The organism is Bounagaea algeriensis, assembly GCF_054491375.1.
Genome location: NZ_CM137102.1, coordinates 1,772,665 through 1,886,615, shown reverse-complemented (window position 1 = coordinate 1,886,615; position 113,951 = coordinate 1,772,665). Strand labels below are relative to the sequence as shown.

Annotated in this window: 105 protein-coding genes, 1 tRNA gene and 2 pseudogenes (2 of these 108 only partly in view); 54 read left to right on the top strand and 54 right to left on the bottom strand. The window is 71.1% G+C overall.

The features are described 5' to 3' along the window. On the top strand, window positions 1-561 hold the 3' portion of the coding sequence (locus ACVGV2_RS08515; protein ID WP_459165504.1) for a spermidine synthase. The gene continues 351 nt to the left of window position 1, outside the view; the window shows 561 of its 912 coding nt (coding positions 352-912); its start codon lies off the left edge, out of view; it ends in the stop codon at window positions 559-561. 555 nt (window positions 562-1,116) lie between these two features. Here ACVGV2_RS08515 and ACVGV2_RS08510 read toward each other — a convergent pair. The 3 genes from ACVGV2_RS08510 to ACVGV2_RS08500 all read right to left on the bottom strand — a co-directional run bounded on the left by ACVGV2_RS08510 (window position 1,117) and on the right by ACVGV2_RS08500 (window position 2,951). Then, on the bottom strand, window positions 1,117-1,293 hold the full coding sequence (locus ACVGV2_RS08510; RefSeq protein ID WP_459165503.1) for a hypothetical protein: 177 nt from the start codon (window positions 1,291-1,293) through the stop codon (window positions 1,117-1,119). A gap of 162 nt (window positions 1,294-1,455) precedes the next feature. Further along, window positions 1,456-2,040, bottom strand: a complete 585-nt coding sequence (locus ACVGV2_RS08505; RefSeq protein ID WP_459165502.1) for a type 1 glutamine amidotransferase domain-containing protein — start codon at window positions 2,038-2,040, stop codon at window positions 1,456-1,458. Between the two features lie 131 nt (window positions 2,041-2,171). Next, complete coding sequence (locus ACVGV2_RS08500; RefSeq protein WP_459165501.1) at window positions 2,172-2,951, bottom strand: enoyl-CoA hydratase-related protein; 780 nt, start codon at window positions 2,949-2,951, stop codon at window positions 2,172-2,174. Window positions 2,952-3,191: 240 nt separating this feature from the next. Between ACVGV2_RS08500 and ACVGV2_RS08495 the strand changes: the two genes are divergently transcribed. Beyond that, window positions 3,192-3,374, top strand: a complete 183-nt coding sequence (locus ACVGV2_RS08495; protein ID WP_459165500.1) for a hypothetical protein — start codon at window positions 3,192-3,194, stop codon at window positions 3,372-3,374. A 212-nt stretch (window positions 3,375-3,586) separates the two neighbouring features. Here ACVGV2_RS08495 and ACVGV2_RS08490 read toward each other — a convergent pair whose 3' ends face one another. After that, window positions 3,587-4,933 carry a carboxypeptidase regulatory-like domain-containing protein gene (locus ACVGV2_RS08490; protein ID WP_459165499.1) on the bottom strand — a complete coding sequence of 449 codons (1,347 nt, stop codon included), beginning with the start codon at window positions 4,931-4,933 and terminating at the stop codon, window positions 3,587-3,589. A gap of 247 nt (window positions 4,934-5,180) precedes the next feature. Here ACVGV2_RS08490 and ACVGV2_RS08485 point away from each other — a divergent pair, with 247 nt between their 5' ends. Together ACVGV2_RS08485 and ACVGV2_RS08480 are read left to right on the top strand one after the other, a co-directional pair. Next, on the top strand, window positions 5,181-5,903 hold the full coding sequence (locus tag ACVGV2_RS08485) for a TetR/AcrR family transcriptional regulator (protein WP_459165498.1): 723 nt from the start codon (window positions 5,181-5,183) through the stop codon (window positions 5,901-5,903). Between the two features lie 172 nt (window positions 5,904-6,075). After that, complete coding sequence (locus tag ACVGV2_RS08480) at window positions 6,076-6,558, top strand: TSCPD domain-containing protein (RefSeq protein WP_459165497.1); 483 nt, start codon at window positions 6,076-6,078, stop codon at window positions 6,556-6,558. 135 nt (window positions 6,559-6,693) lie between these two features. Here ACVGV2_RS08480 and ACVGV2_RS08475 read toward each other — a convergent pair whose 3' ends face one another. Further along, window positions 6,694-7,188, bottom strand: coding sequence for a GNAT family N-acetyltransferase (locus tag ACVGV2_RS08475; protein ID WP_459165496.1), 495 nt, complete (start codon window positions 7,186-7,188; stop codon window positions 6,694-6,696). Window positions 7,189-7,535: 347 nt separating this feature from the next. Between ACVGV2_RS08475 and ACVGV2_RS08470 the strand changes: the two genes are divergently transcribed. Beyond that, on the top strand, window positions 7,536-8,561 hold the full coding sequence (locus ACVGV2_RS08470) for a CobW family GTP-binding protein (RefSeq protein WP_459165495.1): 1,026 nt from the start codon (window positions 7,536-7,538) through the stop codon (window positions 8,559-8,561). On the opposite strand, the gene ACVGV2_RS08465 is transcribed toward ACVGV2_RS08470, so the two are convergent. Beyond that, window positions 8,543-9,019, bottom strand: coding sequence for a hypothetical protein (locus ACVGV2_RS08465; RefSeq protein WP_459165494.1), 477 nt, complete (start codon window positions 9,017-9,019; stop codon window positions 8,543-8,545). The genes ACVGV2_RS08470 and ACVGV2_RS08465 overlap by 19 nt on opposite strands. Window positions 9,020-9,238: 219 nt before the next feature. Here ACVGV2_RS08465 and ACVGV2_RS08460 point away from each other — a divergent pair, with 219 nt between their 5' ends. Continuing rightward, window positions 9,239-9,949: a GntR family transcriptional regulator gene (locus ACVGV2_RS08460; protein WP_459165493.1), complete on the top strand. Its 711-nt coding sequence runs from the start codon at window positions 9,239-9,241 to the stop codon at window positions 9,947-9,949. Then, complete coding sequence (locus ACVGV2_RS08455; RefSeq protein ID WP_459165492.1) at window positions 9,946-11,142, top strand: MFS transporter; 1,197 nt, start codon at window positions 9,946-9,948, stop codon at window positions 11,140-11,142. Before ACVGV2_RS08460 ends, ACVGV2_RS08455 begins: the two co-directional genes overlap by 4 nt. 45 nt (window positions 11,143-11,187) lie before the next feature. On the opposite strand, the gene ACVGV2_RS08450 is transcribed toward ACVGV2_RS08455, so the two are convergent. The 5 genes from ACVGV2_RS08450 to ACVGV2_RS08430 form a co-directional block, all read right to left on the bottom strand. Next, window positions 11,188-11,610: a PPOX class F420-dependent oxidoreductase gene (locus ACVGV2_RS08450; RefSeq protein ID WP_459165491.1), complete on the bottom strand. Its 423-nt coding sequence runs from the start codon at window positions 11,608-11,610 to the stop codon at window positions 11,188-11,190. A gap of 122 nt (window positions 11,611-11,732) precedes the next feature. Continuing rightward, window positions 11,733-12,020: a muconolactone Delta-isomerase gene (gene catC / locus ACVGV2_RS08445; RefSeq protein ID WP_459165490.1), complete on the bottom strand. Its 288-nt coding sequence runs from the start codon at window positions 12,018-12,020 to the stop codon at window positions 11,733-11,735. A 46-nt stretch (window positions 12,021-12,066) separates the two neighbouring features. Then, window positions 12,067-12,918 (bottom strand): catechol 1,2-dioxygenase, encoded by an 852-nt coding sequence (gene catA / locus ACVGV2_RS08440; protein ID WP_459159429.1) that lies wholly within the window; start codon window positions 12,916-12,918, stop codon window positions 12,067-12,069. 79 nt (window positions 12,919-12,997) lie between these two features. After that, complete coding sequence (locus ACVGV2_RS08435) at window positions 12,998-14,098, bottom strand: mandelate racemase/muconate lactonizing enzyme family protein (RefSeq protein ID WP_459165489.1); 1,101 nt, start codon at window positions 14,096-14,098, stop codon at window positions 12,998-13,000. Beyond that, entirely contained in the window at window positions 14,095-15,003 is a 909-nt protein-coding gene (locus tag ACVGV2_RS08430) for a LysR family transcriptional regulator (protein WP_459165488.1), read from the bottom strand. Before ACVGV2_RS08430 ends, ACVGV2_RS08435 begins: the two co-directional genes overlap by 4 nt. A 351-nt stretch (window positions 15,004-15,354) precedes the next feature. Between ACVGV2_RS08430 and benA the strand changes: the two genes are divergently transcribed. The 5 genes and pseudogenes from benA to ACVGV2_RS08405 all read left to right on the top strand — a co-directional run bounded on the left by benA (window position 15,355) and on the right by ACVGV2_RS08405 (window position 22,031). Then, entirely contained in the window at window positions 15,355-16,719 is a 1,365-nt protein-coding gene (gene benA, locus ACVGV2_RS08425) for a benzoate 1,2-dioxygenase large subunit (protein WP_459165487.1), read from the top strand. Window positions 16,720-16,806: 87 nt separating this feature from the next. Next, complete coding sequence (gene benB / locus ACVGV2_RS08420) at window positions 16,807-17,316, top strand: benzoate 1,2-dioxygenase small subunit (protein WP_459165486.1); 510 nt, start codon at window positions 16,807-16,809, stop codon at window positions 17,314-17,316. A gap of 17 nt (window positions 17,317-17,333) precedes the next feature. Next, window positions 17,334-18,356: pseudogene (gene benC / locus ACVGV2_RS08415) on the top strand (benzoate 1,2-dioxygenase electron transfer component BenC); the annotation flags it as partial. Window positions 18,357-18,358: 2 nt separating this feature from the next. After that, entirely contained in the window at window positions 18,359-19,153 is a 795-nt protein-coding gene (locus ACVGV2_RS08410; RefSeq protein WP_459165485.1) for a 1,6-dihydroxycyclohexa-2,4-diene-1-carboxylate dehydrogenase, read from the top strand. 61 nt (window positions 19,154-19,214) lie between these two features. Continuing rightward, window positions 19,215-22,031: a helix-turn-helix transcriptional regulator gene (locus tag ACVGV2_RS08405; RefSeq protein ID WP_459165484.1), complete on the top strand. Its 2,817-nt coding sequence runs from the start codon at window positions 19,215-19,217 to the stop codon at window positions 22,029-22,031. A 121-nt stretch (window positions 22,032-22,152) separates the two neighbouring features. On the opposite strand, the gene ACVGV2_RS08400 is transcribed toward ACVGV2_RS08405, so the two are convergent. Both ACVGV2_RS08400 and ACVGV2_RS08395 read right to left on the bottom strand, forming a co-directional pair. Beyond that, complete coding sequence (locus tag ACVGV2_RS08400; RefSeq protein WP_459165483.1) at window positions 22,153-22,539, bottom strand: RidA family protein; 387 nt, start codon at window positions 22,537-22,539, stop codon at window positions 22,153-22,155. A gap of 28 nt (window positions 22,540-22,567) precedes the next feature. Beyond that, complete coding sequence (locus ACVGV2_RS08395) at window positions 22,568-23,314, bottom strand: IclR family transcriptional regulator (protein WP_459165482.1); 747 nt, start codon at window positions 23,312-23,314, stop codon at window positions 22,568-22,570. A 244-nt stretch (window positions 23,315-23,558) separates the two neighbouring features. Between ACVGV2_RS08395 and ACVGV2_RS08390 the strand changes: the two genes are divergently transcribed. From ACVGV2_RS08390 to ACVGV2_RS08380, 3 genes are all read left to right on the top strand, one after another. Then, a complete protein-coding gene (locus ACVGV2_RS08390) occupies window positions 23,559-24,797 on the top strand; it encodes an amino acid deaminase (RefSeq protein ID WP_459165927.1) in 1,239 nt (412 codons plus the stop codon). A gap of 88 nt (window positions 24,798-24,885) precedes the next feature. After that, a complete protein-coding gene (locus ACVGV2_RS08385; protein WP_459165481.1) occupies window positions 24,886-26,478 on the top strand; it encodes an N-acyl-D-amino-acid deacylase family protein in 1,593 nt (530 codons plus the stop codon). A gap of 48 nt (window positions 26,479-26,526) precedes the next feature. After that, a complete protein-coding gene (locus ACVGV2_RS08380) occupies window positions 26,527-27,927 on the top strand; it encodes a GntP family permease (protein ID WP_459165480.1) in 1,401 nt (466 codons plus the stop codon). Between the two features lie 31 nt (window positions 27,928-27,958). Here the strand turns inward: ACVGV2_RS08380 and paaE are convergent, their stop codons facing one another. From paaE to ACVGV2_RS08340, 8 genes are all read right to left on the bottom strand, one after another. Further along, window positions 27,959-29,077, bottom strand: coding sequence for a 1,2-phenylacetyl-CoA epoxidase subunit PaaE (paaE, locus tag ACVGV2_RS08375; protein ID WP_459165479.1), 1,119 nt, complete (start codon window positions 29,075-29,077; stop codon window positions 27,959-27,961). Between the two features lies 1 nt (window position 29,078). Continuing rightward, window positions 29,079-29,603, bottom strand: coding sequence for a 1,2-phenylacetyl-CoA epoxidase subunit PaaD (gene paaD / locus ACVGV2_RS08370; RefSeq protein WP_459165478.1), 525 nt, complete (start codon window positions 29,601-29,603; stop codon window positions 29,079-29,081). Further along, window positions 29,597-30,481 (bottom strand): 1,2-phenylacetyl-CoA epoxidase subunit PaaC, encoded by an 885-nt coding sequence (gene paaC / locus ACVGV2_RS08365; RefSeq protein WP_459165477.1) that lies wholly within the window; start codon window positions 30,479-30,481, stop codon window positions 29,597-29,599. Before paaC ends, paaD begins: the two co-directional genes overlap by 7 nt. 9 nt (window positions 30,482-30,490) lie before the next feature. Continuing rightward, window positions 30,491-30,793 carry a 1,2-phenylacetyl-CoA epoxidase subunit PaaB gene (gene paaB / locus ACVGV2_RS08360; RefSeq protein ID WP_459165476.1) on the bottom strand — a complete coding sequence of 101 codons (303 nt, stop codon included), beginning with the start codon at window positions 30,791-30,793 and terminating at the stop codon, window positions 30,491-30,493. Further along, on the bottom strand, window positions 30,790-31,767 hold the full coding sequence (paaA, locus tag ACVGV2_RS08355) for a 1,2-phenylacetyl-CoA epoxidase subunit PaaA (protein ID WP_459165475.1): 978 nt from the start codon (window positions 31,765-31,767) through the stop codon (window positions 30,790-30,792). The genes paaB and paaA overlap by 4 nt, the downstream gene beginning before the upstream one ends. Window positions 31,768-31,903: 136 nt before the next feature. Beyond that, complete coding sequence (paaZ, locus tag ACVGV2_RS08350) at window positions 31,904-33,958, bottom strand: phenylacetic acid degradation bifunctional protein PaaZ (RefSeq protein ID WP_459165474.1); 2,055 nt, start codon at window positions 33,956-33,958, stop codon at window positions 31,904-31,906. A 78-nt stretch (window positions 33,959-34,036) separates the two neighbouring features. Further along, window positions 34,037-34,825, bottom strand: a complete 789-nt coding sequence (locus tag ACVGV2_RS08345) for an enoyl-CoA hydratase/isomerase family protein (protein WP_459165473.1) — start codon at window positions 34,823-34,825, stop codon at window positions 34,037-34,039. A gap of 13 nt (window positions 34,826-34,838) precedes the next feature. Next, on the bottom strand, window positions 34,839-35,702 hold the full coding sequence (locus ACVGV2_RS08340) for a 3-hydroxyacyl-CoA dehydrogenase family protein (RefSeq protein WP_459165472.1): 864 nt from the start codon (window positions 35,700-35,702) through the stop codon (window positions 34,839-34,841). A 238-nt stretch (window positions 35,703-35,940) separates the two neighbouring features. Between ACVGV2_RS08340 and paaI the strand changes: the two genes are divergently transcribed. The 3 genes from paaI to ACVGV2_RS08325 are packed head-to-tail and all read left to right on the top strand — an operon-like array spanning window position 35,941 to window position 38,388. Continuing rightward, window positions 35,941-36,384, top strand: a complete 444-nt coding sequence (gene paaI / locus ACVGV2_RS08335) for a hydroxyphenylacetyl-CoA thioesterase PaaI (RefSeq protein WP_459165926.1) — start codon at window positions 35,941-35,943, stop codon at window positions 36,382-36,384. Then, on the top strand, window positions 36,381-37,730 hold the full coding sequence (gene paaK / locus ACVGV2_RS08330) for a phenylacetate--CoA ligase PaaK (protein ID WP_459165471.1): 1,350 nt from the start codon (window positions 36,381-36,383) through the stop codon (window positions 37,728-37,730). Before paaI ends, paaK begins: the two co-directional genes overlap by 4 nt. A 34-nt stretch (window positions 37,731-37,764) precedes the next feature. Further along, the gene (locus ACVGV2_RS08325; protein WP_459165470.1) at window positions 37,765-38,388 is read left to right on the top strand and encodes a TetR/AcrR family transcriptional regulator; all 624 of its coding nucleotides are present in this window, start codon (window positions 37,765-37,767) and stop codon (window positions 38,386-38,388) included. A 144-nt stretch (window positions 38,389-38,532) separates the two neighbouring features. On the opposite strand, the gene ACVGV2_RS08320 is transcribed toward ACVGV2_RS08325, so the two are convergent. Next, on the bottom strand, window positions 38,533-39,006 hold the full coding sequence (locus ACVGV2_RS08320; protein ID WP_459165469.1) for an SPW repeat protein: 474 nt from the start codon (window positions 39,004-39,006) through the stop codon (window positions 38,533-38,535). Window positions 39,007-39,856: 850 nt separating this feature from the next. On the opposite strand from ACVGV2_RS08320, the gene ACVGV2_RS08315 reads away from it, so the two are divergent. Next, window positions 39,857-40,903, top strand: a complete 1,047-nt coding sequence (locus ACVGV2_RS08315) for a C40 family peptidase (RefSeq protein WP_459165468.1) — start codon at window positions 39,857-39,859, stop codon at window positions 40,901-40,903. Window positions 40,904-41,174: 271 nt separating this feature from the next. Beyond that, window positions 41,175-43,535 carry a xanthine dehydrogenase family protein molybdopterin-binding subunit gene (locus ACVGV2_RS08310; protein ID WP_459165467.1) on the top strand — a complete coding sequence of 787 codons (2,361 nt, stop codon included), beginning with the start codon at window positions 41,175-41,177 and terminating at the stop codon, window positions 43,533-43,535. A 126-nt stretch (window positions 43,536-43,661) separates the two neighbouring features. Here ACVGV2_RS08310 and ACVGV2_RS08305 read toward each other — a convergent pair whose 3' ends face one another. Continuing rightward, window positions 43,662-45,071, bottom strand: coding sequence for a diguanylate cyclase domain-containing protein (locus ACVGV2_RS08305; protein ID WP_459165466.1), 1,410 nt, complete (start codon window positions 45,069-45,071; stop codon window positions 43,662-43,664). A 546-nt stretch (window positions 45,072-45,617) separates the two neighbouring features. Here ACVGV2_RS08305 and ACVGV2_RS08300 point away from each other — a divergent pair. The 7 genes from ACVGV2_RS08300 to ACVGV2_RS08270 all read left to right on the top strand — a co-directional run bounded on the left by ACVGV2_RS08300 (window position 45,618) and on the right by ACVGV2_RS08270 (window position 53,055). Beyond that, window positions 45,618-46,226: an acetate uptake transporter gene (locus ACVGV2_RS08300; RefSeq protein WP_459165465.1), complete on the top strand. Its 609-nt coding sequence runs from the start codon at window positions 45,618-45,620 to the stop codon at window positions 46,224-46,226. Window positions 46,227-46,318: 92 nt separating this feature from the next. Next, window positions 46,319-48,289: an acetate--CoA ligase gene (gene acs, locus ACVGV2_RS08295; protein ID WP_459165464.1), complete on the top strand. Its 1,971-nt coding sequence runs from the start codon at window positions 46,319-46,321 to the stop codon at window positions 48,287-48,289. Between the two features lie 163 nt (window positions 48,290-48,452). Further along, window positions 48,453-49,514, top strand: a complete 1,062-nt coding sequence (locus ACVGV2_RS08290) for a sensor histidine kinase (protein WP_459165463.1) — start codon at window positions 48,453-48,455, stop codon at window positions 49,512-49,514. Beyond that, window positions 49,511-50,296, top strand: coding sequence for a LytR/AlgR family response regulator transcription factor (locus ACVGV2_RS08285; protein WP_459165462.1), 786 nt, complete (start codon window positions 49,511-49,513; stop codon window positions 50,294-50,296). Before ACVGV2_RS08290 ends, ACVGV2_RS08285 begins: the two co-directional genes overlap by 4 nt. A 23-nt stretch (window positions 50,297-50,319) precedes the next feature. After that, entirely contained in the window at window positions 50,320-50,643 is a 324-nt protein-coding gene (locus tag ACVGV2_RS08280; RefSeq protein ID WP_459165461.1) for a hypothetical protein, read from the top strand. Continuing rightward, complete coding sequence (locus tag ACVGV2_RS08275; RefSeq protein WP_459165460.1) at window positions 50,640-52,352, top strand: sodium/solute symporter; 1,713 nt, start codon at window positions 50,640-50,642, stop codon at window positions 52,350-52,352. Before ACVGV2_RS08280 ends, ACVGV2_RS08275 begins: the two co-directional genes overlap by 4 nt. Before the next feature lie 4 nt (window positions 52,353-52,356). Next, entirely contained in the window at window positions 52,357-53,055 is a 699-nt protein-coding gene (locus ACVGV2_RS08270) for a class I SAM-dependent methyltransferase (protein ID WP_459165459.1), read from the top strand. Between the two features lie 18 nt (window positions 53,056-53,073). Here ACVGV2_RS08270 and ACVGV2_RS08265 read toward each other — a convergent pair whose 3' ends face one another. From ACVGV2_RS08265 to ACVGV2_RS08255, 3 genes are all read right to left on the bottom strand, one after another. Continuing rightward, entirely contained in the window at window positions 53,074-54,474 is a 1,401-nt protein-coding gene (locus ACVGV2_RS08265) for a condensation domain-containing protein (protein WP_459165458.1), read from the bottom strand. 76 nt (window positions 54,475-54,550) lie between these two features. Then, on the bottom strand, window positions 54,551-55,396 hold the full coding sequence (locus ACVGV2_RS08260) for a lysophospholipid acyltransferase family protein (RefSeq protein ID WP_459165457.1): 846 nt from the start codon (window positions 55,394-55,396) through the stop codon (window positions 54,551-54,553). Window positions 55,397-55,660: 264 nt separating this feature from the next. Next, complete coding sequence (locus tag ACVGV2_RS08255; protein WP_459165456.1) at window positions 55,661-56,341, bottom strand: haloacid dehalogenase type II; 681 nt, start codon at window positions 56,339-56,341, stop codon at window positions 55,661-55,663. Between the two features lie 265 nt (window positions 56,342-56,606). Between ACVGV2_RS08255 and ACVGV2_RS08250 the strand changes: the two genes are divergently transcribed. From ACVGV2_RS08250 to ACVGV2_RS08225, 6 genes are all read left to right on the top strand, one after another. After that, the gene (locus tag ACVGV2_RS08250) at window positions 56,607-58,796 is read left to right on the top strand and encodes a heavy metal translocating P-type ATPase (RefSeq protein ID WP_459165455.1); all 2,190 of its coding nucleotides are present in this window, start codon (window positions 56,607-56,609) and stop codon (window positions 58,794-58,796) included. A gap of 242 nt (window positions 58,797-59,038) precedes the next feature. After that, entirely contained in the window at window positions 59,039-60,133 is a 1,095-nt protein-coding gene (locus ACVGV2_RS08245) for an ATP-NAD kinase family protein (RefSeq protein ID WP_459165454.1), read from the top strand. Between the two features lie 32 nt (window positions 60,134-60,165). Then, window positions 60,166-61,161, top strand: coding sequence for a thiamine pyrophosphate-dependent dehydrogenase E1 component subunit alpha (locus tag ACVGV2_RS08240; protein WP_459165453.1), 996 nt, complete (start codon window positions 60,166-60,168; stop codon window positions 61,159-61,161). A 14-nt stretch (window positions 61,162-61,175) separates the two neighbouring features. Continuing rightward, complete coding sequence (locus ACVGV2_RS08235) at window positions 61,176-62,189, top strand: alpha-ketoacid dehydrogenase subunit beta (protein WP_459165452.1); 1,014 nt, start codon at window positions 61,176-61,178, stop codon at window positions 62,187-62,189. A 7-nt stretch (window positions 62,190-62,196) separates the two neighbouring features. Then, a complete protein-coding gene (locus ACVGV2_RS08230) occupies window positions 62,197-63,333 on the top strand; it encodes an acetoin dehydrogenase dihydrolipoyllysine-residue acetyltransferase subunit (RefSeq protein WP_459165451.1) in 1,137 nt (378 codons plus the stop codon). A 198-nt stretch (window positions 63,334-63,531) separates the two neighbouring features. Further along, entirely contained in the window at window positions 63,532-64,806 is a 1,275-nt protein-coding gene (locus ACVGV2_RS08225; RefSeq protein ID WP_459165450.1) for a GAF domain-containing protein, read from the top strand. A gap of 178 nt (window positions 64,807-64,984) precedes the next feature. Here the strand turns inward: ACVGV2_RS08225 and ACVGV2_RS08220 are convergent, their stop codons facing one another. Together ACVGV2_RS08220 and ACVGV2_RS08215 are read right to left on the bottom strand one after the other, a co-directional pair. Beyond that, the gene (locus ACVGV2_RS08220; RefSeq protein WP_459165925.1) at window positions 64,985-65,767 is read right to left on the bottom strand and encodes a sulfite exporter TauE/SafE family protein; all 783 of its coding nucleotides are present in this window, start codon (window positions 65,765-65,767) and stop codon (window positions 64,985-64,987) included. Between the two features lie 53 nt (window positions 65,768-65,820). Further along, the gene (locus ACVGV2_RS08215) at window positions 65,821-66,000 is read right to left on the bottom strand and encodes a rhodanese-like domain-containing protein (RefSeq protein WP_459165449.1); all 180 of its coding nucleotides are present in this window, start codon (window positions 65,998-66,000) and stop codon (window positions 65,821-65,823) included. Between the two features lie 166 nt (window positions 66,001-66,166). Between ACVGV2_RS08215 and ACVGV2_RS08210 the strand changes: the two genes are divergently transcribed. Beyond that, window positions 66,167-66,916, top strand: a complete 750-nt coding sequence (locus tag ACVGV2_RS08210) for a GntR family transcriptional regulator (protein ID WP_459165924.1) — start codon at window positions 66,167-66,169, stop codon at window positions 66,914-66,916. A 325-nt stretch (window positions 66,917-67,241) separates the two neighbouring features. On the opposite strand, the gene htpG is transcribed toward ACVGV2_RS08210, so the two are convergent. The 3 genes from htpG to ACVGV2_RS08195 form a co-directional block, all read right to left on the bottom strand. Continuing rightward, complete coding sequence (htpG, locus tag ACVGV2_RS08205; RefSeq protein WP_459165448.1) at window positions 67,242-69,143, bottom strand: molecular chaperone HtpG; 1,902 nt, start codon at window positions 69,141-69,143, stop codon at window positions 67,242-67,244. 277 nt (window positions 69,144-69,420) lie between these two features. After that, window positions 69,421-69,804, bottom strand: coding sequence for a hypothetical protein (locus tag ACVGV2_RS08200; RefSeq protein ID WP_459165447.1), 384 nt, complete (start codon window positions 69,802-69,804; stop codon window positions 69,421-69,423). Between the two features lie 443 nt (window positions 69,805-70,247). Beyond that, a tRNA-Pro gene (locus ACVGV2_RS08195) sits at window positions 70,248-70,324 on the bottom strand. A gap of 365 nt (window positions 70,325-70,689) precedes the next feature. Here ACVGV2_RS08195 and ACVGV2_RS08190 point away from each other — a divergent pair. From ACVGV2_RS08190 to ACVGV2_RS08180, 3 genes are all read left to right on the top strand, one after another. Then, window positions 70,690-71,406: an SDR family NAD(P)-dependent oxidoreductase gene (locus ACVGV2_RS08190; protein WP_459165446.1), complete on the top strand. Its 717-nt coding sequence runs from the start codon at window positions 70,690-70,692 to the stop codon at window positions 71,404-71,406. 335 nt (window positions 71,407-71,741) lie between these two features. Further along, window positions 71,742-72,635, top strand: a complete 894-nt coding sequence (locus tag ACVGV2_RS08185; protein WP_459165445.1) for a DUF368 domain-containing protein — start codon at window positions 71,742-71,744, stop codon at window positions 72,633-72,635. Between the two features lie 189 nt (window positions 72,636-72,824). Further along, complete coding sequence (locus ACVGV2_RS08180) at window positions 72,825-73,769, top strand: pseudouridine synthase (protein WP_459165444.1); 945 nt, start codon at window positions 72,825-72,827, stop codon at window positions 73,767-73,769. Window positions 73,770-74,009: 240 nt separating this feature from the next. Here the strand turns inward: ACVGV2_RS08180 and ACVGV2_RS08175 are convergent, their stop codons facing one another. Next, entirely contained in the window at window positions 74,010-74,393 is a 384-nt protein-coding gene (locus tag ACVGV2_RS08175) for a DUF5313 family protein (RefSeq protein ID WP_459165443.1), read from the bottom strand. A gap of 133 nt (window positions 74,394-74,526) precedes the next feature. Here ACVGV2_RS08175 and ACVGV2_RS08170 point away from each other — a divergent pair, with 133 nt between their 5' ends. Next, a complete protein-coding gene (locus ACVGV2_RS08170) occupies window positions 74,527-74,694 on the top strand; it encodes a hypothetical protein (protein ID WP_459165442.1) in 168 nt (55 codons plus the stop codon). Window positions 74,695-74,706: 12 nt separating this feature from the next. Here the strand turns inward: ACVGV2_RS08170 and ACVGV2_RS08165 are convergent, their stop codons facing one another. Continuing rightward, window positions 74,707-75,882 carry a fumarylacetoacetate hydrolase family protein gene (locus tag ACVGV2_RS08165; RefSeq protein WP_459165441.1) on the bottom strand — a complete coding sequence of 392 codons (1,176 nt, stop codon included), beginning with the start codon at window positions 75,880-75,882 and terminating at the stop codon, window positions 74,707-74,709. 204 nt (window positions 75,883-76,086) lie between these two features. Here ACVGV2_RS08165 and ACVGV2_RS08160 point away from each other — a divergent pair, with 204 nt between their 5' ends. Beyond that, the gene (locus tag ACVGV2_RS08160; protein WP_459165440.1) at window positions 76,087-76,581 is read left to right on the top strand and encodes a MarR family winged helix-turn-helix transcriptional regulator; all 495 of its coding nucleotides are present in this window, start codon (window positions 76,087-76,089) and stop codon (window positions 76,579-76,581) included. A gap of 18 nt (window positions 76,582-76,599) precedes the next feature. Here ACVGV2_RS08160 and ACVGV2_RS08155 read toward each other — a convergent pair whose 3' ends face one another. Beyond that, window positions 76,600-76,929 (bottom strand): DUF2795 domain-containing protein, encoded by a 330-nt coding sequence (locus tag ACVGV2_RS08155; protein ID WP_459165439.1) that lies wholly within the window; start codon window positions 76,927-76,929, stop codon window positions 76,600-76,602. A gap of 133 nt (window positions 76,930-77,062) precedes the next feature. After that, on the bottom strand, window positions 77,063-77,326 hold the full coding sequence (locus ACVGV2_RS08150) for a GlsB/YeaQ/YmgE family stress response membrane protein (protein ID WP_459165438.1): 264 nt from the start codon (window positions 77,324-77,326) through the stop codon (window positions 77,063-77,065). Between the two features lie 177 nt (window positions 77,327-77,503). On the opposite strand from ACVGV2_RS08150, the gene ACVGV2_RS08145 reads away from it, so the two are divergent. Further along, window positions 77,504-77,917 carry a CBS domain-containing protein gene (locus ACVGV2_RS08145; RefSeq protein WP_459165437.1) on the top strand — a complete coding sequence of 138 codons (414 nt, stop codon included), beginning with the start codon at window positions 77,504-77,506 and terminating at the stop codon, window positions 77,915-77,917. A gap of 147 nt (window positions 77,918-78,064) precedes the next feature. Here the strand turns inward: ACVGV2_RS08145 and ACVGV2_RS08140 are convergent, their stop codons facing one another. Continuing rightward, window positions 78,065-78,817: a CHAP domain-containing protein gene (locus ACVGV2_RS08140; RefSeq protein WP_459165436.1), complete on the bottom strand. Its 753-nt coding sequence runs from the start codon at window positions 78,815-78,817 to the stop codon at window positions 78,065-78,067. Between the two features lie 838 nt (window positions 78,818-79,655). Between ACVGV2_RS08140 and ACVGV2_RS08135 the strand changes: the two genes are divergently transcribed. Then, a complete protein-coding gene (locus ACVGV2_RS08135) occupies window positions 79,656-79,988 on the top strand; it encodes a putative quinol monooxygenase (protein ID WP_459165435.1) in 333 nt (110 codons plus the stop codon). On the opposite strand, the gene ACVGV2_RS08130 is transcribed toward ACVGV2_RS08135, so the two are convergent. Next, complete coding sequence (locus ACVGV2_RS08130; protein ID WP_459165434.1) at window positions 79,921-80,718, bottom strand: CDP-alcohol phosphatidyltransferase family protein; 798 nt, start codon at window positions 80,716-80,718, stop codon at window positions 79,921-79,923. The two genes, ACVGV2_RS08135 and ACVGV2_RS08130, sit on opposite strands and share 68 nt — an antisense overlap. Window positions 80,719-80,771: 53 nt before the next feature. On the opposite strand from ACVGV2_RS08130, the gene ACVGV2_RS08125 reads away from it, so the two are divergent. The 5 genes and pseudogenes from ACVGV2_RS08125 to ACVGV2_RS08105 all read left to right on the top strand — a co-directional run. Continuing rightward, on the top strand, window positions 80,772-81,764 hold the full coding sequence (locus ACVGV2_RS08125) for a zinc-dependent alcohol dehydrogenase (protein WP_459165433.1): 993 nt from the start codon (window positions 80,772-80,774) through the stop codon (window positions 81,762-81,764). Between the two features lie 44 nt (window positions 81,765-81,808). Next, on the top strand, window positions 81,809-82,207 hold the full coding sequence (locus ACVGV2_RS08120; protein ID WP_459165432.1) for a 6-pyruvoyl trahydropterin synthase family protein: 399 nt from the start codon (window positions 81,809-81,811) through the stop codon (window positions 82,205-82,207). Window positions 82,208-82,212: 5 nt separating this feature from the next. Next, complete coding sequence (locus ACVGV2_RS08115; RefSeq protein ID WP_459165431.1) at window positions 82,213-83,277, top strand: glycosyltransferase family 4 protein; 1,065 nt, start codon at window positions 82,213-82,215, stop codon at window positions 83,275-83,277. Continuing rightward, the gene (locus tag ACVGV2_RS08110; protein WP_459165430.1) at window positions 83,274-84,137 is read left to right on the top strand and encodes a class I SAM-dependent methyltransferase; all 864 of its coding nucleotides are present in this window, start codon (window positions 83,274-83,276) and stop codon (window positions 84,135-84,137) included. Before ACVGV2_RS08115 ends, ACVGV2_RS08110 begins: the two co-directional genes overlap by 4 nt. Further along, window positions 84,134-84,943 (top strand): annotated as a pseudogene (locus ACVGV2_RS08105) (lysylphosphatidylglycerol synthase transmembrane domain-containing protein); the annotation flags it as partial. The gene ACVGV2_RS08110 and the pseudogene ACVGV2_RS08105, both read left to right, overlap by 4 nt. Before the next feature lie 63 nt (window positions 84,944-85,006). Here the strand turns inward: ACVGV2_RS08105 and ACVGV2_RS08100 are convergent. The 4 genes from ACVGV2_RS08100 to ACVGV2_RS08085 all read right to left on the bottom strand — a co-directional run bounded on the left by ACVGV2_RS08100 (window position 85,007) and on the right by ACVGV2_RS08085 (window position 90,697). Then, window positions 85,007-85,882 carry a RibD family protein gene (locus tag ACVGV2_RS08100; protein ID WP_459165429.1) on the bottom strand — a complete coding sequence of 292 codons (876 nt, stop codon included), beginning with the start codon at window positions 85,880-85,882 and terminating at the stop codon, window positions 85,007-85,009. A gap of 108 nt (window positions 85,883-85,990) precedes the next feature. Then, window positions 85,991-87,997 (bottom strand): hypothetical protein, encoded by a 2,007-nt coding sequence (locus ACVGV2_RS08095; RefSeq protein WP_459165428.1) that lies wholly within the window; start codon window positions 87,995-87,997, stop codon window positions 85,991-85,993. Between the two features lie 656 nt (window positions 87,998-88,653). Further along, complete coding sequence (locus tag ACVGV2_RS08090) at window positions 88,654-88,944, bottom strand: WhiB family transcriptional regulator (RefSeq protein ID WP_459165427.1); 291 nt, start codon at window positions 88,942-88,944, stop codon at window positions 88,654-88,656. A gap of 166 nt (window positions 88,945-89,110) precedes the next feature. Next, window positions 89,111-90,697 carry an N-acyl-D-amino-acid deacylase family protein gene (locus tag ACVGV2_RS08085; RefSeq protein ID WP_459165426.1) on the bottom strand — a complete coding sequence of 529 codons (1,587 nt, stop codon included), beginning with the start codon at window positions 90,695-90,697 and terminating at the stop codon, window positions 89,111-89,113. A 149-nt stretch (window positions 90,698-90,846) separates the two neighbouring features. Between ACVGV2_RS08085 and ACVGV2_RS08080 the strand changes: the two genes are divergently transcribed. Then, a complete protein-coding gene (locus tag ACVGV2_RS08080; protein WP_459165425.1) occupies window positions 90,847-91,362 on the top strand; it encodes a mycothiol transferase in 516 nt (171 codons plus the stop codon). Between the two features lie 29 nt (window positions 91,363-91,391). On the opposite strand, the gene ACVGV2_RS08075 is transcribed toward ACVGV2_RS08080, so the two are convergent. From ACVGV2_RS08075 to ACVGV2_RS08060, 4 genes are all read right to left on the bottom strand, one after another. Then, window positions 91,392-92,075: an ABC transporter permease gene (locus tag ACVGV2_RS08075; protein WP_459165424.1), complete on the bottom strand. Its 684-nt coding sequence runs from the start codon at window positions 92,073-92,075 to the stop codon at window positions 91,392-91,394. Beyond that, the gene (locus ACVGV2_RS08070; protein ID WP_459165423.1) at window positions 92,072-92,950 is read right to left on the bottom strand and encodes an ABC transporter ATP-binding protein; all 879 of its coding nucleotides are present in this window, start codon (window positions 92,948-92,950) and stop codon (window positions 92,072-92,074) included. Before ACVGV2_RS08070 ends, ACVGV2_RS08075 begins: the two co-directional genes overlap by 4 nt. Then, complete coding sequence (locus ACVGV2_RS08065) at window positions 92,889-93,323, bottom strand: GntR family transcriptional regulator (RefSeq protein ID WP_459165422.1); 435 nt, start codon at window positions 93,321-93,323, stop codon at window positions 92,889-92,891. Before ACVGV2_RS08065 ends, ACVGV2_RS08070 begins: the two co-directional genes overlap by 62 nt. A 402-nt stretch (window positions 93,324-93,725) precedes the next feature. Next, on the bottom strand, window positions 93,726-94,745 hold the full coding sequence (locus ACVGV2_RS08060; protein ID WP_459165421.1) for an NADP-dependent oxidoreductase: 1,020 nt from the start codon (window positions 94,743-94,745) through the stop codon (window positions 93,726-93,728). A 166-nt stretch (window positions 94,746-94,911) separates the two neighbouring features. On the opposite strand from ACVGV2_RS08060, the gene ACVGV2_RS08055 reads away from it, so the two are divergent. After that, the gene (locus ACVGV2_RS08055; RefSeq protein ID WP_459165420.1) at window positions 94,912-95,874 is read left to right on the top strand and encodes a pyridoxal-phosphate dependent enzyme; all 963 of its coding nucleotides are present in this window, start codon (window positions 94,912-94,914) and stop codon (window positions 95,872-95,874) included. 91 nt (window positions 95,875-95,965) lie between these two features. After that, window positions 95,966-96,763: an IclR family transcriptional regulator domain-containing protein gene (locus tag ACVGV2_RS08050; RefSeq protein WP_459165419.1), complete on the top strand. Its 798-nt coding sequence runs from the start codon at window positions 95,966-95,968 to the stop codon at window positions 96,761-96,763. 40 nt (window positions 96,764-96,803) lie between these two features. Here the strand turns inward: ACVGV2_RS08050 and ACVGV2_RS08045 are convergent, their stop codons facing one another. Next, window positions 96,804-97,613 (bottom strand): glycine/sarcosine N-methyltransferase, encoded by an 810-nt coding sequence (locus ACVGV2_RS08045; protein WP_459165418.1) that lies wholly within the window; start codon window positions 97,611-97,613, stop codon window positions 96,804-96,806. On the opposite strand from ACVGV2_RS08045, the gene ACVGV2_RS08040 reads away from it, so the two are divergent. Together ACVGV2_RS08040 and ACVGV2_RS08035 are read left to right on the top strand one after the other, a co-directional pair. Beyond that, window positions 97,612-97,875, top strand: a complete 264-nt coding sequence (locus ACVGV2_RS08040; RefSeq protein ID WP_459165417.1) for a hypothetical protein — start codon at window positions 97,612-97,614, stop codon at window positions 97,873-97,875. The two genes, ACVGV2_RS08045 and ACVGV2_RS08040, sit on opposite strands and share 2 nt — an antisense overlap. Window positions 97,876-98,263: 388 nt before the next feature. Continuing rightward, a complete protein-coding gene (locus tag ACVGV2_RS08035) occupies window positions 98,264-99,775 on the top strand; it encodes an acetyl-CoA hydrolase/transferase family protein (RefSeq protein ID WP_459165416.1) in 1,512 nt (503 codons plus the stop codon). A 10-nt stretch (window positions 99,776-99,785) separates the two neighbouring features. Here the strand turns inward: ACVGV2_RS08035 and ACVGV2_RS08030 are convergent, their stop codons facing one another. The 6 genes from ACVGV2_RS08030 to ACVGV2_RS08005 form a co-directional block, all read right to left on the bottom strand. Beyond that, window positions 99,786-100,700, bottom strand: coding sequence for a PfkB family carbohydrate kinase (locus ACVGV2_RS08030; protein WP_459165415.1), 915 nt, complete (start codon window positions 100,698-100,700; stop codon window positions 99,786-99,788). A gap of 61 nt (window positions 100,701-100,761) precedes the next feature. Beyond that, window positions 100,762-104,646 (bottom strand): HAMP domain-containing protein, encoded by a 3,885-nt coding sequence (locus tag ACVGV2_RS08025; RefSeq protein WP_459165923.1) that lies wholly within the window; start codon window positions 104,644-104,646, stop codon window positions 100,762-100,764. 84 nt (window positions 104,647-104,730) lie between these two features. Beyond that, on the bottom strand, window positions 104,731-105,387 hold the full coding sequence (locus ACVGV2_RS08020) for a response regulator (protein WP_459165414.1): 657 nt from the start codon (window positions 105,385-105,387) through the stop codon (window positions 104,731-104,733). Window positions 105,388-105,563: 176 nt separating this feature from the next. Continuing rightward, window positions 105,564-105,818, bottom strand: coding sequence for a hypothetical protein (locus ACVGV2_RS08015; RefSeq protein WP_459165413.1), 255 nt, complete (start codon window positions 105,816-105,818; stop codon window positions 105,564-105,566). A 210-nt stretch (window positions 105,819-106,028) separates the two neighbouring features. After that, window positions 106,029-107,618 carry a PrsW family intramembrane metalloprotease gene (locus ACVGV2_RS08010; RefSeq protein ID WP_459165412.1) on the bottom strand — a complete coding sequence of 530 codons (1,590 nt, stop codon included), beginning with the start codon at window positions 107,616-107,618 and terminating at the stop codon, window positions 106,029-106,031. Window positions 107,619-107,858: 240 nt separating this feature from the next. Next, window positions 107,859-109,163 (bottom strand): aspartate aminotransferase family protein, encoded by a 1,305-nt coding sequence (locus ACVGV2_RS08005; RefSeq protein ID WP_459165411.1) that lies wholly within the window; start codon window positions 109,161-109,163, stop codon window positions 107,859-107,861. 263 nt (window positions 109,164-109,426) lie between these two features. Between ACVGV2_RS08005 and ACVGV2_RS08000 the strand changes: the two genes are divergently transcribed. From ACVGV2_RS08000 to ACVGV2_RS07990, 3 genes are all read left to right on the top strand, one after another. Further along, a complete protein-coding gene (locus tag ACVGV2_RS08000) occupies window positions 109,427-110,143 on the top strand; it encodes a sulfite exporter TauE/SafE family protein (protein ID WP_459165410.1) in 717 nt (238 codons plus the stop codon). A 217-nt stretch (window positions 110,144-110,360) separates the two neighbouring features. Further along, the gene (locus ACVGV2_RS07995; protein WP_459165409.1) at window positions 110,361-110,609 is read left to right on the top strand and encodes a zinc finger protein; all 249 of its coding nucleotides are present in this window, start codon (window positions 110,361-110,363) and stop codon (window positions 110,607-110,609) included. Continuing rightward, on the top strand, window positions 110,606-110,821 hold the full coding sequence (locus ACVGV2_RS07990) for a hypothetical protein (protein WP_459165408.1): 216 nt from the start codon (window positions 110,606-110,608) through the stop codon (window positions 110,819-110,821). Before ACVGV2_RS07995 ends, ACVGV2_RS07990 begins: the two co-directional genes overlap by 4 nt. A 93-nt stretch (window positions 110,822-110,914) precedes the next feature. On the opposite strand, the gene egtD is transcribed toward ACVGV2_RS07990, so the two are convergent. Next, window positions 110,915-112,723: an L-histidine N(alpha)-methyltransferase gene (egtD, locus tag ACVGV2_RS07985; RefSeq protein ID WP_459165407.1), complete on the bottom strand. Its 1,809-nt coding sequence runs from the start codon at window positions 112,721-112,723 to the stop codon at window positions 110,915-110,917. Window positions 112,724-112,738: 15 nt separating this feature from the next. Continuing rightward, window positions 112,739-113,951 carry the 3' portion of an ergothioneine biosynthesis protein EgtB gene (gene egtB / locus ACVGV2_RS07980; RefSeq protein WP_459165406.1) on the bottom strand. Its footprint extends 125 nt past the window's final position, so only the last 1,213 of its 1,338 coding nucleotides appear in the window; its start codon lies beyond the right edge, outside the window; it ends in the stop codon at window positions 112,739-112,741.

The following is a 113,951-nucleotide window of genomic DNA, read 5'->3' as shown; positions in this document are numbered from 1 at the left end:
GACATCGACCCGGACTGCGTGCGCATCTGCGCTGAACACCTGCCGTACGGGTTCACGCTCGAGGACGTGCGCGCGGCCGAGTCCGGCGACGGCGCCATCCGCCTGCACTACCAGGACGGGGCGGACTTCGTGCGCGCCGCGCCGCCCGAGGCGCGCTACGACGTGATCGTGCTCGACCTCCCGGAGGAGCAGGAGGAGTTCGACCTGCCGCACAACGCGCTCTACGAGGCGGATTTCCTGCGCGAGTGCCAGCGGTTGCTGGCGCCGAACGGCGTGCTCAGCACGCACGTCAGCCGCCCCTACCTGAGTCTGCCCACAGCGGACTCCGCGGCGAGCTTGGTGCGTCCGTGGCGGCGTTTCGGCGAGGTCTTCGGTACCCGGGTGTACTTCCGCGCCGACGAACAGCCGTGGGGCGCCATCATGCTCGGCCGCGACGACGTCATCGCCGACCCGGTGGCGCGCATGCGGCAGCGGCTGACCGAGCTGCGCTACCGCCCGCGGACGATGGACGATCGCGCCCTGCTCAGCGCCACGCACGTGCCCATGGTGCTGCGCACCTGACATGACCCGTTCCCGCCGCGCACGCCGCGAGCACGGGGAGCACTGCGTGGACGGCGCCGACGGGGAGGTCGGTGCCGCTCGGAACGCGCTGCGAGCGGCGGGCGCGCTGTCGGCGGAGAGCTTCAGCAGGTCTGCCCGCACTTGGCGCAGATCCTGCCCTCGTCTCCCTGCAGCGGGATCGGCGCGTGCGCCCCTCCTCCCGGGCATTCGTCGGCGACGGGCGACCGACAGCGCCCGCCCGGCAACGGCGACGCGTCGATCCCGACAGGCGCGTCCCACCGGGGGTGTTCGGTCCCTCCCGGCGCGCGTGACGCCCGGTCGAACGTCCAGCCTCCCCGGGGAAGAGCACCGGAACGGCGCACGCACGACGACAGCGTTGTCGGCAGCACGACCAAGATCATCCGGTTATCGTGCCGGACGCACGGCGACATGTGATTCGAATCGCGATCATGCGCACATGCCCACAACCTCTGCCGCGGGCACCGACAGCGAACGGGTGAACCGCGCACGCGGCGCCCGCGCCCACCGGTCTTCGCCTCAGCTGCGGCGGGGTCGCTATTCGGACGGATTCACGTCCTGCTCATCGGTCGCAGGTTCCTGCGCGGCGATCTCCTCGACGACCTCCTCGTCTTCCTGCTCGGCGCCGAAGACCGCGGGAGCCACCGGTTCGTCGATCTCGAACATGTCCCGACTCGCGTACACCATCGCCAGTTGCTCGCTCTCAGGTCCCACGCACGAAAATGGAGGATCAAGCTCGCACGTGGGTTCTGAGTCGGTCAAGTTCGCGACACAGCGTACTTTCGCGCCATGTCGGAATTCGAAACCAGCAGGCGCGCCGCGCCCGACGCGCATTCCGACTGCGGCGCCGGTGGGCACCGCAGCCGAGCGCAGTCGTCAACCGGACGCGGCCTGACCGACCTCCCGCTGGGTGTGCACGCCTTCGCCGATCTCCTCGACCACCTTCGCGTCGAAGGCGGACAGGTCGTCGGGCGTGCGGCTGGTGACCAGCCCGCGGTCGGTGACCACTTCGCGGTCCACCCAGGTGGCCCCGGCGTTGCGCAGATCGGTGGCCAAACTGGGGTACGAGGTCACCTCGCGGCCGCGCACGACATCGGCCTCGACGAGCATCCACGGGGCGTGGCAGATCGCCGCGATCGGCGCGCCCCGTTCGAACATGGTGCGCACGAACGACACGGCGGAACCGTCGCGCCGCAGCGCGTCCGGGTTGGCCACGCCGCCGGGGAGCACGAGCCCGTCGTACCGGCTCGGGTCCGCCTCGGAGACCACGGTGTCCACGGAGAACAGGTCGGCCTTGTCCAGGTGGTTGAACGCCTGCACCGTGCCGGAGCTGGTGGACAGCAGTTCCGTGCTGGCCCCGGCCTCGCGCACCGCGTTCCACGGCGTGGTCAGCTCCACCTGCTCGACGCCTTCGCTGGCGACGAGGAACGCCACGTGCTTTCCGTTCAGTGTCGATGCCACGGGTCCTCCTTGCGCAGTCGGGTTGCTGCGGGTGCGACGGGCGCGCCCGCAGCGGCCGTTCTGGAGGTTCCCGCTGCTGCGGAGGTGCCAAACGTGCCTTCGGGCGGCACCGTTCAGGAGCGGAGGCCGGTCTACTCCGGGAACTCCGGCGGGCGCTTGTCCACGAACGCCTGCATGGATTCGCGCCCCTCCGGGGTCTGCGACGAGGCGGCCATGGCCTCCAGCGCGATCGCGTAGGCGTCGTCCTCGGGGCGGTCGAGCTGGGCGTGGAGCACCTGCTTGCCGAGCGCGGTGCTGCGCCGGCTCCCGCAGGTGGCGCGGGCGAGCAGGTCGTCGACCGCGCCGTCGAGTTCGTCATCGCCGACGACGCGGTTGACCAGTCCCCAGTCGGCGGCGGTGGCGGCGTCGATCGTGTCGCCGGTCAGGGCCATCTCCATCAGGCGTTTGCGGCCGATGTTGCGCGCCACGGGCACGGCCGGGGTGTGGCAGAACCAGCCGCCCTTGCCACCGGGCAGCGCGAACCCCGCGGATGCGCCGGCGACGGCCAGGTCGCAGGAGGCGACGAGCTGGCAGCCGGCGGCCATCGCCAACCCGTGCACGCGGGCCACCACGACCTGCGGAACGGACTGGATGGTGCGCATCAGCTCGGTGCAGGAACGCAGCATCTCGCGGGTGTCCTGGTGGTCCCGTTCGGCCAGGTCCGCGAAGTCGTGTCCGGAGCTGAACACCGGCCCCGCCCCGGCGAGCACGATGCCCGCGGCCTTGGTCTCGCCCGCCTGCCGGAACGCGGTGCGCAGTTCGGTGAGGTGATCGGCGGTCAGCGAGTTGCGGCGCTGCGGCCGATCCATGGTGATGCGGATCGCGGGCTCGCCGTGCTCGACCCGGATGTGCTGCCACGAGGTGCTGCTCATGTTCGTCGTCCTCCGGTGCGAAAGCGTGTGGTGGTCCGCGCACGCGGCCGTGACACGGCAAGCCTCGCACATCCTCCGCGGCCGTGGGAGGAACGCACGCCGCAGGGGCCGGGGCGGAAGGCCCCGGGTGCCGCGCTCGGACGCGCCGTACCCGCCGGTCGCCTCCGCGACTGCGCTGCGGCCGGGTAGGCTCGCACGCGCATCTCGGCCCGATCGCCGCTGACTCGGAGGGTTGATCTGGTGGACCGCAAGGGTGTTGTGGTGATCGTCGTCCTCGCCGTGCTCGTCGTCGGCTTCCTCGTGGTGCGGGACCCGGTCAACGCCGCAGGGGTGGTGCGCAGCGGCTGGGAAGCCCTGTTGAACCTGGTCCGCACCATCGGGTCCGCGCTGGTGACCTTTTTCCAGCACCTCACCCAGGACTGAGGCCCCGGTTCGGCTGGAGTTCCGCAGCGCGCCACGGGCTCCGGCGAGCAGTGGACCTCTGCGGCGGTCGACCAGCGGCGGCCCGCACGTGTGCGGCGCGCCGCTGCCGGGACGGACAGCGGCACGCCGCGTGACGGACCTTCCCGCACGTGCTCGCGCACGTAGCGGAGGGCTCTTCCCGCCGCGGCTCGAAGCACACCGCGGAACGTTCGCTACTGGATCCGGGCGGCCGCCTTCGCCGCCGGCTGCAGCGCGAAGTCGTAGCCGGTGGTGCGTCCGGGGCGAACGGCGATCCGGTCGGCCAGCGGCCGCATGCCTTGGGCGGCGACCACGACGGTGACGTGCTGTTCCGGCAGGTCGTGCACTTCGTAGGAGCCGTCGGCATCGCTGGTGACGCGGGCGAGCTGCGCCCCGCTGCCGTCGGTGATGGTGATGACGGCGCCGGAGACCGCTGTCGCCGCGGTGTCGCGGACCGTGCCGGCCAGCGTGCGGTGGTGCGCGGGACGCGGAGGCGCCACCGACGGATCGGCGGCCGCGTCAGCGGACTCCTCCTCATGCTCGTAGGTCCCGCCGGTGTCCACGGCCTCGGGGTCAGCGGCCTTCTTGCGGTGCTGCCACCACTGGGTGCCGGACACGAGCGCGACACCGAGGGCGCACCACGCGGCGAGACCCCAGATCGCGGAGGTCGCGCCGGAGCCGCCGAAGTAGAAGACGCCCCGCATCGCGTCCACCGCCTGCCCCAACGGCAGGAAGTCGTGCAGGACCTGGAAGAACTCCGGCACGAGTTCCTTCGGGATCGCACCGCTGGAGGACGGGATGCTCAGCAGCACGAACAGGCCGATGGCCACCGCGGGGATGAACTGCTTGACCAGGGGCACGAGGCCGAAGGCCGTCCAGCCGATGGCCTGCGTGAGCATGAACGCGACCGGGATGAACGTCAGCGGTTGGTTCGGGATGACGTTGGTGCTGAGCGCGAAGATGTAGGCGGCCACGGAGGCGAAGACACCGACGCCGACGATGGACAGGAGTTTCTGGCGGGTGCCGACTTCGGCTCGCAGCAGCATCATCACGGTGATGTACGGCGGGATGTTCAGCGCCATCAGGCAGTAGAACAGGCCCGTGCCCATCACGTCGCCCGCTGCTGTCGGAGCGAGATCGGTGAGCTGCAACTGCTGTCCGGTCGCTTGTGCCACGGGGCTGAAAATCTTCTGGGTGAACTGCATCAGCGCCTGGCCGTTGGCCTTGCCGTAGAACAGCTCCCCGTCGGCCGGGTCGTAGGCCGCGACCACGTCCCGGTCCTGCACCGCCTGCCGGGCCTCCTGCTCGGAGGGAACCGCGCTGACGTCCACGCCGTCGGGCATCTTCTGGTCCAGCTGCACCTCCAGCTGGGCCGCCGCCTGGTCACCGACGACCGCCACCGGCATGTTGTGCGGCGACGGGGCGTGGAACGGCAGCAGGTAGAACACCAGGAACCCGAGGATGAAGAACACCGGGAACCACAGTGATGAGGTCAGAGTTCGCGCTGTGCGGACCCACTGCCGCGACTCTTCCGCAGCCAACGAGCCTCCTGATCTGTGGGACGGATCTGCGTGCAACGACCAGCCGGTCCGAGCGACGCTGCCCCGCGGACCGCGCATGTGCTTCTCCCGAAGTGAGGCGGGGCGGACATGTGTCGGGGCGGCAGCAATGCCGCACTCCCGGGATGCCGCACTCCCGGAACGCGTCCCCACCGATGGTGGGCGCACGTCGACTACCCCCATGCCTCTCGCTTAGTCATGCTAACTGATTTCTGCAGTCCATGCAAAAATGCAGGAACGCACGGGTCCGGGTCCGCACCTCTCGGGGGCGGGCTCTATCATCCCGGCACAACGGTCGACACGTAGCACGCAGCACCGCCCGAGCAGCCGGAGGGACGGCCATGTCACACCCCGCAGGAACATCGCCCGGGGGCTGCGGGAACGCAAGAAGCGCGCCACCCGGGAAGCCCTCCAGCAGGCCGCGATCGGCCTGTTCCGCGAGCACGGCCCCGAGTCGGTCACGGTCGAGGACATCTGCGCGCGAGCCGACGTCTCCCCGCGGACCTTCTTCAACTACTTCGCGGCCAAGGAGGAGGTCCTCGTCCCGTGGGACCACGACATCCTCGCCTACGTCGCCGACCGCATCCCCGCCGAACCCGCCGAACAGGAACCGCTGACCGTGCTGCACACCGTGCTGAGCGAAGCCGTGGACAGCGCGATGGCCGGACCGACCTGGCGCGACCAGACGCGCGTGCTGCGCGAACACCCCGAACTGCTCCCCCGGGTGATCAACTCCTCCCGCACGCTCGAAGCGACCGTCGTCGACGGGCTGGCACGACGACTCGAACGCGACCGGACGGATCCCTACGTGAACCTCACCGGCAGCGTGGCGATGACGGCGCTGCGCACGGCGGTGCAGTGCCACGGTCAGACCAACTCCGAACGCGGTGTGCGCGACTACCTCGACGAGCTGTTCGCCCATCTCCGAGCGGGGCTGCACCCGCCGACCTGATGCCCGCGGCAGCCGGAGGGGCTTCGGCGCCACGCGCGCGATCGTCCACACGGGACGCGGCATCCGGGGCCGGTGCACCGCACCAGCGGTGCGCTGCTGTACCTTGCGTGCCACGGCAGCAACCCGTCGCCGGGACGGTTCGGCGACACCGACCCGAAGGAGCGCCCGCGGCATGTCCCGCCCCGTCGGCACCCGCGAGACCCGCCGGCTCATCCCGATGGACCTCGGCACCCGGCGTCGCCACGCGCCGCGCCGTCGCCGCGGGTACACGCGCGAGTTCACCATCGACGGCCACCTCGGACGGCTGACCACGAACTCCTACCCGGACGGCGCGCTCGGCGAGGTGTGGGCCGGCATCGAACCGGCCCCGGACAGCACGTGGGATCACCAGTCGGTCAACGGCTTCCTCAGCGGCCTGTGCAGCGCGGTCACCCTCGGCCTGCAGCACGGGGTGGCGCTCGAGCACTACGTCCGCCAGTACGTCGGCATGTCCTTCGCCCCGGCCGGCGCTGTGTCCGATCCGGACATCCCCTACGCGCGCAGCGTGCCCGACTACGTGTTCCGCCGCATCGCGCTGGACCACCTCGAGTCCCGTGCCCAGCCCGGCCCCGGCATCCGCAGCAGCGGCGAAGCCGTCGGCGAGACCTCCGCCTGACGGCAGACTTCACCGGCCCCTGACGCGGCGCGCCGACCCCGACGCGGCGCACGCATCCAAGGCATCGGCACCATCCGGGAGCTGCCCGAGGGGGTCACCGACAACCGGCCTTCGAGCAGGCCGGCGGCACGGGTCTCACTGCTCGGCGAAGTCGCAGTACATGATGTGCAGTCCCACGCGACCGAGCTCGGGGTGCTGGAACGCACCGGGAACCGTCCCGATGATCCGGAAACCGAGACGTTCGTAGAGCTTCACCGCACCGCGGTTCGTCTCGACCACGGCGTTGAACTGCACACCGGCGTAGCCTTGCTGCTCGGCCCAGCTGAGCATGTCCTCGCACAGCGCGGTCGCCACCCCGCGTCCGCGGTGGGCCGAGGGAACCATGAAGCTCGCGGTGGCCACGTGCGAACCGGGACCGGGCCGGTTCGGCCCCATGGCGGCGGTGCCCAGCACCTCCTCCTGCTCCGCGGCGACGACGGTGCGCTCCGGCGGGTGCTTGATCCAGAACGCGCGAGCTTGCTCGGCGGTCATCGACGGTTCGAGCGCGAAGGTGTCGCCTTCGCCCACGACCTCCTGGATGATGGGCCACACCTGCGGCCAGTCCGACTCCGCGAACTCGCGAATGAGCATGGTCGCAACATAGCAGGTCGTGCCGGCCGCACGAGCCCGTGCCGGTGCTCCTCCCGCCGTTCACGGCAGCGGTGCGCTCCAAGGCGCCGCGAGGCGTGCACCGGCAGCCGCGAGGCGTGCACCGGCAGTAGCGCCCGGGCTTTCGGCGCTCGGGCTCCGGCGGCAGGCGACCGCGCGGACCCGCGCCGCAGGAGGCGGACCCGCGCCGCAGGAGAACGCCCTGCCCTGCCGGGCAGGTCCGGGCTGCGGCATCGCGAACCTTCTCCCCCAGGCGTCGACGCCTGGGGTTCTGGCGGCTGCTCTACCATCGTCCCGGCGCCGTCCCGCACCCCGGAGGTAAAACAGCGTTGGCAACCGACCGCGTCCCCGTCGTCGTGCTCGCCGGGTTCCTGGGAGCGGGCAAAACGACTCTGCTCAACCACGTGCTCCACCACTCGGGCACGACGAGGGTGGGTGCCATCGTCAACGACTTCGGCGCGGTCAACGTCGATGCGCTGTCGGTGTCCGGGCAGGTCGACGCCGCGGTTTCCCTCGGCAACGGATGCCTGTGCTGCGCCGTGGACACCAGCGGCCTCGACCGCATGCTGCGGCGTCTGAGCAGGCCGAGCGCGGGCATCGACGTCATCCTCGTGGAAGCCAGCGGCATCGCCGATCCGCGGGAGATCGTCCGCATGCTGCTGTCCAGTGAGGACTCCCGCACCACCTACGGCGGCCTCGTCGAAGTCGTCGACGCCGTCGAGTTCGACGCGGCCCTGCAGCAGCACCCGGAACTGGCCACGCACGTCGATTTCGCCGATCTCGTCCTGCTCAACAAGGTCGACCGCGTCGACGAGGACGGGGTGAGCGCGCTGCGCGACACGCTCGAGCGCCTCAGCCCGGGAACACCCGTGGTCGACACCGACCACGGACGCGTCACCCCCGAGCTGCTGTTCGACACTCGTCAGCACGAGCCGACCGGCCAGCTCTCGTTCGACCTGCTCGACACCGATCCGTGCGACGAACAGGGCCACGCGCACCCGCACACCGACTACCGCAGCGTCGAGTTCAGCACGGTCGAACCGCTCGATCCGCGCCGACTGATGCGCTTCCTCGACGAGAGGCCCGGCGGACTGTTCCGCATCAAAGGTTCCGTCCACTTCGGAATCACCGGCTATCGCCGGAAATACGCGCTGCACACCGTCGGCCGCTACGTGCGCCTGCACCCCGCGCGGTGGCAGCGCGGAGAACCCCGCGCGACGAGCCTGGTCGCCATCGGCTCGGGTTTCACCCCGGAAGCGGTGACCGAGCGGCTCCGGCAGTGCGTGGCCGGTGCGGACGATCCGGCCGACGAGAACGCGATGCTGCCCCTGCTGCGCTACATCGAACCGGCCTGAGCCGAGCGATCCGCCGATCCGGGCGGAGCCGGCACTACCCCGCGCGATGCGGCACCGAGGACGGCGGCCGAGCACCCTCCGGTGAGCACCGCTCCCCCGGCGAGGCCGGTCACCACCCGCCGGCCCCACCGGGGCAGGGCCGATCCGCCGGCGACGGTCGCGGCGACGTCGGCGGCATCGGCGACCGCCGAGGCCGCCAGCCACACCGCAGCTGCGGACGTGTCCTCGCGACGCAGCGCGTGCAGCGATCCGACGCCGAGCGCGAGGTCGCGGCCGCCGAGGGCGCGACCGAGCACCTGCACCGGCACGGTGGCCGCACCGCCGCTGCCCACCCAGACGGTTGCGGGCAGGCTCGGCCGCACCAGGGCGGCGCAGCCGAGCGCGACACGGCCCGCGCTCAGCGCCGCGGCCGCCCACCGGGCGGCCCGCCGCTCGTCCACTCCTCCGGAAACACCCATTCCCGCACCTCGCTGCGTACCTGCCGCCGCGCGGCCTCCGATCGTGTCCGGCGCGAGTATCCCCGGCCGCGTCGGCGAGCTCCACCGCTCGCCGGTGATCCACGACCGCTCGGCGGGCCGCATCCGCACGGGCGCTGACCGAACGCCCGCGCAGCGGCCAGGGCGGAAGAGCTTGCACACCGGTTTGTATACTGGCTTGGATTCCGCACGAGGAGGATCATGTCGTCAGGCAAGACGCGCACGGTCTACCTGCGCCTGCGCGAGCTGATCGAGTCGATGGAACTGCCGCCCGGAGCACCGTTGAGCGAGACGAGCCTGGCGGAACGGCTCGAAGCGTCCCGCACACCCGTGCGCGAGGCGATCCGGCAGCTCTCGCACGAAGGGCTGATCAACTTCGCCCCCGGGTCGGCCGCGCGGGTGTCACCGATCTCGCTGCACGGAGTCCGGACGCTGTTCGAGTTCCGCATGATCCTGGAACCCGCCGCCGTGCGGATGGTCGCCGAGGACGGCCGGAGCCGGCCCGAGCTGCTCAACGACTTCGCCGACATCGCCACCGAACTCAATGCCATCACCGCCCGGGTGGGCACGGCACCGCGCGCCGAGCTGGCACCGCGCTTCTACCCCCTCACCGACCGGTTCGACCAGGCCATCACCGCAGCCTGCCGCAACGAACCGCTGGCCCGGACGATCGCCCACCAGCGTGGCCAGACAGCGCGGCTGCGCGAGGTCGCCCACTCCGCGACCGAACGACTGCCCGCGTCCGCGCACGAGCACCGGCACATGTGCCGCGCGGTGCTCGACGGCGCCGCGGAGACGGCCGCGGACGCGCTCACCGAGCACCTGTCCCGCACGCAGCAGGCGATCCTCGAACAACTCACGCACGGGATCAACACGGGCACGTTCGACGTCGAGATCGGACCGGTGCCTTGACCTCGTTGAAACGCCACGGGATCTCCGCGCAGCTGGGTCTGCTGCTGCTGTGCGTCATCTGCACCCAGACCGCGCTCAACCTCGCGCGTCCGCTCATCTCGTACCGCGCGATCTCCCTGGGCGGTGCCGAGGTCGCCGTCGGGCTGATCACCGCGGCCTACGCGCTGCTCTCGCTCGTGGTGGCCCTGCCGCTGGGCCGCTACACCGACCGGACCGGCCGCACCGTCCCCGTGCTGCTGGGCGGGACCGCCCTGCTCGTCGCGGCGCCGCTGTGGCTGGCGGGTTCGGACTCGCTGCTGAGCGTCACGTTCGGCTCGGTCGCGCTCGGCTTCGGCCACATCGTGTTCATGATGGGCGGCCAGCGCTTCGTCACCACGGTCTCCTCCGACGACGCGCTGGACCGCAACTTCGGCCTGTACACCGCCGCCGTCTCGGCCGGGCAGATGCTCGGCCCGCTCGCTACCGGGCTGCTGCTCGGGCAGGCCTCGGGCACGGCGCTGACCGGGGCGACGACCACGGCGTTCCTCGCCGCGGCAACTGCGGCCGCCGCAGGAGCACCGTTCGCGCTGCTGCTGCGACGGCGCGGCCCCTCCGGCGCGACGCCGGCCCGCGAGTCCGGCAGCCAGCGGGGTGCGCTGAGCCTGCTGCGCCGACCGGGCATGTCCACCGCGTTGTTCAGCAGCCTCGCTCTGCTCGGCGCGGTCGACCTGCTCACCGCCTACCTGCCGCTGATCGCCGAGAACCGCGGCATCGCCCCTGCCGTGGCCGGTGTGCTGCTGGCCGTGCGCTCCGCGGCGTCGATCCTCTCCCGGCTGGGGCTGGGGTACCTGGCCGCGCGCTGGCGGCGACGCACCCTGATCACCGCCAGCTGCCTCGGCGCCGGGGTGTGCCTCGTGCTGGTCACGACACCGGGACTGGGGGTGTTCACGATGACCGCGGCGCTCGCCGTCGGCGGGTTCTTCCTCGGCATCGGACAGCCGCTGACCATGACCGCGGTGGTCCGCACCTCGGGCAAAGCCGACCGGGGTGCCGGCCTCGCCCTGCGACTGTGGTCGAACCGGGCCGGCCAGGTGGTGCTGCCCGCCTGCGCGGGTGCGGTCTCCGGGCCGCTGGGCGCACCGAGCGCCCTGCTGTTCGCCGCGGTCGTGCTGTTGGCCGCGGGCGGGTTCGCCCGCTTCGGCCCCCGCGAGTGACCACCTCGGCCGGCGCGCCGGACGAACGCGCCGAGGACGTTCGATTCAGTGGTGGGCGATGTCGGTGTTCTCCGCCGCGCCCCACCCGTGCCAGCGCTGCACGTCGATCCACGCGCTGATCCGGTTGCGGTTGCGCACGTGGTACTGGGCGCCGGTGTAGTGCTGCGCCAGCCGGTCGATGTCGGAGAGGTCCGGATCGTCGACGATCTCAGCGACGGATCCCTGCAGGCTGACGTGCGTGTACCAGTCGTCCGACGCGAGGACGGTCAGCGTCACGCGCGGGTTCTGCCGCATGTACTCCAGCCGCTTGCGGCCCTCGTCCATGTTGACCAGGATCCGCCCGTCGTCCCAGATGTACCAGGTGGCCACCGAGACGGGCTGACCATCCGGACGCACCGTGCTGATCACCGACGGGTTGGGCTGGGACAGCAGGTGGTCGACCTTCTCCGGGACCGGTGGCTTCGCCACGGAGCACCCCCTCGAACAACGGGCTCGACTTGCCGCGCCCATCCTAGACGAAGCCGCCGGCACCGGTCCGGGCATCGTCCCGCCCGCGTGTCGGCGGCTCCGCGGCGGAAGCCGGCCGGCGCTCACTCCTCCACAGCGATGTCGGAGGGATGCGTCGTCAGCGGGGTGATCTCCATGTCCATGTACGGGAACAGCGGCAGGTTGGACAGGATCTCGTGCAGCCGCGCGTTGCTGTCCACGTCGAAGATGCTCAGGTTGGAGTACCGCCCCGCGCACCGCCAGATGTTGCGCCACTCCCCTCCCCGCTGCACCTCCTGCGAGTAGGCCTTCTCCCGCGCGAGGATGTCCTGGCGCACCTCCGGATCCATGTCCGGCGGCAGGTTGACGTCCATTCTCACCGCGAACAGCACGATGTCCTCCTCTCCACTTCCGAGCTCGGCCGCGTGCCGCGGGAGCTCACGCCGGGTCGAGCACGAAGTCGTAGGTGACCGCGTTGCCCGATCCGTCCTCCCGCGGCCGCGGGTCCAGGATCAGGTCCGGTTTGACGGCCTGGGCGATGTCGTCGTCGACGTGCTCGCCGCCCTCGAAGTACAGCTGCGAGGTGATCGTCCGGTGCCCGTCGGCGGTGACGCGCACGTGCAGGTGCGCGGGCCGCCACGCGTGCCACCCGGCGGCGTTGATCAGCGCGCCGCACGCCCCGTCGTGCGGGATCTGGTAGGGAGCCGGCTGCACCGTGCGGACGGTGAAGCGTCCCTGCTCGTCCGGGACGATCGTGCCGCGCAGGTTCCACGTGGGCAGGCCCGGCGCGTACTGAGAGTAGTAGCCGAGGTCGTCGGCGTGCCACATCTCCAGGCGCGCACCGGGGAGCGGAGCGCCGTCCACGCTGCGGATCTGCCCCTGGAAGACCAGCGGGACGCCTGCTTCGCCCTCCCGCATGGGCAGGGTCGCCTCGCTGGGCAGTTCGGGCGCGCCCTCGACGTAGTAGGGGCCTTCGATCGAACCGGCGGTGCCGCTGCGGTCCTCGTTGGCCACTTCCTCGACGACGTGCTCGATCCACACGTCGAGGAACAGCGGCCACTCGCCCTCCTCGCCGACGCGGATCAGCCACGCCTTGAGGGCGTCGTACTCCTCGTAGGTGACCTTGTGGCGGCGGATCACGTCGTGCAGGGCGCTGAGCGCGTCGGAGACGATGGCGTTGACGCGTTCGGGGCTGCTGTCGGCGAGGGTCTGCTTCTGCTGGAAGCGCTCGGTCGCCGCCGCACCGGAGGCGGCCGCGGTGGCGTCCTGCTCGTTGAGCTGCTGCGTCATGGTCGTTCCCTCACTTCACTGTGTTGGTGGTCCCCTGCTGGTTCGGTGGTGCCCGGCTGCCGGTGCTGCGCCGGCGACGTCAGTCCTGCCGGTAGCGCGCCAGCTTCTCCGGGTCGATGTCGATACCGATACCGGGGCCCCGCCGGACCCGCACGGTGCCGTCGGTGATGCTGATCGGTTCGGTCAGCAGGTCATCGTTCATGTCCAGGAAGTTCGACAGCTCCCCCGCGCGGCGCGACGTCGATTCGTGGGCGGCGCCGAACACGGCGGTGCACATCGTGCCGAGCTGTCCGTCCACCTGGTTGCCCATGAGGACCTCCACACCGAGGCCCTCGCACTCGTGCAGGACGCGTTGCGAGTCGCTGAAGCCGGTGCGGGCCGTCTTGATGCTGACCGCGTTGGCGCTCGCACCGAGCAGCTCGCGGGTGACTTCCCCGGTGTGCGTGGCGCTCTCGTCGGCGACGAACGGGATCGGGCAGCGCTGCACCAGCCACCGCCTGCTCAGCACGTCGTCGGCCGGGCACAGTTCCTCGGCGAGCGTGAGGTCCAGGTCCTGCATGGCCTGCAGGGCGCGCGCGGACTCGGACGCGGTCCACCCGCGGTTCCCGTCGACGTAGAGCTCCACGGACTTCCCGAGCCGTTCCCGCAGGGTGCGGCACGCCTCGACATCCACCGTGTACGGGCGGCGGCCGACCTTCACCTTGAAGGTGGTGATGCCGTAGGTGTCGCGGACCCGTTCGGCTTCGGCGACCATCTTCTCGGTGTCGTCGAAGCCGACCATGTGGGACACCCGCATGCTGTCGGCGTAGCCGCCGAGCAGGTCGGTCACCGGCATGCCCGCGGCTTTTCCGACGACGTCCCACAGCGCCATGTCGATGGCGGCTTTGGCGGTCGGATTTCCCACCGTGCGGTGCATTCTCGCGCGCGCCACTTCCCGTTCCGAGGGGGACAGCCCGACCACTTCGGGCGCGAACAGGCGCCGCACGGCGGTGACGATCGATTCCTGCGTCTCACCGTAGGTGAACGGCCGCGGCGGTGCTTCGGCGACACCGGTGACCCCCTCGTCGGTGTGCACCCGCACCAGCACGTGCTCGGCCCGGTGCACAGCACCGCTGGCGAAGCGCAGCGGTTTGCGGTAGGGGATGGCGAACGGGATCGCCTCGATCTCGGTGATTTTCACTCGGTCTCCTCGCTCTCCGACAGGAACGCACCGCGCGTCTGCAACACTTCCACCAGGTTCCGCACGGTCGGGTGCTGGGCGTCGCGGCACCACGCGAGCGCCACCTCCAACTGCTCCGCCCCGAGCACCGGCCGGAACACCACTCCGTCCAGCGGCATCGCACGCACCGAGTCAGGAGCGAGCGCCACGCCCAAGCCGGCGGCGACCAGGGCCAGCAGCGTGGACGTCTCGGTGACGTCGTGCTCCCGCCGCGGCGTGAACCCGGCGGCCAGGCAGGTGCGCACGACCGCGTCGTTGACCACCGACCGGGATTCGGCCGAGTACAGCACGAACGCCTCGTCGCGCAGCTCGGCCAGCTGGACCTCCGCGGCACCTTCCAGGGGATGCCCGGTCGGCAGCACCGCCACGAGCGGTTCGCGGGCGAGCACGCGGTAGGCGATGTCATCGCGCCGCACCGGCGGCCGCAGCAGCCCGGCGTCCAGGCGCCGGTCGGCGATCGCGTCCTCCTGCGCGGGGGTGAGCATCTCGGAGTGCACGTCGAGTTCCACCCCGGGCAGCTCGCGGTCGACGATCCGGGCCAGTTCCGGAAGCTGGCGGTACGACGCCAGTCCCGTGACACCCAGGCGCAACCGCCCGCTCAGTCCGGCGGCGATGCGTCGAGCCCGATCGACACCGTCCTCCACGGCCCCGAGAACGCGCAGCGCATCGGTGTAGAAGGCCTCGCCGGCAGCGGTGAGCTCCACGCGCCGGGTGGTGCGGGTGAACAGTCCGACCTCCATGTCCGCTTCCAACTGGCGGATCGCCTGGGACAGCGGTGGCTGGGCCATGTGCAGGCGCTCCGCCGCCTTGCCGAAGTGCCGGGTCTCGGCGACGGCGACGAAGTAGCGCAGGTGCCTCAGTTCCACCGTTTCCTCCACGCGGACGAGGCGAGTTCCCCGAGTGGTCGAACAACCCGCCGTCCGGAGCCGGGGCTCCCGCACCCCTGCGACGGCGGGAGCTCAGCGCCCCGGCAGCGCGAACGGGCGGACTTCGTGCGGGAACGGGCGTGGTCGACCGATGACTGTAGTGACAACAACTGCTCGGCAACAAATACTGGAACAGAACTTATTGAAACGCAATAGATCTCAATCGGGCACCTAGGTCAATACTAGGGAAACGCCTGGGGTGTTCCAGATAACTCCGGTGTCAGTGTGATGCAACTTCCGGCGCTGATTCGTGGCGTCCGCAACTCGCTCCCACCACCGACAGGAGGAACAGTGACGAAGACGTTCAACCACCTCCGCGACACGCTGGACGACGCGCTCGTCGACGACCCGGCCAACGGTCGTCGCCAGGTCAAACGGGGAGTTTTCGCCGACCCGGACCTGTTCGAACTCGAGATGAAGTACATATTCGAGGGCAACTGGATCTACCTGGCGCACGAGAGCCAGATCCCCGACGTCGGGGACTACTACACGACCCACATCGGTCGCCAGCCCGTGGTGATCACGCGGGACAAGAACGAAGAACTGCACTGCCTGATCAACGCCTGCAGCCACCGCGGTGCGATGTTGTGCCGCCGCAAGACCGACAACCGCCGCACCCTGACCTGCCCGTTCCACGGCTGGACCTTCAGCAACGACGGCCGGCTGCTCAAGGTCAAGGACCCCCGCGAGTCGGGCTATCCGGAGGAGTTCAACACCAACGGATCCCACGACCTGACCAAGGTCGCCCGCTTCGAGGGCTACCGGGGCTTCCTGTTCGGCAGCCTCAACGCTGACGTGCTGCCGCTCGAGCAGCACCTCGGCGAGGCCACCAAGATCATCGACATGATCGTCGACCAGTCGCCCGAGGGATTGGAGGTGCTGCGCGGCACCTCGACCTACACCTACGACGGCAACTGGAAACTGCAGGCCGAGAACGGCGCCGACGGTTACCACGTCTCCGCCACCCACTGGAACTACGCGGCCACCACGGCCCGCCGCCAGGAGGGCGAGTCGAAGAACGACACCGCGAACATGGACGCCGGCACCTGGTCGAAGCAGAAGGGCGGGTTCTACTCGTTCGAGCACGGCCACCTGCTGCTGTGGACCGAGTGGGCCGATCCGTCGAACCGCCCGCTCAACGAGCGCCGCGCGGAGCTCACGGAGAAGTTCGGCGAGCAGTGGGCGAACTGGATGATCGGGTACGCGCGGAACCTGTGCCTGTACCCGAACGTGTACCTGATGGACCAGTTCAGCTCGCAGATCCGCCACATTCGACCGGTGTCGGTGGACAAGACCGAGGTGACGATCTTCTGCATCGCGCCGAAGGGTGAGAGCGCCGAGGCGCGGGCCAACCGGATCCGCCAGTACGAGGACTTCTTCAACGCCACCGGCATGGCCACCCCGGACGACCTCGAGGAGTTCCGGGCCTGCCAGAAGACCTACATGGCCACCGAGGCGCTCTGGAACGACCTCAACCGCGGTGCCGCGCACGAGATCGACGGTCCGGACGAGGACGCGCAGGCGCTCGGCCTGCAGCCGCTGGCCAGCGGTGTGCGCACGGAGGACGAGGGCCTGTACCCCATCCAGCACGGCTACTGGCTGCAGCGCATGCACGAAGCCGTGTCCCAGGAGCAGAAGCAGGCCACCGACGCGTGAGGCCGACCTCGACCTGAACTTCCGCCGGTGCGCCCCGATCTCCGGGGCGTTCCGGCGCGGTTTCCACTCGGACGAAAGGCACGACCCATGACCGCGATGACCGACACGGTTGCCGTCGAGGACGTCCGCCAGTTCCTGTACCGGGAGGCGCGCTACCTCGACGACTGGGAGTTCGAGAAGTGGCTCGAGTGCTACCACGAGGACGTCGTCTTCTGGATGCCCGCGTGGGACGTCGACCACCAGCTCACCCAGGACCCGCACAACGAGATCTCGCTGATCTACTACCCGAACAAGGGCGGGCTGGAAGACCGGGTGTTCCGCATCCGCACCGACCGCTCGGGGGCCACGAGCCTCCCCGAACCGCGCACCGGCCACAACATCACCAACGTGGAGGTCCTCGAGCAGCGCGGCGGCCTGGTCGACCTCCGGTTCAACTGGTTCACGCTGTACTTCCGCTACGACACGGTGGACACCTATTTCGGAACTTCGTTCTACACGGTCGATTTCACCGACCACGAACAGCCGTTGATCACGTACAAGCGAGTCGTCCTGAAGAACGACTACATCCACCACGTGGTCGACATCTACCACATCTGATTCGAGGTGAAGTGACGATGACCCACCAGGTCGCGCTGAATTTCGAGGACGGCGTCACGCGCTTCATCAACTGCGGTTCGCAGGAGACCGTGGCCGAGGCCGCGTTCCAGAACCGCATCAACATCCCGCTGGACTGCCGGGACGGCGCGTGCGGAACCTGCAAGTCGTTCTGCGAATTCGGCGACTACGACGGGGGCGACTACATCGAGGACGCCCTCACCGACGAGGAAGCCGAGCAGGGCTACGCGCTGCCGTGCCAGATGATGCCGCGCAGCGATCTCGCCCTGCAGATCCCGAGCACCTCGGCCGCCGCGAAGACGGCGCCCGACAAGCACGGCGCGACCCTCAGCGACATCCGGCGGTACTCGGACTCCACCATCGGGTTCACGTTGGAACTGGACGATCGGGATCGGTTGAACTTCCTCCCCGGCCAGTACGCCAACCTCGACGTGCCCGGCACCGAAGCGCGCCGGTCGTACTCCTTCTCCAGCGGTCCGGGCGACAAGACCGTGGAGTTCCTGGTGCGCATCACCGAGGGCGGCATGATGTCGACCTACCTGCGCGAAACGGCCGGCATCGGCGACCGCCTCGACCTCACCGGCCCGATGGGGACGTTCTTCCTGCGGGAGACCTCGCGCCCCGTGCTCATGCTGGCCGGCGGCACCGGACTCGCTCCCCTGCTGTCGATGTTGGCCACGTTCGAGGAGAACCCGCCGCAGCACCCGATCCACCTGATCTACGGGGTGACCTACGACGACGACCTCGTGGAGTTGGACAAGCTGCGGGAGTGCACCGAGGCGGTTTCCGGGTTCACCTTCGACTACTGCGTGGCCGACGAGAACAGCGCCGCGCCCAACAAGGGGTACGTGACGAGCCTGTTCACCGCGGAGAACCTCAACGGCGGTGACGTCGACGTGTACCTGTGCGGGCCGCCCGCGATGGTCGAGGCCGTGCGGTCGCACATGTCCGAGCAGGGCATCGAACCGGCGAACTTCTACACCGAGAAGTTCAACGTGGCTGCCGAGCAAGAAGGAGGCCAGCCATGAACGACTCGGCCATCTCGTGCCGCTTCGCCGGCCAGGTCGCCGTGGTCACCGGCGCGGCGCAGGGCATCGGGCGCGCGGTCGCCGAACGCTTGTTCGCCGAGTCCGCGGAGGTCGTCCTCGTGGACCGCAGCGAAGTGGTCCACGAGGTGGCCGACGGGCTCATCTCCAACGGCCGCAAGGCGCACGCGCTCACCGCCGACCTCGAGCAGTGCTCGGGCGCAGCGGAGGCGATGGACCGATCCCGCGAACTGCACGGCGGGCTCGACATCGTGGTCAACACGGTGGGCGGCACGATCTGGGCCAAGCCGTACGAGCACTACACCGCGGAGCAGATCGAGGCGGAGATCCGCCGGTCGCTGTTCCCGACCCTGTGGTCGTGCCGCGCGGCGCTGCCGCACCTCATCGAGCAGCAGCGGGGCACGATCGTCAACGTCTCCTCGGTGGCCACCCGCGGGATCAACCGGGTGCCGTACTCGGCCGCGAAGGGCGGCGTCAACGCCATCACCCGCTCGCTGGCCATGGAGGCGGCCGAACACGGCGTCCGCGTGGTCGCCACCGCTCCCGGGGGCACCGAGGCGCCACCGCGCCGGGTTCCCCGCGGCCCGGGGCCCGCCGACGAGCAGGAGGAGCAGTGGAACGCCGAGGTGGTCCGGCAGACCACGGACTCCTCGCTGATGCACCGGTACGGCACCACCGAGGAGCAGGCCGCGGCCATCGCGTTCCTCGCCTCCGCGGAGGCCTCCTACGTCACGGGCAGTGTCCTGCCGGTCGCAGGTGGCGACCTCGGCTGAGCACGCCGCGGGCGTGACCTGAGCTACCGGAACCCGGGCTGGTGTCGTTTACAGTGTCGGAATGATGTCCACGCGGCACCGGCGCTCCGTGGTGGGACGCGAGTCCGAACTCGCCGAGCTCGCGGCCCTTCTCGAAGCAGCTCGCGCGGGAAACCCCGGTGCGGGCGTCGTGGCGGGGCCGGCGGGCATCGGCAAGACGGCATTGCTGGACGAGTTCGCGCACCGGCATGCGGACCTGCACGTGCTGCACGCCTCCGGGCTCGCCTGGGAACGGTCCGTCCGGCTCGGCGTCGCCGAGCAACTGCTGCGCTCGGCCACCTCCGGCAGCGCGTTCGGCGGCTGCGCTCCTGCGCAGGAGGCGCAACCGGATGCGGCGGACGCGGAGCCCGCAGACGCGGAAGCAACCGGGGGCAACGACATCGTCGATGCGGGGCGTCGGCTGCTCACCCGGTCGGCCCCACCGTGCGCGCACGGGACGCTGCTCGTCATCGACGACGCGCACTGGGCCGACACCGCCTCGCTGCAGGCCGTTTCCTCGGCGCTGCGACGTGCCGGGTCAGCGCGGCTGCTCGTCGTGGCCGCCAGCCGCGAGGACCACGACGGTGCGGGCGAGCACGACGGTGGGGGCGATGCGGAGCAGGCCCAGCGGTTGCTGACCGGGCACCACGTCCCGGTGCTGCGGCCGGCCCCCCTGCTGCCCGAGAACGTCCGCGACATGGCCGCACAGGTGGGTGCCGACATGCCGCTGCCGGCGGCGTACCGGCTCGCCGAGCACACGGCGGGCGTTCCGCGGCACATCGACCAACTGCTGCGGGAGTGCCCGCGGCAGCAGTGGTCGCGGGTCCAGCCGTACCTGCTGCCGGCGCCCCGCGCGGTGACCACCGAGGTGGTGGGTCGGCTGCACACGTGCAGCAGCACTGCCCGCGCGATGGCCGAGGCGGCGGCGGTGCTGGGCGGCACCGTCCCGCTCGCCGACGTGGTCGCACTGGTCGAAACGGTCGGTGCCGCGCCCGTGCGCGGATCGGTGGCCGCGCTCGACGAGCTGTGGACCGCGGGGCTGTGCACCACGGCCGAGGGCGAACTGCGCACCCTGCGGTTCGCCGCGCCGCTGGTGCGATCCGCGGTGTACGGCACAGTTCTGCCGCAACGACGGCAACTGCTGCACCACTCCGCCGCGCGCGTGGTCACCGACACGGGCGCGCAGCTGTCGCACCGCGTGGCGGCCAGCCCGTTCCCGGACGCCGATCTGGCCGCAGAACTCGACCACTACGCCGAGGACCAGGCCTCGCAGGGCGCCTGGCCGGCGACGGCGGAAGCGCTCGTGCAGGCCAGCACGCTCAGCCCACGACGTTCCGACCGCGAGCACCGGTTGCTGCGCGCGGTCGACGCGCTCATCGGTGCGGGTCACCTGTTCGAGGTCGACGCCTACACGGCGGCGATCCAGAGCTTTCCGCCGACGGCGTTCCGGGACGCGGTGCTCGGTTACCACGCGCTGGCGCTGGGCCGCCGCTCCGACGCGGAGCAGCTGCTCACCGATGCGTGGGAACGCTGCGATCCGGAGGGCGAGCCGGAACTGGCAGCGCTCATCTGCCAACGGTTCGTGCTGCACTCGCTGAGCCGGTGGCGCGGCGAGCACCTGGTGCGCTGGGCGAAGCGCGCCCGGGAGCTGGCCGGCAGCGGCACCCCCGCGGTGGTCGAGTCCGACGCGATCATCGGGCTGGGCATGGCCGCCTCGGGGCAGCTCGAGCAGGCCTGCGAAGTCTACGCCGACTCGAACGCGGCAGCCGGGGCCCAGGCGCAGCGGTTCCAGATGGCACGGGGGTGGCTGTCGCTGGCGTTGGACGATCCCCTCTCGGCTCGCAAGGACCTGCAGAACGCGGTGCCCACGCAGTACCGCATGGGTTCGGTGCGCATCTCACTGTGGGCGCAGGCGTGGCTGGCGCGCACCGAGTTCTGCCTGGGCCTGTGGGACGAGGCGCTGCGCACGCTCGACCGGGCCCGTGCGCAGCTGGACGAGTCCGGGATCGAGATCCTCGCACCGCTGGTGCACTGGACGGGCGTGCAGATCCGCGCACTGCGCGGCGACTGGGAGCTCGCCGATGTGCACCTGAGCCGGCTGACGGGGGCGTTCGACTACGAGATCATGCTGCTGCCCGCGCGCATGGCCAAGGCGCACTACGCGGAAGCGCTATCGGACTACGCCGGTGTCCTGCGCGCGTTGGAACCGATCGCGCAGACGCCGGACCGGGAACCCGTCGACGAGCCGGGTTTCTGGCCGTGGCAGGACATCTACGCGAACGCGCTGGTGCAGACGAACCGCCTGGACGAGGCCGATGCGTTCCTCGCCCCGCACGAGGCACGCGCCGCCGAACGGGAGCACCACTCGGCCATGGCCCGCACGGGATACGTGCGCGGCCGGCTGTGCGGCGCGCGGGGCGACATCGAGCGCGCACGCCTGCACTTCGACGCGGCGCTGCAGCACGTCTCGCGAACGCCGATGCTGTACGAGCGGGCGCGCGTGAACTTCGCCTACGGGCAGACGTTGCGCCGCGCGGGCAAACGCCGCGACGCCGACGTGGTGCTGCACCGGGCGCGGGAGCTCTACGCGGCGATGCGCGCACGCACCTACGTGCAGCGCTGCGACCGGGAGCTCAAGGCCGGCGGCCTGCACGGGCACCGGTCGGAGGCCGACACCGCCGAGTTGACCGCGCAGGAAAGCGCGGTGGCCAAGCTCGTCGCCGAGGGCAGGAGCAACAAGCAGGTGGCCGTGGAGCTGTACGTGTCGGTCAAGACGGTGCAGTTCCACCTCACCCGCATCTACAGCAAGCTCGGCCTCGCCTCGCGCGGGGAGCTGGCGGCGCGCTTCCACGAGCAGTAGGAGGTGCTCGAGTCGTTCCGCCCGCAGGCCGGACGGGGCCGCGGAACGACCGGGCACGCCCGGGACAGCGGCCCCGCAGGAGCGCTCGTCCCGGACGTGCCCGGACATCCGTTCGTCGGCTTCAGCCCGTCACTGCCAACGCGTCGATCTCCACCAGCAGTCCGGCGGGAAGGCCGACGTAGACCGTGGTCCGGGCCGGGAAGGGCTCACCCACGACACGCGCGTAGGTCTCGTTCATCTCCGCGAAGTGGGCGACGTCGGTGAGGTAGACCCGCAGCATCAGCACGTCCTGCACACCGGCACCACTGGCCTCGAGGATGGCGAAGACGTTGCGCAGGGCCTGCTCGGTCTGGGCGACCACGTCGCCCTTGACGGCCTCGCCGGTGGCCGGGTCCACGCCGGTCTGACCGGAGACCTGCACGAGGTTGCCCTTGCTCACCGCCTGCGACAGCGGCACGCCCGCCGCGGGACGCGGTGCCTCGTCGGTGGTGATGACGTTCCTGTCCATGTCGCGTTCCTTTCCCGTCGGGGGAGTTTCAGGTTTCGTTCCAACCGAGCTCGGCGGAGATGCGCCCGGCGGTGGCCAGCAGGTCGTCGACGAGTGCCAGCAGACCGGCGCGGTCGAGCAGGACCTTCGGCGCGGAGACCGAGATGGCGGCGATCACCTCGCCGTGGTCGTTGCGCAGCGGAGCGGCGACGCAGTGGATGAAGTCCTCGTGCTCCGCGTCGTCGACCGCGTAGCCCTGCTGCTTCACCCGGTCGAGTTCGGCGAGGAACCGCTCGGGGGTGGTGATCGTGTTCGCGGTCAGGGCCGGGTACTCGAGGCCGTTCGCGAGCTGGGATCGAGCTTGCCCGCTCCGCCCGGCGACGAGGACCTTGCCCATGGCGGTGCAGTGCAGGGGCGCGCGGCGACCGACCCGGGAGTACATGCGCACCGGTTGGTTGCTGTCCACCTTGTCGATGTACACGACTTCGTCGGCCTCGCAGATGGCGAGGTGGACCGTGTGCCCGGTGCGCGAGCCCAGCGACTCCAGTCCGGGGCGGGCCACGCCCCGCACGTCGAGGTCCTCGAGGGCCTGGTTGGCGAGGCCGAACAGGGTGCTTCCGAGGCGGTAGCGGTGCTGGTCGACCCGCCGCACGAAGCGGTGGGACTCCAGCGTGCGAAGCAGGCGCATGGCGGTCGACTTGTGCACGCCGAGCTTTTCCGCGAGTTCGTCGAGCGTCAGCGGGTTCGCGGCGAGCTCGGTCAGCACGACGAGTCCGCGCTCCAGGCTCTGGCTCACCCGTGACCTCCACGTTCGTTCCGTTGACGCCCTGTTGGGCATATGCTAAACATCTGATAACCAGATTACGCAACATATATTGCAATATGCGCAATATTGCGTGTCGTGGTGCAGCGCCACCAGCGAGCGCTGCGGTCCAACCGATGCCGACGCACGAAGCGGAGTTCCCGTGCCGCGAACCGCGATCAACGAGGCAGCCGTCCGGTCCCTGCAGGACGAACGCATCGACTGGCGCCACAAGGGAATGCCGCACGCGGCATTCGGCAGCACGATCGGCGGGTTCCTCGCCGAGCGGCCCGGACTTTTCGACTCCGGCTTCGTCGGACCGCTGCTCGTGCTCGACGAGCGGGCGCTGGAGCACAACCTGCGCACCATGGCCGACTGGTGCACCCGGCAGGGTGTGCAGCTCGCCCCGCACGGGAAGACGACGATGGCGCCCCAGCTGTTCGCGCGCCAACTCGCGCGCGGAGCCTGGGGCATCACCGCGGCCACCCTCAGCCAGCTGCGCGTGTACCGCGCCTTCGGCGTCGCGCGCGTGCTGTTCGCCAACCAGCTGGTCGACCCCGACGGCCTCGCATGGCTGGCCCGGGAACTCGACGCCGACCCCGATTTCGCGTTCAGCTGCTGGGTCGACTCCGCGGAGGGCGTCGAGCTCATGGACGCGGCGCTGGACCGAGCGGCACCGGACCGGCAGGTGGACGTGTTGCTGGAGCTCGGCGGCGCAGGGGGCCGCACGGGCGTGCGCGACCTCGACGAAGCCGACCGCGTCGCCGCGGCGGTGGCGGCCAGCCCCTGGCTGCGGCTCGTGGGCGTGGGCGGTTACGAGGGGGCGCTGGCCCACGACCTCAGCTCGCACGACGTCTCCGCAGTGGACGAATACATGGGTAGGCTGCGCAGCGCGGTCACCCGTCTCGCCGCGGCGGGGCACTTCGACGGGCTCGACGAAGTCATCGTGACCTGCGGTGGCAGCGCGTACTTCGACCAGGTCGCGGAGGCGTTGACCGCACCGTGGCCCGAGGAACTGCCCGTGACCCCGGTGCTCCGCAGCGGTGCTTACATCACTCACGACGACGGCCTCTACCGCACGATGTCGCCGTTCGGGCGCGAGCACCGCCTGGCCTCCACCGAGTCGGCGTTGCAACCAGCGATGCGGATCTGGGCCCAGGTCACCTCCCGACCCGAACCCGGGCTCGCCCTGGTGACCATGGGGCGGCGCGACGCCTCCTTCGACCAGCACCTGCCCGAGCCGCAAGTCGTGCGCTCCGGCGACGGCACCACCCGCGTCCTCGACGGAGCCGAGCACGTCACCGAACTCGCCGACCAGCACGCCTTCCTGCGCTTCGGCAGCGACACCGAGCTGCGCGTGGGCGACTGGGTCGGATTCGGCCTGTCGCACCCGTGCACGGTCTTCGACAAGTGGGGCCTGATCCCGGTCGTGGACGACCGGAACACCGTGGTCGACCTGGTCCGCACGTACTTCTGAACGCACCGCTCGGGCGGGAACACGTGGCCGTTCCGCAGCGCCCCGCACGAGCGCACTCCCCCTGCGAGCACGAAAGCACAGGTGCGACATGGACACCGTCATCAGCGGTGCCGAGGTGATCGACGGCACCGGAACGCCGCGGTACCGCGCCGATGTCGGCATTCGGGGATCACGGATCGCCGAGATCGCCGAGGCCGGCAGTCTGCGCGGCAACCGGACCATCGAGGCCGACGGATTGGCGCTGGCCCCCGGGTTCATCGACATGCACGCGCATTCGGACCTGCAGATCCTCGCCGAACCCGACCACACCGCCAAGGTCTCGCAGGGCGTCACGCTGGAGGTGATCGGGCAGGACGGGCTCTCCTACGCCCCCGTCGACGACGACGCGCTGGCCGCCCTGCGCGGACAGCTCGCCGGGTGGAACGACGATCCACCCGGGTTCGACTGGAACTGGCGCAGCGTCGGCGAATACCTCGACCGGCTGGACCGGGGGATCGCGGCCAACGCGGCATACCTCGTTCCGCAGGGAACGCTGCGCGTGCTCTGCGTCGGCCACGAGGACCGGCCGGCCACCGAGCGCGAGATGGCGGAAATGCGCGCACTGCTCGCCCGTTCGCTGCGCGAGGGCGCGTTCGGCATGTCCTCCGGATTGACCTACACGCCGGGCATGTACGCCTCCACCGGAGAACTCACCGCGCTGTGCGAAGTCGTCGGGCAGCACTGCGGGTTCTACAGCCCGCACCACCGCAGCTACGGCGCCGGCGCGCTGGAGGCCTACGCGGAGATGCTGCGCGTCACACGGGATTCCCGGTGCCCGCTGCACCTGTCGCACGCGACGATGAACTTCGGCGTGAACAAGGGACGTGCGAACGACCTGCTGTCCCTGTTGGACGAAGCGCTCGACGGCGGCCAGGACATCACACTGGACAGCTACCCGTACCTTCCCGGCTGCACCGCGCTGCACGCCCTGCTGCCCAGCTGGGCCACCGAAGGCGGTGTCGACGCCACCGTGCGCCGGCTGCGCGACCCCGAGCACGGCGAGCGGATCCGCCAGATCATGGAGGAAGTGGGCGCGGACGGCTGCCACGGGGTGCCGATCGACTGGGAAGCCATCGAGATCAACGGGGTGCGCGACGCCGCGCACAACGGCGACCTCGTCGGCCGCAGCATCGCCGAGTCCGCACGCCGCCTGGGGCGCAGCCCCTTCGAGGTCTTCTGCGACGTGCTCGTGCACGAACGCCTCGGAACCTCCTGCCTGATGCACGTCGGTCACGAGGAGAACGTCCGGGCGATCATGCAGCACCGCACGCACACCGTCGGCAGTGACGGGCTGCTCGTGGGGGACCGACCGCACCCGCGCGCGTGGGGCACCTTCCCGCGCTACCTCGGCCACTACACGCGGGACCTCGGCGTGTTCACGCTGGAGCAGTGCGTCGAGCACATGACCGCGCGGGCGGCCGACCGGCTCGGGCTCACCGACCGCGGGCGCATCCGTGTCGGCAACGCTGCCGATCTCGTCGTGTTCTGCCCCGAGAACGTCTCGGACACGGCGACGTTCGAGCAGCCGCGGCAGCAGCCGGACGGCATTCCGCACGTCTTCGTCAACGGTGCCGCGGTCATCGACGGGGGCCGGCGCACCGATGCGCTTCCCGGCGGTGCCCTGCGCAAAACCGCCCGATAACCATCGCGAACGCCGCACCGGTTCGGTCTCCGACCCGAGGAGTACAACGTGGATTCATTAGTGCACTGGTTGCAGCATGAAACCGCCGGACTGCTCACGCTCTGCGCCGCCGGCATCGCCGTGCTGCTGCTCATGATCATCCGCTTCCGGATCGAACCGTTCATCGCGCTGACCATCGCCGGGTTGCTGGTGGCCGTGGCGGCCGGCCTGCCTCCAGAGCAGATCGTCGGTTCGGCCCAGTCCAGCGGTGACTCGTTGCTGGAAAGCGGATTCGGCAGCATCCTCGGGCACATCGCCGCGATCGTGGGCCTGGGCACGATCCTGGGTTCGTTGCTGGAATCGTCCGGAGGAGCACAACTGCTCACCCGCTCCTTCCTGCGGGTGTTCGGGGACCGCCAGGCGCCGCTGGCGATGGGCTTGTCCGGTTTCCTCTTCGGCATCCCCGTGTTCTTCGACATCGGTGTCTTCGTGCTCGCACCGCTGGTGTACGTGGCCGCGCGGCAGAGCGGTCGTTCGATCCTGCTGTACTGCCTGCCACTGGCCGCGGGCCTGTCCATGACCCACGCGTTCCTGCCGCCGCATCCGGGTCCGGTGGTCGCCGCCGGGCTGCTGGGCGTGGATCTCGGTTGGCTCATCATCATGGGATTGGCTTGCGGCATTCCGGCGATGGTCGTCAGCGGCGTCCTGTTCCCGGCTTGGATCGGCAAGAGGATCCACGTCCCGGTACCGGAGGACATGCTCGCCTCGGACGCCGCGGAGGAGCCGGAACGCGGCAGCCCCGGACTCGGCACGGTCGGCTCGATCATCGGCCTGCCGATGCTGCTGATCCTGGGGGGAACGGTCGGCAGCGTCGCGCTCGCCGAGGGGAGCACCGCCTACTCGCTGGCGACGTTCTTCGGCAACCCGGTGGTGGCCCTGCTCATCTCGGTGCTGTTGGCGTTCTGGCTGCTGGGCACGCGGCGGGGCATGTCCGGTGCCGACCTGTCGGCGTTGACCGGCAAGGCACTGCGCCCGCTGGGCATGATCCTGCTCGTCGTGGGCGCCGGCGGGTTCTTCGGCACCGTGCTCGACGAGACCGGTGTCGGCGACGCCCTGGCCGGGTCCCTGCAGTCGGCCGGTCTGCCGCTGCTCGTCTCGGCCTACGTCATCAGCGCAGGGTTGCGCATAGCGCAGGGGTCGGCGACGGTGTGCATCGTTACCACGGGCGGCATCATCGCCCCGCTGGTCGCCGACCAGCCCTACGCGCAACCGCAGCTCGCGCTCATCGCGGTCGCGATCGCGGCGGGATCGGTCGTCGCCTCGCACGTCAACGACGGCGGTTTCTGGATCATTTCGCGCTACTTCGGGATTTCGGTCAAGGACACGCTGCGGACGTGGACCGTCCTGGAGACCATCCTCTCGGTGGTGGCCTTCGGCGTGGCCGCCGTGCTGAGCGCGGTGCTGGCCTGATGCCGCAGCGGACCGCGCGGCGGGCGGAGGATCAGCAGTCGTAGTCCACTGTGACCGCGTCGGTGTCCGGCAACGACTGGCACGTCAGCACGAAACCGTCGTCCACTTCGGACTGCTCGAGGGCGAAGTTGCGCCGCATGGTCACCGCGCCCTCGGTCACCTTGGCGCGGCAGGTGCCGCACACCCCCCCTTTGCAGGCGAACGGCAGGTCCGGACGGGACTTCTGCGCCGCGTCGAGCACCGGCGTGTCCTTGGGCAGGGTGAGCGTGGAAGTCCGCCCGTCCAGGGTGACCTCCACTTCTGCGCAGGCGCCCTCGGGCACGTCTTCGGTGCGCCGCACCGGTTCCGGCGGGACCTCGTCCACGTGGAACAGCTCCTGGTGCACCCGCCCGTCGTCCACGCCGAGATCAGCCAGCACCTCGCGTGCTTCGGTGACCATGCCGTACGGCCCGCACAGCCACCAGTGCTCGTCGCCGGCGACGGCCAGGAGCGCGTCCACGAGCTGGCGCAGCTTGCCGCCGTCGAGGCGTCCGGACACCAGGTCCGAGGCGCGGGGTTCGCGGGAGAGCACGTGCACGAGTTCGAACCGGGCGGGAAAGCGGTCCTTCAGATCGGCGAGCTCGTCGGTGAACATGACCGTGTCGCTGCGCCGGTTGCCGTAGACGAGGGTGACGTGCGCGTTCGTCTCCCGCAGCAGGCTGGCGGCGATGGACAGCACCGGCGTGATCCCCGATCCCGCGGAGACGAGCACGTGCCGGTCCGAGGTCTCGGGCCCGGGGGTGAACGAGCCGCCGGGCGGTTGCACCTCGACCACGTCGCCGGGCGCCACCTCGTCCACCAACCAGCTGGAGAACAGCCCGTCCGGGACCAGTCGCACCCCGATGCGCAACGAGCTGCCGCGCGCGGCGCAGATCGAGTACGAGCGGCGGTGCTCACCATCGGCCATCCGGCGACGCAACGTGAGCGACTGGCCGGGCCGGAAGTCGAACACGTCGGCGAGTTCCTCGGGCACGTCGAAGGTCACGGCGACCGCGTCCGCGCACAACCGGTCCACTGCGGACACGCGCAGCGGGTGGAACGCGCGGCGCCGGTTCGGCGGCGCCGAGCTCGCGGACGTGGTGGCGACCGGGTTCCGCTCGGTGGTGGTCACGTCACAGCTCCTTGAAGTGTTCGAACGGCTCGGCGCAGGCTCGGCACCTGCGCAACGCCTTGCATGCGGTCGAGCCGAAGCGGGAGAGTTCCTCGGTCTCGCGCGCTCCGCAGTGCGGGCAGGCCACCGCACGCCGCGTGGGTCCGAGGGTCAGCGGCACCGGGCCGCCGTCGTGCGCGGGTGCGCTGCCCGGCGGAGCGATGCCGTGTTCGGCGAGCTTGCGCCGGCCTTCCGCGCTGATCCAGTCGGTGCTCCACGGCGGGTCGAGCTCGGTGCGCACCTCGACGCCGGTGAAGCCGGCCTCGCTCAGGCGGCGGCGCACGTCGCTGCGCATCTCCGCCAGCGCGGGGCAGCCCGAGTAGGTGGGCGTCAGCGTCACCACCGCGGTGCCGTCGGCGGCGAGCTCGACCCCGCGCAGCACGCCGAGGTCGGCCAGCGTCAGCATCGGCAGCTCCGGGTCGGTCACCTCCTCGGCGACCGCCCGGGCCTGCTGCTCGGCGGAACGGGTGGGAGTACCGGTCACCATGTCGCCTCCGGATGCGCACGTGCCAGAGTTTGCATCTCGGCGAGCACGTAGCCGAGGTGCTCGGTGTGCACCCCGTCGCGGCCGGCGCGCCCGCCGACGCCGGCGAGGGGGCGTGCTTCGGGCTGCGCCAGCGTCGCGGCGCTGCGGACCTGCTCCCAGGCCGCGTCGAACTCCTCGCGGGCGTCGGCGGGGTCGACGGCGATACCGTCCTGCGCGGCGGCGCGTTCGGTGGCGTGCGGGCGGAACAGCTCGTCCACGAGCGGCCACACCGCCTCGATGCCGGCCTGCATGCGGGTGTGCGACTCCGCGGTGCCGTCGCCGAGCCGCACGATCCACTTGGCGGTGTACTCGCGGTGGTACTCGAGTTCCTTGACGGCCTTGGCGGCGATGGCGGCCAGCACCGGGTCCCGCGCGGAGCGCAGGCGGGAGAACACGGCCAGTCGCCACGTGGCGAACACGAACACCCGCGCCATCGTCTCGCCGAAGTCGCCGCCCGGCGGTTCGACGAGACGGACGTTGCGGAACTCGTGCTCGTCGCGGAAGTACGCCAGCGCGTCCTCGTCGCGCCCGGTCCCGTCCACTCGGCCCGCCCGGGCGAGCAGCATGCGCGCCTGTCCGAGCAGGTCGAGCGCGATGTTGGCCAGTGCCACCTCGTCCTCGAGCTCCGGTGCCTCGGTGACCCATTCGGTGAGGCGCTGGGCCGCGATGAGCGCGTCGTCACCGAGCATCAGGCAGTACTCGCCGAGCAGCGCACCGTCCACCCCGCCGGGAACGCTCGTGTCCACTCCGGACAGCGGATCGTCGAACCCGGTGCCGAACGCCCACCGGGAGTCGGTGTCGGCGGAGGCGAGCGCCTCGTAGGCGTTGTCGAAGGACATGGGGCGGCCTCACATGTGCGGGACGTCGTCGGGAATGCTGTAGAACGTGGGATGGCGGTAGACCTTGTCCCCGTTCGGCGCGAACATCGGGTCCTTCTCGTCCGGGCTCGAGGCCGTGATCGCCTCGGCGCGCACGACCCAGATGCTCACGCCCTCGTTGCGCCGCGTGTAGAGGTTGCGCGCGTTGTGCAGCGCCATTTCCTCGTCGGCGGCGTGCAGCGAGCCGACGTGGACGTGGTTGAGCCCGCGCTTGCCGCGGACGAAGATCTCGAACAGCGGCCACGAGGCGCGCGGGGCTTCGGTTTCGCTCATGACGTGCCCTCCTCGGCGTGCTTGGCGGCGTGGGCGAGCGCGGCTTCGCGCACCCACCGGCCGTTCTCGTGCGCGGCGCGGCGGCGCTGCATGCGCTGGTCGTTGCACGGCCCCTGTCCGGAGATCACGCTCTTGAGCTCGGACCAGTCCGGTTCGCCGAAGTCGTAGTGCTCGCGTTCGGCGTTGAAGACCAGTTCCGGGTCGGGCAGGCTCACGCCGAGCGCTTCGGCCTGCGGCACGGTCATGTCCACGAACTTCTGGCGCAGCTCGTCGTTGGTGTGCCGCTTGATCCGCCAGGCCATGGACTGCTGCGTGTTCGGCGAGTCGCCGTCGGGCGGGCCGAACATCATCAGCGAGGGCCACCACCACCGGTTCGTGGCGTCCTGCACCATCCGGCGCTGCTCGGCGGTGCCGTTCATCATCGTCAGCAGCATTTCGTAGCCCTGCCGCTGGTGGAACGACTCCTCCTTGCAGATGCGCACCATGGCCCGCGCGTACGGGCCGAAGGAGCTGCGGCACAGCGGCACCTGGTTGCAGATGGCCGCGCCGTCGACGAGCCAGCCGATGACGCCGATGTCGGCGAAGTTCAGCGTCGGGTAGTTGAAGATCGACGAATACTTCTGCCGGCCCTCGATGAGCTTGTCCGTGAGCTCGCCGCGGTCGACGCCGAGGGTTTCGGCCGCCGAGTACAGGTACAGGCCGTGCCCGGCCTCGTCCTGCACCTTCGCCAGCAGGATGGCTTTGCGCCGCAGGCTCGGCGCGCGCGTGAGCCAGTTGCCCTCCGGCTGCATGCCGATGATCTCCGAGTGCGCGTGCTGCGCGATCTGCCGGACCAGGGTCTTGCGATATCCCTCGGGCATCCAGTCCCGGGGTTCGATGCGCTGGTCGCGTTCGATCCGCTCGTCGAAGTGCTGCTGCAGCTGCTCTTCGCCGGGGGTCTGCGTTTCCTCGACGACTGCTCCGCCGGTCGCCACGGGGACCACCTCCACCGCTTCCTGGCTCCCACCGGCCGGAATTACCGACCGTTCGGTCAAAAAATATTTTCGCGCAGGACACCCGCGGAACGCAACCCCCGCGGAGGCCGTCCCGCGGGTGCCCTGCCGGAATCGTTCAGGCCGAGCCGGCGGCCCCCTCGGCGTCCCGCTTGGCCACCAGCGTGAGCACGTCGTACTTGGCCACCGAATCGCCGTTCTGGTTGGTCACGTCGGCGTCCCACCGGACCTCGCCGTAGGCGGCGTTCGAGCGCGGCGTGATCCGCTTGGCCGTCAACGTCACCGTGATCTCGTCCCCCGGGTAGGTCGGCGTGCGGAACCGCAGGTTCTCCAGCCCGTAGTTGGCCAGCACCGGCCCCGGCTCCGGCGCGACGAACAGCCCCGCCGCGAACGACACGACCAGGTAGCCGTGCGCCACCCGACCGCCGAAGAACTCGTTGGCCGCCGCGGCCTCGTCGTCGGTGTGGGCGTAGAAGGTGTCCCCGGTGAACTCCGCGAAGTGCTCGACGTCCTGCAGCGTGACCTGCCGCGGACCGCCGATGACCGTGTCACCCGGCCGCAGGTCCTCCAGGTGCTTGCGGAACGGGTGCTCCTCGGTGACCGAGCGCTGACCGCCCGAGACCCACTCCCCGCCGATCGCGGTGAGCGTGTCCGGATCGGCCTGCACCGCGGTGCGCTGCATGTGGTGCAGCACCCCGTGCAGTCCGCCCAGCTCCTGCCCGCCGCCTGCGCGGCCCGGGCCGCCGTGGACCAGCTGCGGAACCGGGGACCCGTGCCCGGTCGACTCGGCGGCGTCGTGCCGGTTGAGCACGAGCATCCGCCCGTGGCTCGCGGCAGCACCCAGCACGACCTCGCGCGCGAAGTCGCGATCGGCGGTGACCACCGATCCCACCAGGCTGCCCCGACCGCGGCGGGCCAGCTCCACCGCCTGGGCCGCGCCCTCGTACGGCACGACCGTGCTGACCGGGCCGAACGCCTCCACCTCGTGCGGCTGCGAGCGTTGCGGATCATCGCAGCGCAGCAGCATGGGCGAGACGAACGCGCCGTGCTCGGCATCGGCACCCGCCGGCTGCACCTGCTCCGGATCGCCGTGGACCAGCTCTCCCGCCTCCAGCAGTGCCTTGACCGAACGCCGCACCTCCTCGCGCTGCTCGAGGCTGGCCAACGCCCCCATGGTCACGCCCTCTGCCCGCGGATCGCCGACCACGACGCGCTCCAGCCGCTGCCGCGCGGCCGCGACCACGTCGTCGAGGAGGTCGGCGGGCACCAGCGCTCGCCGGATCGCGGTGCACTTCTGCCCCGCCTTGACGGTCATCTCGGTGACGAGTTGATCGACGAACAGGTCGAACTCCGCGGTGTCCGGGCCGGCGTCGGGCCCGAGCACGGAGCAGTTCAGCGAATCCGCCTCCGCGTTGAACCGCACCGCCCGGTCGACCAGCGTCGGGTGCGCGCGCAGGCGCTCGGCCGTGGCGGCGGAACCGGTGAACGACACGAGGTCCTGCTCGGACACGTGTTCCAGCAGGTCCCCCGCGCCGCCGCACACGAGTTGCACCGACCCCTCCGGCAGCAGCCCGGACTCCACGATCAGCTCGACCAGCCGGTGCGTGAGGTAAGCGGTCTGCTCGGCGGGTTTGATCAGGCTCGGCACGCCCGCCAGGAACGCCGGGGCGAGCTTCTCCAGCGGCCCCCACACGGGGAAGTTGAACGCGTTGATCTGCACCGCCACCCCGCGCAGCGGCGTGCACACGTGCCGGCCCAGGAACGTGCCGCCCTTGCCGAGCGGCTCGGTCCCGCCGTCGAGGTAGACCGTGGAATTGGGCAGTTCGCGGCGTCCCTTGCTGGCGTAGGTGAACAGCACGCCGATGCCGCCGTCGACGTCGAACTTGGCATCGCCCTTGGTCGCACCGGTGCGCGCCGACAGCTCGTACAGCTCCGGGCGGTGTTCCCGCAGGTACGACGCGAGCGATTTGAGCAGTGCCGCGCGCTGGTGGAACGTCAGCTCCCGCAGCGCCGACCCGCCGACCTCCCGCCCGTGGGCGAGCGCGCCGGCCACGTCGATCCCCGCCGAGGAGACCCGGGCGACCTCCGCACCGGTGACCGCATCGCGCATCGGCGTTCCCTCGTCGGTGGGCCGCTGCCACCGGCCGCCGACATAACTGGACAGTGCACTCATCTCCAACGACCTCCTCGCCGGCCCGCGCCGGCCGATCGGTGCCGCGGAGCCGGCACACTCCGCGGGTTCCCCGCGGGGCTATTGGCCCCGGAACTCGGGCTGTTGCTTGTTCAGGAAAGCTTCCACCGCCGCGCTGTGATCACTGGTCGTGGCCAGGCGCTCCTGGGCCAGCGCCTCGGCCTCGAGGGTGGCACCGAACCCCTCCTGCGCCCGCAGCAGCGCTTTGAGCTCGGCGTAGGCAGCTGTGGGGCCGTGCGCGAGCTGCCGGGCCAGTTCCCACGCCGCCGAGAACACCTCCTCCCCGGAGACGACGCGGTGCACCAGCCCCCACTCGAGGGCCGTCTCGGCCGCGAGCATCTCGCCGAGGAAGAACAGCTGGCCGGCGCGGGAGGAGCCGACCGCGCGCACGAGGCTCGCGCTCAGTCCCGAGTCGCTGGCCAGGCCGATGCCGGTGAAAGCGGTGCCGAACTTCGCCCGGTCGGCGGCGACGCGGACGTCGCCGGCGAGGGCGAATCCCAGGCCCGCACCCACGCACGGCCCGTTGATGCCGACCACGACGGGCTTCGGCAGTTCGGCCAGGGCGGTGACGATCGGGTTGTAGTGCTCCCGCACCGTCGCCAACGCGCTGGTCCCGTCGGCGCGCAGCGCCTGCGCGTGCTCGGCCAGGTCCTGGCCCACGCAGAAGGCCTTGCCCGCACCGGTCAGCAGCACTCCGCGCACTGCGGTGTCCGCGGCGGCCGCGTGCAGGGCCTGCAGCAGCTCCTCCTTGAGCCGCCGGTCGAGCGCGTTGGCGGCTTCCGGGCGGTTCAGCGTGATCGTGGCGACCGCGTCGGTGGTTTCGCAGTGCACCGCGCTGTCGGTGGTCATGGACTGCCTCCGCTCACTCGTTCCATTCGTGGAAGCCGCGTCCGCTCTTGCGGCCGAGTTCTCCACGTTCGACCTTGTCCCGCAGCACCTGCGGCGGGGTGAAGCGCTCGCCCAGGGTGCGGCTCAAGTATTCGGCGACGGCCAGGCGCACGTCGAGCCCGACGAGGTCGGTGGAGCGCAGCGGGCCCATCGGGTGCCGGTAGCCCAGCTCCATCGCGGTGTCGATCGACGCGGCGTCGGTGACGCCCTCCTCCAGCATGCGCATGGCTTCCAACCCCAGGGCGACACCGAGGCGGCTGGTGGCGAAGCCGGGCGAATCGCGCACGACGATCTCGGTCTTGCCGAGCGCACGTGCCCAGCCGCGAACGGCCTGCACAGTGCTCTCGCCGCTGGCCGGACCAGCCACCACCTCGACGAGTTTCGAAGCGGGCACCGGGTTGAAGAAGTGCATGCCGACGAAGCGCTCGGGCGAGTGCAGCGCGGTGCCGAGTTCGGCGACGGACAGTGAGCTCGTGTTGCTGGCCAGCACCGTCGACGCCGCCACGACCGCTTCGGCTGCGGTGAGCATCCGGACCTTCAGCTCCGGCGTCTCCGGTACCGCCTCGACGACGAGTTCGGCCTCCGTCGGCAGCGCGGAGACCTCGGTGGCGGTGTGCAACCGCTGCAGCACCGCGTCCGGGGACGCCTCGAGCTTCCCGCGCCGGCGGGCGCCCTCCAGGCTGTCGCGCACGCGTTCACGCGCCGCCTGCGCGGCGACGTCGTCGTTCTCGACGATGTGGACCTCGGCGCCGAGCACGAGGAACACCTGGGCGATTCCCGAGCCCATGCGCCCACCGCCGAGGACGCCGACGGATTCGACCGTGTCGCTCACGTCCACTCCTCACGTTGCTCCGACCTCCGCCGCCGTGCACGGCCGCACCGCACGTTCGGCTCAGGCGCACCGCGATCCGCGGTGATCTCCTTCGAGTTGCGGAAAGTTCGGCGATGACGGCGGGTTGACAACACTTCGCGCGCCGCCAACACTGCACATTAATAACCGACTGTTCGGTCAGTATGCAAGGTGGTGAGACCCCGTGACCACGTCGGATCTGCCCGTGGCAGCGTCCACGCGCGCCATGCTCGACGACGACCACGCCTCCAGATCACTCGGGATCGAAGTCGACGAGGCCGTCGACGGCTCCGCATCCGCCCGGATGCTCATCACCGCGAGCATGGTCAACGGCCACGGCATCGCGCACGGCGGTTACGTCTTCGCGCTCGCCGACACCGCGTTCGCCTGCGCCTGCAACAGCCACGGCCCCACCACCGTCGCCGCCAGCGCGGAGATCACGTTCGTGGCACCGGCCCGCGAAGGGGATGTGCTGCACGCCCGCGCGGAGGAACGCGTCCGGTTCGGGCGCAGCGGCATCTACGACATCACCGTCCACCGCGGACCGGAGCACGACAGCACCGTGGTCGCGGAGTTCCGCGGACACAGCCGGAGCACGGGAGAAGGCCGCATGCGAGAAGGCCCTGCGCGAGAAGGCCCTGCGCGAGAAGGTAAGGAGGCAGGAGAATGACCGGGACAACGGAGTCGCCGGCATCCGTCGAAGACCCGGCACCCCTCGGGGACGTCGCCGCACCGACCGCGATCGCACCCGGCGACGTCGTACGCACCCGTGGCGAACTCGAATCCCTGCAACTCGAACGTCTGCAGTGGACGCTTTGGCACGCCTACGAGAACGTCCCGTTCTACCGCGAGCGGTTCGACTCGGCCGGTGTCCACCCCCGCGACTGCCGCACGCTGGCCGACCTGGCGAAGTTCCCGCCGACGACCAAGCACGACCTGCGGGACAACTACCCCTTCGGCATGTTCGCCGTGCCCCGTCAGCGGGTGCAGCGCGTCCACGCCTCCAGCGGCACCACCGGCCAGCCCACGGTCGTCGGCTACACCGAGCACGACCTGCAGGTCTGGTCCGACGTGGTCGCCCGGTCCATCGCGGCCGCGGGCGGCCGGCCGGGGGAGATGGTGCACGTCTCCTACGGGTACGGGCTGTTCACCGGCGGGCTCGGTGCGCACTACGGTGCCGAACGGCTCGGCTGCACCGTCGTCCCCGCATCGGGCGGGATGACGGCGCGCCAGGTGCGCATCATCCAGGACTTCCGCCCCGAGATCATCATGGTCACCCCCTCCTACATGCTCACCCTCATCGACGAGTTCCGGCGCCAGGGCATCGACCCGCGCGAAACGTCCCTGAAAGTCGGGATATTCGGCGCCGAACCGTGGACCGAGCAGATGCGCCGGGAGATCGAGCGGGCCGTCGACATCGACGCGGTGGACATCTACGGCCTGTCCGAGGTCATGGGTCCGGGCGTGTCCTCGGAATTCACCGACACCAAGGACGGCCCGCACGTCTGGGAGGACCACTTCTACCCCGAGGTGCTCGATCCGGTGCACGGCACGCCGCTGGCCGACGGCGAGAGCGGCGAGCTCGTGTTCACCGCGCTGACGAAGGAGGCCCTGCCGATCATCCGGTACCGCACGCGGGACCTCACCCGCCTGCACCCCGGTACTGCGCGGCCGGAGTTCCGGCGCATGGAGAAGATCACCGGACGCAGCGACGACATGATCATCCTGCGCGGGGTGAACGTCTTCCCCAGCCAGATCGAGGAGCTCGTGCTCAGCTGCGACGGCCTGTCGCCGCACTTCCAGATCTCGCTGGAACGCGCGGGCCGCATGGACCGCATGACCATCCGGGTGGAGTGCGCGGAGCACACCGCCGCAGAGCGGATCGCCGCGATCCCCGAGCAGCTGACCGAGTCGGTCAAAGAGGCGGTCGGGGTGAGCGCGCAGGTCGAGGTGGTCGAACCGGACACGTTGGAGCGTTCGGTCGGCAAGCTGCGCCGGGTCGTCGACCACCGGTGATCGGGGCAGCGCGGCGGTTGGGAAGATGGTGGACATGACGGCGAGGACGGCGAGCAAGAACTCGAACCGCGGGCGCCCGGGCTACGATCTCGACTCCCTGCTGCGCACGGCGGCGGTGGTGTTCCACGAACGCGGCTACGACGGCACGAGCATGGAGGACCTCGCCAAGCGGCTCGGCATCACGAAGTCGGCGATCTACTACCACGTCTCCGGCAAGGAGGAACTGCTCCGCCTGAGCGTCGACCGGGCGCTCGACTCGCTGTTCGCGGTCACCGAGGAAGCCGCCTCCCAGCAGGGCACGGCGATCGACCGGTTGCAGCACGTGGTGCAGCGGAGCGTGCAGATCCTCGTCGAGGAGCAGGCGTTCGTCACGGTGCTGCTGCGCCTGCGGGGCAACAGCAAGGTCGAGCGGCAGGCCATGACGCGTCGCCGCAAGATCGACCACTTCCTCAGCGACCTCGTCGAGGATGCCCAGAGCGAAGGCAGCATCCGGAGCGATCTCGATCCGGCACTGACCACGCGGCTGCTGTTCGGCATGGTCAACTCGATCATCGAGTGGTACCGGCCGCGCAAGGGGTTGTCGGCCGAAGAGATCGCCGAAGCGGTGGTGAAGTTGGCCTTCCGCGGACTCGAGTCCACACCGGACGGCAGCGCGTGAACCGTGCGGTACGTGCTCCGCGCGGCGCGCGGGGACCACCTTCCCGGCACTCCCGGAAAGCGCCGGCACGGATCGGCCGGCACGGATCGGGGTGGTGACGCCGCGTGCGCCACCACCCCGGGCCGTCACCGGTCACTCGTGCGGTCACTGCTCGCCGGAGCGAGTGCTCGCCCGAGTGCCCGCCATCGCGAACGCGGCCACGCCCGCGCCCGCGATCACCATGATCGCGCCTGTCACCACGTTGCTCCACACCAGACCTGCGGTCGGCCCGCCCGCCGGGACGAGCCAGGTGGAGATGATCATCCAGATTCCCAGCGGGGCCGCCACCCAGGACAGCCCACCACCGCGCTCGGCCATGCCGGTGACGCCGAGTCCGATCGCGACGACCACGAGACCGATGATGAGGTGGTGCGTGGCCAGCGAAGGCAGGCCGCTCAGGCCGATCACCAGCGGTGAGATCGCTGCCCACACTCCGGCCAGGGCGAGAACTCCGTCTCCGAGGACCGTGCGGGGCGACCCGAGAGTTCCGCCGTACTGCCGCTGCAATTCGACCACATCGGGGTGGTCGCGCATGGATTCCCGTTCCGCGGTCCGACGCGGTTCTGCTCCGTCAACCACGGTGATCCTCCTCTGCTCGAAGGTGCGTGCCGGGTGGAGGGGATTCCACGCGGGCACTGCAATCCCGGTGCGTCCGGTGCGGACGAGGCGGCGAACCCGGGAACGAGCCGGCGCCGTGCCACCGGGAACGTTTCGGTGTGTGCGGTCGGATTCGTGCGTGCGGGTTCCGATAGAGACCGCTGTCGTGCGGCGTCCGGGAGGAGCACTCACCTCGGGCCGTCACCGGGGACGCGTGCCACCGGTTCCGCGAACGTCGCGCCGTGGACATCCCGCAGGAGTCCGCGACCAATCCACGACCAAGAGGCCGCGAGCACGCGCATCGTGTTCGCCGCTTCATGTTAGCGCGTCCACTTGCACCGCAACCAGGATTTTCGGCCCTGATGCGGCCCGAAGCCGAAAAGACAACGTCGAACTCCAGTTCGCCCCGGGCGGGCTGAGCGCCGCATCACCAGCAAGCACCGCACCCCCGGCAAGCACGGGCGCGGACTCGCCGCCCACAGCAGCGGCGCCCGCAGCGCGCGACCCGGCCGTGCGGCCCGGCCGCACACCCCGGCCGTGCGGCCCGTCAGGGCTCCCGCGCGCAACGCACCACCGGCCGGTTCCGCGGCGGCCGGCCCCGAGCTCCTGCCGCGACCCGGACCCCCTTGCCGGGGGCGCGCCCGCACCCCGAGATCGCTGTACTAGCCTGCAGCACGTTGCGCGTCCCAGGCGTGGTCGTGCGAGGAAACCTGACGCTCCCGGACGTCCCCGGCGATTCGCGACGAAGCGGGCGCGCCGTCCGGGAGGCCCCCGTTCCCCGAACAGCAGCCCGACGCAAACCCCCGAACCCGGCGAAGGAGACGGAGTCACCGTGCACCACGCGGCGTCGCCCCGACCGAAACGCACGATCCGTGCTGCCTGCACGGCCGCGGTCCTCACCGCCACGATGGGCGTAACGGCCTCCCCCGCCCTGGCGGCCCCCGAGCTGCCCGACGACCCCCAGCAGGCCGAGCAGAAGCTGCACGAGCTGTCCCGCCGCGCCGAGGAAATCACCGAGAAGTACAAGAAGGCCCAGGACGACCACAAGGCCAAGCAGGAGGAACTGGCCAAGGCCACGGACAAGACGCAGCAGGCCGAGCGCGTCGCCGAGCAGGCCCGCCGCGAGGAGGAGCGCTTCCGCGGCCACGTCGACCAGCTGACGCGCGCCAGCTACCAGGGAGCGCGGCTGAACAAGATGTCGGCGTTGCTGGCCAGCGAAACCCCGGACGACTTCCTCGACCGCGCCGCCACGCTCGACGTGCTGGCGCAGGACAACAACGAGGTCATCGGCCGGCTCGCCGCGGCCACGCACCGCGCGGAGAAGGCCGAGCAGCAGGCGCAGGCCGCGCGCGACCGCGCCGCGAAGGCCGAAGCCGACGCGGCGCGCCTGAAAACCGACATCGAGAACCGCAAGGCCGACATGGACCAGCAGGTGGCCAAGGTCGAAGAGCACTACAACAGCCTCAGCGAGCAGGTGCAGGAGGAGATCTCCGGGGAAACCAGCTCGGTCGGGCAGCTCGTCGGCGGCGGTTCGGCCATCGAAGCGGTCAACGCGGCGCTGAGCAAGCAGGGCTCGCCCTACGTCTTCGGTGCCAAGGGCCCGAGCCAGTTCGACTGCTCCGGCCTCGTCCAGTGGTCGTTCGAGCAGGCCGGGGTGGAACTGCCCGCCTCCACCCAGTCGCAGATCAGCGAGGGGCAGGAGGTCTCGCAGAGCGAGATGAAGCCGGGCGACGTGATCTTCTTCTACAGCTCCGGCAGCCACAACGGCATCTACATCGGCAACGGGCAGATCGTGCACGCCCCCACCGAGGGGCAGGACGTCACGGTCGAAGAGGTCGCCTACATGGGCGACGTCAACACGGTGCGCCGCTACACCTGAGGCGCACCGCCAGCTGAACCGGCCGCAGCCCTGCTGCGAACCACCGGCCCGCGGTCAGCGCCGCGGGCCGGTGGCCCGTTCCGGCCTTCCCACTTCGCGCGCCACTGCTGCGCACGGGTGTTCCCGGTACCGCCCGAACGGAGGATCTTCGCCGACACACCGCACCGAACGGCCCGCAGGGCGGTGCGTGCACGCCGACGTTCGGCGATCCTGGAGCGGAGCGCCCACGGCGAACCGCGACCGCCCACGCGGCGGGGAAGGTTGTCCGAACATGACCGAAACGCTCCGACCGGCCGTCGGAACTCCGGTTCCGCGCACCGAGGACCGGCCGCTGATCCAGGGCAGGGCCAGCTGGACCGACACGATCACCCCGCCTGCAACGATGCACGTGGCGGTGCTGCGCAGCCCCTTCGCGCACGCGCGCATCACGGCTCTGGACACCGCCGCAGCGGCTGAGCTCTCCGGTGTCGTGGCGGTGTTCAGCGGGGCCGACCTCGCCGACGAGTGGGTCGGCATCCCGTGCGCCTGGCCGGTCACCGAGGACATCCACCTGCCCGAGCACCCGCCGATGGCGGTCGACACCGTCCGGTTCGTCGGCGAACCCGTCGCCGTCGTCGTGGCCACCGACCGCGCGGCGGCCGAGGACGCCCTCGAGCACGTCGACGTCGACTACGAGCCCGCCGAGGCCGTCGCGGACGTCGAAGAGGCCCTGCGCGGCGGCCCGCTGGTGCACGAGCGGTTCGGCACGAACGAGTGCTACACGTGGGGACTGGACAACGGCGACGTCCAGTCGGCGTTCGCGAACGCCGAGGTCACCCTGTCGCAGCGGTACGTCCAGCAGCGGTTGCAACCCACGCCGATGGAGCCGCGCGCGGTGGTGGCCACCCCGGACCCCGCGGGCGAGGGGTTCACCGTGCACTCCTCGACGCAGATCCCGCACATCCTGCGTGGTGTGCTGGCCGCGGTGTGCTCGGTTCCGGAATCCAAGCTGCGGGTGGTGGCTCCGGACGTCGGCGGCGGCTTCGGCGGCAAGCTCAACGTCTACCCCGAGGAATGCCTGTGCTTGGCGCTGGCGCGGCGGTTGGGCTCACCCGTGAAGTGGGTGGCCGACCGCTCCGAGGACAGCCAAGCGATGACGCACGGTCGCGGCCAGGTGCAGTACGTCGACCTCGCGGCCACGAACGAGGGGCGCCTGCTGGGCATGCGGGTGCGCATCCTCGCCGACATGGGCGCTTACCTGCAGCTGCTCACGCCGGGCATCCCGCTGCTGAGCGCGTTCATCTTCCCGGGGGTCTACTCCTTCGACGCCTTCTCCATCGAGTGCCGCGGGGTGTTCACCAACCGCACGCCCACCGACTCCTACCGCGGCGCGGGACGCACCGAAGGCATCTACGGGGTCGAACGAGCCGTGGACGCGCTGGCCCGCAAGCTCGGCATGGACCCTGCCGAGGTCCGCCGCCGCAACTACCACGCCCCCTTCGACTCGGGCTCCACCACTCCCTCCGGGCTCGAGATGGATTCCGGCGACTACCCGCGCGCGTTGGACCGGGCGCTCGAACTGTCCGACTACTCCGGCTGGCGCGCCGAGCAGCGGCGCAGGCGCGACAACGGCGATCCGGTGCAGCTCGGCATCGGCGTGTGCAGCTACACGGAGAACGGCGGCCTGTCACCGTCGAAGATGACCGCCGCGCTGCGGCTGGGCGCACCCGGGTGGGAGATGGCCGGTGTGCGGATGCTCGCAGGCGGCACGGTGCAGGTCGTCACCGGCACCTCGCCGCACGGGCAGGGGCACGAGACGACCTGGGCGCAGATCGTGGCCGATGACCTGGGGGTGGCCGTCGAGGACGTCGAGGTCGTGCACAGCGACACCAACGCCGCGCCGTACGGGCTGGACACCTACGGTTCGCGCAGCGCGGCGGTCGGTGGCACGGCGGTGCACCTGGCCGCCCGCAAGGTGCTGACCAAGGCGCGGGCGATCGCCGCGCACGTGCTGGAGGCCGCCGAGGAGGACCTCGAGTTCGAGGCGGGGCACTTCTCCGTGGCGGGCGCGCCCGGCGGCAGCGTCTCGATCCAGGAGGTGGCGGGGGCCGCGTACCTCGCGGCCGACCTGCCGGAGGGGATGGAACCGGGCCTGTCGGAGGAGCAGTTCTTCGACCCGCCGAACTTCACCTACCCCTTCGGCACGCACATCTGCGTGGTCGAAGTGGACACGGAAACGGGAAAGGTCACCGTGCCACGGTATTTCGGCGTCGACGACTGCGGAAACGTCATCAATCCAGCCATTGTGGATGGACAGATGCACGGCGGCATCGCCCAGGGCATCGGTCAGGCGCTGTACGAGGAGGCCGTGCACGACGCCGACGGGACGCTCACCAGCGCCGCCCTGTCGGATTACCTCGTGCCGGCGGCACCGGAACTGCCGGAGTTCACCCTCGGGCACACGGTGACCCCGTCACCGACGAACGCGCTCGGCGCGAAGGGCGCGGGAGAATCCGGCTCGATCGCCGCCACCCCGGCCGTGGTCAACGCAGTCCTCGACGCGCTGGCCCCGTTCGGCGTGGAACACATCGACATGCCCGCCACTCCGCGGCGGGTGTGGGAGGCGATCCAGCACGCCCGGCAGTCCTCCTGACCAGACAGCAGCACTCCTGGTCACCGGCCCACCAAGGCGCTGCCTCGGCAGGCCGGTGGCCGCTCCCCGTGCGCCGACGCAGCGCTCCTGCGCACCCGACACAGCGGGCGTCGAGAGCGCGCCCGACTACCGCGCCTTGTCGCGGTACATGGCTTCGTCCGCCCGGGCCAGCGCCGCCATGGGCGTGTCCGCCCCTCCGGCGAGCACGTGGCCGACGCTGACCGCGACCTCCTCGTGGTTCTCCCGCCCCAGGCGGACCGGAACCTCGAAGGCACCGGTCAGCCGCTGCTTGAACTGCTCCGGCGAACCGGCGGGTTCGAGGATGACGACGAACTCGTCCCCGCCGATGCGGCCGACGAAGTCGGTTTCCCGCGTGCACTGCTTCAACCGCTGGGCGCAGGTGCGCAGCAACGCATCGCCGGTGTTGTGGCCGAACCGGTCGTTGATCTCCTTGAAGCTGTCCAGGTCGACGTAGACCAGACCGATCTGGTAGTGGGCCCGGGCGGCACGAGCCAACGCCTCGTCGAGGTACTGCAGCACGAGCGCGCGATTGGCGACCCCCGTGAGATCATCGTGCGTGGCCTGGTGGTGCAGTTCCAGGTGCACGCTGTAGAGCTGCTGCAACGTCACGAGCTGGCGCAGCACGACCAGCCCCACCACCACGCCCAGCAGGTACATCTCCACCGGTGTGGTCGCGCCGCCGCGCGCCCGGCCGACGACCATGATGATGATCACCGCCGCCAGCGGCACGTACGGCAGGAACAGCAGCGACAGGCTCGGTTTCAGCGGCGGCAGCGGCTTGTCCGGAACCAGGGCGGCGATCAGCAGGAACACCGGTGCGGCCATGTAGCCGATGTCGTTGGCAGGTGCGGCACCCACCTCGAGGGAGATGGTGTAGGTGTAGAGGGCGTCGGACACGCCGTTCGCGATGAGCCCGAGCATGATCCAGGCGAGCGGGATGCGGCGCACGCTGTGCAAGGTCACCGCGAACAGGATCGCCGCCACGATGAGCACGAGGTCACCGAACGTGTAAGCCACCGACAGCAGCAGTTCCGCGGAGTTGTCCCCGTACAGGATCGATCCGAGGGTCAGTTCCCACAGCAGCGCCGCCAGGCTGCAGATGATGATCAGCGCGTCGAGCACCAGCACCCGGCGCGGGGAGACGACGTCCTCCCGGCGCAGCGACCGCTCCTCGCGGGCGGCACTGACGAGGGCGACGAGCACGCACAGCGGCAGCCCGAAGAAGAGGACGTTCTCGGCGTCGGGGAACGGGAAGACCCGGCCGTCGATCCGGTGCCACGTCCACATCGCCTGCGCGATCACCCACAGCGCCAGCGCCGCGAACAACCACACCCGCCACGCCTCACCGCGGCGGTACCCCGTGATGCCGAATGCCGCGGAGGCCGCGACCCCTCCGACGAGCCCGATCATGTCGGCGACCGTGCGCGCGAGCGAGGGGGAAAGCACCCCGGAGGCCACCACGACGGCCACCGCGCACACGGCGACGGCGAGCAACCACGGCCACTGCCTCACCACGGCGACCGCACCAGGTTCGGCGTTCGACGGTGGCGAGGCGCCCGGGTTGGACCGAGACCGGCCGCACCGCTCCGGCGGCGCACCCGCGCGACGGGCGCGCCGCCTTCGTCCCGCGGCCGGGGGACGCGGCATCGACCAGCATTCATGCCACTCGCCGCCTGATCCTTCGTTCCGCACACGCCGTGCCACCTGCGGAGCACGCATCCACATTCCCCACCGGCCACGACCGAACCAGGGCCACCGGAATCCGGTGCCCAGCCGGACCGTGCAGTCCGCGAGGCGTACAAAAAGTATACCGCGGCCGGGAGGTGCGCACAGTTGAGCGAACGGCCGGAGCACACCGCTCGTCGCGTGCATCCACCACCGGTCGTGCTGCGCGACCGCTCGGCGCGGCGCTGTTGCGTTCGGTTCCACACCCACCCAAGGATGTCGCGCACATGACAACCCCTTCGGGGGTGAAGAAGCGAATCGGCGTGGCGGGGCTTTCCTCGCCTCGCGAACGGATTCCACTCTGAGTCCAACGGAAAGCTTCACCAAGGAGAAGTGATGTCGAACAGCGACACGGGCGGTGCTCCGGACCCGACGGCACACATCGCCGATCCCGCACCACTGGGGTTGGCCGGGTTCGCCTCGACCACCCTGGTACTGAGCTTCGTCAACGCGGGCCTGGTGGGCACCACCGTGGAGACGACCGCGGTGATCGCGCTGGCACTGTTCTACGGTGGCCTGGCCCAGCTGCTCGCGGGAATGTGGGAATTCCGCAAGGGCAACACCTTCGGCGCCACGGCCTTTCCCACCTACGGCTCCTTCTGGATTGCGTTCGCCGTGTACGTGTGGTTGTTCATGGACACCATGAGCGAACCGCAGCAGGCCGTGGCGACCGGTCTTTTCCTGCTCGTCTTCACGATCGTGACGGGATACCTCACGATCGCCTCGCTTGCCACGAACACGGCCCTGGTGACCGTGTTCGTCCTGCTGTTCGTGACGTTCCTGCTGCTGACGGTCGGCGAACTGGCCGGCGTCTCGGCGCTGGGAACGCTCGGCGGTTGGGTCGGGATCCTGACAGCGCTGGCCGCCTACTACGCCTCGTTCGCGGTGGTGCTCAACGCGACGTGGAAGCGCACGGTCCTGCCCGTCGGACCGCTGACACGGTGAACCACGCCTGCGGCCCCAGGAACGCACCGCACCCGTCATCCCGTCACGGGCAGAAGCCCCGTCACGAGCAGAAGGAAGCAGCAGGCACACGCATGAGCGACAAGCAAGCGCCCACCGGCGACACCGGAGCGCGCACCTTCCCACCGAGCGCGGAGTTCGCCGCCCAGGCCAACGCCGGCTCCGAGCTGTACGACCGGGCGGCGGCTGGGCGCGAAGAGTTCTGGGCGAGCCAGGCCGAACGGCTGCACTGGGACGCGAAGTGGCACGAGGTCGTCGACTGGTCCAACGCCCCGTTCGCCCGGTGGTTCACCGGTGGCCGGCTCAACGTCGCCTACAACTGCGTCGACCGCCACGTCGAGGCGGGGCACGGCGCGCAGATCGCACTGCACTGGGTGGGCGAACCCGGGGACACCCGCGACATCAGCTACGCCGAGCTGCAGCGGGAGGTCTCCCGCGCGGCCAACGCGTTGAGCTCGATCGGTGTGCGGGCCGGTGACCGGGTCGCCATCCAGCTGCAGATGATCCCCGAAGCCGTCGTGGCCATGCTGGCCTGCGCGCGCCTCGGAGCTACGCACAGCGTCGTCTTCGGCGGGTTCTCCCCGAGCGCGCTGCGATCGCGGGTGGACGACGCCGAGGCGTCCGTCGTGATCACCTCGGACGGGCAGTACCGGCGCGGGCAGGCGGCGCCGATGAAGGAGAACGTCGACGAAGCGCTGCGGGGCGCCGAAACGGTCCGCCACGTCGTCGTGGTCCGCCGCACCGGTGACGACCTCGGCTCCGTGCCGTGGACCGAGGGCCGCGACCTGTGGTGGCACGAGCTGCTCGGCGAGCAGCCCGAGCAGCACAGCCCGGAGTCGTTCGACGCCGAGCACCCGCTGTTCATCCTCTACACCTCGGGCACCACGGGCAAGCCGAAGGGCATCGTGCACAGTTCGGGTGGCTACCTCACGCAGGCCGCCTACACGCACGACGTCGTGTTCGACCACGAGCCCGGTCGCGACGTCTACTGGTGCACCGCCGACATCGGTTGGGTCACCGGGCACACCTACATCGTCTACGGTCCGCTGGCGAACCGGGCGAGCCAGGTGCTCTACGAGGGCACGCCGAACACGCCGCACCAGGGACGGCACTGGGAGATCGTGCAGCGCTACGGCGTGTCGATCTACTACACCGCCCCCACCCTCGTGCGCACGTTCATGAAGTGGGGCGAGGACATCCCCGCCGGCTACGACCTGTCCTCGCTGCGGGTGCTCGGCACGGTCGGCGAACCGATCAACCCGGAGGCCTGGACCTGGTTCCGCGAGCACGTCGGCCGGTCCCGCACCCCGATCGTCGACACGTGGTGGCAGACCGAGACCGGTGCCATCATGATCAGCCCGCTGCCCGGGGTCACCGCCGCCAAACCGGGTTCGGCGCAGCACCCGCTACCCGGGATCTCCGCGAAGGTCGTCGACGACCGCGGCGACGAGGTGCCGGCCGGCGCCGGCGGGTACCTGGTGCTGACCGAACCGTGGCCGGCGATGTTGCGGGGCATCTGGGGCGACCCGGAACGCTACCGGGACACCTACTGGTCCGCGTTCGCCGACCTCGGCTACTACTTCGCCGGTGACGGGGCGAAGTACGACGAGGACGGCGACATCTGGCTGCTGGGCCGCGTCGACGACGTCATGAACGTTTCCGGGCACCGCATCTCCACGACCGAGGTGGAAAGCGCGCTCGTGTCCCATTCGGCCGTGGCCGAGGCGGCGGTCGTCGGCGCCTCCGACGAGACCACCGGCCAGGCGATCGCGGCGTTCGTGATCCCGCGCGGCGAAGCTTCCGCTGCGCAGGAGGTCACGCAGGAGCTGCGCGAGCACGTGGCCGCCGAGATCGGGGCGATCGCCAAACCCAAGCGGATCATGGTGGTTCCGGAACTGCCCAAGACGCGGTCGGGAAAGATCATGCGGCGGCTGCTGCGGGACGTCGCCGAGGACCGCGAAGTCGGCGACGTCAGCACGCTGGCCGACTCGAGCGTGATGGACTCCATCGCCCGCGGCATGCGCGCTCCGGACGACGAGGGCTGAGGGCGTTTCTCCGCACCGGGTGTCCCCGCCTCGGCGTTGCGGCAGTGTTCAGCTCTGCGGGCTGATCGGGTACGTTCCCCGGGCGGCCGGGTTCGGGTTCATGACCGGCCCGACCGGCCGCCGGGACCGACCGCCACCTGCCGTCCGCCGAGGTTGAACCGTCATGCCGGTGCGCGCTGCCAAGTCACTGCTACGGCCGGAGAGGACGGCCGGGGACCCCACGAGCGCGCTGACCGCGGCCCGGCACCTGCTGGACGGTCTCCGCGACGGCAGCACCACGCCGGCCGCGGCACGAGCGCTGGAACGCACCCGCGAGCTGCTGGACGTGCCGGGGCTCGCACTGACGGACTTGTCCGGCCAAGCAGTGTGGTCCGGCACGCCCGTCGCCGACGAGCAGGTAGCACCGCTCGTCGAGAACACCTGGCGCACCGAGCGCCGCAGCGGACGCTCCCCCTTGATCACCGTGCCGCTGCACGTCCACGACGAACTCGCCGCCGTGCTCGTCGTCTCCGGACGCGCCCGCGAGAGCGCGCTCCGCGAGACCGCCGCGCTGCTCGTCCACGGTCTGGAACGCGGCGAACTCGAAGTCTCGGCCGAGCACGCCGGTCGGGCCGAACTGCGCGCGCTGCGCGCCGAGATCTCCCCGCACTTCGTGCACAACGCGTTGACCGTCATCGGCTCGCTGGTGCGCGGTTCCCCCGAGCGCGCCCAGGAGCTGCTGCTCGACTTCGCCGACTACGCCCGCTACACCTTCGCCCGCAACGACGAGTACACGACGGTGTCCGAGGAGTTCTGCGCCATCGAAACCTACCTCGGGCTGCAGCGGGCCGTGCTGGGCGAGCGCCTGCAGGTCCGCATCCGCGTCGCCCCGGAGGTGCTGGGGGTGGCGCTGCCCTGCCTGATCCTCGAACCCCTGGTGGAGAACGCGATCCGGCACGGCATCGAACCGCGCACCGAGCCCGGCACGTTGGAGGTGCGCGGCGGTGCCGACGGCGACGACTGCGTGATCACGGTGGAGGACGACGGACCGGGGATGCCTCCGGACCACGCCACCGAGCTCCTCGCCGGCGAATCACCGAGCGGACGAACAGGTCTGGCCAACGTGGACCGACGTCTCCGCAAGGTCTACGGTTCCTGGTTCGGACTGGTCCTGGAAACCGACGTCGGCAGCGGAACGCGCGCCGTGGTCCGTCTGCCGCGTTTCCAAGCTGGAGTGACACCGTGACCGAAAATCATGGCGAACTGCGCGTTCTCGTCGTCGACGACGTCGCCGAAGCGGCCGACGAGCTGGCCCGGCTGCTGGCGGATGCGCCCGAAGTGGACAGCGTCAGCACCGCTACCGACCCGCTCGCAGCGATCCGCGAGATCGAGACGAGCTCCTTCGACGCCGTGTTCCTCGACATCGCCATGCCCGGCCTGGGCGGGCTGGAACTCGGCTCCCTGCTGTCGCGCCTGACCACTCCCCCGGTGATCGTGTTCGTCACCGCCTACGCCGAACACGCCGTGAACGCCTACGGCGTCGGAGCGATCGACTACCTGCTCAAGCCGGTCCGCGCGGAACGGCTCGCCACCGCCGTGTCCAAGGTGCGGCGCATGGTCCGGGGCACGCACGTGGTGGAACAGGAATCGAATCCCGACCCGGGCGAGGACCTGCCGGTGCTCGAGGTGGAGTGCGAGGGGCGCACCTGGTACGTGCGCCGCGACGACGTGCGATTCGTGGAAGCCAACGGCGACTACGTCCGACTGCGCACCCCCACCGGGCGGCACCCGGTGCGCATGCCCATCTCCCGACTGGAACAGGAGTGGACCCGCGCCCACTTCCTGCGCGTGCACCGCAGCTACCTGATCGACCTCCGCGCCGTGCGCGAACTGCGCAGCGACTCGGCGGGCAGCCTGCTGGCCCGCACCGATGTCGGCGACGTCCCCGTCAGCCGCCGCCACGCCCGCCACCTGCGACAGAGCCTGCTGCACGCCGCGCAGAACGGCCTGCTGGAGAGCACGTCTTGAACCGCCCGCGCCGGACGACCGTGATGAGTCCGCGCACGCGCCTGGCCCGCGAACGCGGCCGGACCCGCCGCCGTTGGCCCGCGGGACGGCTCGACGCCGCCCAAGCGCGGCACGCGCAGCGCACGCGGCGAGGCCTGGTCCCCCCGGTGCTCGGCACGCTCACGGCTCTGGTGCTGCTGCTGTTCGGCTTGCCGGTGCTGCTGTGGCTGCTGCCGGTGCTCACCGAAGTGCAGCTGGCCGGCGTTCCGGCCTCCTGGCTGCTCGTCGGGGCGCTGCCCTTCCCCGCGATGCTCGCGCTGACCTGGTACCACCTCCAACGGGCCGAGAAGATCGAGGAGAACGCTTGACAGCCCTCGTGCCCGTCGCCGCCCTGCTGGTGCTGACGCTGCTCATCGGTACGCGCGGGGTGGCCGCGATGCGCACCACGTCGGACTTCCTCGTGGCCTCGCGGCAGGTCTCGCCGCTGGTCAACGCCGCGGCCGTGTCCGGCGAATACCTGTCGGCGGCCTCGTTCCTCGGCATCGCCGGGCTGATGCTCAAAAGCGGCGCGGGAGCGCTGTGGTACGCGGTGGGCTTCACCGCCGGCTACGTCGTGATGCTCACCCTCATCGCCGCACCGATGCGGCGTTCCGGAGCGCTGACCGTGCCGGATTTCGCGGAGGCACGGCTGCAATCACTGGCCGTGCGCCGGTTGTCGGCGGTGATCGTGCTGGTGATCGCGACGTTGTACATCGTCGCGCAGCTGCGCACCGCGGGGCTGGTGCTCGGGCTGATCGCGGACACGCCGTACTGGGTGGGTGTCGTGCTCGCCGCCGCGACGGTGAGCCTCACGACGGCGCTGGGCGGCATGCGCGCTGCCACGTACGTGCAAGCTTTCCAGTTCGTCCTCAAGCTGGTGCTGTTCGTCGGCTGCGCCGCGGTGCTGCTGGTGCTCGTCGGCGGGCAGACCCGCGAGGAGCTGGGCGACCCCGCCGAGTTCACGCACTTCGAGCAGCGCACCCGGGTCACCTTCGACGTGCCGGTCACGCTCGAGATCACCGAACCCACCCGCGTGCTGACCGAAGGGGGCGAGCCGCGCACACTGCGGCCGGGCGGGGTCGACGTCGGCGCCGACGAGCGGCTCACCTTCCCGCGGGGCGCGGCGGTGCCGACCGTCGACGGCGGCCACCGCCCTGGTAGCCGGGAATGGGCCCACCCGCTCGTGGACAACGGCGCGACCGAACAACCGCTGCTGAGCACCTGGGGTGTGCTGCTGGCGACCATGTTCGGCACGATGGGGTTGCCGCACGTCCTCGTCCGCTTCCACACCAGCCCGAGCGGCGCCGCGGCACGCCGCACCGCGGCGTTCACCGTGGCGCTGCTGAGCGCGTTCTACCTCTTCCCCGGCGTCTACGGCGCGCTGGCGCGGGTGCTGACACCGCAGCTGTACCTCACGGGCGGCGCGGACACCGCCGTGGTGGCCCTGCCGATGCGGTTCGACGACGGGCCGGCCGGCCCGGTGCTGACGGCGCTGCTGAGCGTCGGCGCGTTCTCGGCGGTGCTGGCCACCTCGCTCGGACTGATGCTCGTGGCGTCCTCGGCCGTGGCGCACGACCTCATGCCGGCACGGCTGCGCACGCTGCGCCTGAGCGCTCTCGGGGCGGCCGCGCTGTTCGTCGCCGCGACGCTGCTCGTGCCGAACGCCGACGTCGACACGCTCGTGACCTGGGCCTTCACCGTGGCCGCCGCGACGTTCTGCCCGCTGCTCGTGCTCGGGATCTGGTGGGACGGGCTCACCACCCGCGGTGCGATCGCGGGCATGACCGCGGGCCTGGTGAGCACCTCGGCGGCCACCTGCGTCGCGCTGTTCGATCCGGAACTCGCCCCGTGGGCCACGAGTCTGCTGCGCCAGCCGGCGCTGTGGACGGTGCCGCTGGCGTTCGTGCTGATGCTGCTCGTGTCCTGGCGGGACCCGGCACCTCGGGGCGATCGCACGGCGATGGTGCGCCTGCACCTGGCGCGGCCGGCGGGCGCGAACGCGGGCACCGCGGATCCGGAACCGAGCGGGAAGAGGTGAGGGCGTGGTCACCGGCTGGGACGATGCGACGACCGCGGAGGCGTTCAGCTCGTTCGACGCGGAGTTGTGGTGGCGAGCGGGCTACCGCTACCTCCCGGAAGAGCTCGCCGTCAGCCCCGGGCAGCGGGTGCTCGACCTCGGCTGCGGTCCCGGCGTGGTGACGCGGTGGTTGGCGCGGACGTGCGATGTCCGCGTCTTCGGTCTCGACCGGTCCTCGGCGATGCTCGAGCTGGCCTCCCGCGAAGCCGACGATCCCCGCGCGTCCTTCCACCGGCTGCGGCACGGCGCTCTGGACAGGCTGCTACCGCAGTGTTCGGTGGATGCGGTGATGGCGACGTTCGTCTACGAGTGCGAACCGCGCTGGTCCGAACTGGCCCAGCTCACCAGCGGGGTGCTCCGGGCACTGCGTCCGGCGGGGCGGTTCGTGCTGATGGCCGGCAACCCGGGCACGACAGGCACCCTCTTCGAGGGGCTGCGCCAGGGTGAACCGGGAGTGGTCTACCGCCCGGGCGATGACCTGCCGGTGGACGTGCGGCGGTGCGACGGCACGTGGGAGCGGATCTGGGACGTGTTCTGGGACCGCGGCAGTTACGACCAACTCCTGCAGCAGGCCGGTTTCCGCGTGCTCGGTCATCGCAGCCCGGTCGTGGCCGAGGTGGGGGCGGCGCCGTTCATGCTCGTCACGGCCCAGCGCCCGGGTTGACCGCGCTGAAGCGCCGGTTCAGCGCGCCGGGACAGGCACCGGCCGGTGCGCACCGGTCTCCGCGACCGCGCGCACCACGTGCCGCAGCCGCACCAGGAACGCGCGCGCGGTGGCGCGGGCACCGCCGGTGTCCGCGTGGGCGATGGTCACCGACAGCCCCTCGTGCGTGCGGTGGAACCACAGACCGGCGTGCCAACCGTCCACCTGCACGAACTTGCCGAGGTTGCACGCGTTCCACTCCGACCAGCACTCGAACCCCGGGACGTCGCGGAAGTCCATGTAGGACACGTTGAACGGCGCTTCGGCGAGATCGCCGAGCAGCTCACCGACCCTGCCGCTGGGCACGCGCAACGCGGGGATCGCGCGGCGGATCGTCGCCGCGGCGCTCGCGTTGACCTCGGCGAAGCTCTCCGTGCCGCGCACCGCGAGCTCGAACGGCAGCACGTTGACGTACCACCCCATCGAACTGGCCCACTCGCTGCGGCGGCGCGTGTGCATCGGCAGCGTCGCCCGGAACTCGCTCGTGCCGCCGGTGTCGAAGGCGGTCAGAGCGCAGGCGGCCATCACCCCGGTGTGGAACCGTCCGCCGCCGTCCGCGCACGCCGTTTCGAAACCGGCGGCTTCCTCCGCGCTCAGCAGCCCTTCGCGGTGCGCCGTCGACGGCACCGCCCGCCCCGGTGCGAGTTCCGGATCGAACGGGAACCGCGAGTTCTCGCCGGCTTCGCCGTCGAGGAACTTGCGCCACACCCCCACAGCCGGGTGGGTCGCGTCCACTTCGGCGGCCGCGGACCGTTCCGCCGCGCTGTAGTCGACGTGGCTGCCGGTCGCGGCCAGTTCCGCCGGGCGGCCGTCCCGGTCGGCGGCGAGCAGTTCCCGGATCTCGTGCGGGACGAGCCCGTTGGAGTAGCCGTCGGTGGTGCTGTGGTCGAACGCCGTGATCACCGTCGCTGTCCCCCCGTGCAGCACGGCGGCGAACACGTAGGCCGGCCACTGCGACAACACGTCCGTGCCCTCGTCGAACAGTTCCTCCAACCGGTCGCGCACGTCCTCTCCGGAGGCGAAGTCCCCGATCACGGCGGAGCTGACGACCAGTTGCCGCGGCGCGTAGGTGAACCGCCGCGGCCGTCTTCCGGATCGGACCAGCCCGCTGCGGAGACCTTCGTGGCGCCGCACCCAGGTTTCGAAGGCGCGGCGGAGCGGGTCGGGCTCGTGCACGTCCGGCGCTTCGAAGGCGATGGCCAGCCACGTGGGCGACCACCGCTCGGTGCGCAGCAGCTCCTCTTCGATGCGCAGGTGGGTCTGCTGCAGGTAGGACGGCGGCCGGTCATCACCGGGGGCGGCTCCGGCCTCGGTGGGCTCCACGCGGAACTCCACGAGACGTCCGGGCGGCACGGGGTGGTCGGCGAGCGCGGTGAGCATGGGTTCCCTTCGTGTGGTGCGGAATTGGCAGCGGTGGCCGCGAGGGCGCGTCGGCACGTGCGGGAGGTCCGCCCGCTCAGCGCCGCGGCTGCTCGGCGAAGGCCGAGGCCGCGCAGCTGTCGGGCACCGGCCCGGCGAGGTCGTCGATCGGTCGCTTCGCGAGGTCGGCCAGTTCGCGGCGATCGGCCGCGGCTTCCGGGCAGAGCGCGGGCAGCAGGGTGATGTGCAGGTGCAGTCCGCGCAGCCGCAGCACGCGGCGCAGCATCCTCGCGGGCGATTCGTCCTGGGCGAAGAACGTGGCCCGCGCGGTGGGCGCCCCGTCGGCCAGCACGCAGCGGATCAGCACCGGTTGCACGGCGGCGCCGGCGTCGAGCGCGGCTTGCAGCACGGCCGGTGGGAACGGCCCGCCGGGTTCGCGGCAGCGGATCTGCCCTTCCGGATAAGCGAGCACGGACTCACCGGAGCGCAACGCATCGGCGACGGAGCGGACCATCTCCACCAGGCCCGAACCGCCGCCGTCGACGTGGACGGTCCCGCTCGCGCGGCTCAACCGGCCGAGCACCGGGCTGTCCGCTGATCCGCGGTCTGCGATGGCGACGAAACGGCCGAACCGCGCCAGCATCGCCATCGCGTCGAATGCGGACACGTGGTTGGACACCACGAGTTTCGCACCCGAGTGTTCGGGCGCACCGTCGATGCGAACGGAGATCCCGGCGGCCCGCAGCAAGCAGCGCGACCACAGTTGCAGCAGGCGCCGTGCGGACCCCTGCGAAAGCCACCGCGCGAGCCGTCCGAACACGATCGCCACCAGGTACGAGGCCAGCACGGCGAGCTGCCGCAGAAAGCGGTGCACCACACCGACGCGCGGCGGGACGTCGTCGGGCGGCAAGCACGCGTGTCGGCAGTTGTTGTGCACTGTCACCAACCCATCGCAGTTTCCCGGGCGGAGCGAAATGTCCGCAGTGGACTTCCGCTCGAGCCGAACGGACGCACCATCGCGGTGCCGCCCCATCTTGCGATGCGTGTCCAGCCCGACGTTTCCCCCATAACGAGATCCCTGCCGGTCGTTTTCGGCCGTGTCGCCGTGCCACCACCGAGCCGTCATCACGAGCTCGGCGGCCGAGGACGCCGAATTTCACCTGAACGAGTGGCACGAAAACCGACGAGAGGGCAGCATTTCCCGCGTTCAGTCCTGCACCGCGGGCATGTCCCTGAGCGCCTCGGCGACGTCGACGAGATCCTCCCCGGTGACGTCCGGCCGAGCGCACACGTCGGAGTAGTGACCTTCGAGGCGACTGGCCCACCCCGTGGTGAGCCCGGCGCGCTTGGCGCCGTGGCAGTCGAAGGCGTGCACGGCCACCAGGGCGACATCGCTCGCCGGCCGGCCGAGACGCCGCAGCGCGTGCTCGTACACCGTGATGGCAGGTTTCCAGCCGGGCACGTCGGCCACCGTCAGAACCTCGTCGACGTAGCCGTCGAGGCCGCTGCGCGCGAGGAAGTTCGCGGTGGCTTCGGCGGTACCGTTGCTCAGGCACGCCATCGCGATTCCGGCTTCGGACAGCGTCCGCATGGCGGGCTCGGCGTCGGGATGCGGCGGCAGTTCGCCCAAACCCCCCAGGATGTAGTCCACGGCGTCGTCGTCGAGCTCTCCCCGCGACAACGTGCGCAGTGATGTCGCAGCGACCACGGGGAAGGGCTCGTAGTCCCCGGTCAACGTCAACGTCATGCCCTCGCGCAGCAGCCGGTCGAACCAGAGTTCCAGCAGGTTGGCGGACAGGCCGGTGTCGAGGAAGCGCTCGCGGAGCGGTTCCAGGGACATCAGCGTTTCGATGACGTCGAACACCACTGCGTGCGGCCGAGTGGACATGACGGCTCCTCGCTGGGTCGGTGCTCGCTCTCCGGCAAGAGGAAACGCGCAAGCTCGCGGCTGGGCGGGACCACCGCCATCGTGCCACGCACAGCTTTCTGCGATGCGCGATCGAATCGGGCCCGGCGGCACTTCCCTCCGTTCGGAGGACGGATCCGGGCGCAGCGGGCCCGCACGCCCGGCGGCAACGCCGCCGGTTGCACGGGTGCGATCGCACTCCTAACGTGGAGCAAGAACACCCCCAGGGGGTATACGAGGAGGCGAGATGGAGCACGGGCACGACCGCGAGGCTCCGCAGTCGCGGCAGGACAGCACAGCCGCGCACGCCGCGGGTGAAAACGGCGCGCACGGGCCTGCTCGCGCGGAGCAGCTCGACGGCACCGGTGAGCATGACGCACGCGGCGCGGACGACCACGGTCAACACGGCGGTCACGGTGATCACGGCGATCACGCAGGCCGATTCAGGCGGCTTTTCTGGATCATGCTGCTGCTCGCCCTGCCCGTGGTCGCCGCGAGCTCCGCATTCGCCGACCTGCTCGGCTATCCGCTGCCCGCGACCGGATGGGTCCGGTGGATTTCACCCGTGCTCGGCACGGTGATGTTCGCCTGGGGCGGCCAACCGTTCCTCACCGGGGCGGCCGCCGAAATCCGCGCCCGCAGGCCGGGGATGATGCTGCTCATCGGCCTGGCGATCACGGTCGCCTTCCTCTCCTCGTGGGCGGCCACTCTCGGTCTGGTGCACCGGGGCCTCGAGTTCTGGTGGGAACTCGCACTGCTCATCGTGATCATGCTGCTGGGGCACTGGGTCGAGATGCGCTCGCTCGCACGCACTTCCTCGGCCTTGGAGTCGATCGCAGCGCTGCTGCCGGACACCGCGGAACGCGTCGAGGACGGCCGGGTCGTGACGGTCTCCCCCGACGACGTGCGGATCGACGACCGCCTCGTCGTGCGCCCCGGAGGGCGCGTCCCGGCCGACGGCCGCATCGCCGAAGGCGCGGCGAACATGGACGAGTCCCTCATCACCGGCGAGTCGCGGCCCGTCATGCGCGGCGCCGGCGACACCGTCGTCGCCGGGACCGTCGCCACCGATTCCGGCGTGCGCGTCGACGTCACCGCCGTGGGCGAGGACACCGCCCTGGCCGGCATCCAACGGCTCGTGCAGCAAGCGCAGCATTCGCGGTCCCGTGCGCAGCGGCTGGCCGACACCGCCGCGGGCTGGCTGTTCTGGTTCGCGCTGGGTGCGGCCGCGCTGGCCGCGGTGGCGTGGTCCCTGCTCGGCTCGACCGACACGGCCGTGACCCGCACCATCACCGTGCTGGTCATCGCCTGTCCGCACGCGCTCGGGCTGGCGATTCCGCTGGTGGTCTCGCTGACCACCGAACGCGCCGCCCGGGGCGGCGTGCTCATCAAGGACCGCCTCGCCCTGGAGAGCATGCGCACCGTCGACGTCGTGCTGTTCGACAAGACGGGGACGCTGACACGGGGCGCGCCGACCGTCAGGGAGGTCGAAGCCGCCGGGGAGTTCGACCGGGACGCGGTGCTCGCCACGGCCGCCGCTGCCGAATCGGACAGCGAGCACCCCCTGGCGCGCGCCGTTGTCGAGGCGGCCACCGCACGCGGCCTGAGGTTGCCGCAGGCCACCGATTTCACCGCCGAGCCCGCGGTCGGCGTGCGTGCCGCGGTCGAGCACCGGCAGGTCGCGGTGGGCGGTCCCGAGCTGCTGCGCCAGCACGGCCAGGAGGAACTCGACGCGGCGGCGCGGTGGCGCGGGGAAGGCGCCAGCATCCTGCACGTGCTCGTCGACGGGGCCGTCGTCGGCGCCCTGGAGCTCACCGACGAGGTCCGGCCGGAATCGCGCAGCGCCGTGGACGCGCTGCACCGCGTCGGCATCGACGTCGCCATGATCACCGGGGACGCGCAGCAGGTGGCCCGGTCCGTCGCCGGGGAGCTCGGCATCGACCGCTTCTTCTCGGAAGTTCGACCGGAGCACAAGTCCGCCGCGGTGCGGCAACTGCAGGAGGAGGGCCGCGCGGTGGCGATGGTGGGCGACGGGATCAACGACGCCCCCGCGCTCGCCCAGGCCGACGTCGGCATCGCCATCGGCGCGGGCACCGACGTGGCCATCGCCTCGGCCGGGGTGATCCTCGCCAGCGACGACCCGCGCTCGGTGCTGTCGGTGGTCGAGCTCTCCCGCGCGGGCTACCGCAAGATGCTGCAGAACCTGTGGTGGGCGGCCGGCTACAACCTGCTGGCCGTGCCGCTGGCCGCCGGCGTTCTCGCGTTCACCGGTTTCGTCCTGCCCATGTCGGTCGGCGCCATCCTCATGTCGCTGTCCACGCTCGTCGTCGCCGCGAACGCGCAGCTGCTGCGCGGGCTCGACCTGCGTCCCGAATCCAGCACCCGCGCGATCCTGAACGAGCCCGGGCCCGCCGGTGAACCGGCGCACTCCCGATGACGCACCGAATCGTTTCACCCGCAGGTCGCGGAGCCTGAGCGGCGCTCGGCAACCGCCCGCGCAAACGCCAAAGCGCTCTCGGCCCGCCACAGCCGGGCGAACGGCCCATGCCCTGAACGTGGAACGCGGCGGGCGCCGGCCGCGCCGCTGACGCAGGGTGCACCCAGGGGTTGCAACCCCTCTGCAACCCTTCTCACACTCGCCTGTGACGCGTATCACCGAGTGCAGGCAGCAGTGACCCCGTGCTGGAGATCGAGGTGGCGATGGGTGCGTCCACGATCGGCGTGATCGCCAACCCGATGTCCGGGCGCGACATCCGGCGACTCGTCGCGCACGCCTCCGTGTTCCCGAACGCCGAGAAGGCGAACATGGTGCTGCGGCTGATCGCCGCCGCCGGACGGCTCGCGGTCGACCGGGTCCTCGTCTCCGCCGACGACGCCGGCATCGCCGGCACCGTGCGCCGCGCACACCTCAAACAGCGCAGCACGGCGGACCGGCCGGAGGTCGCGTTCGTCCGCCCCGAGGCGCCCGAAGGAACCGCGGAGGACACCCGCGAACTCGTGCGCCGGATGCGCGCGGACGGCGCCGACGCGATCGTGCTGCTCGGCGGGGACGGCACGATTCGCGCCGCCGTGCCGGAACTCGACGACCTCCCGGTGCTGCCGCTGTCGACCGGAACGAACAACGCCTTTCCGCAGGTCTGGGAGGCGACCGTCGCGGGCATGGCGATCAGCCTGCTCGCCACCGGCCGGGTCGGCACCGCCGAGGCCACCCGACGCGCCAAGGTGCTGTGGGTCGAGTGCGGCCGGACGCGGGAACCGGCGCTCGTGGACGTGTGCGTGTCCACCGAGACCGACGTGGGTTCCCGGGCGCTGTGGCGGGTCGGTGCGCTGCACGAGCTGTACTGCACCTTCGCCCGGCCGCAGGCGATCGGCCTGTCCGCCGTCGCCGGCCAGCTCGACCCCACCACGCCGGAGGACGAGCACGGCGTCGCGGTGCACCTGTCCGGCAGCGCCTCGGCCCCGCGCTCGGTGCTCGCCCCGATCGCCCCGGGGCTGCTCGACGCGGTCGGTGTGCTCGGCACGTCCCGCTTGACCGACGGGGACAGCGTGCTGAGCGGCGTGCCCGCGGGAACCGTGGCCCTCGACGGTGAGCGCGAGCTGGAGTTCGGCCCCGGCGACGCCGTCCGCATCACGCTGCGCCGCACCGGCCCGCGCGTGGTCGACATCGACGCGGTCCTGCGCCTGGCGGCCGAGCGCGGCCTGCTGCGCACCGACAACGGCTCCACCGGCGGAATCGCCGCGCCCACCGGCGCGGCCGCCGCCAGCTACCGGTGAACGGGTCAATCCCACGTGGAGGAGGTACTGAGATGACCGAGACACTCGCGGCACCGGGATCGCCGGATCTCGACACGGCCGCACTGCACCAGGCCTACCGCACCATGCGCACGATCCGCGCGTTCGAGGAACGCGTGCACGAGGAGTTCGCCACTGGCGACATCCCCGGGTTCGTGCACCTCTACGCCGGGGAGGAAGCCTCGGCGGCCGGCGTGTGCGCGCATCTGGACGAGCGCGACACGATCGCCAGCACCCACCGCGGCCACGGGCACTGCATCGCCAAGGGCGTTGATCCCACGGAGATGATGGCCGAGGTCTACGGCCGCAGCACCGGATCGTGCCGCGGCAAGGGCGGTTCGATGCACATCGCCGACCTGGCCAAGGGCATGCTCGGCGCCAACGGCATCGTCGGCGGCGGTCCGCCGCTGATCTGCGGCACCGCACTGGCCGCCAAGCAGCGCAACACCGGTGGCGTCGGCGTGGCCTTCTTCGGCGACGGCGCCAGCAACCAGGGCACCACGCTGGAGGCGATGAACCTCGCCGCGGTGTGGGACCTTCCGGCGGTGTTCGTCGCGGAGAACAACGGCTACGGCGAAGCCACCGCGAGCTCGTGGTCGGTGGCCGCGGACAACATCGCCGACCGCGCCGCCGGCTTCGGCATGCCCGGCGTCATCGTCGACGGCTTCGACTTCTTCGCCGTGCACGAAGCCGCCGGTGAGGCCGTCGCCCGCGCCCGGCAGGGAGGAGGCCCCACGCTCATCGAGGTCACCTTCACCCGCTACTTCGGACACTTCGAAGGCGACCAGCAGACCTACCGCGGCGACGAGGCCGCCCGGGCTCGCGCCGAACGCGACTGCCTGCAGCGCTTCCGCACCAGGACCACCGAAACCGGACGTCTGTCCGCATCGGACTTGGACGCCGTGGACGTCGAAGTGGCGGCGCTGATCGACAACGCGGTGCAGCAGGCCAAGGACGCACCCAAACCCACCCGCGCCGATCTCGAAACCGACGTGTACGTCGCGTACTGAACGAGGAGTTCACAATGGCCAGAACGATCAGTTACCGCGAAGCGCTCAGCGAAGCGCTGCGGCACGAGATGGAACGCGACGAGAACGTCATCGTCATGGGCGAGGACAACGCCGGCGGTGCCGGCGGATCCGGGTCCGAGGACGCCTGGGGTGGTGTGCTCGGCGTGACCAAGGGGCTGTACCACCAGTTCCCGGGACGGGTGCTGGACACACCGATCACCGAGTCCGGGTTCATCGGAGCGGCGATCGGCGCGGCCACCCGCGGCATGCGCCCGGTGGCCGAGCTGATGTTCATGGACTTCATGGGCGTGTGCTTCGACCAGATCTTCAACCAGGCGGCGAAGTTCCGGTACATGTTCGGCGGGAAGGCCGTCACCCCGGTGGTCATCCGCACCATGTACGGAGCCGGGCTGCGGGCCGCCGCGCAGCACTCGCAGACGCTGTACGGGGCGTTCACCTCCGTGCCCGGGTTGAAGGTCGTGGTGCCCTCCAGCCCGTACGAGGCGAAGGGCTTGATGACCCAGGCCATCCGCGACGACGACCCGGTGATCTTCTGCGAGCACAAGGCCATGTACGACACCTCCGGTGACGTTCCGGAGGAGAGCTACACGATCCCGTTCGGCGAGGCCGAGTTCGTCCGCGAAGGCGGCGATGCCACCGTCGTGGCCATCGGCCGCATGGTCTCGGTGGCCGGCGAGGCCGCGGACGAGCTGGCCGCCACCGGCATCGAGTGCGAGGTGATCGACCCGCGCACCACCAGTCCGCTGGACGTGGACTCGATCATCGAAAGCGTCGAGCAGACCGGACGGCTCGTGGTCGTCGACGAATCCACGCCGCGGTGCAACGTGGCCACCGACATCTGCGCGCAGGTCGCCTCGCAGGCCTTCCACGCGCTGCGCGCACCGGTGCAGATGGTCACCGCCCCGCACACCCCGGTGCCGTTCTCCGACTCGCTGGAGGACCTCTACATCCCGGATCCGCAGCGCGTCGCGAACGCGGTGAAGACGGCGATCGACGGGACGAGGTGAGCGGCGCATGGCTGATGAGCGGATCCAGCGGGTGGCGATGCCCAAATGGGGCCTGTCGATGAAAACCGGCAAGATCACCGAGTGGATCGCCGCCGAAGGAGACGAGATCGACTCCGGTGACGATCTCGCCGAGGTCGAGACCGACAAGATCGCGGGCACGATCGAATCCACCTGGCAGGGACGACTGCGTCGGATCGTCGCACCGGTCGGTTCCGACGCGCCCGTGGGCGCCACGATCGCCGTCATCGCCCCGCAGGAGGTGCCCGACGCGGAGGTCGAGGCGGTGGCCACCGAAGCCGCCGAGCAGATAGCCGCCGGCGAGGTGGAAGAGGCGGCCGGCCCGCGCACGGACACCGTCGAAGTGGACGGCAGGTCGCTGAGCTACGCGGTGCTCGGCGAGGAAACCTCCGGCGAACCGCTCGTGCTGGTGCACGGCTACGGCGGGGACAAGAACTCCTGGCTGTTCGTGCAGGAACCCCTCGCCCAGCAGCAACCGGTGTACGCGCTGGACCTGCCCGGCCACGGCGCATCGGGCAAGGATCTCGGCGACGGCGACGTGCTGGACACGCTCACGCGGGCGGTCACCGGTTTCCTCGAAGCGCTCGGCATCACCCGCGCCCACCTCGTCGGGCATTCGCTCGGCGGCGCCGCGGCCGTCTCCGCGGCGGAGGCCGCCCCGCGGCGGGTCGCCTCGCTGACCCTCCTCGCCCCGGCCGGGTTCGGGTCGCGGATCAACGCCGACTACATCCGCGGATTCGCCGCGGCGAGCACCCGCCGCGAGCTCAAACCGCACGTCGGCGAGCTGTTCGCCGACTCGTCGCAGGTCACACGGCAGATCGTGGACGACCTGCTGAAGTACAAGCGGCTCGACGGGGTGGGCGAGGCGCTGTCCGCCCTGGTGGAGGCGCTCGTGACCGACAGCGACGCGCAGGGCGTGGACGTGCAGCGGACCGCCGCCGAGCTGGACGTGCCGGTGGTCACGGTGTGGGGTGAGCAGGATCGGGTCCTGCCCGCGGAGAACGCGGTCGCCCTGCCGGAGGCGGTGCAGCTCACCCGCCTGGGCGAAGCGGGTCACATGGTGCACATGGAAGCGCCGCGCTCGGTGGTCACCGCAGTCGGCACGGCCACCGGCGGCGAGCGGTAGCCGGGGAGATACCGGTACCACGCCGGGCGCCAACCGCCCTGGCGCAGGGCGGAGCCACGGGGACCGTGGACCGGATCGATCCGGTCCACGGTCCCCGTGGCGCGTGCGGTGCGGCGTCGGCAGAATCACGCCCACGGGTGCACGGACGTGCACGCCGCGAGCACCACGCCCCACGCGCCCTGCCCGAGGGAGACGCCGGTGCGCCGTGACCAGCTGGAACCCGCTGTGCCCACGGGCACGGACCCGCGCCGGTACGCGCGCGTGCTGGCAGCGGTGCACGAGGCGGCCCTGACCGGGTCGTCGCCGCCGGTGCGCCCGCGCAGCGTCATCGAGCAGTCCTGGTCGCGCGTGCAGGCAGGCGGGGTCGATCCGGACCGCGGCTGCGACCCGGCACCGCTGCCGCCGGACGAGGTGCAGCGGCGGCGCCGCGCCAGCAAACTCGGCGGACTCCTGCCCCAACTGCGCGGCGAGCTCGTCGCCGTCGCCGACGAGGCCTCGCACATCATGGTCGTCGCCGACGCCGACGGGCGGGTGCTGTGGCGCGACGGCAGCACCGCGGTGCGCCGCCGCGCGGACACGTTGGCCTTCGTCGAAGGCGCGGACTGGAGCGAACGCACCGTCGGCACGAACGCGATCGGCACCGCGCTGGCCACCGGCCGTCCCGTGCAGGTGTACTCCGCCGAGCACTACGTGCGCACCCACCACCCGTGGACCTGTTCGGCCTCCCCGATCAACGACCCCGCCAGCGGTGCCGCGCTCGGCGTCGTCGACGTCAGCGGCCCGGCCGCCACCGTGCACGCGAGCACGCTCGCCCTGGTCGACGCGGTCGCCAAACTCGCCGAGATGCACCTGCGCACCGCCCACCACGAGCAGCTGGAGCGGCTGCGGAGCGTCTCCGCGCCGCTGCTGGCCGGCGGCACGTCCCCCGCTCTGGCCGTCGACCGGCACGGCTGGGTCGCGGCCGTGTCCGGAACGGCCCCGGTCAACCGCGTGCTGCTGCCCGAGTTCGGCGAGGACGCCGAGACGTGGGTGCCGGCGCTGGGACCGTGCACGGCCGAGCCGCTGCCCGGCGGCTGGCTGCTGCGCCCGCGCGGTGAGGAAATGCCCGCGCGCACCACCACCTGGCTGGACCTGCGGCGGGCGGACCGCTACTCGCTCGTCATCAGCGGGCCCAGCGGCACGTGGGAGCACCGGCTGAGTCCGCGGCACGCCGAGATCCTGTACGTGCTGGCCCGCTCACCCGAGGGGCGCAGCGCGGCCGCCCTGGCCGAAGACCTGTTCGGCGATGCCGCGCGCACCACCACCGCCCGCGCCGAGATGTCCCGGCTGCGGCGCCATCTCGACGGCGTGCTCGCCCAACGCCCGTACCGCTTCGACGAGCGCGTCGAAGTGCGGGTGCGGGGACCGGATCCGCCGACCGCGCTGCTGCCGACGAGCTCCGCGCCGGGTGTGCTGCGGCTGCGCGACGGTTGAGAACTTCCCGTGGTAATACCCGCAGCCAGCTGGCCTGGTCATACGCGGGTTTCCAGCGGGCTCGTTTTCCGTCGCCCCGCAACTCCGGGGGACGCGCCGCCCGTGCTCTCGTCCACCAGCGCGGCGAGATTGCGGGCGACCCGGAAAGGTCCCACTCGGGCGACGTTGCGCTCGACCATTACCCGAGAGCGGTGGGGTCGAGGACGGCCGCCACCGCCACTCCGGCGGCGACTGCGAGGACGACGGCGGCGAACCCGCGGCGCAGCGTGGCCGCGGGCAGGCGGGGTGCCAGTCGGCCCGCGAGGCCGGATGTCACCAGCGCGGCGCCGGCGAAAGTGAGCAGGACGGTGTAGTCGAGACCGGCCGCCGCGGTGGCGTGCGCGGCCAGTCCGGCCACAGCGTTGATGAGCACGATCACCAGCGAGGTGGCCACGGCTGCTTGGGTTTGCAGCCCGAGCAGGATGCTCAGGGCGGGGACGATGACGAAGCCGCCGCCGACGCCGAGCAGGCCGGTGAGCATCCCGACGGCGGCGCCGGCGCCGAGGGTCTTGGGCAGGCAGCTGCGCCAGTTGATGCCGCCCTCGCTGGGGCGGCAGGCTCCGGCGTGGTTCTCGCCGCCGCGCAGCATGTGCACGGCCACGACGACCATGAGCGCGGCGAAGGCCAGCAGCAGCCCGCGCTGCGGGAGCAGACGTCCCAGGGCGGTGCCGGCGAAGGCGGCCGGAACACCGGCGGCGCCGAAGACCAGCGCCACAAACCGCTGCACGTAGGCGCGGCGAAGCCGGGAGCTGAGACCCCCCACGGACGAGATCACGACCACGGCCAGCGAGGTGGGAATCGCAACTTGCAGGGGTTGGCCGACGCCGTAGACCAGGGCTGGCACGGCCAGGATCGAGCCGCCGGCACCCAGCAGCCCCAGGGCCAGCCCGATGATCGCGCCGAACAGGCCCGCCAGAATCACCATCGTCTCCTGCGTCTGCGACAGCTACCCGTCGGCTACGCCCCGAAGCCAGCTCACGGCCCGAAGGGAAGGGTGGGCACACCGCCGTCGTGCTGCTGCCACCCACTCATTCCGCCCTCCAGCACGCTGAGCCGTTCCAGTCCGGCCGAGGCCAGCACACCGCGGGCCTGCTCGGCCCGGGTACCGGAAGCGCACACGAGCACGACCGGGTCGAGTTCCTCGACTGCGGTCACACGCGTCAGGCGTTTCTCCTTCGATCCGACGACCGACCCCGAACTCCCATGTTGCATGCTTGTACGGACTACCGTACCTTTAGCGGATGTGGAAGCCAACCGGAATGCGCGAAGCCAGCACGAACGGGAACTGGACCGAGCTAGCCCCGTCCCGCTTTGGGCCCAGGTGCATCGCCAGCTCGGGCGCCGCATCGCCGCCGAGGAGTTCCGTGCTGGCCTTCCCAGCGAGCAGGAACTACAGACCCAGTACGGGGTCAGTCGTCACACGGTGCGGCAGGCTCTGCGCCAACTCCGCGCGGAAGGGGTAATCACCGCGCAGCGTGGGCGCGGTACTCGTGTCGTTGGCGAGCCAGGACTCGAGCAACCCCTGGGGGCGCTCTACAGCCTGTTCAATTCTGTCGAGGACAGCGGGCACGAGCAGCGCAGCGTGACGCTGCGCCTCGAGGAGCAGGCCGATGGGGTCATCGCCGCGCAGCTGGGGCGGGAGGAGTCCACACCGCTGTTGCACGTGGCGCGTCTGCGCTTGGCCGCGGAGGAGCCGCTGGCCGTGGACCGGGTGTGGTTGCCTGCTGACCTCGCTCGGCCGCTGCTGGACGTGGATTTCCGCCACACCTCGCTGTACCGGGAGCTGCGGCAGCGGTGCGGGCTGCGCGTCACGGCCGGGGATGAACAGATCACGGCGGTGATGCCCTCATCGGCAGAACGGGAGGTGTTGGCCGTCCCCGACGGTGCTGGTGCCTTCCGAATCCACCGGTTCGGCTGCACAAGCACGCACGACCACCCCATCGAGTACCGAAGCACCCTCGTGCGCGGGGATCGCTTCAGCTTCCGCGCGCACTGGTCTCCGCACGAGGAGTACCGGATCAGTATCGCCTCGCCGCAACTCATGCCGGATGCACCACCGCACGCGAACTGACGCGGAAAACGCACCCGCGCAAGCGCACCCGGCAAAACCTCTCCGGCAGCACCGCACAGGTTGACACCACCAGCGCGAACGGCGCTGTCGCTGGGGAGCGCAAATACAACGGTTCTGTCCAAGGTTGCGTGATGACCGGTATCGGGTGATGACCGGGGTTCAACCGGAATCGCCGCTGAACAGCACCCACCACCCGGGCACCGCGTCCGGGGACTGCGGTGGTGCTCGCCGCGGCTGGGAAATCGAACGCGGCGCACACTCGATGCGCCCCCGCTCGAAGGGGCCGGACAGCGGTCGCTTCCGGCCCCGACGGGGACGAGCGCGATCACAGCGTCCGGGCGAGCCTGTTGGCCAGCAGACCGGTGAACTGCGCCGGTTCCCGGAGCTCACCGCCCTCGGCCAACAGCGCCATGCCGTGGAGGAGTTCGGCCGTCTCCTCCAGTTCCGGGCTCTCCCCGTGCTCGCCGTAGGAATCGCGCATTCCGCTCACGAGGGGGTGGTCGGGATTGACCTCGAGGATGCGCTTCACCGGCGGCATCTCGTGGCCCATGGCACGGTACATCTTCTCCAGGGTCGGCCCCATGTCGTTGCTGTCACCAACCACGCAGGCCGGTGACGTGCTCAAGCGCGAGGACAGCCGCACTTCCTTCACATCGTCGGCGAGCTTGGTCGTCATCCAGGACAGCACCTCGGAAAACTCCTGCTCCTGCTGCGCCCTCTCGCCGCCGGAGTCGTCCTCGTCGAGGTCGACCTGGCCCTTGGCGATCGACTGGAACCGCTTGCCGTCGAACTCCGGAACCGACTCCACCCACATCTCGTCGACCGGGTCGGTCAGCAGCAGCACTTCCACGCCCTTGTCCCGGAAGGCCTCGATGTGCGGGGAGTTCTCGACCTTGGATCGCGAACTGCCGGTGATGTAGTAGATGCTTTCCTGGTCGTCCTGCATCCGCTCGATGTACTGGCGCAGGCTCGTCCTGTTCTCCGGGTCGTGCGTGGACTCGAAGGACGCGATCTCGAGGATCTGATCGCGGTTGTCGACGTCGTTGAGCAGTCCCTCCTTGACTGCCTGGCCGAACTGGTCCCAGAACTTCGCGTAACGATCCGGGTCCTCATCCATCATGTCCTTGACCGTGGACAGGACCTTCTTGACCAGGCGCCTGCGCATCATCTGGATCTGGCGGTCCTGCTGCAGGATCTCCCGCGAAACGTTGAGGGAGAGGTCCTGCGCGTCCACCACGCCCTTGACGAAGCGCAGGTACTCCGGCAGGAGCTCTTCGCAGTCGTCCATGATGAACACGCGCTTGACGTAGAGCTGGACACCGCGCTTGTGGTCCCGCGTGAAGAGGTCGAAGGGGGCGACCGAGGGGATGAACAGCAGCGCCTGGTACTCGATCGTGCCCTCGGCCCGCAGGTGGAGCGTCTCGAGCGGGTCGTTCCAGTCGTGGCTGATGTGCTTGTAGAACTCGCGGTACTCCTCCTCGGCGACCTCCTCCTTGGGGCGCGCCCAGAGCGCCTTCATCGAGTTGATCGTCTCGAGCTGCCGCGCGGAACCACCCTCGGAGTCGGTGCGCTCCACCTCCATGCGGATGGGCCACGAGATGAAGTCGGAGTAGCGCTTGACGATGTCGGTGATCGTCGTGCTGTCGGTGTAGTCGAGCAGGCTGTCTTCCTGGTCCTCGGCCTTCAGGTGCAGCGTCACCGCCGTGCCCTGCGGGGCCTCGTCGACCGTCTCGATGGTGTAGGTGCCCTCACCGGTCGAGTCCCACCGGGTGCCGGTGCTCTCGCCCGCCCTGCGGGTCAGCAGCGTCACCCTGTCGGCGACCATGAAGCTGGAGTAGAAACCGAGCCCGAACTGCCCGATCAGTTCTTGGGCGGCCGCACCGTCGTTCGTGTCCTTCAACCGCTGGAGGAGCTCGGCCGTGCCCGACTTCGCGATCGTGCCGATCAGCTCCTGGACCTCGTCGCGCGACATCCCGATACCGTTGTCGCGCACCGTCAACGTGCGGTGCTGCTCGTCGGTCTCGATCAGGACGTGCGGATCGGAGGTGTCCGCCTCCAGGTCCTTGTCGCGGAAGGACTCCAGCCGCACCTTGTCGAGCGCGTCCGAAGCGTTGGAAACGAGCTCGCGCAGGAACGTGTCCTTGTTCGAGTATATGGCGTGCACCATCAACTGCAACAACTTGCGAGATTCCGCCTGGAATTCGAACGTTTCCGCCTGCGTACTCACGGATCCCCTTTCCCGAAACAACATTTCCCGCGCGTCGCCCCGAACGACGACACCAGTGCGGCCGGGATTATAGGACCCCGCGCGAACGCGCCGCTCATCCCACCACGGCACCCTCCCACGCGCACCGGCCGGCAGCGGTCGACCCCGACGCTCCCGACGAGCACCCGGATCCGCTGCACAGCCTGCTCAGCGGAGCGCCCCGAAACACGACGAGGCACCAGTGCTGAGGCACCAGTGCTGCTGTGCAGCCCCACCGCAGCCGCGCCTCTCGGCCACCTCACCCGCCTGCGGCAACCGCGTCGGAGAAGTTCCGATGGGGACGGTTGACGATCACGGAAGCCCCGTCTTCGGAAGCACGGGCTTGCACCAGTCGAGTCAGAGAAGCCGAGTAGAAGACGAACGGTGAACTGAACAGCAGGACGAATCCGAGTACAGCGAACCCACCGAGCACAGCGCTCTGACGATTAATGATGGCAGCGGCCATGAATGCACCCAAGATCAGCACGAGAGCCGACCAGAACATGACCTGCGTGAGCGTGAACAAGATCGTCCGCGTCCGTGCGCACCGCTCGCAGAGCGGCCAGTCACGCACACCGACGATCTGAACTTTTCGCGCCTTCTCGCCGAGACGGCCGGCCATGCCAAGGGGGTTGGCACTCATGAAACGGCTTCCCCGCGGGTGAGCGCGCGACTGGAGCGCGAAGTCTCGCCGTCGAAAAGCAGGGCGCCCGTGACGAACGCAGTACGGTGGCAAGCTGGCAGACCTGCCAACCATCTCCGCCGACAAGACGAGCTCTTCCCGCTCCATCTGCCCTCCAGCAGTCACCGACGACACCGCGGACCGGCCCAGGATGCCCTGACCAATCTGGGCGGCCGCGAAGCGGGATGGGCGGGCACGGCAACATCACCACGACCCAGCGCTACATCCACCCGAACCAGCAATCGATCAACGATGCCGGGGCCGCCCTGTCCGCGTTCCTGAAAGGCGAGCGGTCCCCACGTGGTCCCCACTTGAGGGCGGTGTGATCGTGCGCGCTGATCTCGAACCAGACAAGAAAAGCCCGCTGACCTGTGCTTTCAAGCCAGATCAGCGGGCTTCGCCGCTGGTCGGGACGGCGGGATTTGAACCCACGACCCCCTGACCCCCAGTCAGGTGCGCTACCAAACTGCGCCACGTCCCGTTGCGGTGCAATACCACTCTAGCGCACGCTGCGCCGCTGCGATCAGACCCCCCTCCTTTGCTGTCATCGCAGCACAACCCAGACGCCGCTCACACCGGAAAGCCTTGAATTCAGTTAACACTGAAACAACGCGCACAATCAACGCTCCGGAGCGAACACCGCGAACCGGCGGCGCTGCCCGAGCGCACTCCGCGATCGTCCGTGCATCCGCGGGCGAAGATCGCTACGCTCCGCTGCGAAAGAGCGACCGACCGCTTCCCGACCACGCCGGCGCCACCCCTGCCGAGCACGCACCGAGCCGCGGCATCGGCCGGTCGCCGCCCCTCCTCCGCCCGACAGCGGCGGCTGCCCGCCAGGAGGTCCCGATGAACTGGTTCAGCAACGCCCGGATCGCCGTCACCGGAGCCGCGGGCGGCATCGGTCGGCAGACCTGCACGACTCTCGAAACACGCGGCGCCCGCGTGTTCGCCCTCGACCGCACCCCCACCGATGTCGGCGAGCACGTGCCGTGCGACGTCACCGACGAGCACAGCGTCGGCCAGGCCCGGTCCCGCGTCCTCGAGCAGGCCGGCGGCATCGACGGACTGGTCACCGCGGCCGGCGTGGTCGAGGACGACGTGCCCGCCGAGGAGATGAGCGCCGCGGAGTTCGACAGGGTGCTCGGCGTCAACCTGCGCGGCGTGTTCCTCGCCTGCTCCACCTTCGGCAAGGCCATGCTGGAGGCAGGCGGCGGTCGGATCGTCAACGTCGCCTCGATGTCCGGCAACCACGTCGTGAACATTCCGCAGAAGCAGGCCGCCTACAACTCATCGAAGGCCGCGGTGAGCGCGCTGACGCGCTCGCTGGCCGTCGAGTGGACCGGCCGCGGGGTCCGCGTCAACGCCATCTCCCCGGGCTACGTCCGCACCAGCCTCGTCGAAGGAAAGTCCGAGCTCTTCGACGGCTGGTTGCGAGGGACACCGGCGGGCCGGTTCGCCGCCCCCGACGAAGTCGCGGGCGCCATCGCTTGGCTGCTCAGCGATGAAGCCGCCTACTGCGCCGGCACCGAACTGCTCATCGACGGCGGCTACTCCCTGGCCTGAGGAGCCCCTTCCCCGGAGCACGGGGCGCGGTCCCCTCAGCAGTGAAACCTCCGAGGCGGCCCACCTCCGGACCGAAACGGCAGAACGGACGGCTGACCAGGGTCTGCGCACTCGAGCACCGCGCCTTCAGTAGTGTCGAGCACACGTCCCTGTTGTTGAGCCGGCCGGTCGACGGGTGCTGCCACGGCAGTCGCCGCGCCGGTCCGTCCCGTGAAGGTCAAGGAGAGCTGGTGACGAAATCCCTCCCTCGTATGGCCACCCGGCCATCCTGGTCGAGGAGCGTTCTGAACGCGGTGCGCGGCGCGCTGATCGGTACCGCGGAAACGGTGCCAGGGGTGAGCGGCGGCACGGTCGCACTGATCACCGGTGTGTACGAAGCGCTCATCACATCCGCCGGACACCTGTTCTCCGGGATCCGCCGGGCCGCCGTCGACCTGCCGAAGGGTCGCGGTCTGGACCGGGCCAACGCCGAGTTCCGCAGTGTGCGCTGGGATGTCGTACTCCCGGTACTCGTGGGCATGGTGTTCGCCGTGCTGGTGGTGGCCCGCTTCATGGAAGGGTTCGTCACGGGTTACCCGATCCACACGCGAGCGCTGTTCTTCGGGCTCGTGCTCGCCTCGCTGTGGGTCCCGTTCTCGCTCGCCCAGCGCGCCACGCGGCCTCGTCCGGACCGGGCAGCCTGGAGCGCGCGCAACGCGGTCATCGCGCTCGTGGTGGCCGCCGCGACGTACCTGGTGGTCAGCCTGCCGCCGAGCGATGTCTCGGCCACGCCGTTCGTGATCGTGCCGGCGGCGATGGTGGCAGTGGCGGCGCTCGTCCTGCCGGGGCTGTCCGGCTCGTTCATCCTGCTGACGTTCGGCCTCTACGAGCCCACGATCTCCGCGCTCAACGACCGCGATCTGGGTTACATCGGACTGTTCTTCCTCGGCGCGATGATCGGCCTCGCCTCGATCGTGAAGCTGCTGCAGTGGCTGCTCGAGCACCGCGGGCAGATCACGCTGGTCGTGCTCACCGGTGTGATGGCGGGCAGCCTGCGCGCGCTGTGGCCGTGGCAGGACGACAACCGCGAGTTCGTCGCCCCGGACGCGCACCTGGGGGCGGGCGTCCTCATGTTCGCGATCGGGTTCCTCGTCGTCGTGGCCATCCTCGTGGTCGAACGCCGCTTCGCCTCCGGCGGTTCGGGAGGTGACCTGTCGGTGGAGGAGACCCAGCAGATCCCGCGCAGCTGAGCGCGTCCGCGGCGGTGGCCGGTCCCGTTCGGGGCCGGCCACCGCCGCGTCGCGGCCTTCCCGCCACGCGCAACCCGGCGCGCCGAGGCCGTCAGCAGGCACTGCCGCACTCGGTGAGTCGGTTCTTCGCCGTGCGCCGGCGCGGCCACGGCCTGCGGCTGGCCGCACCGGAACCGGTAACCTGAGCACGTGGCACGCAGCAGGCGATCACCACTGCCGCAGCGGAACGGGGTCGACGCGACGCCGGTCAAGCTCCCCCGGCAGCAGCAGTGGGAGACGCTCTGGGCCTACCTGCAGGAACGCTTCGACGCCTCCGCCGAGCAGCTGGCGGCGAAGTTCCGCGCCGGCGACATCGCCGACTCCTCCGGCCCGGTCGACGCGGATGCCGCGTTCGTTCCCGGCGGGAAGGTCTGGATCCACCGCGAGCCGCCCGCGGAGCCCCCGGTGCCCTTCGACATCGGGGTGCTGCACCAGGACGAGGACGTCCTCGTCGTCGACAAGCCGCACTTCCTCGCCACCACCCCGCGCGGGCAGCACGTGCTGCAGACGGTGCTGGCGCGGTTGCGCGAACAGCTGGGCCTGCCGCAGCTCGTCGCCGCGCACCGGCTGGACCGCATGACCGCCGGCGTGCTGCTGCTGGTGGTCAACCCCGCCCAGCGGGGCACCTACCAGAAGCTGTTCCAGCAGCGCCGCGTGCGCAAGGAGTACCACGCCGTCGCGGCCCGCCGCTCCACTGTGGATTTTCCGCGGGTGGTGCGGAACCGGCTGGAGAAGAAGCCGGGATGCCGGGCGGCGCAGACGATCCCCGGGCGGCCGAACAGCGCCACCGAGGTCGAACTGCTCGAGCAGCGCGGGGCGCTCGGCCACTACCGGCTCGTTCCGCGCACCGGCCGCACCCACCAGCTGCGCGCGCACATGAACCACCTGGGCACGCCGATCCTCGGGGACGACCTGTACCCGCGCGTGGCCATCCGCCCCGCGGGCGACTTCACGCGCCCGCTGCAGTTGCTGGCGAGCGCGCTCGAGTTCACCGACCCGATCAGCGGGCACGTGCGGCGGTTCGAAACGCGGCAGCGCCTGCAGGCGTGGGTCGACTACCGCGGGTGGGCGGACTGCCGACCGGGTCGGGCATGACCGAGCCCACTTGACGGGTCGGCGCTCGCGCAGCAGCCTGTTCCGCCGGACATCGGCTCGATCACGCGCCCGGGATCGGCGGCGTGCGCCTGTTCCCGGGGCTGTCCGACGCGCACCCGGAGCGGTTGGTGGGACTCTGCTGGCCAACGAGGTCGCCGGGATCAACATCGTGTTCTCGGTCGCCACGGTGCCGCTGTTCGGCGGTCTGGTCGCCGCGATCGTGGCGGGCGGCAACCGCGGTCACTCCCACCAGTGGCGGTGGTTCATACCTCGCTTGCCCGCCCGGCGCACGTCCTTGTCGAGCGCGCGGATCTCCCGGGCCATCCCGGGCGGGTAGCCGTGCTTGATCGCGCGGTGCTCGGCCGCTTCGCCCATGTAGCAGAACGAGTAGAACAGCCCGACGAACAACCCCAGTGCGACGGCGCTCACACTGATCCACAGCGGTCCGGGCAAGAGCACGAGCAGGCAGAACGGAGCCAGTTGGCTCAGCGCCCGCGCGAGGTGCCGCAGCGGCCACGTGCGGGCCGTGACGTCGTGCAACACCCACTCGGCGTGGCGGTCGGGGAGCTTGCCGCCGAAGGCGTACCAGACCCACTGCGCCGGGTTGGGGCGTTCACTGGCCACGGCCCCAGGTTAGTCGCCGGGGGTGCGCACCGACCAGAACCGGGACGGTCCGGAGCGCACGCTCGTTCGCCCCCGCGGGCCGTAACGAAACGCGCGGTTCAGCGATATGATCTCCTGAAGGAGGAGGATCACCGTGTTCATCATCGCCGTGACCGTGTTGACCGTGCTGCTCGTGGGATGCGTCATCTTCACCGACCTGGTGGAACAGGACGGATCGGTGAGCGCCCGCAGCCTGCAACGCGCAACCGATCAGTTGATCCGGGCGGTGCGGGCGCTCTTCTCCGCACCGCGCCCGCGCTGACCGCACCGCCGGCTACGTCGGTGCGCTGAGCAGGCCCCGCCCCGCGAGGTTGCGCAGCAGCTCACCGACACCGAAGGTCCACTGCGGACACTCCTCGCAGGTGGCGACGTCGTTGACGAGCGCACCGAGGTCGGGCGAGGTGATGCGCACCCGGTCTCCGGAGTGGTGGGTGAACCCGTGGCCGGCGACGTCGCGGTCCTCGGTGGGGGCGAACGCGGTTCCCGTGTAGAGCAGGAACCCGTCCGGGTACTGGTGCGATCCGAGGGCAGCTGCCACGAGCTCTTCCGGGGTGCGGCTGATCTCGCGCATCGAGCTGTGCCCGTCGAGGACGAAACCGTCCGTGCCGGCCACGTGCAGGTGCAGGTCGGCGCGGCGAACCCGGTCGAGGTCGAAATCCGCGTCGCACAGCCGGATCAGCGGCCCGAGCGCGGCCGAGGCGTTGTTGTCCTTGGCTTTGGGCAGCAGCAGGGCGCTGCGGCCTTCGACGTCGCGCAGGTTCACGTCGTTGCCGAGCGTGGCGCCGAGGATGCGTCCGTCGGAGCGCACCGCGAGGACCACTTCGGGTTCGGGGTTGTTCCACTGCGAAACGTCGGGGATGCCAACGTTTTCACCAGCCCCGACGGCTGCGAGCAGGGGCGCTTTGGTGAAGATCTCCGGGTCGGGGCCCAGGCCGACTTCGAGGTACTGCGACCACAGTCCGTCCTGCTGGAGCCACTGCTTGGCGGCGCGCGCCTGCGGCGTTCCGGGGCGCACGGAGGCGATCGCGTCGCCGACGGCGCGTTCGACGCGTGCGCGGACTTCGGCCGCTTCGCCCGCATCGCCTCCGGCGCGTTCTTCGATGACGCGTTCGAGCATGCTGCCCGCGAAGGTGACACCGGCGGCTTTGAGCACGTGCAGGTCGGCCGGGGCCAGCAGCCGCGGCCCATCGCCACCGCGCAGCGTCGTCGCCAGGACGTCGGCGAGCGGCCATTCCCGTCGCGGCGGGGCTTCGCGCGCCAGGCCCACCGGATCGGGGTGCTCGGTCAGCGCGCTGAGCGTGGGGGTGGTGTCGCTGAGGTCGACGAGCCGGTCGCCGCGGACGGCGACGACGGCGGGTCCGGCCGCGGCGGGGTCGTACGCGCGGCCCACGAGCGTGGCCGACGGGTGGTCGCTGGGCAGGACGTCGTGCACGTTCGGCAGCACGGGCACTCCTCGCGGTCGGTTGGCTGCGCCCAACCTAGCGGGCTTCGCGGGGGTGTGTGCGCCTCCGCACGGCGCAGGCGCACTGGCGCGAACAGCGTACGGCGTGCCGACTGCTTCCGGTGCAGCTTCTTCGCAAGAGTTTGCACCGGAAGCGCTGAGCTAAACTCAGCGCCCGAGGCGCGCCCCCGCACGAGTCGAAAGGACCCACCGTTGAACGCCAACGACCCGAACCCCGCCGCGTCGGCACCGAACGATCCGCGCACCGACGACGACGAGATCATCACCTGGTGGGGTCTGGTGATCGAGGGCTACCAGGCCACGCAGGAGCACCTCATGGGAGAGCTCGCCGAGCTCTTCGACCTCTCCCCCGCGTCCTTCGACATCCTCGTGCGCCTCGTGCGCTCGGCCGAGCACCGGATGCCGATGACGAAGCTCGCCCACGAAGCCGCGCTGAGCAGCGGCGGCTTCACCAAGGTCGCCGACCGGCTCGTGAAATCGGAGCTGATCCGCCGCGAACCGTGCGAGGAGGACCGCCGCGTGACCTATGCCGTCCTCACCGACCACGGACGCGACATCGCCGAGCGCGCGCGTTCCGCGTGCGCCGAAATCCTCCGCCGCCGCGTACTGCAACCCCTGGGCGCGGAGGATTCGGCCGCGCTGGCCCAGGCGATGCGGACGCTCCGCAGCGCCAACGCGGACGGATAGCCGGCGCGCTCGACGCCGTCACGTGCGCCTGTTCCTACCGATCTCGTCGACGATGGGATGCGCCGGAGTCCGCGCCTGCTGCTCCGCGAGCGAGCCCTTCTCCGGCTGGCTCGCCTGCTGGGACTTCTGCCCGTGCGTGCGTCCCTCTTCCGCCTCCGAGTCCAGCGGAACGGAACGGAGCACTTCCTGGAGGTTGTCGTAGTCGGCGACCGGCATCGCGCGCAGCGCGCGCACCGTCACCGCATCCGCACCGTGATCGTGCGCGTGCGTCACGATCCGGTCCTTGCTCGCCGGGAAATCCAACGAGGAGAGCGCCTGTTTCACTGACTTGCTGTCGGTGCCCATCATCGCTGTTCCTGTTGTGCTCGCGGGGTTGCTCGGCGCACACCGACCGAGGATGCGCACCCCGCGGCTACCCGCTTCCGGCGAACCGTAACCGGGCCGGGCACGTCCGCTTCGGCGCGCCCGACCCGGAGACCTGTCACGCCCGCGACCGGTGGAACACCAGCCGGTAGATGAGCAGCAGGATCAACGATCCGACCACGGCCCAGATGAAGCTGCTCAGGTTGAACCCGGTGACCCCGCTGTTGCTGAACACCGAGCTGCCGAGCCAACCACCGAGCATGCCGCCGCCGATGCCGATGATGATCGTGACGATGATGCCGCCCGGGTCCCGGCCGGGCATGATGACCTTCGCGATCGCGCCGGCGATCAGCCCGAAGATGATCCAGCTCAGGATTCCCATGAGTCGTCCTCCCCGCGGCCCGTACCGCGCACACGTGTCCGAACAGCCTTTCCGCCCAGGAGTGTGTCACGCTCCTGCACACCACCGCCCACGGTGATCCCCGCAAGGATTATCGGGCCGCGCGCTCGGGTAGTCGCAGGTCGGCCCGGAAAGTCACCCCGGAAGGACGTGAGCGGCATGACAACGGCCCGCGACATGATGACCAAGGACGCCGTCACCATCCGCACCGATGCGACCGCGGCCGACGCGGCCCGCGTGATGACCGAGCACGAAATCGGGGCGATCCCGGTGCAGGGCCAGGACAACCGGCTCAAAGGCCTGATCACCGACCGCGACCTCGTGCGGAAAGTCGTCGGTCAGGGCCGCGATGCCGGTACGTTCCCCGCTGGGGACATCGCCCAGCCCGAGCCGGCGTCCGTGGGCGCTGACGCCTCGGAAACCGAGGTCGTCGACATCATGATCAAGCACGGCGTGCGCCGCCTGCCCGTCGTCGACGGCGGCCGCCTCATCGGCGTCATCAGCCTGGCCGACGTGGCCCGGGTGCTGCCGGAGCAGCGCGCCGGCGAGCTCGTCGCACAGCTGTCGGTATGAGCCGCCGGACATGAGCCACTGGGCACGAGCCGCCGAACATGCAGCAGGCCGCCCCCGGCGGATGGGGGCGGCCTGTTCGCGCGGGTGCGGTGAACGCGTCACCGCCGCACATCGCCGCTGCTCAGCGGAGAGCCGGAAGGCTCAGGTTCACCACGGGGCGACACCGCCGTAGAAGGTGTCCGGGGTCAGCTGGTGCTGCTTGCGCATGACGCTGTCATCCGCGTTGCCCTCGATGGTGGTCACCGTGTTGCCGTCGACGCTTTCCACGATGCCGATGTGCTTGCTGGTGCTGGGCGAGGAGGGGCCGCTGCCGAACAGCAGCACGTCGCCCGGCTTGGCCTGCTGCAGCTGGTCCGCGCCGTAGGCGGTGCCGTGCTGCTGGCCGTCGTTGTAGAGGTCGCCGGTGAAGGCGTACTGCTCGCTGTCGATGTCCACGCCGGCGTCCTCCCACATCTGGGATGTGAACAGCGCGCACCAGGACACGGACTGCGGGGAGTACGGGTTGACGTTGTCGCCGCTCTCCTGCGTGCCGATCTCGGCGCGGGCGTTGTCGACGATGCGTTTGCGCAGGTCCTTCTCGGCCTTGGCCGGATCCGGCTGCTGCTGCGCCTGATTCGGGGCCTGCTGCTGCGGGGCCTGCTGATTCGGGGCCTGCTGCTGCGGGGCCTGCTGGCCTTGCTGCTGAACCTCGGCGACGGGGCGGGGCTGCTCCTGATCCGCACCGCCCGAGGAGGCCAGCGGGGAGGTGAACGCCGCCGTCACGGTCGCCGCCGCGAGCACGCCGGCCGTGCCGACCGTCGCGAGGCCGAACGGGACGCGGTCCGCGAACTTCCGAATCGGGCTTTTCGTCTCGGACGCGTTGTTTTCGGGGGAATTCGAACCGTCGGTGTCTTTCCGCATAGCTCCGGGAGTTTTCAATCGGGGGCGTCTCGGAGTTCATTGCCCGACCCGTCACCGGCCCGAGGCAACAACCCGATGCTGCCGGAGCAATGCGCCCGCAGAACCGAGGTTTCTACGGGGACGACTACCCAGAAAGACCGAACCCGTTGTGAGCCACCGCATGGTTCCTGCGCACCGCGCACGACGCGCCACTTTCCGTGGCTCGATGCAGCTTCGCACCGTGGCGAACGCATGCACGCAACGCGGCGCGAGAGTGGACACGCGCCAGCGGACAGGTACCGGCGGGCAGGCACCGGCGGGCAGGCACCAGCGAACAGGTGGCTGTGCGCAGACCCGTCCGCACCGCCGGAATCCTGCCTCACCCGGCGCGGCGCGACCGCGCCGGGGAGGGCGCGCGCGAGCGTTCCGACCAGTCGGCGAGCAGGAGGAATCCGACGAGAACCAGCACGAACGACACCGCCGACATCGGGCTCACCGACTTTCGCTTCCGGGAAATTCGCCGCTGTTGCGATTCAACCGGCGCCGAGCCCGGAAAGGAACCGCCGACCGGGTGTTTTCCGCACGGCGGTCTCCGGCGAATTCACTTTCGCGCCCTGGACGATTCCGGCCCGGCGCGGCGAATCGCGTTCGGCGCACCTGCCGGCGCGGCGAGGCGCCGCGCGAGGCCCGTCGCTTCCGAGTCCCCGAGGCGCTCCGAGCTGCGCCCACGGCGGTACGCGGCGTGGCCACGCACTCCCCTGCGCGCAGCCTCCCGTGCGCAGCCCTCCCCTGCGCGCAGGACGCACGGATCCTCTACTGTGGATCAGGTGCAAGAGGTGCGTCCAGAAAGGCACGGATCATGATCTTCATCACCGTCAAGTTCCGCGTGCGCTCCGAGTCCGCCGACCGCTGGCCGGAGATCACCGCGGACTTCACCCGCGCCACCCGCAACGAGCCCGGATGCCTGTGGTTCGACTGGTCCCGCAGCATCGAGGACCCCAACGAGTACGTGCTCGTGGAGGCGTTCCGCGACGGTGACGCCGGGGCCGCGCACGTGCAGTCCGAGCACTTCAAGACCGCGCAGCAGACGCTTCCGCCGCACCTGGTGGAAACGCCGCGCGTGATCAACACCCAAGTCGACCAGCAGGACTGGTCCGAGCTCGGCGAAATGGCCGTTCCGCAGCAGAGCTGAACACGCCCGGTGCGGTGGATGCACGCCACAGCCACCAGGTGTCCGCGCCGAACGACCACAGCAGCGACCCCAGCGCCAGCAGCGCCGCGGCGCACGCCACGTGCGTCGCGGCCACCGGTGCTACCGCGATCGCCAGCAGCACGCCCTGCGCGGCCGCGACGGCCTTGCGGCGCCGGCTCGGCGGTAGTTCGGAGCGCATCCACGGCAGCACGCGCCCGGCGAGGACGAACACGTAGCGCAGCGCGCCGATCACCAGCACCCACGCGCCCAGGTGCAGCGCGACGTATCCGCTGAGCACGAGGATGAGCCACGCGTCGAGTTCCATGTCGAAGCGCGCGCCGAACGGGGACGCGCAGTTCCGACGCCGGGCCACCTGACCGTCCACCCCGTCGAGCACGAGCGCGGCGACGACGGGTCCGAGGAACGCCCACCCGGGGATCGGGCCCGTCGTGGCCTGCACCGCCTGCGCGGTCACCGCGCCGATGAGCACTGCCCGCGTCAGCGTCACCCGATCGGCCGGACTCCAGGGGGCGGTGCGGGCTCCGGACCGGCACAGCAGCAGCGTGAGCCCGGCCGCGTAGCCGCCCCCGGCGAGCACCCCGCGTCCGCCGAGCACGCCGCACGCGCTCAGCAGCGCCAACGCGGCGGCCTGCGCGGCCGCGGCCGCCGCCAGTTCGGCGGCGAAACGAGCTCTGCCGGGAGCCGTGCGTGCCACCACACCTCCCAGCATGCCGCGTATCGTCCCGAGCGGACACGCCTCGGCGATCACCCGATGGAGGCGGTATGGCGACCCCGGCTCGCGCGTTCTGGCTCGCCCGGCCGGAGCAGGGCGAGATCCGTTCGACCGCGGTGCCCGACCCGGGCCCCGGCGAGGTCCTCGTGCGCACCCGCTACACCGCCGTCAGCCGCGGATCGGAGGCCCTGGTGTTCCGCGGCGGTGTCGGCCACGACCAGCACCGGCTGATGCGCGCCCCCTTCCAGGAGGGCGAGTTCCCCGCTCCGGTCAAGTACGGCTACCTCAACGTCGGCGTGGTGGATCGAGGACCGGTGGAGCTCCTCGGCCGCACCGTGTTCTGCCTCTACCCGCACCAGACGCACTACGTGGTGCCCGCCGAGGCCGTCGTCCCGGTGCCGGAGGGCGTGCCGGCGCAGCGCGCGGTGCTGGCCGGAACGGTCGAGACCGCGGTCAACGCGTGCTGGGACGCGGTGCCGCTGCTCGGCGACCGCGTCACCGTCGTCGGCGCGGGCATGGTCGGCTGCTGCGCCGCGCGCCTGCTCGCGCGTTTTCCCGGGGTGCGCGTGGAGCTCGTGGACGTGGACACCTCCCGGCAGGTGGTGGCCGAAACGCTCGGCTGCGACTTCGCCACCCCGGAGCAGGCGACGACCGGCCGCGACCTGGTCGTGCACGCCAGCGCCACCGAATCCGGGCTCACCCGCGCGTTGGAGCTGCCCGTCACCGACGGCACGATCGTGGAGCTGAGCTGGTACGGCGACCGACCGGTCACCGTGCCGCTGGGCGGGTTCTTCCACTCGCGCCGGCTGACCGTGCGCGGCAGCCAGGTCGGCACCGTGTCGCCGAACCGGCGCCACCGGGACGTGCGGGACCGGCTCGCGCTGGCGCTGGACCTGCTCGCCGACGAAGCGTTCGACGCGCTGATCACCGGTGAGAGCGAGTTCAGCGAACTGCCCGCGGTGCTGCCCGGCCTGGCCCGCGGTGCAGGCGCGGCGCTGTGCCACCGGATCGTCTACGGTACCGGCGCACCGACAACGCCCTGACCGGCCCGCGACGCACCGGCCCGGCGATCGCGAAGGAGGTGGCTTTGTTCAGCGTCACCGTGCGCGACCACGTGATGATCGCGCACAGCTTCCACGGCGAGGTCTTCGGCCCCGCGCAGCGGCTGCACGGGGCCACCTACCTCGTCGACGCCACGTTCCGGAGGGCCGAGCTGGACGCCGACGACCTCGTCGTCGACATCGGACGCGCGACGGGCCTGCTCGGCGAGGTGCTCGCGGACCTCAACCACCGCAACCTCGACGAGGACCCCGCTTTCGCGGGGCACAACACCTCGACGGAGTTCCTCGCACGGGTGATCGCCGACCGGCTCGCCGAACGGGTGCGCGCCGGCGAACTGGGCGAAAACGCGCGCGAACTCACCGGGATCACCGTCACGCTGTCCGAATCCCACGTGGCCTGGGCGAGTTTCGACCGCTCGTTGTGACGGCCGTGCACTCCATCCACTTCGTGCACCCACCGGAGGCCGACGCCCCCAGCGGCGGCGACCACTACGACCGGCGGGTGGCCGAGGAACTGCGCAGCTCGGGATGGCGGGTGCGGCGCACCGTCCTGCCGGGAAGCTGGCCCCGGCCCGGAGCGGACGACGCGGCACGGTTGGACGCGGCGCTGGCCGCGCTGCCAGGGCGCTGCCCGGTTCTGCTGGACGGGCTCGTGGCCTGCGGAACGCCCGAGGTGGTCGAGCGGCACGCCGCGCGGCTGCCGCTGGCGGTGCTGGTGCACCTGCCGCTGGCCTGCGAAACGGGTACGCCGAGCGATCTCGCGCGGGAGCTGCACCTGCGGGAGGGCCGGGTGCTGCGCGCGGTGCGCCGGGTGCTCGTACCGAGCGGGTGGACGGCTCGCCACATCTCCCGCCGGCACGGCGTGGCACCGTCCCGGATCACCGTGGCCCGACCGGGCGCGGATCCGGTCGTCCCGGCCCGCGGCAGCGGCGGTGCCGGTGCGCTGCTGTCGGTCGCGGCAGTGACGCCGATGAAGGGCCACGACGTGCTCGCGGCCGCGCTGGCGCGGTGCTGCGATCTGGACTGGCACTGCTCCATCGCCGGTTCGCACGCCCGGGCTCCGGGGCACGCGGCGCGGGTGCGTGCCGAAGTCCGCGCCCGCGGGCTCACCGACCGGGTGCGGTTCGCCGGACCGCTGCGGGCCGCGGCGCTCGACGCTGCCTACGCGGCGGCCGACCTGGTCGTCGTCCCCTCGCGGGCGGAGACGTACGGCCTCGTGATCACCGAGGCGCTCGCCCGGGGGGTTCCCGTGGTGGCTTCCGATGTCGGCGGGGCGCCGGAGGCGCTGGGCAGCACCGACGAGGGGGTGCTGCCGGGGATGCTGGTGCCGCCGGCGGATCCGGTCGAGCTCGCCCGGGCGCTGCGCCGGTGGTTGACCGATGCGTGCGAACGTGCGCGTCTGCGCGAAGCAGCGCACCGCCGCCGTGGCACCCTGAACACGTGGCGGGAAACGGCCCGGCAGGTGGGCGAGGCGCTCGAGCGCCTCGGCACGTGAGCACGACCCAGGCCGAGTGGCTCGCGCTGCGGGAACCCGCCGACGCGGCGGCGCGCGCGCAGGAGCTGGTGGAGTGGCTGCGGCCCCGCCTCGTCCCGGTGGGCGGCGAGCTGCGCATCCGCGACCTCGGGTGCGGCACGGGTGCGCTGGGCCGGTGGTTGGCAAGACGGCTGCCCGGACCGCAGCACTGGACCGCGCAGGACCGCGACGCGGACGCGCTCGCCCGGATCGGGCCGGACCTGCACGGCCGAACCGCCGCCGACGGCAGGCCGGTGCGGGTCACCCCGGAGCAGCGCGATCTCACCGCGCTGACGGCGGGAATGCTCGCCGGCACCTCGCTCGTGACCGCTTCGGCCCTGCTCGACGTGCTCACAGCGCCGCAGCTGGAGCGCGTCGCCGCGTGCTGCACCGCGGCGCGGGTGCCGGTGCTGGTGGCGCTGACGGTCACCGGCGGGGTGGCGTTCGACCCGCCGCACCCAGCGGACACGGCGTTCCGCGACGCGTTCAACGCCCACCAGCGCCGCCGTGCCGGTCGCCACCGCCGACTCGGACCGGACGCGGCGGCCGCCGCCCGCATCGCCTTCCGCCGCCGCGGCGCGCGGGTGCTCACCCGGCCCGCCCCGTGGCGGTTGGACGCCGGTTCGGCCGCGCTCGCCGAGACGTGGCTGCGGGGGTGGGTCGACGCGGCGCAGCGGCAGCGGCCGAGCCTGGCGCGTCGGGCCGCGGAGTACGTGCACGAGCGGTTGAGCCTGTTGCGGGCCGGTGAGCTGAGCGTGCGCGTGGAACACGCCGACCTGCTCGTCCTCCCGCCGGGCCGTTCACCGCGCAGCCCGCCCTCGCGCGAGAGGAGGGCGCGATGAGACGTGCGCGGCGCGCGGCGGTGCGCGCGCTCGTCACCGGTGGCGTGCTCGCGCTGCTGGTCTGGCAGGTGGGCCCGGCCGCGTTCGTCCGCGGCGTGCAGGGGCTCGACCTCGTCACCGCGGGGACGGCGCTCGCGCTCGGCGCTGCGTCGACCGCGTGCAACGCGGCCCGCTGGTGCCGCGTCGCGCGTGTCCTCGGCGTGCGGTTGCCGTTGGGTGCGGCGATCGCCGACTACTACCGCGCGCAGTTCCTCAACGCGGCCCTGCCCGGTGGAGTGTTCGGGGACGTGCACCGCGCCGTGCGGCACGGAACGGTCGGGCCGGCGCGCGGACGGCGGGTGCGGGCGGTGGTGCTGGAACGGATCGCCGGGCAGGTGGTGCTGCTCCCGCTCGCGGTGGCGGCGGTCCTGCTCGCCCCGGCGCTGCGGGAGTTGCGGTGGGGCTTGCTGGTCACCGCGCTGGCCGCGGCCGCGATCCTGGGCGGCGCCGTGGTGATCGCCGCGCTGCTCGCGCGCACCGGTCGACGTGCGGCGCGTTGGCGCCGGGTGCTGGCCGAGGCGCTGACCGAGCTGCGGGGGCTCGCCGCCCCCGGCGCGTGCGCGCGGGTCCTCGCGCTGTCGGTGGCGGCGCTGGCGGGGCACCTCGCGCTGTTCGTCGTGGCTGCGCGGTCGGTCGGAGTGGCGGCCCCGGTCGGTCAAGTGCTGCCGTTGGCGGTGGTGGCGCTGGTGGCGATGAGCGTGCCGGCCAACATCGGCGGGTGGGGGCTGCGCGAGGGCGCTGCGGCCGCGGTCTTCGCCCTGGCCGGGCTGGGAGCCGCCCAGGGCGTCGCCGTGTCGGTCGCCTACGGCGTGCTCGCCCTCGTCTCCTGCCTACCGGGCGTGGGCGTGCTGCTGCTCCAACGTCACCGGCCGGGGACCGGTCAGGTCGAGCTCGAACAGCGAGTCGGCGCCGAGGGAGAACCGGCGCACGGGGGCGCGCAGCGCGTCGCGCATGTGCGGCGTTCCCGGAAAGCGCAGTCCGGGCACACCGTCGCCCAGTAGGACCGGGGCGACGGTGACGTACAGCCGGTGCAGCGCATCGGCGCGCAGGAAGCGCGACACGGTCACCCCGCCGCCTTCGACGAGGACGCGGTGCAGACCGAGTTCGGCGAGCCGGCCGAGCACGACGTCGGGGGCGAAACCGCCGGCTTCGCGGGGCAGGTGCAGCGCCTGCACACCTTCGGCACTGCTCGCACCGGTCCCTTCGACGAGGGTCCACAGCGTGGGTGCTGCGCCGTCGGTGAACACCCGCCGGCCGCGCGGCACGCGGCCCTGCGGATCGAGCACGACCCGCACCGGGTTGTCGCCGGTGCAGGCGCGCACGGTCAGGCGCGGGTCGTCGGCGGTGACCGTGTCCGCGCCGACGACGACCGCGTCGGCGAGCGCGCGCAGCCGGTGCAGGTGCTCCCGGTCGTCCGCACCGGTGACGTGCACGGCATCACCGGTGCGGGTGGCGATGCACCCGTCGAGGCTCTGCCCGAGCTGTGCGTAGGTGCAGCGCTGCCCCGCCAGGCACAGCGGGAGGTAGAGCTCGAGCAACCGGTCGGCTGCGGCCGAGGCGGACTCGCCCCACTGCCACCGGCCGGCACCGTCGGTGACCAGTCCGGCGCGCGCCGCCTCGTCCGGGGTGCGGACGCCGAGCAGCCGCCGCCACGCCTCGGCCGCGTCCACGGCGGGCTCGTCGTTCGTCGCTCGTGCCACGCTCATCGTCACCGCGGTTTTCTGTGGCGAAGGAGGTTGTGCGGCGTCACGCTACCGCGGGTGAGCTCGCGCGCACCACCGCGCGCAGCGCACCCGCCGCGGGGCGCGGGGAGGTCACTGGCTGACCCAGTACCCGAAGGAGAGGTAGTCGGCGTACGGGCCGACGTATTCCTGCGGGGATTTCAGTTCTATCCGCACCTGCGAGTCGGTGACCAGTTCGGGCGGGATGGTGAACCGCGTCTCCGCCCAGCCGCGCGGGTGCGTGGTCAGTTCGTGCGTGCCGAGGTGGGTGCCGTCGACGAACACCCGCACCGCACGGCCTCCCGAGGGGACGTCGGGTTTGGGCCCGGTCGCGTCGTGCCGCGCGGTGACCGTTGCCGCGCGGTCCGGGGTGAGGTTGCCGAGGGTGAACGACTCGGAACCGTACACGTGCCGGTTGCTGTCCACGACCGGTCCGCGCGGTGTTTCCGCGGTGGCCACGTCCGTGGTGGGGCGGAAGGTGGCCATCGGCGAGTGCACCGAGTGCTCGTGCGCGCGTTCGCTGTCCATCGAGCCCACGTCGAGGTGGTCGCGGACCTGCCCGGGCACCGGCCGCAGCGGGGTGTCCCCGGTGTCGATGCTGCTGTAGTCCGCGCGGTAGACGGTCATGTCCTGCCGCGCGAGCTCGACCTCGCCGAACAGGCCCGCGTGCTCCAGGTGCTCCAGCCGCACTCCGCCGGGCATGGAGTCGTAGATGGCGAAGTAGTCGGGGCGCTTCTCCGGCGGCATGGCGCGCAGCTCCTCGTAGAGACTGCCCGCGCCGTTGATCGCGGGTTTGGCCAGCCCGTTGGTGGTCAGTCCGATGAGGTCGACCGTGGGCTGCTGTCCCAAGTAGGCGGCCGCGCCGACGTCGTGCACGCCAATGCGGGCGTCGGGCGGCAGGTGCCCGGAGGTCCACGTCGCCAACGACACGATGCGTTCCCGGATCGCGCCGGTGTCCAGGCCGACGGTGTAGGCCCAGGCCGGCAACGAGAGGATCGTGAACAGCCCGGCCGCGCCGAGCACTCCTGCGGCCAGCGCGCGTCCGGCTTCGCGGCCGAACCACTGCGCGCAGCTCATCACCGCCACGACGATGAGCACGATCACCAGCGGCAGGAAGGGGTGCAGGTAGCGGACCTGCTGCCACAGGGCGGTGGCGAGCGTGGACAGGGCCAGCAGGCTCAGCAGCATCCCACCGCCGAGGACGAGACCGACCGTGCGGTGCGTTCCGGGCCGCCGCACGAGCACGGCGAACCCGAGCGCCGCCACGAGCAACGCACCGGGGAAGAAGAAGTCCTGCCTGCTGATACCCGCGAGGATCTCGAGGAACTGCCGCATGTTGTCCGCGACGTCGCCGGCGAACTGGCCCAGGTTGAACGACGGCATGCTCAGCAGCGATTTGGCCTGGTTGCCGTTCGGCGACAGGCTGCCGGTGGCGATCCCGTAGAACAGCAGCTGGCCGACCAGTGCGACCAGCGGCAGCACGCACCACGCGGCGTTCAGCGCGCGCCGCGGCCAGCTCGGCTGCCCGCGCAGCAGCACCCCCAGCATCACGAGGATGATCAGCACCACCACGGGGGCCATCTCGAACCTGCACAGCACGGCGAGCACGGCCACCACCGGTGTCCAGCGGAAGCGTCCCGCGGCGTGTTCCGCGGCGAACACCGCCAGCAGTCCGGTCACCAGCGCGGCCGCCACGGGAGCTTCCATGCCGCTGATCGATGACCACAGCAGCGGTCCGCTCAGCGCGACGAGCAGCCCGGCGCACACCCCGCCGATGCGGCCGACGAGGCGACGGGTGAGCACGGCGGTGAAGGTGGCGGCCAGCACGTGGCAGGTCATTCCGATCACGACCGCGGCGGGCAGCAGGAGGCTGCCGTGGGCGCCGAGGGCGTAGAGCAGTCCGACCACGAAGACGTAGAGCAGGCTGCTGGCGCCGGTACTGATCGGTTCGCCGTCCTGGAAGCGCAGGATCTCGCCCTGGCCGATCTGGCGGCCGTACTGCATGTGGATGTAGGTGTCGTCAAGCGGCGGGATGAAGTGGCCGCCGTTGAAGTACAGGTTCACACCGAGGAAGGTGATCGCTGCGGCCGCGGCCGCCACCGGCACGCTCCACCACAGAAGATCGAAACGGCGACCCCCGGAATCGTCGCCGGAATGATCTCGCTCCGATTCGACGGAAGTTCCTTCCGCACCGTCAATGCGATGTTCTTCGCGCGTTCCGGGAAGCGCTCGTTGATCGATCGACATTCGGCGACTCCGTCGGCTTCGACATCGTGCTGGCGCGCCTCAGCTTGCGGAGAACGGTCTTCACGAGCACCGGAACCGCCCGGTGACCGGCGAAAACAGCCACTTGCGGGCGGCGCCGCCGCTGGGGAGGACCGCGTCGCTGCAGGCGGACGAAAGTATGCCGATCTGCGCGCGCCCTTGCATGCTGATCTCGGCGACGCAAACATCGACACGGCTCGGCACCGGTATCCGAGACCTGTTTTTCACCAGCCTCAGCTACATCGCAGGAGGCGGGTACCGCCGTTCCGGTGTCGGATTCGCGGCATCGCCGCCCGCATTTCCGCGGGTTCGGGGTTCGCCCCGGTGCGCACGAGTCGATGCTCGGCCCCGCGCGTCCTCCCGGCGATCAGCATCCACCGGGCGGTCAGCCCGACCCCGCTCGCCGGTAGCACCGCCCCCGCACGCGCAGAAGGGGCCCGGACGTGATGTCCGGGCCCCTTCTGCGCGTGGCTGAGCGAGGAAGGCGCGGCTCAGTCGCGCGCCGAGCGCTCGGCACTGACCGCACGGGTGTTCCGCCGGGACAGCGAGCGCCGCTCGCGCGGCGTCATACCGCCGAAGATCCCGAAGTCCAATCCGTTGCTGAGTGCGTCGGCCAGGCATTCGGACGCCACCGGGCAGCGAGCACACACCGCTTTCGCGCGGTCGACCTGTTTGGCTCCCAGCCCCACCTCGGAGATCGGGAAGAACAGCTCGGGGTCCTCGTCCCGGCAGGCGGCACGCTCCCGCCAGTCGTCACCCGCGTAACCGTTCGTCTCCGCCATCGTGCCACCTCCTTAAGGAATGAAACTCGCGTACACATGCGGTCTCCCGTCCGCACGCACGCGCGGTCAACACGCGCACACGCACGGGCGGGGAGACCATGACGATCGGATTGACGGTGAAACCCAGGAGTTAACGCTTCAGACCCCGCGGATGTTCCGCGAAGTGTCATGACTCACGATCATTCTCCCCGAGCACCCGGCCCGGGCGCCGTCCTGTTGTGTCACCGTCCACAATCACCGGCTCGCCGTTGACGACCACGGCTCGACACCCGGTCGCCCCCTGCCGCGGTCGTCCGTAGCGCGCCCGATCGTGGATCGCCGCCGGATCAAACACTGTAACGTCACCGACCGCCCCCGTGGCAAGTACACCGCGGCCCGCGAGCCGCAAACGTGTCGCAGGCAACGCCGTCATCTTCCGCACCGCCTCCTCGAGATCGAGCAGACCGCCCTCCCGCACGTACCGCCCGAGAACCCGCGCGAACGTCCCGAAACTGCGCGGATGCGGGTGACCTTCGCCGCGCTCGGCGAGCGTCCACCCGTCACTGGCCACCGCCACGCGGGGATGACGCAGCACCGCGCGCACGTCGTCGTCGTGCATCGAGTGGTGCACGACCAGCGCCTCACCGCGGTGGCTTTCCAGCACGCGCAGCACTGCTTCGGCCGCATCGGTCCCCTCGGCTCGCGCGATCTCCACCACTGAGGACCCAAGATGCGCGGAATAGCGCCCGGCGGGCGTTTCCGCCAGCACGAGTCCGTCCGGATCGAGATCGCGGCCGAACCGCTGCCGCACCTCGGCGGCGATGCGCCGCCGCAGGCCCGCATCGGCGAGCCGCTCCAGCAGGGCCGCGGCTCCCCCGTCCACCGCCCACGGCGGCAGTGCGGTGAGCAGCGAGGTGCTCGACGCGGTGTACGGGTAGACATCGGCGGCCGCGTCGACGCCGTCGGCGCACGCGGAATCCAGCCGTGCCAACGCGCTCGTGACCGAACCGTGATTCTCCGGACCCGCGGCCTTCAGGTGCGACACCTGCAGCCGCGCCCCGCTGCGGCGGGCCGCGGCGATCGCTTCGTCGAGCGCGCCGAGCAGGCCCGCGGCCTCGTCGCGCAGGTGCGTCGAGTACAGCAGGCCGTGCGCGGCGGCCGTGCGCACCAGCGCGGCCACTTCCCAGTCCGGTGCGAACACGCCGGGGGCGTAGATCAGCCCGGTGGAGAACCCGAGCGCGCCCTCGGCCGCGGCCGCGCGCACGCACGCCCGCATCCGCTCGAGCTCCGCCGGGTCCGGCTCGCGGTCCTGCTCGCCGAGCACGGCCAGCCGGATCGCGTTGTGCCCGACCTGCACACCGATGTTGACCGCCGGCCGCGCCCGGTCCACCGCGGCGCGGAACTCCCGCGCGTTTCGCCAGTCCCAGCTCAGCGGACGGTCGTCGAAGATGCTCGCGCGGCGCAGCAGTCCGAGGTCTTCGACCGGGAACGGGGAATGTCCACAGTTTCCGGTGATGAGCGTCGTCACGCCCTGCCGCAGCTGCGGCAGCGCCGCGGGATTCCCCTCGACGGTGAAGTCGGCGTGCGTGTGCAGATCGATGAAGCCGGGAGCCACGACGAGTCCGGTGGCGTCGATCTCACGCGCGCCCCGCAGCCGCCGCACGCCGATCTCGGCGATGCGCCCGGCGGTGATGCCCAGGTTCCCGCGGCGGCGGGCACGCCCCGTCCCGTCGACGAGCGCACCGCCGTTGATCGCGATGTCGTGTTCGGACACGCGCCCCACTCCCCTCGCTCGCTGCGTCGGCTCGCCCACTGCGTCCCCTCGCCCACTGCGTCCCCTCGCCCGCGGCTTGGCACGGTGCTGCACGCGGGCAGCAGGGCTATCCTGTGGTGCGGACGTCGCCGCGCGGAAGGGTTTTTGCGATGACCAGTGCCGACCTGCTCGTCGACGGTTTCGAGCGGATCCGGGAATCCGTGCACAGCGCCGCGGACGGGTTGTCCGCCGACCAGCTGGCCTACCGCGCCGACAGCGCCGCGAACCCGGTCGCGTGGCTGCTGTGGCACCTCACCCGCGTGCAGGACGACCACATCTGCGAGCTGGCCGGAACCGAGCAGGTCTGGACCGCGCAGCGCTGGCACGAGCGGTTCGACCTACCGCTGCCGGTCGACGACACCGGCTTCGGGCACACCGCCGAAGAGGTCGCCGCGGTGCGGGTGCCGGATCCGGAACCGCTGCTCGGCTACCACGACGCGGTGCACGAGCACACCACCGCGTTCGTGCGCGGCATCACCGACTCCGAACTGCCGCGCGTGGTCGACGAGTCCTGGGACCCGCCCACCACGCTCGGCGGGCGGCTGGTCAGCGTCCTCACCGACGGTATGCAGCACGTCGGGCAGGCCGAGTTCGTCCGCGGGATGATCGGACGCGGCGCGAAGTGAGAGCTGGACCGCTGCGGCGGTCGCAGGCCTCACACCGCGAGCCGGCGGATCGTGGCGAACCCGCCCGCGCTGAGCACCACGGCGAGCAGCGCCGCGATCCCGGTGATGCCGAGCGGCCCCAGCTCCGCGATGACCTCCCCGATCGTGGACCACGCCTCGGTCCAGGTCACCACGAGGACGAATCCCACCGCGACGACCAGCTGCGCGGCGAGGTAGCACAAGGCTCCGAGCACGTTCCAGCGCCAGTGGATCAGGCCCCACCACATCCCGTAGGCGAACAGCAGTGCCATGAACACGAACGCGGTCAGCCACGTCAGCGGCCACGGGCCGTCGAGCAACCAGGCGACCCGGAAGAAGTGCATCTGCAGACCCCAGCCGCCGGTGGCCGCCTCGACCGCCTGCAGCACCGTCACGCCGAGCGAGTACACCACGGCGATGACCACACCGAGGCCGAGCGTGCCCAGGTAGTAACTCCGGCGGCTGAGCCCCAGGGCGAGCGCGAACGGCAGCGACCGCGACGTGCTCACGCTGCCCTGCACCGCCAGGAACACGTACAGCGCGGCGAGCCCGCCGGTGAACAGCACGCCCTCCTCCAGCGTCCCCGCCACGAGCGCGTTGGCCGCGAAGACGAGCGCGAGGATGCTGACCGGCAGGATTCCGTACTGGAGCCGGTCGACGAGGTGGTAGCGGCCGATGTTGACGAGCGTGTTCATGACTCCCCCTGTTCGGCGCCGGAGGTCTGGACGAGCAGCTGCTGCAGCGACAACGGCTCCAACTGCACCCCCAACCTCGCGGCGCGGGTCTGGTCCAACGAGTCGAACGGTGCGGCGATGGTCACCACCGAACGGGAACCGAGGCTCTTGCGGTGCAGCACGCGACTTCCGGTGACGAACTCCTGCACCGCGCCGGCGACGCCGGAGACGGTGACCGCGCTGCCCCGCACTTCGTCGCTCGGCGCGCTGACCACGAGCTTGCCGCGGTCGAGCATGACGACGTCTTCGAGCAGGTCCGCGGCTTCGTCGACGAGGTGCGTGGACAGCAGCACGGTGCGCGGGTGCTCGGCGTAGTCGGTGAGCAGCCGGTCGTAGAACAGCTGCCGCGCGGCCGCGTCGAGCCCGGCGTAGGGCTCGTCGAACACGGTGATCTCCGCCCGCGCGGCGAGTCCCACCACGATGGACAGCGCTGAGCGCATGCCGCGGGAGAGCTTCTTGACCCGCCGGTCGAGCGGAAGGGCGAAGTCCTCGACGAGCCGCGCCGCGAGGTCGTCGCTCCAGTTCGGGTAGAACCACGAGGCCGCGCGCACGGCGTGGCGCGCCCGGATATCGGGGAAAACCTGGTCCTCGCGGACGAAGATCATCCGGCGCAGGATCCTGTCGTTCTCCACCGGATCCTCGCCGAGGACGCGGAGCGTGCCGGAGCTGGCGAACTCGTGCGCGGTGATCATCCGCATGAGCGTGCTCTTGCCCGCTCCGTTGCGCCCGAGCAGCCCGGTGATCGTGTCGCGCTGCACCTCGAGGTTGACGTCCTCAACCACCGTGATCCCGCGGTAGTTGCGGGTCAGCCCCCGTGTTGAAATCGCCGGTTCCATTGCCGTGGCCCTCCGCTGTTTTGGTCGTCGTCTCGATCAGCGACAGCAACGTGCCGTGGTCGATGCCCAGGCGCTGCGCTTCGGTCAGCATCGGTTCGATGTACTGCCGGGCGAATCGCGTGCGCCGCTCGGCGAGCAGCTGCTCGCGGGCCCCGCCGGACACGAACATCCCCACGCCGCGCCGCTTCTCCAGCAGCCCCTGACTGATCAGCATGTTGATCCCCTTCGCCGCAGTCGCCGGATTGATCCGGTGAAAGGCCGCGAGCTCATTCGACGAGGGGACGCGATCGCCCTCCGCCAAGCTCCCCTCCGCGATCTCGTCCGAGAGCTGTTCGGCGATCTGCGCGAAGAGAGGAACCCCCTCGTTGAGCACGGTCACCTCCCTGCAAGGCCTTCACCGCCCTACCTAAGCGGTTCACTACTCAACTAATGTACCCAATAGGTGAGCCGGACGCCAGTCCCCGATGAACCGGCAGGAAATGCGGAGATCACCCGGATCCGGCGGCAGCGGTCGTGGTGCGCGTGGAACTGCACGAGCAGCCGGGCACCGCTCGGGAACGACGTGCGGCCGGTAGTCGCAGGCGCGAACCGCGACCCGGTGAGACAGAACGAGGCGGGGGTTCGGTGGTGCGCACCACCGAACCCCCGCCTCGACGGGGCCGCTGCGCAGCCTCGGGGGGACCGCTGCGCAGCCTCGGGGGGACCGCTGCGCAGCCTCGGGGGGACCGCTGCGCAGCCTCCGCGGAACAGCTGCGCAGCGGAGCTGTTCCCCCGCTCACGCGAGGTCGGCGATCTTCACGAGCATCTTGCCCGTGTTCTGGCCGCGCATCATGTCCAGGAACGCCTCCGGGGCGTTGCGCAGGCCCTCCACCACGGTCTCCTGGTAGTGGATCTTGCCCTCGCTCAGCCAGCCGCCGACGTCGCGGGCGAACTGCTCGGTGAGCTCGGGGTGGTCGCCGACGATGAAACCGCGCATCCGCAGCCGCTTGCTCACCATCATGAACATGTTCCGCGGACCCGGTTCGGGTTCGGCGGCGTTGTACTGCGAGATCATCCCGCAGCAGGCGATGCGGCCGAAGTCGTTCATCGCGCCGATGGCCGCCTCGAGGTGCTCCCCGCCGACGTTGTCGAAGTAGACGTCGATGCCCTCCGGCGCCGCCTGCTTCAACTGGTCGCGCACCGGACCGTCCTTGTAGTTGAACGCGGCGTCGAAGCCGACCTCCTCGGTGAGGAAGCGCACCTTCTCCGCCGAGCCGGCGCTGCCGATGACGCGGGAGGCACCGCTGAGCTTCGCCAGCTGCCCGGCCAGCGAACCGACCGCACCGGCCGCCCCCGAGATGAACACGACGTCGCCCGGCTGCTGCTGCGCGATCTCGGACAGCCCGACGTAGGCGGTCATGCCCGGCATGCCGAGCACGTACAGGTAGGCGTTCAGCGGTGCGCGGTCGGGGTCGACCTTCTTCACCCGGCCCGCGTCGAGCACCGCGTAGTCGCGCCACCCGCGGTCGTGCAGCACGACGTCTCCGGCCTCCAGCTCCTCGGAGGCCGAGCTGACCACCTGGCCGACGGCGCCGCCGTCGAGCGGTGCACCGACTTCGAACGGGGCCACGTAGGACCGGCCCTCGTTCATGCGCCCGCGCATGTACGGGTCCACGCTCATCACCAGGTTGCGCACCAGGACCTGGCCCGCGGCGGGCTCGCCGACGGTGACCTCGGTGACGTCGAAGTTCTCCGAGGTGGGCCACCCCCGGGGCCGCGACGCCAGCCGGATCTCCACACCCGTGCGTTCCGTCATTCAGTGCTCCTCTTCCCGTCGGTTGCGTCTCGCAACGGAATTCCCCGCTCGACCATACGTCCGCGGGACCGGTACCAGCTCGCCACCCGCGCCGCTCGTCGCCCGTACCGCCACCCGCAGCGGTGGCAGTACCATCAACCGCGGTCGCACCGACGAAAGGAACCCGATGACCGCGGAACTCGCCCCCTCCGACGTGTGCGACGCCGCGCGCCTGCTCTCCCCCGTGGCGCACCGCACACCGGTGGTCACCTCCCGCACGCTCGACGCCCGCGCCGGCGCCGAGGTGCTGCTCAAGTGCGAGAACCTGCAGCGCGCGGGGGCGTTCAAGTTCCGCGGCGCCTACAACGCGATCGCCCGGCTGTCCCCGGAGGAACGCGCCCGCGGTGTCGTGGCCTACTCCTCCGGCAACCACTCGCAGGCCGTCGCGCTGGCCGCGCAGCTGCTCGGCGCCCGCGCGGTCATCGTCATGCCCACCGACGCGCCCGCGGTGAAACGCGCGGCCACCGAGCTCTACGGGGCCGAAGTCGTCGCCTACGACCAGCGCACCGAGGACCGCGACGAGCTGGGGCGCCGCCTGGCGGCCGAACGGGGGCTCACGCTCGTGCCGCCGTTCGACCACCCGCACATCATGGCCGGGCAGGGCACGACCGCGCTCGAGCTGTGGGAGCAGTCCGGCGAGGACCTGGGGGCGGTGCTCGCGCCGGTGGGCGGCGGCGGTCTGCTCGCCGGTTGCGCCACGTTCCTCCGCCACGCGCGACCGGGCATCCGCCTGATCGGGGTGGAGCCGGACACCGCCGACGACACCCGCAGGTCGTTCGCCGCCGGGGAGCGGGTGGCGATCCCGCGGCCGGAGACCCTCGCGGACGGCCTCGCCGCGCCCACCCCCGGTGCCCGCACCTTCGCCGTCAACCGCGCCCTCGTGGACGAGGTCGTCGTGGTCGGCGAGGACGAGATCCGCTCGGCGGTGCGGTTCGCGTTCGAACGCCTCAAGCTCGCCGTCGAACCCAGCGGGGCCGTCCCGCTGGCTGCCGTGCTCAGTGGACGGTTGGAGCTGCCGCACCGCGTCGGCGTGGTCGTCTCCGGGGGCAACATCGGCACCGAGCAGATCGCCCGGCTCTTCGCCGCGTGAGCCCCGGCCGCGGTCGGGGGCGAACGCGGGCCGCGGTGTTCCGACCGCCCGCGCGCACGGCGCTCCGAGTAGTCTGGGCCGAGGAGGCACGATGGCACAGCAGCGGGGGGAGCACTTCGTGCGCTCGGTGGACCGGGCGCTGTCGGTGCTCCGCGCCTTCACCCCGGAGCGGCAGGAGATGACGCTGACCGAGGTCTCCCGGGCCAGCGGGCTGGACCGGGCGGGTGCCCGGCGCATCCTGCTGACCCTGGCCGACCTCGGCTACGTGCGCCACGACGGGCGGCACTTCGCGCTGACCTCGCAGGTGCTCGAGTTCGGCCACGCCTACCTGTCGAGCCGTTCGCTGCCGCAGATCGCCGAGCCCCACCTGCGCCGCCTGACCGAGCAGGTGCGGGAGATGTCCGCGCTGGCCGTGCTGGAGGGCGAGGAGATCTGCTACGTCGCCCAGGTGCCCGGCCCGAAACTGCTGTCGGTGACGATCCCGGTGGGCACCCGGTTCCCCGCGCACGCCACGTCGATGGGCAAGGTGCTGCTCTCGGCGATCCCGCCGGAACGCCTGGCGGCGCGGCTGCAGGGCAAGGAGTTCAGCCGGTTCGCCTCCCGCACGGTGACCACGTGGGAGGAGCTGTTCGCCGAGCTCGCCCGGACCCGCAAGCAGGGCCACGTCATCGCCGACAGCGAACTCGAGGACGGGCTGCGCGGGGTCGCCGTGCCGGTGCGCGATGCGGACGGGAGCGTCTGCGCGGCGGCGAACGTCTCCCTCGACGCGAACAGCGCCTCGGTGGAGGACGTGCGCCGCGACGTCGTCCCGCTGCTGGCCGCCACGGCGGCGCGCATCGAGGCGGACCTGCGGATGCGGCCGCGGCGCCCGGCGGACCACGCGCAGTGATCCCGCCGGGCACCGCTCCCCTGTGGCGGGCCCGCCGGCCTCAGTGGCCCGCGAGTTCCTCGCGGTAGGCCTTCTCCGCCACGTGGATGAAGAAGTCCGGTTCCGAATCCGCGTAGGACTCCTGGAAATCGCCGTAGGTGTCGATCCGCTGGAAACCGACGTCGCGCAGCAGGCCGCGCGTGTAGTCCTTGCGCAGCGGGTACATGTTCAGGTGGTACTCGCTGCCGTCGGGGAACCCGTAGCGGTAGCGCGCCAGCCCCTCGTCGACGTGCTCGGGCACGGCCGAGACCTGCTCACCGCAGTAGTAGTAGGTGTGCTCGCTCGTGCCGTCGCCGTCGAGGACGGCGTCGTAGTTGCGCTGGTCGAGGATGAGCACTCCGTCGTGGGCCAGCACGGAGTAGAACTCGGCGAGCGCCTTGCGGCGATCGTGCTCGTCGAACAGGTGCGTGAACGAGTTGCCGAGGCAGAGCACCGCGTCGAACGGGCCGTCCACCTCGCGGCTGAGCCAGCGCCAGTCGGCGTTGACCGTCCGCAGCACCTGACCGCCGTGCTCCATGCCGTTGCGGAACGCCTTGGCCAGCATCTGGGGACTGCCGTCCGCGCTGACCGCGTCGAATCCCGCGTCGAGCAGGCGCACCGAGTGGAACCCGGTGCCGGTGGCCGCGTCCAGCACCCTCCGCGCTCCGCGGGAGCGGAGCTGCTCGATGAAGAACCGGCCTTCGCCGTGCGCCCGACCGCTCCAATCGATCAGGTCGTCCCACTTGTCGACCAGACCGCCGACGTATTCCCGGGCGTAGTGCCCGGTCTCGCGGACCTCCAGCGGATTCGCGCCGAAATCCTGGGAATCCATGGCCAGCGACTCCGCGGTTCCGGTCGTCGTTTCGCCGTTGCGCTGGTTCAGGACGTTTTTCGTCATGCTCCGTTTCCTATTTCTGCTCGGGCACCGCGAGGCGGAATGCGCGCATCCCGTGTGGGTCGTTCTTTCTCCACCGCTTTCCGGTGCCGAGCTCGACATTAGGCGGTTCCACCTCGGATTCAAGACCGCGCTGCCGGGCTTCCGGGCGGAATTCGGGGCCGCGTTCCGGAGCGGGTTCGGCGCGCTGCCCGCCTGACCTGGTGCGTCGCCGCGCCGCGCGGTGGCCGCGCTGCCGGCGGAGAAATCCGCGCCGCGTTCGTGCCGCGACCGCTGCTGTCGCTGCGCGAACGGGCCGAATGCGGGAGCGGCCGCCGGCAGGAGCTCTTCCCGGATCGGACCGCCCTCCCCTCGACCGCGTCGTTTCCGCAGGTCATGGACTCGAACACCGACAGGTGCGCGGACCTCCGCGCCCGCTCCGGCACCGGCGACGGGGCGCGAGGTGCTGCGCGTCACAGTTCAACCGCGCACAGCGCGCTCCTACGGTGCTGCGCACACCGCGATCCAGGTCACACGCGGTGAGATGCGGCGGAAGACGACGAGGACCGCACGCGCCCGAGCGCGGTGCGGGCACGCGGGAGGTTTCGATGGAGAAACGGATCCGGAACAGGGCGTTCGCGGCAGCGGTCGTGGAGGCCGACGAGGCCGCGCAGTTGATCGAACCGGGCGCGACGGTCGGCATGAGCGGCTTCACCGGCTCCGGCTACCCGAAGGAAGTTCCGCAGGCGCTGGCCAAACGCATCTGCTCCGAGCACGAGCGCGGCAACCCCATGCGGATCTCGTTGTGGACCGGCGCCTCGACCGCACCGGAGCTCGACGGCGTGCTAGCCGAAGTGGACGGCATCGACCTGCGCATGCCCTACCAGTCCGACCCGACGACGCGGGAGCGGATCAACTCCGGGCACATCGACTACACAGACGTGCACCTGTCCCAAGTGGCCGATCATGCGCGGCGCGGCTGGTTCGGACACCTCGACGTCGCGATCATCGAGGTGTCCGGCATCACCGATGACGGTCGGCTCGTCCCCTCCTCCTCGGTCGGCAACAACGCCACGTGGCTCGCCCGGGCCGACAAGGTGATCGTGGAGGTCAACAGCTGGCAGAGCGAGCACCTGCACGGCATGCACGACATCCACGAACTGTCCGCACCGTCCGCCCGGGGCAGGCCGATCCCGATCACCGCTGCGGGTGACCGCATCGGTGCGACCACTCTGGCGTGCCCGCCGGAGAAGATCGCCGCAGTGGTGCGCACCCATTCGCCGGACCGCAACAGCGCCTTCTCCCCGCCCGATGCGACCTCCGAACGCCTCGCCGGCCACGTGCTCGACTTCCTCGACGGCGAGGTGCGCTCCGGACGGCTGCCCCGCAGCCTGCTGCCCCTGCAGTCGGGCGTCGGGAACGTCGCCAACGCGGTGCTGTCCGGCATGGATTCGGGACCGTTCAGCGGGCTGACCGCCTACACCGAGGTGATCCAGGACAGCATGCTCGGCTTGCTGGAGTCGGGAACGTTGCACACCGCCTCGGCCACCGCGTTCTCGCTGAGCCCCGCGGCGGTGGACCGGTTCAACCGGGACGCCGCCGCCTACCGCGACCGAATCGTCCTGCGGCCGCAGGAGATCAGCAACCACCCCGAGGTGATCCGCCGGCTGGGATGCCTGGCGATGAACGGCATCGTCGAAGCCGACATCTACGGCAACGTCAACTCGACGCACATGATGGGCAGTCGGGTGCAGAACGGCATCGGCGGTTCCGGGGATTTCGCGCGCAACGCGGCCATCTCCGTGTTCGTCACCCCGTCCGTTGCGAAAGACGGGGCGATTTCCACGATCGTGCCGATGGTTTCGCACGTCGACCATCCCGAGCACGACGTCGACGTGCTCGTCACGGAACAGGGCGCGGCGGACCTGCGCGGGCTGTCCCCGCGGGCGCGGGCCGCGAAGCTCATCGAGACCTGCGCCCATCCCGACTTCCGCCCGCAATTGCGGGACTACTTCCACCGCGGCCTGCGCGATTCGCACGGTCTGCACACTCCGCACCTGCTCGACGAAGCGCTGTCCTGGCACCAGCGGTTCGTCCGCACGGGAAGCATGCGGGCTTGAGCCGTGCCGCTCACATACCGCGCACCACGTCAACCCAGGCCCTGGTGCCGGCACGGGTGACGCGCGCCGCGGCGACGCGGTTGGCGCGGTCGAGCAGATCCGGCACCTCGGCACCGGAGGGCACGCGGCCGAGCCCGCCCACGCCGTGGGCGAGGGCGCCGTGCCAGACGTCCCCGGCGGCGAGGGTGTCCTGCGGCTGCACCGAGGGCGGTTCCACGGTCCCGCTGCCCACCGCTCCCGAGTCGGTGCGGTGCACCCAGCTGACCGGCCCGGCTCCGGCCGTGCGGGCGAGCACGCCCACGCCCCGGTCCAGCAGCGCCGCGTCGGTGTCGCCCTGCTCCGGCAGGTCCGGCAAGCGGAAGCCCTCCGAGCAGGCGCAGACGTCGATGTGCGGCAGGAGTTCGTCGAAGACCGGCTTGTAACTGCCCGCATCGGCCACCACGGGCACGCCGTGCCGCGCGGCGGCGTGCACGGCCGCGCGGGCGAGCTGCGGGTGGTGCCCGTCGATGAGCACCGCGTCGACCTCGGACACGGCGCGTTCGGTCTCGGCCGGCGCGATCAGGTCCATCCCGGCGGCGTTGTGCGAGACGATCGTGCGCTCTCCGTCGCCGTCCCGCACGGTCACCGCGCTCACGGCCGGGGCTGCGTCGTGGTCGGCAGCCGCGTCGAGCAGGGCGACCCCCTGTTCGACGAGGTCCTCGCGCGCGAGGGAGGCGAGCGGGTGCCTTCCGAGTCCGCTGAGCAGGGTGGCCCGTCCGCCGAGCGCGGTCACCGCAACCGCGGCGTGGCTGGCGGGTCCGCCCGCCGCGGTTTCCACCGAGGTGGACTGGGCCTTCTGCCCGAGCTGCGGGTATTCCTCGACCCGCTGAACCAGGTCGACGGTGCACAATCCGACCAGCAGCACTGCGATCCGTCCTCCGGGCATGCCCCCAGTCTGCCTGCCGCGGCGGGCGGCCGTGGCGGCGGCGTTCACCCGTCGGCGGGGTTCACTTACCGGCGGGGTCTTCCGGCGGCAGCGCCGGCTCCGGCGGTGCGGACTGCGTTGCCGCGCCCAACCGGGCGGCGAGCAGTTCCACCAGCTGTTCGGCATCGACCGGTTTCGGCACGAACTCGTCCGCGCCGGCCTGCAGGCTGGTGCGCCGGTCCTCCTCTCGGGCCTGGGCGGTCACGGCGACGAGGACGACGTCCCGGTACCGGGGGATCTCCCGGATGAGCCGGATGGCCGTGTTGCCGTCCATCTCCGGCAGCATCACGTCCATGAGCACCGCGTGCACGTCGTCTTCGCGCTGCAGCGCGCCGAGCCCGGCGGCGGCGGACTCCGCGCACACCACGCGCAGGCCGTGCCGGCGCAGCAGCGCGGCCGCCGCTTCGGCACCGCGCGGGTCGTCGTCGACGACGAGCACGGTTTCGCCGTGGAACTGCGCGGAGCTCGTCCGCGCCGCCGCATGTGGTTCGGCGTGCGCCTCGGGCGGGTCGATGCCTTCGACCACCGCGTCCCAGCTCGCCGCGGAGTCGTCGTCCACGGCAGCGGAATCCGCGCTGTGCTGCGTGAGCACACCGGTCGGAGCCGGCGCCCCGGCCGGCTCCTGCGACTCCGCCTCGGGAGCGGTGGGCAGGTAGAGGGTGAAGGTGCTGCCCTCGCCGTGCCGGCTGTGCACCCGCAGTTGCCCGTCGAGCAGCTCGGTCAGTTCCTGGCTGATGGACAGCCCCAGCCCGGTTCCGCCGTGTCGGCGGGCAGTCGTGCCGTCGACCTGCTGAAACGCTCCGAAGATCCGCTGCAGCTGCTCGGCCGGGATGCCGACACCGCTGTCGCGCACCGAGAACGCAACCGGATCCGCCGAGGCGGACAGCCCGGTGCCCGCGATCTCCGCTGGTTCGGCGCGGCGCAGGCGCAGTTCAACGCTTCCCTGCTCGGTGAACTTGATGGCGTTGGACAGCAGGTTGCGCAGGATCTGCTCGAGCCTGCTGTGGTCGGTGCGGACCGTGCCGGGCAGGTCCGCGTCGACGAGCAGGTCGAAGTGCAGCCCCTGCTCCTCGGCCAACGGCCGGTACAGCGATTCCAGGTGGGTGGCCAGATCAGCCAGGGCCACGTCCTCGATGAGCAGCCGCATCCGGCCCGCCTCCACTTTGGACAAATCGAGGACGTCGTTGATGAGCGCGAGCAGTTCCGAACCGGCCTGGTGGATCGTCGATGCGAGGTCCACCTGTTCGGCGGTCAGCGTGTCCTCGTTGTTGTCCGCGAGGAGCTTCGCCAGCAGCAGCACGCTGTTGAGCGGGGTGCGCAGCTCGTGCGACATGTTGGCGAGGAATTCGGACTTGTACGCCGATGCCTCGGACAGCTGGCGGGCGCGCTCCTCGAGCTCCTGGCGGGCGTGTTCGATCTCCCGGTTCTTCAGCTCGATGTCGGCGTTGCGGCTGGCCAGCAGTGCGGCCTTCTCCTCCAGTTCCGCGTTCGACCGGCGCAGTTCCGACTGCTGCCGCTGCAACTGCTCGGACTGCTGGCTCAACTCCGCCGCGAGGTGCTGCGACTCGGACAGCAGCGATTCGGTGCGCGAGTTCACGACGATGGTGTTGATGTCGACGCCGATCGTCTCCTTCAACTGCTCGAGCAGGTCCAGTTGCAGCGGGTCGAACTCGTGGAACGCGGCCAGTTCCACCACGCCCAGCACCTGCTGCTCGAACGGAACCGGCACGACGACCAGGTGGGTGGCCTCCGCAGCACCGAGCCCGGAACTCACCCGGGGGTACCCGCCCGGCGCCCCGCTGACCACGATGGTGCGGTCGTCCGCCGCGGCCTGCCCCACCAGCGACTCGCCGGCGCGGAACCGCTGGGCGGGCCGGTCCTCGGTGGTGCCGTAGGAGGCGATCTCGCGCCACAGCGAGACCCCGTCGTCCTCGTCGGTCTCACCGAGGTAGAACACGCCGCAGGGGGCGTCCAGCAGCCGGGCGAGTTCGCCGAGCAGCAGCCGGGCCAGCGTCCGCACGTCCTGCTGGCCCTTCATCAACGCGGACAGGCGGGCGAAATTGCTCTTGAGCCAGTCCTGCTCCCGGTTGACCCGCGTGGACTCGCGCAGGTTGTCGATCATCGCGTTGAGGTTGTCCTTGAGCCCGGCCACCTCGCCGGAGGCGTGCACCGTGATCCGCTGCGTGAGGTCCCCGTTGGTGACGGCGGTGGCGACCCCGGCGATCGCCCGCACCTGGGTGGTGAGGTTGCCGGCCAGGCTGTTGACGCTCTCGGTCAGGCGCCGCCACGTGCCGGACACGTCGGCTACCTCGGCCTGGCCACCGAGCTTGCCCTCGGTGCCCACCTCCCGCGCCACACGGGTGACCTCGGCGGCGAACGCGGACAGCTGGCCGACCATCGTGTTGATCGTCGTCTTCAGCTCGAGGATCTCGCCGCTCGCGTCCACGTCGATGCGCCGGGACAGGTCCCCGCGGGCGACGGCGGTGGTGACCTGCGAAATGTTGCGCACCTGGTTGGTCAGGTTGCGCGCCATCATGTTGACGTTGTCGGTGAGGTCCTTCCACGTGCCGGCGACGTTCGGCACCCGCGCCTGCCCACCCAGCACGCCCTCCGTGCCCACTTCGCGGGCCACCTGCGTGACCTGCTCGGCGAACACGCTGAGCGTGCCGACCATGTCGTTGATCGTCTCGACGAGGTTGCCGACCTCGCCGCGGGCGGTGACGGTGCTCTTCTTCGACAGGTCGCCCCCGGCCACGGCCGTGGCCACTCCGCCGATGCTGCGCAGTTGGGCGGTGAGGTTGTCGGCCATGGTGTTGACGTCGTCGGCGAGATCGCGCCACGCCCCGAGCAGGCCGTGCACCCGGACCTGGCCGCCGAGCTTGCCCTGAACGCCCAGCTCGCGGGCCAACCGGCCCATCTCGTCGGTGAACGCCGCCAACTGGTCGATCATCCCGTTGGCGGTGTTCTGCAGCACGAGCACCTCACCGCGGGCGTCGACCGGCACTCGTCCGCCGAGATCGCCTGCTGCGACGCGCCCGGTCACGTCCGAGAGCCCGCGCACGTGCTGGGCGAGACCGCGCGACATGCCGTTGACCGCCTCGGTGAGATCGCGCCACGCACCGGGTTCCGCGCCGATCTCGACCTGCCCGCCCAGCTGGCCGTCCACGGAGATCTCCCGCGCGACGCGGACGATCTCGCCGTGCACCGCGGCCATCCTGTCCACAGTGGTGTTCACCTGGTGCCGCATTTCGGTGAACTCGCCGTCGGCCGCGGTGGTCATCCGCCGTCCGAGATCGCCGGTGCCGGCCGCGCGCACGACTTCGGTCGCCTCCCGGATGTGCAGCGTCACGGTCGCGACGAGCTCGTCGACCGACTCGGCCATGTCCCGCCAGCTGCCGGCCAGCCCGGAAACCTGCAGGCGTCCGCCGAGGCGCCCGTGGTGGCTCGTTTCCGCGGACACGCGCGTCATCTCCCGCGACAGCAGCGACAGCTGGTCGAGCAGCGCGTTCACCTCGGCGCCGAGCTGCCCGAACTCGCCGGGCAAACCGACGTCCCCGGCGCGGCGGGGCATGCGCTGGGTGAAGTCGCCGCGGGTCATGGCCGTCAGCACCCGGTGCAGCTCGTTCAGCGGTGCGAGCGTCGAGCGCAGCAGGTCGTTGATCGACTGCGCCGCGGCCGACCAGCCGCTGTCCGCCGGTGCGGTGAACTCGACGGGGACGACGGGCCACTGCCCGTCCACGGCGGCTTCGCTCACCCGGTGCAGTTCGCTGACCAGGTGCTGGTTGCGCGCGGCGAGGGCGTTGAACGCGGTGGCCAGCTCGGCCGGCAGTCCGTCGCCGGAGACCGCGAGGCGCCGGCGGAAGTTCCCGTCGCGCAGATCTGCCAACCCGCCCAGCACTCGGCTCATCGCCGCTTCGGCGGAACGCAGGCGCGTTTGCGCGGAGTACGCTGCGGATTCGGAGCCGGCCTGCTGCTGATCGCTCATGTCCTCTCACCGTTTGTCGCGGGGATCCCGTTCCAGGCGCAGTTCGGTGGCCAGCACGGCGGCTTCGCTGCGGTGCCGCATCGCCAGTTTGGACAGCATCTGCGAGACGTAGTTCTTGATCGTCTTCTCGGCGAGCTGCATCTCGCGCGCGATCTCGCGGTTGGTGCGCCCGGCCCCGATGTGTTCGAGCACCTCGCGCTCGCGCAGCGTCAGCTCGCGCAGCGGGTCGGCCTGCTGCTCCTCGCGGCGCAGCATGGCCATCATCGCCTCGGTGCGCCGCGGGTCGACGAGCGTGCGGCCCGCACCGACGCTGCGGATCGCGTCGATGAGTTCGGTGCCGACGACCTCCTTGAGCACGAAGCCCGCCGCGCCCGCCAGCACGGCGTCCATCAGCGCCTCCTGGTCGTCGTACGAAGTCAGCATCAGGCACCGCAGCGAGGGCATCCGCGAGCGCAGTTCCCGGCACAGCTCGACGCCGTTGCCGTCGCGCAGGCGCACGTCGAGCACGGCAACCTCGGGAACGAGCTGCTGCGCCCGGGTGAGCGCCTCCGCCGCGGAGGCCGCCTCGCCCACCAGGTCGAGGTCGGCGGTGCCACCGATCATGGCGGCGATGCCGCGGCGGATCACCTCGTGGTCGTCGACGACGAATACGCGTGTTCCCATCCCCACCTCACGCCGAGGATTCCCGTCGGATCGGTCGCCTCGCGCCGCCGGCAGGACGCGCCGTCCCGACCGAGGCGACTCCCCGTTCCGTTGTAGCGCACCGCGCGCATTGTGGGCACGTTTGCGCTGATCAACCGGGGTGTGCAACTCGAACGAGTGAAGCACTGGCGTCCGGGTCAGTAACGGCGCATGAACCGGTCGAAGGTCGTGTTCGCCGCGCCCCAGTCCGCCGTGATCAGCTCGGTCGCCTCCCCTCCGGCGGGCTCGGCGTCGACGGTGACCACGAACCCCGGTTCGGACACCCGGCGGCGCAACTGCACCAGCCGTCCGCCCGCCGAACGGCCGAGCCGCTGTCCGCGGTCGCGCGCTGCGCTCTGGCCCGGCTCGAGATCAGTCACCACGTTCTCGGCCATGGTTCCGTTGTAGTCCATGTGCAGCCTGCGGCCCAGGGGCCTGGAGCGGTTCGGGGCTCTGCTCCCGCATCGCACCTGAACGGATGAACCGGATATGCGGGAAGTGGCAGCGGAGCTCGACCAGCGCGCGGCCGCTGTCGAGCAGCGGCGGAAGGCCCGGACGTGCGCGCTGCACGGCACGCCGGCGCGCAGGGCTCGTTCCGAGCCCCCGCGGTCCCGAGGCCGACCTCACCGCCGCGGGGGTCCCTGCTGCGGGGGTCCCTGTTGTGGCGGGCCCTGCGGAGGCCCCTGGGGCGGGGGCTCCTGCGGCGGGGGAGCTTGGGGCCGCGAGCCCTGCGGCGGTGGGCCCTGCGGCGGCCTCTGGGGCGGTCGGCCTCCCGGCGCCTGCGGGGGCGGCCCGTTGCCTCCCGCCCCGGAAGGCTGCCCCGGGGCCGGCCGTCGAGGTCCGGGCTGCCCCTGGGGAGCACGCCCGGGAACCTGCTGCGGGCGGGGGTACTGCCCTGCAGGGGCGGCCGGCTGCTGAGCAGCTGCCGGTCGAGCGGATGCCGGTCGGGCGGCTGCCGGCTGCCCCACCGGCGGACTCGCCGGCGCCTGCCGGTAGGTCGGCATCTCGCTGCGCTGCAACTGCGCCGGCAGCGCGACGAAGCCGGACTGCTCCCCGCGCGGAGTCCAGGAGGGCGCGGACGCGCTCGGCACCCGGCGGAAGAACGCATCGCGGGCGACGCGCATCAGGCCGAGGATCGCGTCGCGCCGGGCGTAGAACGACTGCGCGTCGACCGTGCGGCGGCGCGCGTGGTCGTGCAGCAGCGCCAGCTCCGTGGCGGCCAGCTGGTAGTCGGCCATCGCCCGCGCACCGTTGACCCCTGCCTGGGTCCGCGCCCAGCGACGCGCCCTGCGCCGCTCCGACATGTTGCAGAGCATGCGCACGTCGTTGGGCTGCACGAGCCCGCTGGGGACGTACGGCGGCAGGTAGGTGCCGATCTTGCCGATGGTGCGCTTGCGGTCGACGACCACCACGACGACCAGCCCCACCAGCACCACGGCCAGGAGCAGGTACGCCAGCACCATCCCGACGATGCCGAGCAGCGTCACCCCGCCGTTCCACAACGCGTGCAGGAACACGGCGCCTACCCATCCGCCGATCACCGCGAACGCGCCGCCGGCCCCGCGGTTCTTGGCCGCATAGGCCACGCCGAGCCCGATCATCGCCGTGTACATCGGGTGCCCCAGCGGGGAGATCACCCCGCGCATGAGCACGGTCACCAGCACGTCCTGCCCGGACTCGGCGAGGCCGCGCATGTAGTACAGGATGTTCTCGACCAGGGCAAAACCGAGACCGCACATCCCCGCGTAGACGATGCCGTCGGTCGGCCCGTCGATCTCCTGGCGCCGCACCCACAGCAGGTACAGCAGCAAAGCGCCCTTGAAGCTCTCCTCGACGACGGGCGCGACCAGCGCGCTGCTGAACAACTCGGCCCACGCGCCGAACGCCGGCTGCGCGAGGATCCCGACCGTCGTGTTCACCACGAGTGCGCCGAGCACAGCCACACCCGCGCCCCAGGCGAAGGACAGCCACAGGTTCAGCTGCGGTTCCGGTTCCAATCGGTCGATGAGCAGCAGCAGACCGCAGCAGACGACCGCTGTCGGAACGGCCAGCAACGTGCCCACCCCGACGTTCACCGGACCGCCCTGCAGCAGGTAGTACGTCAGAGCCAGCAGCATGCACGCGCCGGAGATGATCAGGCCGACGATCAGCGCCACCGGGGCGCGGTGCGGGTTGCGACCGTCGAGGATCGACTGCGGACTGAACGCGGGCATGCCGGGGAGGGTAGGAGACGCCTCCCGCAGCGCGGTCCCGAATGGCGAACTCGGCACGTGAGATCCACATCATGCGCCTTCGAGCAGCACCGGGAAGCCGCCGAGGTTCACCCCGCGCACCCGCCGTCCCGGCTTCCGCGTCCTCGGCGAATCCCCGTACCGCGGCCCCGTTCTCGGTGAACACGGCCGCATCGTCACCGCACGTGGGGGGCGGACCGGTTCAGCGGTCGATGCGTTCCGTCATGCCTGCCCCTCCCGCTCCACCTGCGCGATCGACTCGTCCAGCACCTGCAGCGCCTGCTGCACCTCGTCCTCGGTCACCGTCATCGGAGGAGCGACGCGCAGCGTGTTCCCGTAGAGCCCGCCCTTGCCGACGAGCAGGCCGCGGTCCTTGGCCAGTTCCAGCACGCGACCGGCCGCGGCGGGCGCGGGCCGCCCGGACGGCTGGACGAGTTCCACCCCGGCCATGAGGCCCTTGCCGCGCACCTCGCCGATGATCGGGTGCGCCGCGGCCGTCTCCCGCAGCCCGCCGAGCAGCTGGGTGCCCAGCTTCTCGGCGCGGGACTGCAGGTCGTGCTCCACGACGTAGTCCACTGTGGCCTTCGCCGCGGCCGTGGCCACGGGGTTGCCGCCGAAGGTGGAGATCGAGTTGGCGCTGAGCCCGTCCATCAACTCCGCTTCGGCGACCACGCCGCCGATGGCCATGCCGTTGCCGAGCCCCTTGGCGAAGGTCATGGCCGCGGGCGTGACGCCGTGCGCCTGGATCCCCCAGAAATGCGTTCCGGTGCGGCCCCAGCCGGTCTGCACCTCGTCGGAGATGAGCGGAATGCCGTGCTCGGCGAGGACTTCGGCGTACGCGCCGAACAACCCGTCGGGCGGGGTCGCGAACCCGCCGACGCCCTGCACCGGTTCGACGATCATGCACGCCACGTCCCCGGCGGTCTCGGTCGCCAGCACCTCGCGCAGGTCCTCGGTGCACGCGGCGATGTAGTCCTCGTCCGAGCAATCGCGGAACACGCTGCGGTAGCGGTACCCGCCGTGGACGTAGTGCACCTTGACCGGCGACAGCGAACTCGCCGACCAGCCGCTGTTGCCGGTCACGCCCATCGTGGCGAACGCGCGGCCGTGGTAGGAGTTGCGCAGCGCCAGCACCTGGTTGCTGCGCCGGTGCTGGGTCGCCAGCAGCAGCGCCGTCTCGTTCGCCTCGGTGCCGGAGTTGGTGAAGAACACCTTCGGATCGCGCAGTCCGGACAGTTCGGCGATCCGCTCGGCCAGTTCCACCTGGTTGCGGATGAGGTACAGCGTCGACGTGTGCAGTACCCCGGTGTCCACCTGCCGCCGGATCGCCGCGCTGATCTCCGGGATGTCGTAGCCGACGGCGTTGGTGAGGATGCCTGCGAAGAAGTCGAGGTAGGTGTTGCCGTCACCGTCGGTGACGTGCCGCCCCCGCCCCGAGGCGATCTCGATCGGCTCGTCGTAGTACAGCGACAGCCAGCTCGGCAGCACGGCGCGATGCCGCGCCAGCAGTTCTGATTGGTCGCTCATGTCGTTCCCTCCGCACGGACACCGTTGGACACTGCGCCGCCCAGTCTCGCCCACGCGGCGCCGCAGGACCATGGCTGGCTGCCGTCCGCGTGTCCATCCGGCTCGGCCGCGGTGGCCAGCTTCGCGGCGGGAGTTCAGCGGCGGGAGTGGCGCGGCGCACGAACGCGCTCACCGCACCGGGACGAGCAGTACGGTCGCACCGGCCCCGGTCGCGGGGCTCGGCACGGTCGAGGCCGGCCGCAGTGCGTCGAAAGGAGCGGACGGTGACCCTTGCCTCCTTCGGCCTGGCCGCTGCCGTGATCCTCCTCGGGGCCGTGATCCAAGGAGTCGTCGGCCTGGGGATGAATCTGCTGGCGGCGCCGCTGCTGACACTGATCGATCCGGCGCTGGTACCGGTCCCCCTGCTCATCCTCGCCTTCGTGCTGGCGTTGCTGGCGCTGCGCCGCGAGTCGGGGCACGCCGACTGGCGCGGCATGCTGTTCGCCGTGAGCGGCCGCGTACCTGGCGCGGCGGTGGGCACGGCGGCGGTGGCCCTGCTGTCGCAACGGGTCTTCGCCGTGCTCGTCGGCTCGTTCGTGCTGGCGTGCGTGCTCGTCTCGGTGTGGGCGTGGCAGCCGCGGCCCACCAGGCCAGCGCTGCTCGTCGCCGGCTTCCTCGGCGGGGTCGGCGGCACGGCCGCCTCGATCGGCGGTCCACCGGTGGCGGTGCTGTACCAGCACGAGAAGGGCCCGCGGGTGCGGGCGACGCTGGCCTGCTACATGTTCTTCGGGGGTGCGGTCTCCCTGGCCGTGCTGGGCATCGGCGGACAGATCGGTATCGCCGAGCTGACGACGAGCCTCGGCTTGCTGCCGTTCATGGCGCTGGGATTCCTGCTGTCCACACCGCTGCGCAGACGTGTCGACGCCGGGTGGACCCGTCCCGCGGTACTGGGGTTGTCCGCGGTCAGCTCGGTGTTCCTCATCGTCCGCTCCCTGCTCTGACGGCGCTGTTCCGACGCCCCTTGCCGCTGAGGGCCGTGGCTCCGACAGCCCTGCTTTGACGAGCCCGCTCGACGGCCCGCACCGGCGGCGGAGGCGCACCGCCGGAACTTTGGCACCGGAGCTCGGGCAACACTTGCTCCTTCGATCGAGTTACGTTCGCGGGGATCCCGTCATCGGCGCGGTCCTGAGCGGTCACCCCCGCAGGAGGTGATCACCGATGGGACAGCGAACCCCTCGCTGGCGGCCGGCCGAACGGTACCGGCACGCCGTGCTCGGGCCGACCAGTCCGGCCACCACCAGCGTCGCTACGCTGTGCGCGCGCACGGTGCTTCCCGCGCGGGACGGCCGTTCCTGGATGTGGCCGACCTGCCCGGAGTGCATGCACGCCGCGAACCCCGGGCACACCGCGAACTCCGGGCACACCGCGAACCCGTCGCCGATGAACGCGATCAGGGGGCTATCATGACCGAAACGATCGCCGTGCGCTACGCCGCAGGTGTTGTGGGAGAGGCGCAACGCCTGGTGCACATGGCCGACGCGCCGGCCGACGACGAGCCGCCGCAGCACTGGCTCACCCTGTGCGGCGAGCAGATCCCCGCCGACCTGGCGGAGGTGTCGCAACAACCGCTGGGCATGCCCTGCATCGGCTGCCTCTCCCGGATCGGACCCGCGCATTGACGCGCTGAACCAGGCCAGCACGCTCGAGCGGCGCACCACGGCACGCAGCCGAAGCAGCGCGCCCTCCCGAAGCGGCCGGAACCGATGACCGACCTACGCCAGCCGGGCGAGCGTCACGGCGAAATCGCCCGCGGCGTCGCACCACTGCCGAACGGTGCGGAATCCGGATTCGGCGAGCTCCGCGCGCACCGCCTCGGTGCGGAACTTCGCCGAGATCTCGGTGTGCAGCTCCTCGCCCGCGGCGAAGTGCACGGGCAGATCCAGCGCGGACACCCGGGCATGGGTGGACTCGCGGGCCCGCAGCTGCATCTCCATCCGCTCCTGCCCGGCGTTGAACCGGGCCACGTGGTCGAAGTTCGCCACCGGCAGGTCCCCGCCGAGCTCGCGGTTGAGCACGTGCAGCACGTTGCGGTTGAACTCCGCGGTGACCCCCTGCGCGTCGTCGTAGGCGGCGATGAGCCGTTCCGGGGATTTGACCAGGTCCGTGCCGATGAGCAGCCATTCCCCCGGCCGCAGCGCCACGCGGACGGAGGCGTGGAACGCGGCGCGCTCCTCCGGCAGCAGGTTGCCGATCGTGCCGCCGAGCAGCGCCACCACTCTCCCCGATTCCTCGGGCAACTCGATCGGACCGGCGGTGAAGTCGTCGACGACCCCGCGGATGCGCAGCTGCGGGTACTCGGCGGCCAGCGCGGTCGCCGCCTCCCGCAAGGCGGATTCGGACACGTCCACCGGTGCGAACGTGCGCAGCGTGCCCTGCTTTTCCAGCGCGTCCAGCAGCAACCGGGTCTTGGCCGAGGACCCCGAGCCCAGCTCCACCAGGGTGCCCGCTTCGGTGAGTTCGGCGAGCTCGGCGGCGCAGGACTGCAGGATCTCGTGCTCGGCCCGGGTGGGGTAGTACTCGGGCAGCTCCGTGATGCGTTCGAACAGCTCGCTTCCCCGCTGGTCGTACAGCCACATCGGGGACAGCCACTTGGGTGCGGCGCGCAGCCCCCGGTCTGCTTCCGCGCGCAGCCGCCGCGCCGCCTCCTCCGGGGTGAACCGCACGGCGATCTCGGGTTCGTTCATGCTGTGCTCGCCTTCCGTCTGGGATCCGGGCGGGCCTGCGGTGACGGTGGCAGCCGCGCGGGCCGCCGGCATTCCGGGTCGTGGTGCTGCCGCGGACAGGGGCCGGACCTCCGCGCGGTACCGGTCGGCGAGGACGAGGCTGCCGTCCGGCACCTCCGACCACGCGGTGGTCGCGCCGTCGAGCTCGAACGGTTCGGAGGAGAGCAGCATCGCGCACCCGCCGCGGCCGGTCCAGAGGCTGTGCGACCAGGTGGTGGCGATGATCCGCTCCCCGTCGGTCAGCAGCAGGTTCAACCGCGAACCCGGGGCCCGGGCGGCGACGTCCCGGACGGTGTCGGCCACGACCGGCACCGGGTCGCGCCCCTCGGCCAGCCGGGCGCGCAGCAGGGCCCAGAGGAACGCCGAGTCGGTCGGCGCGTCCGTGGTCAGCAGCCGCGTGGCGTCGAGGCCGCCGGCCAGGTCGGCCACGGCGTCGGGCCAGCCGGTGATGCAGCCGTTGTGGCTGAACAGCCACGTGTCGTCGGCGAACGGTGCGCAGGCGGTGTGCGTGGTGGACATGCCCGGTGTCGCCGAGCGCACCGCGGCGAGGAACGCGCCCGCGTGCAGCGCGCCCGCCCGGTCCAGGAAGTCCGCGTCCGCCCACATCGGACGCACGGAGCGGTAGCGCACCGGCCGCCCGTGCTGCCACCACCCCACGCCGAACCCGTCGGCGTTGATCGTGCCGCCGCCGCGCATGTCCCGCGGCGCCCAGGTTTGCTCGAGCAGTCCGTGCTCCGGTTCGCTGATCACGTCGCCCAGCGCCACCGGTTCGCCCACGTAGGCCAGATGTCGGCACATGCGTTCGTCCCCCCGTCAGTCCGCGCGGGCGTCGCGGGCGCACCGGAAGCCGGCGAAGATCTGGCGGCGGATCGGGAAGTCCCAGTTGCGGAAGGTGCCCCGGCAGGCGGCCGCATCCGTGCCGAACGATCCGCCGCGCAGCACCTTCTGCTCGCTGCCGAAGAACACCTCCGAGTACTCCCGGTACGGGAAGGCCACGAATCCCGGGTAGGGGCGGAAGTCCGACGCCGTCCACTCCCACACGTCGCCGATGAGCTGATGCGCTCCGCACGGGGCCGCGCCGGCGGGATAGGCGCCGACCGGCGCCGGGGACAGGTGGCGCTGGCCGAGGTTGGCGTGCCGCGGTCCGGGGTCCTCGTCACCCCACGGGTACCGCATCACCCGACCCGCGCGGGGATCGCAGCGCGCCGCCTTCTCCCACTCGGCCTCGGTGGGCAACCGCTTCCCCACCCACGCCGCGTACGCCTCGGCCTCGTGCTGGGACACGTGCACCACGGGTTCGTCCGGCCGCACCGGTTCGACGCGTCCGAACCGCCGGCGCACCCACCGGTCGCCGTCGCGCTGCCAGAACAGCGGGGCGGCCAGGTCCGCACGCTGCCGGTAGGCCCAGCCCGCTTCGCTCCACCACCGGGGTTGGTCGTAGCCGCCGTCGGAGATGAACTCCTGGAAGCGGGCGTTGGTCACCGGTGCGGCGTCGAGCCAGAAGTCGCCGACGTGCACCTCGTGCGCGGGGCGCTCGTTGTCCAACGCCCACGGTTCGGTGCTGGTGCCCATGGTGAAGGTTCCGCCGGGCACGAACACCTCCCCCGGCACCTCGACGTCGGCCGGTGCCGGCGGTGCCGGCGCGTCCAGCGCGGGTGGGCCGTTGCGCAGCTGGTGCGTGGCAAGCATCGTCTCGTCGTGCTGCTGCTCGTGCTGCACGATCATGCCGAAGGCGAAGGCCTCCCGGACGAGGTCCCGTTCGGAGAGCGGGTTCCGGTCGAGCACGTCGAGGACCTTGTCCCGCACGGTGCCGATGTAGGAGCGGGCCTCGCCGGGGCCGAGCAGCGGGAGTTCGGGACGCTGGCTGCGCGGGTGCTGGAAAGCGTCGTAGAGGTCGTCGATGTCCGGGCGCACCGGGTCGATGCCGCCGACGTCGCGCACGAGCCAGATCTCCTCCTGGCTGCCGACGTGCGCGAGGTCCCACACCAGTGGCGACATCAGCGGCGAGTGCTGCCGCTCCAGTTCC

Coding starts and splice junctions, on each gene's coding strand:
- ACVGV2_RS08500 (WP_459165501.1), bottom strand. CDS start 2,951: ATGAGCAGCACCTCGTGGCAGCACATCCGGGTCGAGCACGGCGAGCCC.
- ACVGV2_RS08485 (WP_459165498.1), top strand. CDS start 5,181: ATGCAGGAACGCACGGGTCCGGGTCCGCACCTCTCGGGGGCGGGCTCT.
- ACVGV2_RS08480 (WP_459165497.1), top strand. CDS start 6,076: ATGTCCCGCCCCGTCGGCACCCGCGAGACCCGCCGGCTCATCCCGATG.
- ACVGV2_RS08475 (WP_459165496.1), bottom strand. CDS start 7,188: ATGCTCATTCGCGAGTTCGCGGAGTCGGACTGGCCGCAGGTGTGGCCC.
- ACVGV2_RS08465 (WP_459165494.1), bottom strand. CDS start 9,019: ATGGGTGTTTCCGGAGGAGTGGACGAGCGGCGGGCCGCCCGGTGGGCG.
- ACVGV2_RS08460 (WP_459165493.1), top strand. CDS start 9,239: ATGTCGTCAGGCAAGACGCGCACGGTCTACCTGCGCCTGCGCGAGCTG.
- catA (WP_459159429.1), bottom strand. CDS start 12,918: ATGACGCAGCAGCTCAACGAGCAGGACGCCACCGCGGCCGCCTCCGGT.
- benB (WP_459165486.1), top strand. CDS start 16,807: ATGACCGCGATGACCGACACGGTTGCCGTCGAGGACGTCCGCCAGTTC.
- ACVGV2_RS08410 (WP_459165485.1), top strand. CDS start 18,359: ATGAACGACTCGGCCATCTCGTGCCGCTTCGCCGGCCAGGTCGCCGTG.
- ACVGV2_RS08405 (WP_459165484.1), top strand. CDS start 19,215: ATGATGTCCACGCGGCACCGGCGCTCCGTGGTGGGACGCGAGTCCGAA.
- ACVGV2_RS08400 (WP_459165483.1), bottom strand. CDS start 22,539: ATGGACAGGAACGTCATCACCACCGACGAGGCACCGCGTCCCGCGGCG.
- ACVGV2_RS08390 (WP_459165927.1), top strand. CDS start 23,559: ATGCCGCACGCGGCATTCGGCAGCACGATCGGCGGGTTCCTCGCCGAG.
- ACVGV2_RS08385 (WP_459165481.1), top strand. CDS start 24,886: ATGGACACCGTCATCAGCGGTGCCGAGGTGATCGACGGCACCGGAACG.
- paaD (WP_459165478.1), bottom strand. CDS start 29,603: ATGGTGACCGGTACTCCCACCCGTTCCGCCGAGCAGCAGGCCCGGGCG.
- paaC (WP_459165477.1), bottom strand. CDS start 30,481: ATGTCCTTCGACAACGCCTACGAGGCGCTCGCCTCCGCCGACACCGAC.
- paaB (WP_459165476.1), bottom strand. CDS start 30,793: ATGAGCGAAACCGAAGCCCCGCGCGCCTCGTGGCCGCTGTTCGAGATC.
- paaZ (WP_459165474.1), bottom strand. CDS start 33,958: ATGAGTGCACTGTCCAGTTATGTCGGCGGCCGGTGGCAGCGGCCCACC.
- ACVGV2_RS08345 (WP_459165473.1), bottom strand. CDS start 34,825: ATGACCACCGACAGCGCGGTGCACTGCGAAACCACCGACGCGGTCGCC.
- paaI (WP_459165926.1), top strand. CDS start 35,941: ATGCTCGACGACGACCACGCCTCCAGATCACTCGGGATCGAAGTCGAC.
- paaK (WP_459165471.1), top strand. CDS start 36,381: ATGACCGGGACAACGGAGTCGCCGGCATCCGTCGAAGACCCGGCACCC.
- ACVGV2_RS08325 (WP_459165470.1), top strand. CDS start 37,765: ATGACGGCGAGGACGGCGAGCAAGAACTCGAACCGCGGGCGCCCGGGC.
- ACVGV2_RS08310 (WP_459165467.1), top strand. CDS start 41,175: ATGACCGAAACGCTCCGACCGGCCGTCGGAACTCCGGTTCCGCGCACC.
- ACVGV2_RS08300 (WP_459165465.1), top strand. CDS start 45,618: ATGTCGAACAGCGACACGGGCGGTGCTCCGGACCCGACGGCACACATC.
- acs (WP_459165464.1), top strand. CDS start 46,319: ATGAGCGACAAGCAAGCGCCCACCGGCGACACCGGAGCGCGCACCTTC.
- ACVGV2_RS08290 (WP_459165463.1), top strand. CDS start 48,453: ATGCCGGTGCGCGCTGCCAAGTCACTGCTACGGCCGGAGAGGACGGCC.
- ACVGV2_RS08280 (WP_459165461.1), top strand. CDS start 50,320: ATGAGTCCGCGCACGCGCCTGGCCCGCGAACGCGGCCGGACCCGCCGC.
- ACVGV2_RS08265 (WP_459165458.1), bottom strand. CDS start 54,474: ATGCTCACCGCGCTCGCCGACCACCCCGTGCCGCCCGGACGTCTCGTG.
- ACVGV2_RS08255 (WP_459165456.1), bottom strand. CDS start 56,341: ATGTCCACTCGGCCGCACGCAGTGGTGTTCGACGTCATCGAAACGCTG.
- ACVGV2_RS08250 (WP_459165455.1), top strand. CDS start 56,607: ATGGAGCACGGGCACGACCGCGAGGCTCCGCAGTCGCGGCAGGACAGC.
- ACVGV2_RS08240 (WP_459165453.1), top strand. CDS start 60,166: ATGACCGAGACACTCGCGGCACCGGGATCGCCGGATCTCGACACGGCC.
- ACVGV2_RS08235 (WP_459165452.1), top strand. CDS start 61,176: ATGGCCAGAACGATCAGTTACCGCGAAGCGCTCAGCGAAGCGCTGCGG.
- ACVGV2_RS08230 (WP_459165451.1), top strand. CDS start 62,197: ATGGCTGATGAGCGGATCCAGCGGGTGGCGATGCCCAAATGGGGCCTG.
- ACVGV2_RS08200 (WP_459165447.1), bottom strand. CDS start 69,804: ATGAGTGCCAACCCCCTTGGCATGGCCGGCCGTCTCGGCGAGAAGGCG.
- ACVGV2_RS08190 (WP_459165446.1), top strand. CDS start 70,690: ATGAACTGGTTCAGCAACGCCCGGATCGCCGTCACCGGAGCCGCGGGC.
- ACVGV2_RS08155 (WP_459165439.1), bottom strand. CDS start 76,929: ATGATGGGCACCGACAGCAAGTCAGTGAAACAGGCGCTCTCCTCGTTG.
- ACVGV2_RS08150 (WP_459165438.1), bottom strand. CDS start 77,326: ATGGGAATCCTGAGCTGGATCATCTTCGGGCTGATCGCCGGCGCGATC.
- ACVGV2_RS08145 (WP_459165437.1), top strand. CDS start 77,504: ATGACAACGGCCCGCGACATGATGACCAAGGACGCCGTCACCATCCGC.
- ACVGV2_RS08140 (WP_459165436.1), bottom strand. CDS start 78,817: ATGCGGAAAGACACCGACGGTTCGAATTCCCCCGAAAACAACGCGTCC.
- ACVGV2_RS08135 (WP_459165435.1), top strand. CDS start 79,656: ATGATCTTCATCACCGTCAAGTTCCGCGTGCGCTCCGAGTCCGCCGAC.
- ACVGV2_RS08130 (WP_459165434.1), bottom strand. CDS start 80,718: ATGCTGGGAGGTGTGGTGGCACGCACGGCTCCCGGCAGAGCTCGTTTC.
- ACVGV2_RS08125 (WP_459165433.1), top strand. CDS start 80,772: ATGGCGACCCCGGCTCGCGCGTTCTGGCTCGCCCGGCCGGAGCAGGGC.
- ACVGV2_RS08100 (WP_459165429.1), bottom strand. CDS start 85,882: ATGAGCGTGGCACGAGCGACGAACGACGAGCCCGCCGTGGACGCGGCC.
- ACVGV2_RS08090 (WP_459165427.1), bottom strand. CDS start 88,944: ATGGCGGAGACGAACGGTTACGCGGGTGACGACTGGCGGGAGCGTGCC.
- ACVGV2_RS08080 (WP_459165425.1), top strand. CDS start 90,847: ATGACCAGTGCCGACCTGCTCGTCGACGGTTTCGAGCGGATCCGGGAA.
- ACVGV2_RS08075 (WP_459165424.1), bottom strand. CDS start 92,075: ATGAACACGCTCGTCAACATCGGCCGCTACCACCTCGTCGACCGGCTC.
- ACVGV2_RS08070 (WP_459165423.1), bottom strand. CDS start 92,950: ATGGAACCGGCGATTTCAACACGGGGGCTGACCCGCAACTACCGCGGG.
- ACVGV2_RS08060 (WP_459165421.1), bottom strand. CDS start 94,745: ATGACGGAACGCACGGGTGTGGAGATCCGGCTGGCGTCGCGGCCCCGG.
- ACVGV2_RS08055 (WP_459165420.1), top strand. CDS start 94,912: ATGACCGCGGAACTCGCCCCCTCCGACGTGTGCGACGCCGCGCGCCTG.
- ACVGV2_RS08050 (WP_459165419.1), top strand. CDS start 95,966: ATGGCACAGCAGCGGGGGGAGCACTTCGTGCGCTCGGTGGACCGGGCG.
- ACVGV2_RS08040 (WP_459165417.1), top strand. CDS start 97,612: ATGGCCAGCGACTCCGCGGTTCCGGTCGTCGTTTCGCCGTTGCGCTGG.
- ACVGV2_RS08045 (WP_459165418.1), bottom strand. CDS start 97,613: ATGGATTCCCAGGATTTCGGCGCGAATCCGCTGGAGGTCCGCGAGACC.
- ACVGV2_RS08035 (WP_459165416.1), top strand. CDS start 98,264: ATGGAGAAACGGATCCGGAACAGGGCGTTCGCGGCAGCGGTCGTGGAG.
- ACVGV2_RS08030 (WP_459165415.1), bottom strand. CDS start 100,700: ATGCCCGGAGGACGGATCGCAGTGCTGCTGGTCGGATTGTGCACCGTC.
- ACVGV2_RS08025 (WP_459165923.1), bottom strand. CDS start 104,646: ATGAGCCGAGTGCTGGGCGGGTTGGCAGATCTGCGCGACGGGAACTTC.
- ACVGV2_RS08020 (WP_459165414.1), bottom strand. CDS start 105,387: ATGGGAACACGCGTATTCGTCGTCGACGACCACGAGGTGATCCGCCGC.
- ACVGV2_RS08015 (WP_459165413.1), bottom strand. CDS start 105,818: ATGGACTACAACGGAACCATGGCCGAGAACGTGGTGACTGATCTCGAG.
- ACVGV2_RS08010 (WP_459165412.1), bottom strand. CDS start 107,618: ATGCCCGCGTTCAGTCCGCAGTCGATCCTCGACGGTCGCAACCCGCAC.
- ACVGV2_RS08005 (WP_459165411.1), bottom strand. CDS start 109,163: ATGAGCGACCAATCAGAACTGCTGGCGCGGCATCGCGCCGTGCTGCCG.
- ACVGV2_RS07995 (WP_459165409.1), top strand. CDS start 110,361: ATGGGACAGCGAACCCCTCGCTGGCGGCCGGCCGAACGGTACCGGCAC.
- ACVGV2_RS07990 (WP_459165408.1), top strand. CDS start 110,606: ATGACCGAAACGATCGCCGTGCGCTACGCCGCAGGTGTTGTGGGAGAG.
- egtD (WP_459165407.1), bottom strand. CDS start 112,723: ATGTGCCGACATCTGGCCTACGTGGGCGAACCGGTGGCGCTGGGCGAC.